A 111993-nucleotide genomic window follows, 5' to 3' on the forward strand; every position below is an offset into this window, starting at 1 on the left:
CGGGAAGCACGTCTTCGTCGACCATCAGCGCGTCGAGGAAAGCGTTGAAGTCGTCGCTTGCCATCTCCATGCCGCGTCGGGATTCTTCCTCTGACGAGCCGTCGATCCATGGGATTGGGAACCACTGAAACCCGTTTGGCATTCCGGGGATCTGCTCCGGCGCATCGGGGGCGACGAACAGCGTGTCGGGCAAATGCTCGCCTAATGGGTCGGCAAGGCCCAACAGATCGGCCCCGTTCGCCCCATAGCCGTGTACGAACACCACGACCGAGCGTGTGTCGCCCGAAACCGGCTCTTTCCTGAGCGCGTTCAAAACCCGTGTCATCTGATCCCTTCTCTTTGCTTGGCCACCCGGTAATAGGCCCACAAAACCCGCGCCGCAACCGACCGCCAGGGCGACCATGCCTTGGCCATCTGCCTGAGTTCCTTGTCCGTCGGACGTTTGGGTAAGTCGTAGAGAACCCGCGCCGCCTCTTGCAGGGCCAGATCACCCGGAGCGATCACGTCGGCGCGGCCCAGCGAGAACATGGCGTAGATCTCGGCGGTCCAGACACCGATGCCGGACACCTCGGTCAGGGTCGAAATGACCTCTGCATCAGGTGCGTCGCGTAACGCCTTGTAATCAATACGTGCTTCGGCCAGAGCACGGGCATAGCGGATCTTCTGTCGGCTTAGCCCGACGGCCCGCAAATCCTCATCCGTCGCCCACATGATCTTGCGGGGACCGGTCAGTTTCGCCTCCTGCATCCGCTTCCAGATCGCATTTGCCGAGGCCACGCTGACCTGCTGACTGACGATTGCGCTCAACAACTGCGCAAAACCATCCGGTTTACGACGCAGAGGCAGCGGCTCCGTCTGTTCTATCGCATAGGCCATACGCGGACAGGATTGAGCCAGCCACTCGGCCCCTTCGGACACACAGGCGTTGGTTTCGATGATGCGTCCGACGGACATGTGCGCTCCGATGTTTTCGGTCACTTGCACGTTAGGGCGCTTTGCCGCGTATGCAACCCGCTTGTGCAAGCTGCAGATCGCCGATACGCATGGCGTCATGACTGTGATTTCAGAGACCCCGAACGACTATCAGGCCAAGCGTAACGTTGCAGTCCTTGTGGCCGCGCAAGCTGTTCTGGGCGCGCAGATGCCGATGATGTTCATTGTCGGAGGGCTGGCCGGCCAATCGCTGGCCACAAACGCCTGCCTTGCGACGCTGCCCATATCGCTGATCGTTCTTGGATCGATGCTGGCGGCCACGCCTATCTCTGCGATCATGCAACGCTGGGGCCGTCGCGCCGGGTTTCTGGTCGGAACCACCGCCGGTGCGCTTGGCGGTTTGATCGGAGCATATGGTTTGTATCTGGGCTCTTTCCCGGTCTTCCTGATCGGCAGCCTGTTGACCGGCATCTACATGAGCGCGCACGGATTTTACCGTTTTGCGGCGGCGGATACGGCATCGGACGCGTTTCGGCCCAAGGCTATTTCTTACGTGATGGCGGGCGGGCTGGCGGCTGCCATTATTGGCCCGCAGATCGTCAAGCTGACCTCAACGGCCTATGTCATTCCGTTCCTGGGCACCTATCTGGCTGTGATCGGCATCAATGTCATCGGCTCGGCGTTGTTCTTCTTTCTCGACATCCCCACGCCGCCACGCGCGAGCGAAGACAGCCCCAAAGGTCGGTCGCGGATCGAGATGTTGAAGACACCTCGGATCGCCGTCGCCATCATTTGCGCCATGGTGTCCTACGCTCTGATGAACCTCGTGATGACCTCGACCCCTCTGGCTGTGGTCGGGTGCGGATACACGGCCAATGATGCCGCAGATGTGGTGACTGGCCACGTGCTCGCCATGTATATCCCCAGCTTCTTTACCGGCCACCTGATCGCCCGTTTTGGCGTCGAAAAGATCGTAGCGCTTGGCCTTGCCATTCTCGGTGCCGCAGGTGTTGTCGCCCTTCAAGGGGTGGAGCTTGGCAACTTTTTCGTCGCGCTGATCCTGCTTGGGATCGGTTGGAACTTCGGCTTCATTGGCGCGACCTCAATGCTGGCCGATTCTCATGACGTGAATGAGCGTGGCCGGATGCAGGGCATGAACGACCTTTTGGTGTTTGGCGGCGTGACCTTTGCCTCGCTGGCCTCGGGTGGGTTGATGAACTGCTCGGGTGGGTCCCCGGTCGAAGGGTGGACGGCTGTGAACCTTGCCATGGTTCCCCTGCTCACACTGGCCGGAGGCGCACTGTTGTGGCTGGTCATGCGCCCGGCCGAGCCTGACACGGTCTGATCACCAACGGCCCGTGCTAGCGGTCCACATCAGCGATATCCTTCGGCTGAGTTCCCCCTGCGCCAGATCCCCGCGCGCGACCCGTGCGGGATTGGCCAGAACCTTCCGCAAAACCCAATCGGCCTGCCATCCGGCATAGAGCGCCGGACGAGCGGCGCGAGAAACCTCAGATCGCCTGCTGCGTGCCGATTTCAACCGCCTCAGCGCAGTGTCCGCCAACGCGCGTACTCCGTCTTCAGTGCCGTCAAGCAAGGGAATCCGCCCTCGGGCCTCCAGCTCCGGAATGGCCCGAAACCAGTTCGCGACGCCGACTGCATAACCGAAATCGCGCAAAACACCCTCATCCGCAGCCCCGAGGGATTGCGCAGCCACCACCATCAACGTGCCAGCGCTTTGGTCGACGTAGTTCTCGAAATGCTCGGTATCTTCGAACGGATCGCGGTAGATATCCCACCGCCTGACAGCCACGTATTCATCCAGCAAACCGGCTAGATGTGGCGACAACACCCTAGACAGAGGGGTCACCACCTCATGCCGCCGCACCTGTTGCCCTGCGGCAATTTCCTGCAACGCATCGCGCCACCACTGAAGGCGCATTTCAGCAATCATCGCCTCTTGTGTGACCCATGGTGCGCGCGCAATTTCGGCATTCAACGCATAGATCGGAAACAGAGTGGTCCTCGCTTCGACGGGTGAGGCCATGGTGGCAAGAAATCGGTCCGGATCGGCCTTTTGCACCAGGGCCGCACAAGCCTTTACGTCATCGTCAAAGACGGCAGTCACTCGGCCGCCGCTTTCCGATGCCCGCTGTCGCGGACCAGTTTCCACTGGATCGCCTCCAGCAGTGCCTCGAACGAGGCGTCGACTATGTTGGCACTTACACCCACGGTCGACCAATGCCGCCCCTGCCCGTCTTCGCTGTCGATGATGACGCGGGTCACCGCCTCGGTCCCGCCTTGGGTGATCCGCACCTTGAAGTCGACCAATCGCATATCCGACAGCACCTGCGAATACTGCCCCAGATCTTTCGCCAGCGCCTTGGAGAGCGCGTTCACCGGCCCTCGGTCGCTACCTTGATCATCCACCGATTCACTGACCGAGAGCTTCTTTTCACCGTCCACTTTTACCACAACCACGGCCTCGGACAGGCTGACCATTTTGTTGTACTTATTCTTGCGGCGTTCAACGGTGACCTTGTAGCGCTTGACCTCAAAGAACTCGGGCATCTGCCCTAGCTCATCACGCGCCAGCAGTTCGAAACTCGCCTGAGCGGTATCGTAGGAATACCCCTCAGCCTCGCGCTGTTTGATCCTATCGAGGATACGGCCAAGGGCTGGATCGCCCTTTTCAACCATCAGGCCTGCGTCGGTCAGCCGTTTGCGCAGGTTCGACTGCCCGGCCTGGTTCGACATCGGGATGATCCGCGTGTTCCCAACCGTCGCCGGGTCGATATGCTCATAGGTCGAAGGGTCCTTGAGGATCGCGCTTGCATGCAGCCCCGCCTTGTGCGCAAAGGCCGAGGCCCCAACGTAAGCCGCTTGCTTGCTGGGCACCCGGTTCAGGATATCGTCCAACATCCGGCTCACCCGCGTCAGACCCGCCAGAGCCTGTGGGTTGACACCGATCTCGAACCCCGAGGCATAGGGCTCTTTCAACAGCAAGGTCGGGATCAGAGCGGTCAGGTTGGCATTGCCACATCGTTCTCCCAACCCGTTGAGAGTTCCCTGAATCTGGCGCGCGCCTGCGTCGACAGCCGCCAGTGAACACGCAACCGCGTTTTCCGTGTCGTTATGGGTGTGAATACCCAGCCGATCCCCCGGCAGGCCAGCGGCGATCAACTCGGACACGATGCGCCCGACTTCGGATGGCAAAGCACCGCCATTCGTGTCACACAACACCACCCAACGCGCGCCCGCGTCCAAAGCGACCCGGCAGACCTCGGTCGCATAGGTCGGGTTATCCTTGTAGCCGTCAAAGAAATGCTCGGCGTCGAACAGCGCCTCACGCCCTTGCGCCACAAGATGCGCGACCGAGGCCCGGACGTTCTCGACATTCTCTTCAAGCGAAATTCCAAGCGCATGGGTTACGTGGTAGTCATGCGATTTGCCCACCAAACAGACAGCCTGCGTTCCGGCATTCAAAACGGCGGCCAGCACATCGTCGTTCTCGGCCGACCGTCCGGAGCGTTTCGTCATGCCGAAGGCTGTCAACCGGGCAGAGGTCTTCGAAGCGACCTCGAAAAACGCGCTATCTGTCGGATTCGCCCCGGGCCAACCACCTTCGATATAGTCCACCCCCAGCGCGTCCAATGCCTGCGCGATCTGCACTTTCTCTGCCGTCGAGAACTGCACACCCTGCGTCTGCTGCCCGTCGCGCAGGGTCGTGTCGTAGAGATAGAGGCGTTCCTTTGTCATGGCTTGCTCCCGCTGGCCCAGAGTAGTCGATCTTTCCACGTGGCGCGCGGATTTCCTTCAAACATCATCCAGTTTTGACGCATCAAATCCCGCAGCCGGAACCAGTTCAACGCCTTCTTTGCTCATGCGCACTTCCAGACCTGCGGCGACAAAAGCGGATTTCAAACGGTCCACTTCCGAGAAGTCCTTGCTCTGCATCGCTTCTGCACGAGCCTCTGCCAATTTGGCAGCGAAAGTACTCAGATCCACCGCTTCGGCCCAGGCGCCCATATCTTCGCCCAAAAGCCCAAGAACCCGAGCGCTGGCTAGCAGAGCCGCCGCATCTCCTTCCGCAGCCAAACGATGCAGTTCGGCGATGGCACCCGCTGTGTTCAGGTCGTCCGACAGCGCCTCAATGACCGAGGGGGCCGCGCTGGCGGCGGGCTCGACGCCCGCTGTCAGCGCCCGCCACTTGCGCAACGTCGCCTCGGCTTCACGTGCCTTCTTCTCGGTCCAGTCCATCGGTTTGCGATAATGAGTCTGCAGGAAAACAAAGCGGATCACCTCACCCGGCACGCCTTGTTCCAGCAAGTCATGCACGGTGAAGAAATTGCCCAGCGACTTGGACATCTTTTTGCCTTCGACCTGCAGCATCTCGTTATGCATCCAGACCCGCGCGAACTCACCCTCGGGGTGCGCGCAGCAGCTTTGAGCGATCTCATTCTCATGATGCGGGAACATCAGATCATTGCCACCGCCGTGAATATCAAAACTCGCGCCCAGCAACTCATAGCTCATGGCCGAGCATTCAATATGCCACCCCGGACGGCCCCGACCCCAAGGCGAGTCCCACCCCGGTAGTTCATCGGTCGAGGGCTTCCACAGCACAAAATCCATCGGGTTCTTTTTGTAAGGTGCAACCTCAACCCGTGCGCCGGCAATCATGTCATCGACCGAGCGACCGGAAAGCTTGCCATACCCCGATTTCCAGCTATCGACAGCAAACAGCACATGCCCTTCGGCAGCATAGGCATGACCCTTCGCGATCAACCCTTTGATCATTTCGATCATCTGCGCGATATACTCGGTCGCGCGCGGCATTGCTTTTTCGCAATTTTCTCCGCGTATAGATGGTTTCAACGTACCAAGCTTGCCCATGTCATGCAGATACCAGCCGATAGTCTCGTCCGAGCGTTCCTGCACCAACTGCTCCAACGGCCCCTGGGCCCCGGCCTGTTTGCGGGCCAAAGCAGTCGCGTTGATCTTGTCATCCACGTCGGTGAAATTGCGTACGTAAGTAACCTGATCCGTACCGTAGACATGGCGCAGCAACCGATACAGGACATCGAAAACCACCACGGGCCGCGCATTGCCCAGATGGGCCCGGTCATAGACAGTGGGCCCGCAGACATACATCCGCACGTTGTCGGAATCGATCGGAACGAAGTCTTCCTTCATCCGCGTCCGTGTATTGTGCAGCTTGATTGTCGTCATCACTCGGGCTCCTAAAGCTTGCGCGTTGGCGCGGGCTTAGCAACTTGTCTCAGGGATGAAAACGAAAGAAACCGGCCCGCTTGAGAATTCAGCAGGTAATGCAGCAGATAATGATGCAGGTCATCCGGTTCATGCGCTCGGCATAACATGCGTCGCGCGCCAAGCCAAGGCTTGAGTTCGCGCGTCTTCTCCAGCACTCTGCACGTATGAGCCGGGATTTCGTCAACTCTATCTGCCGCGAGCTGCCAGGGGCCGAGTGGTCCGACCCCTGGGGCGGCGGGCATGATGCGTGGAAGGTTGGCGACAAGATGTTCGCCTGTATCGGGACCGCAAATGATGGCGTTTCGGTCAAAACACCCGATATCGAAACCGCGCAGATGCTGATTGATGCAGGTGTCGGTGTGAAAGCCCCATATTTCCATCGCAGCTGGGTTCGCCTGCCCTTTGACGCGGATGAGGACGAAATGCGCTACCGCCTTGCCGCCTCTTACGATCTGGTGCGTGCGTCGCTTACAAAAAAGGTTCAGGCCACCCTTCCTGCGCGAAGCTGATTGACAATTTAGGATCGCTCTGCCCCTGTCGCCACAAAGACAAACCGAGGCAAGACCATGAAACTGTCAGATCGCATCACGCAGATCACCGGAGGCGGCAGCGACGGGTGGGATGTGTTCTATCGCGCGCGCCGCATGGTCGCCCAAGGCCACGCCGTGACGCAGCTGACAATCGGCGAACATGACATCGGCACCAATGCCTCGATCCTGGATGCGATGAACCGATCGGCCCGCGACGGCCATACCGGTTATGCCATGGTGCCGGGCACCGATCTGCTGCGCGACACGGTCGCCGCACGGGTTCAGACCCGGACCGGAGTACCAACCACCCGAAACAATGTCCTGATCACTCCGGGCGGACAGGCGGGGTTGTTTGCGGCTCATATGGCTGTGTGCAACCCCGGCGATGTCGGGCTGTTCCTTGACCCCTACTATGCCACTTATCCCGGCACCATTCGCGGAACCGGAGCTGTGGCTCGGGCGGTTCCGACCACAGCCGAGGATGCCTTTCAGCCGCGGGCCGAACAGATCGAGGCCATGGCCGATGGCGCGGTCTCGTTGCTGATCAACACGCCGAACAACCCGACCGGAGTGGTTTATTCACCCGACACGCTAAAGGCCATCGCCGAACTGTGCCAGAGACGCGACCTGTGGCTGATCTCGGATGAGGTCTACGACACGCAGATATGGAACGGCAAACATCTGTCTCCGCGCGCCCTGCCCGGTATGGTCGATCGCACTCTGGTCGTCGGGTCCATGTCGAAATCCCACGCCATGACCGGATCACGCTGCGGCTGGATCATTGGCCCAGAAGAGGTCATCAGCCACCTCATCAACCTTGCCACCCACACCACTTATGGCGTCCCGGGTTTCATTCAGGATGCCGCGCGCTTTGCCTTGAACGCGGGCACAACACTCGAAGACGAAATCGCCGCCCCCTTCCGTCGTCGTCGGGCCCGCGCGCTAGAGGTGCTGGCCGAACAGAATACCATCGGCCTCGTCCCCGCGGATGGCGCGATGTACCTAATGTTGGATATCCGTGCGACCGGTCTGACCGGTGAGGGGTTTGCAAATGCCCTTCTCGATAAACACGCGATTGCCGTCATGCCCGGAGAGAGCTTCGGCACGGCCGCTGCAGGACACGTCCGCGTTGCTATGACTGTCGATGACGATCGTTTCGAAACGGCTCTGAAGACGATCTGTACCTTCGCGTCCGAAATGGCAGGTCAGCAAGCCGCCGAGTGAAGGCGCTTAGAACCGGAACGTTGTGCGCAGGTTGAAGATATTCGTGTCCAACCCGCCGCCCGAGCGGGTGACATCGTCAAAATCCTGCCGCAGTGCTTCGCCACTGATGACGAAGTTCTCGCCGATGGGATAGGCAATGCCGATTCCATAAACCGCCGCTGTGTCGTTCTCTTCCGAGGTTTCAACACGCGCAGCGCCGACCACGACATAACCCATTGCCGCGCCAAAATCATACCCGCCGCGAAACTTCAGCCGGGTTATGCTGTCGACGCTGCCCTGATCCTGACCAAGGTTGAGGGACAGGCGGTTATACTCCAGCTCACCTCCCAGAACGAAGGCGCCGAAATCGCGGTTATACCCTACATGAGGTCCGAAAACGGTATCGTTGCCACCCGCGCCGCCGGACCCGTCCGCATCCGCATAGCCAAAGCTGAACCCGGCGTAGGCTCCCGTCCAGTCCTCGGCCGAGGCCGGGCTGGTCATCGCTATCGTCGCAGCGACAATAAGGGCCGAGAGGGGCTTCATACACGTCTCCAAATCAGGCGCATCGCCGGTTTTTTGCGGACCAAACACCCGCGTATCTGAGTGTTTAACCTAGGAACGCCACTGCTAAATTCAAATCTGCATCAACGATAAGTGAATGCAGTATAACAGATTTCCCCCATAGCGGGTTAAAATCTCTTTAAGGTACGTGCAAAAGGCCTGAGTGGGCCTCTGCGCCATAATAAACGCCCCGAACACCAGCGTGAACGGAGCGTTGGCTTGGCGCCGGTCGCGCCTTTATAGATAGTCAGACCGCTGCAGACCGTATTTTGCCATCTTTTCGTTCAGAGTCCGGCGCGGCAGGCAAAGCTCATCCATCACCGACGCGATTGAGCCCTTGTGGCGACGCATGGTGTTGTCGATCAGCATCCGTTCGAACGCTTCCACGTATTCTTTCAGGGGTTTGCCCTCGGTGGTCATTACCGGCTGCATTTCCTCGTGATCGGACATCAGCAAGGACGCAATCGTGCCCGAGCCACGACGCGATTGCAGCACCGCGCGTTCGGCGATGTTAATCAACTGACGCACATTGCCCGGCCACGGGGCTTGCAAAAGTTGCGCCGCTTCCTGCGCACTAACCTGAGGGGCGTCACAGCCGTATTCCTCGGCGAACTGTTCACTGAGGCGGGTGAACAACGTCAGGATATCTTCTCCTCGCTGTCGCAGCGGCGGCATGGTGATCCGAAGGGCGGCCAGACGGTAGAACAGGTCCGGGCGCAGCACGTCCTCGGAGGTCTTACCCGCCTCTTGCAGGTTCGAGATCGCAACGATCCGCGTTTCCGCAGGGGTGCCCTGCTCGTTCATCACGCTCAGCAAGCGGGCCTGCAAGGTGTCGCTCAACGCCTCAACATCTTCCAGAACCAGTGTCCCGCCACGCGCCTCTTCAATCGCGGGAAGCTGCGCATCCTCGGGCATCATCGGGCCGAACAGGCGTTTGGACAACACTTCTTCTTCAAGTGCCGCGCAGGACACCAGAACGAATTTCTTGCCCGCGCGGCTGCCAACGGCGTGCAGAGCATGCGCGACTAGCGTTTTGCCAGTGCCTGTCTCTCCGTCGATCAGCACATGGCCGTCCGCCTGCCCCAGATCGAGGATATCTTCGCGCAGACGCTCCATCACCGGGCTGGCGCCGATCAGTTTGTTCATGATCTGCGTACCACCCGACAGCTCGCGCCGCAGGGCGCGGTTGTCCAGCGTCAGACGCCGCGCGTTACTGGCGCGTTTGGCCAGTTCCGACATGCGGTCCGGGTTAAAGGGCTTTTCAAGGAAATCAAACGCGCCAACGCGCATCGCCTCGACCGCCATTGGAACATCGCCGTGACCGGTGATCATGATCACCGGCAGTGTACTATCGGCCCCCATCAGTTTTTTCAGCAATTGAATGCCGTCCATGCCGGGCATCTTGATGTCCGAGATCACGATCCCCGGGTAATCCGGCCCGAGAACCTTAAGCGCATCTTCGGCGCTGGCAAAGGTCTCAGTATCATATCCCGACAGTGCCAGCCATTGGCTGATCGACTGGCGCATGTCCTGTTCGTCATCGACAATGGCGATCTTCATGGCCTGTGCCATAGTATTCCCTCGTGTTATTCAGCGGCCTCAAGGCCGTCGCTTCCCAGTATCGGCAGTTGCATCTCGAACACCGCGCCACCTTTCTGGCCGTTGCGTGCGGTCAGCCGTCCACCATGGTCGTTCACGATCCCCGACGAGATAGCAAGCCCCAGCCCGACCCCATCGCCGGGCTGCTTGGTGGTGTAGAAGGGTTCAAACAGGCTTTCGATATCCTTAATACCATACCCGTTGTCGCGCACGGTCAGCACCGCCATGTCGCCCGCCGCCAGGATGATCTCAACATCCGGTTCAGCTACAGATTTGGTGGCGTCCAGAGCATTGCGCAAGAGGTTGACCATGACCTGCTCGATCCGCATCCGGTCCCCCATCACAATAACAGGGTCTTCGGGAAGGATTTGAGTAATCTTCACATGGCGCTGCCTCAGCTGAGGCTCCATCATCGACAGTGACGAGGCCAGTGCTTCGCCAAGGTTTACAGGCGAAAACGCATCCGCCCCCTTACGCGCGTAAGACTTCAGCTGCCGGGTAATTGCGCCCATCCGTTCGATCAGACCATCAATACGACCAAAGCTGGCGAGGGCTTCTTCCGGTCGGTTTCTGCGTAGCAGCAGACGCGCCCCGGCGAGGTAGGTTTTCATTGCAGCCAGAGGTTGATTAAGCTCATGGCTTACCGCCGCCGACATCTCACCCAAGGCGGCCAGTTTCGAGCTTTGCGCAAGCGTCTGTTCCGCCAAATCCAACGTCTTTTCAACCCGTTCGCGCTCAGCGATTTCCCGCTGCAGCCTCGCGTTCAATGCGCGAAGCTCTGCCGACTCGCGCTGGAAAAGAACCACGCGCGAGGCGGCGCGACGGCTGAGCAGATAGAACGCCGCCGCCAGGAGAATCGCAAAACCCATGATTTCCAGCGCCAGCACGCTGTTCACCTTTTCGCGGATGGAGTCATAGGTGGTGAACGAGGCCATCTGCCAGCCGCGGAACGGTATGCGAGTCTCAAGCCTTATGACGGCCTCACCTTCCAAATAGCCATCCGGCGGCAACGCAGACCAATCGGCCGTGGCCCGCAGTGCGCGCTGGATCGCGCTTTCTGGCGTCTGCCGCAACATGGCCGAGCTTTCGTCCAGCCCCCGCCATTGCGGCTCGGTCGACAGAATGATGTTGCCAGTGCTGTCTCGCACCAGCACGGCATCAGAAATCCCGGCCCAGGCGCGTTCGAATTTCTGCAGGTCGACCTCAACCACGATCACGCCGAGGATCTCGGAATTCGCCTCGATCCTGCGGGAATAGATAAAGCTGTAGTCGCCGGTTTCGCGTGGGCTGACCGTAAATATCGTCGCGTTCGAGCGGATTGCGTCCACAAAATAGGGCGCATTGCGATGCCCTTCGAGCAGGCGATTGCGGTCAGTAGCCGCCACCGTCACGCCATCCCCGTCCATAAGCATCAAGGACGCGGCCCCGATCTCTTCAACGAAAGAGATCAGACGCTGGCTGGACAACAGGTAGTCACTGGATTGCAGCGCCGAGATCAGCGTCGGGTCCCGTGACAGAAGCTGCGGCACAATCGCGTTGCGCCGCAATTCGCTGAGGAGGTTGCCAGAATAGAGGGCAAGGCGCAGCTCAGCACGGTTGCGGGTCGACTCGGTGAACCGGTCAGTCAGCAACCGGTTCGTCACCCAGATCGTCGCAACGGCGGTCAAAAGGACGAGAATAACAGCCACACGCAGCCGCCACCCCAAAGGGGCGCCGCGAAATGGACGGGTCATTTTGTCCTTGATCGAGTGAAGGCCTGAACTCATTCCCGAAAGTTACGCGGGCTGAGCGGCGACCTCAAGTCACGCCGGGGCCAGAACGCCGGACAATGCGCGGAACAATGCCGTCCCGTCGGTACCGCCATGCCCCTCATCCGCTGCGCGTTCGGGGTGCGGCATCATGCCAAGAACGCGACGGTTTTCCGACAAGATGCCCGCGATATCCCCGACCGACCCGTTTGGATTCTCGGTATAGGTGAACGCGATCCGGTCCTGATCCTTCAGCGCGGACAAGGTGGCGTCATTGGCGAAATAGTTGCCGTCATGGTGGGCGATCGGAATGCCGATCACGTCGCCTGCATTGTAGCCTTGCGTGAAGGCACTGTCGCTGGTTTCCACCTTCAGGCCAACCGTCTTGCAGATGTATTTCAGACCGGCATTGCGCAGCAGCGCGCCGGGCAGAATCCCGGTCTCAGTCAGGATCTGGAAACCGTTACAGATACCAACGGCATAACCGCCACGCTCGGTATGATCGACCACAGCCTTGCAGATCGGCGATTGTGCGGCGATGGCCCCACAGCGCAGGTAGTCGCCGTACGAGAAGCCACCGGGAACGCCGACAATGTCGACCCCCTCAGGCAGCGCGGCATCCTTGTGCCAGACCATGTCAACGGCGAAGCCGGCCTGTTCAAAGGCTACGGCAAGGTCCCGGTCGCAGTTTGATCCGGGGAATACGATGACGGCTGCGCGCATGGCGGACCCTCCTAGCAAGTAAAATCAGTGACAATCGCCACACCCGGAGGTGCAGGAGCGTCGAAAGCGGCAAGTTCTTCACTCACCTGGTTCAGAGATACGTGTCGTGTCACGAGAGGGCTCAGATCAAGATCCGTACCCGTGATCAACGACAGAAGCGATGGATAGCGCCAACTAGGTATCCCTCGTGTTCCATATACAGACAGCTGACCGGAATAGAGCACATCCATCGGCAGCGTCATAGCAGCATGATCGCCCGCAGGCATGCCGATTTGAACCATGCAGCCCAGTTTGCGCAGGGACCGCATCGACGCCACGGTCGTGGCTTCAATCCCAAGCGCCTCGATCGCCACATGGGCACCGCCGCCGGTTATATCTTTCACCGCTTCAGGCGCATCGCATGTCGCCGCGTTCACAACAGCATCCGCGCCCAGAGATTTGGCGTAGCTCAACTTGTCTTCCGAAATATCGACGACAACCACCCGTGCGCCAAGCGCCTTGCCCAACAACAGGGTTGAGACGCCTACTCCGCCACCGCCGAACACGGCCAGCCATTCGCCGCCTTGTAGCTGCGCGCGTCCAACCAACGCCTGCCACGCGGTCGTGATCCGACATCCCAACGCCGCCGCGATCTCGGGCGCGAGTGTCTCGGGCAATTCCGTCAGATTGGCATCCGCATGCGCAACCGCAATATACTCGGCGAAAGCACCGTCACAGGTAAACCCCGGCACGACCTGCTCGGCGCAGGTGGTTTGATTGCCTTGGGCACAGTCCTGACAATGACCACAGGCCAGAATGAAAGGCGCAATCACCCGATCACCGATCTTCCAACGGCGGACGCGGCTGCCCACCGCAACCACCTCGCCGCAATATTCGTGGCCGGGTGTCATCGGGAGGATCACATCCGGGTCTGAACCCGACCAAGCATGCCAATCTGACCGGCAGACTCCGCAGGCCAACACTCGGACGACAACGCCATCCTCGGCCGGTTCAGGGTCGGGAATGGTGGTCAGCTCCAGCGGCTGGCCATAGGTGATCAGACGCGCCGCCCGCATCCAATCAGACCAGTTCGATCTCGTAGCGTTCGATGACGGTGTTGGCCAACAGCTTTTCGCACATCTCGGTCACGTCTGCCTCGGTAGCGCCTTCGGCCAGTTCCAGATCAATGACCTTGCCCTGGCGCACAGCTTTGACCTGATCAAAGCCCATGGCACCCAATGCGTGGCGGACCGCCTCACCCTGAGGGTCCAGCACCCCGTTCTTGAGCATCACATGCACCCGTGCCTTCATCTTCGCAACTCCACCTGAGGGCCACGATCGAAGGCCCATTTCGTTGCGCGGGGGATAGCGCGGTTGCGCCTTTGGGACAACCCTGTTTGCGGCGAAGATTGAAAAGCTACGAAAGGGCGTGCCTCAAATCTGTCCGCGCGGGTGATGCGGGTCGAACGGCATACCCTGCTCTCGCACGAAAAACGCCGCCCAGATCGGGGCGGCGCTTTGCAAATCTTTTAGGCAGAGGCCGAGATCAGTTGATCAGCGTCGGCTTGGTCACGTTGCTTTGCGGCAGAACACCCAAGCGGCGCGCGACCTCGGAATAGGCGTCGGTCAGGTTGCCGAGATCGCGGCGGAAAACATCCTTATCCAGCTTCTGGCCGGTTTCGATATCCCACAGGCGGCAGCTGTCGGGGCTGATCTCATCAGCGACGATCAGACGCTGGTAATCACCGTCGAATACGCGGCCGATCTCGATTTTGAAATCAACCAGTCGAATGCCCACGGCCAGCATGACACCGCTCATGAAGTCGTTCACGCGCAGTGCGAGGCTGAGGATATCGTCCATGTCCTGCTGGCTGGCCCAGCCAAAGGCCGCGATATGCTCTTCGGTGACCAACGGATCACCCAGAGAGTCGTCCTTGTAGCAGTATTCTACAATCGGACGCGGCAGCTGCGTGCCCTCGGCAATGCCCAGACGCTTGGACATCGTACCGGCGGCATAGTTGCGCACAATCACTTCCAGAGGGACGATCTCGCAATTCCGCACCAACTGCTCGCGCATGTTCAGGCGGCGGATGAAGTGGTTTGGAACACCGATCTGGGTAAGGCCGTTCATGAAAAACTCGGACAGGCGATTGTTCAGAACGCCTTTGCCATCGATCACGTCTTTCTTTTCGGCATTGAACGCGGTGGCGTCATCCTTGAAGTACTGCACGATAGTGCCCGGCTCGGGGCCTTCATACAGAATCTTGGCTTTGCCTTCGTAGATTTTCTTGCGACGCGCCATCGGGGCCCCTTCCATATCGGCAATACGCGCATATCGCGCGGCTGCGGCCCTCATAGAGCAGCCCGCCCCAACCCGCAAGTTGCCTCGTTGTATTCCATCGAAGCATCCGCTTTTCTACGGTTCCTCATACGGTATTGAGCACACTTAAGACCTGCCAAGAAAGCCTGCGTGCAGCAACACAGCGCATTTGGTCGCGCAAAGCCCATTTTCGCTATACATTCCGAAATTCGTTTCTTATCTAGATGAGGAATGTCCACGCTATGAGGTCCCAATAAAATGACCACGTTCGACGAACGCGAAAACGCCTTTGAAGCCAAGTTTGCCCATGACGAAGAAATGCAGTTCAAGGCACAGGCCCGCTGCAACAAACTGCTGGGCCTCTGGGCGGCGGCAAAGCTGGGGAAAACCGGCTCTGACGCGGACGACTACGCCAAAACCGTAGTGATCGCCGATATGGAAGAGGCAGGCCACGAAGATGTCGTGCGCAAAGTCTCGGCCGATCTGGGCGGTCTATCCTCGGATGACGAAATCCGCGCCAAAATGGCCGAGCTTCTGCCCGAAGCCAAAGCGCAAGTCATGAGCGAGACCGACTAAGCCACCCGTCCCCTCATGATCTTCATGAGTAATATGAATTTGATTTGACGCCCCGGTCATGAGACACGGGGCGTCTCATATTCATACGGGCGCTTTGCGCCTAATACGTCGGACCAAGCCCATGACAAACACCTTGACCCAGCTTCTCGAGACCAAAGAGGCCATTCTGGCCGATGGTGCGACCGGAACCAATCTCTTCAACATGGGTCTGCAATCCGGCGATGCGCCTGAGCTTTGGAATGTGGATGCGCCGGACAAGATCCGCGCGCTTTATCAGGGCTCGGTCGATGCGGGCAGCGATCTGTTTCTGACCAACACCTTCGGCGGCACCTCGGCCCGGCTCAAGCTGCATGACGCGCAAAACCGCGTGGGTGAGCTGAACCGCATTGGCGCTGAACTCGGGCGTGAGGTCGCGGACAAATCCGGACGCACCATCGTGGTTGCCGGCTCGGTCGGCCCCACCGGTGAGATCATGGAGCCGGTCGGAAGCCTGTCGCATTCCGAGGCGGTCGAGATGTTCCACGAACAGGCTGAGGCCCTCAAAGACGGCGGCGTCGATGTTCTGTGGGTCGAAACAATCAGCGCCCCCGAGGAGTTCCGCGCCGCTGCCGAGGCCTTCGCATTGGCGGATATGCCCTGGTGCGGCACCATGAGCTTTGACACTGCCGGGCGCACCATGATGGGCGTCACTTCGGCTGATCTGGCCCTTCTGGTCGAAACATTGCGCAACCCTCCGATTGCGTTTGGCGCGAATTGCGGCACCGGAGCGTCGGATATCCTGCGCACCGTGCTTGGGTTCACTGCGCAGGGGACAGAGCGGCCTTTGATCTCGAAAGGCAATGCGGGAATCCCGAAATATGTCGAAGGTCACATCCACTATGACGGCACTCCCGAGCTGATGGCAGATTATGCCGTTATGGCCCGTGACGCAGGTGCAAAGATCATCGGTGGTTGCTGTGGCACCATGCCCGCACATCTTGAGAAAATGCGCGCCGCTCTGGACAGCACAGAGCGTGGCGCGCGCCCGACGCTTGATCAGATCACGGATGCGCTTGGGCCGTTCTCATCCGCCTCGGATGGCACCGGCGACGACGCCGCGCCCGAGCGGCGCACCCGACGCCGCCGCCGCGCCTGAGTTAGCGCCCCTCGAATTTCGGGGGGCGTTTTTCCATGAAGGCCACCACGCCTTCGGCGAAGTCACGTGAGCGTCCACATTCCCCCTGCAAATGCGCCTCGGTCGCCAATTGCTGTGGCAAGGTCTTCTCATAAGTACCGCGGAGCGCCTGTTTGATCGCGCCATAGGCCGCCGTCGGCCCTTGGGTCAAATGCGCAGCCCGGCTGCGCCAATGGGTATCAAATGCATCATCGCCGACCGCTTCCCAGATCAGGCCCCAATCATCGGCCTGACGCGCGGTGATCTTGTCAGCAAACAACGCGGCCCCCATGGCCTTGGCCAGCCCCATCTGACGCGGCATGAACCATGTGCCACCCGCATCCGGCAGCAAACCGATGCGGGAAAAGGCCTGCAGGAAATACGCGCTCTCGGTCGCGATCACCACATCGGCACAGAGCGCAAGGTTGGCCCCTGCCCCAGCTGCCGGTCCGTTGACCGCAGCAATGGTAGGCACCGGGCTGTCATGGATGGTCTCAAGCATCGGCTCGTATTCATCACGCAGCGATCGTTCCAGGTCGATCTTTCCGGTCGAGGACGCATCGCCCAGATCCTGCCCGGAACAAAAGGCTGGTCCGGCCCCGGTCAACACGATGCACCGCGCATTTCGGGCTGCGTGTTTCATCGCGTGGGTGATCTCGGCCCGCATCTGCGTGGTCAGCGCGTTCATCTTGTCGGGGCGGTTCAGCGTCAGCACTGCCAGCCCGTCCGTGATGTCCAGCAGGATCGTTTCGTAGTCCATTAAAGCTCTCCCTCGCGCCTCTGCGTGAACGGACACTGCCGTATTCACAGGCCGAGGAAAAGCGGAACCACGCGTCAGTCTTTCAGAATTTGGCGCAGGCGTTCTTTTTCGGCGTCGCTCAGCCCGTCGCTTTCGCCCAATGCTTGCGCCTTGGCCCGGTTGCGCAGAAAGACCAAGCCGACACCGGCCGCAATCAGCAACATGATCGGCCCGGCCAGCCACAGCATCAGGTTCGAGCCCGTAACCGTCGGCTTCAGCAGCACATATTCACCATAGCGGTCGACGATGAAGGCGATCGCCTCTTCATCCGTATCCCCGGCCACGAGCCTTTCGCGTACCAGCAAGCGCAGGTCGCGCGCCAGATCGGCGTTGCTTTCGTCGATGCTCTCATTTCGACACACCAGACAACGCAACCCGGTGCTGAGGTCGCGGGCGCGTTGTTCCAGCACCGGATCGTCCAGCACTTCATCCGGTTGCACAGCAAATCCCGGTGCCGCCAAAAGCATAAGGATCAGGATCAGACGTTTCATTCTGCGGGTACTCCGGCAGACGGGGCTTTGCGTGCGCCAGCCGCAACTCGGAATCGTCGGTCGCAGAGGCTGAGGACGCCACCCAACGCCATCATGAGACATCCGGCCCAAATCCAGTTGGCGAAGGGCTTGATATAGGTCCGCAAGACCCAGCCCCCATCCGCCTGCTGATCCCCAATCACCACATAGAGATCGCGCATGACCCGGTAGTCAATAGCGGCCTCGGTGGTGGGCATACGAGCGACCGGATAGTCACGTTTTTCGGGATGCAGCGTCCCGATCATGCGCCCGTTGGTCTCCACCTTCACATCCGCCATGGTCGAAAAGTAATTCGGCCCTTGCACGCGATTGACATCCTCAAGCGTTAGAGTGAATTGACCAACTTCGAAGGGCTGCCCTGGCTGGGCGACGCGGATATCCTCAACCTCCCACGCGGTCAGACCGGCGATGGCGAAGATGGTCACACCCAGACCCGTGTGGGCAACCGCCTTGCCCCAATCGGCCCCCGGCAGGCGGAACAGGCGTTTCACGCTGCCGTTGCGTCCCGTCCGGCTCCATAAATCAAGAACGGCGCCGAAGGTGATCCATGCGCCCAGAAACAGACCAATTGGCCCCAAGGCACTGCGTCCCGTCTGCATGGCCCAGACCAGCACGCCAAGGGCGACGGCCAGCACAAACGCATAGCGCAGCGACCATGCTGTTTTGCCCAGTTTGCCGCGCTTCCACGGCAACATCGCGCCAACCGGCAAGACCAACCCTAACAGCACCATGAATGGCGTGAAGGCCGCGTTAAAGAACGGAGGTCCGACCGAGAGTTTCCGGTCAAACATCATCTCGGCCACCATCGGCCACATGGTGCCCACGAACACTACGAAACAGCTGACGGCCAACAGCACGTTGTTCACGACCAGCGCGCTTTCCCGGCTGACCATGCCAAAGACGCCCTTCGCCTCCATCGCCTGCGCTCGCGCCGCAAAAAGGGTCAGCGCGCCACCGATAAAGAACACGAGTATCAACAGAATGAACACGCCCCGCTCTGGATCTGTCGCGAAGGCATGGACCGAGGTCAGAAGCCCCGAGCGCACAATAAATGTCCCGATCAGCGAAAATCCGAAGGCGATAATCGCCAGCAGGATTGTCCAGCTCTTAAGCGCCTCGCGCTTCTCCACCACGATGGCCGAGTGCAGCAACGCCGCCGCCAGCAGCCATGGCATGAACGAGGCATTCTCGACCGGATCCCAGAACCAGAACCCCCCCCAGCCCAGCTCATAATAGGCCCACCACGACCCCAGAGCGATCCCAATGGTCAGAAACACCCAGGCGGCAAGCGTCCACGGCCGTACCCACCGGCCCCAGGCCGCATCAATACGGCCCTCGATCAATGCGGCCACGGCAAAGCTGAACGCCATGCTCAGGCCGACATAGCCCAGATACAGAAACGGGGGATGGAATGCCAAACCAGGGTCCTGCAAAAGGGGGTTCAAATCGCGCCCATCAAACGGAGCAATCGCCAGCCGGTCGAACGGGTTGGATGTAAACAGGATAAAGGCGAAGAACGCCACGGCCACAGCCGACTGCACAGCCAAAACGCGCGCTTTCAGCGTGGGCGGCAGGCCTGCACCAAAAAACGCGGCCATCGCGCCGAACAGCGTCACGATCAGCACCCATAACAGCATTGAGCCTTCGTGGTTCCCCCATGTCCCACTGATCTTGTAAATCATCGGTTTCGCGGAATGGCTGTTCTCTACCACGATCCTCAGTGAGAAATCAGAGGTTGTAAACGCCCAGACCAGCGCTCCGAAGGAGAACGCAGTCAGCAGGAATTGGGAGATTGCCGCCGGTTCTGCAAACGCCATCCATCCGGCCCAGCGTTTCGACGCCCCGACCAGGGGCACCACGCTTTGCACGATAGCGACGAAGAAGGCGAGGATTAGCGCGAAGTGACCTAGCTCTGTAACCATAGGGCAGGATATATGCCGGAGGTACGGCAATCGCCAACCACTTTCGTTTGATTTCGGGGCACATAGTGTCGCAACTCAGCCCCTTTCGCGACGCCAATCCTCTAAAGCCGGGTTTGCATCAGCCAGCAGGCTTTCTTGCACCAAGCGCGCATCCGACCCTGTATCTGCTACACCGGGTCGATCACTGCGCATATTTCCAAGCGCATCAAGGTTAGCCAGAACTGTCGGAGTCCGCGCCATCACGGCCGAGATCTCGCGCTGCAATTCCTGCGATTTCGCCTGATGGCGCGCCCCGAAATAGAACGAGACAATCACGCCCAACAACCACCACAAAGGCTCGGGCACGAGCGCGATCCCCTGCATTCGCGCCGAAAACCAGATCGGATCGATCATGGCTGCAGCAAACAAACCCAACGTTCCCAGCGCCAAAGCCGGACGCGGAAGCCGGTTCAACCCGTCCATGAACCGGTCGAACATGCCCTTGGGCGGCCTTTGAAACTCAGCCCCGAATTGGGTCATGGCCTGAGTTTGCGCCACCATCCGGCGTTGAGCGCCCGCATCGGCGTTTTCCCGAAAAACCTCTGCGGTTTCGCGCACCACGTTGCGCCCGCCACCGAACAAGAACCCCAAAACGCCCGAGATCAATCCCATCCCGCAACCCTCCTCTGAAACGCCTCATTGCTCAGGTGATAGCGATCAGACAGGAACTCTTCCGCCCGCCTGATCCAACCGCCTTTCCCGCCCGCACGGGTACGCGCATACTTTCGCGACGCGGGCCGCCGATCTGCGAGCCGAAAGTAATAATTCCGCCGCGCCACCCCATAAGCGTCCCGCAACTGAACTGGATTCGGGCGCGCCGCGTCTTGACTGGCGCGTATGGTTTGAGGACCGATAACCCCGTCTACTACAACGTTAAAACCCATCTTCACCAACAGCGATTGCAAAATGCGCAATGCATGCGCGCCCGAATTCACATACATATCGAATACGCTGGACTGCAGCGCCTCGGGCAAAGCGTCGATCCCCGGTTTCTCAAAATAGTGCTGCACAAAGATATCAACCGCCTGCGCGCGGCTGAGCGCCCGCACGTCGGCGGCATTAACCACCCCGTCCCGCGTTAAATCCAACCCCAAACGGCGCATCGTGTGAATGGTCACGCCGAAATTGGTGGCTCCTCCCGGATCATCCCGATCATCCACGAACCCGCCTTCCCGACGCACAATCTCTTCGGCAATCTGTTGTACCGTCTGCATCACGACCCCCACCTGCATCAGTCGAGGAAACGATCCTGCAAACTCCTTAACAACCCCAAACGAAACAGAGCGCCGCCTGCCACCCGCACGCAACGCCTCCGCTTCTGTTCAAAAATACCTCCGCCGGAGGCACGCAGCACAGCTGCGTTCAGCTTTCGCCCGGATCCTTGTAAACGCCCTGTTCCTTCAAGGCGTCCATGACCTCTTTCGGCATATAGGTCTCATCATGTTTGGCAAGTATTTCAGTCGCTTCAAACACACCGTTCACGTAGCGGCCGGTCCCGACCATGCCTTCGTTTTCCGAGAAGAGATCCGGCAGAACCCCGGTAAATGCCACCGGAACGCTCTCTCCGCCATCGGTGACTACGAAACGCACCGTTTCACCTTGCCCCCGGACGATAGAGCCCTCTTCGACCAGACCACCGATCCGAAACACCTCGGTCGGCGAAGGCGGTTCGGCGATCACTTGGCTGGGCGAGCGAAAGAAGTTGATGCCATCGCGCATCGCATACCCAATCAACGCCGTCGACACCGCCAGCGCCGCTACGGCCACCAGAATGATCTGAACTCGACGACGTTTCTTGAGCGTTTTCATACCGTCCTCACGGGAACAAGGGGGCCATCATCAGCCCTTGGGTTTCATCGTCACCTAACATCAGGTTGGCATTCTGCAAGGCCTGCCCACTGCTACCTTTTGTCAGGTTGTCCAAAGCGGCTATCACAATCGCGCGCCGTTCGATCCGATCCGCAACAACACCGATATGGCAGAAATTCGATCCCCGCACATGGTGGGTCGAGGGCGCCTCGCCCATCGGCAGAACCTCAATGAAAGGCTCGTCAGCATAGGCTTTTGCCAGCGTTTCGTAAACGCTCTGCGGGTCGCCCTTCACGTAGGAGGTCGCCAGAATACCCCGGTTCGCCGGGATCAGGTGCGGCGTGAATTGGATATGCACCGTGCGACCGGCCAGTTTTGAGAACTCCTGATCGAACTCGCCCAAATGGCGGTGCGTGCCACCGATGGCATAGGCATTCGCGCCTTCGCTCAGCTCGGCATGCAGGAGATTTTCTTTCAACGATCGGCCAGCGCCCGAAACGGCGCATTTCAGATCGAGGATGATGTCGTCCAGATCAATAACACCGGCTGAAATCAGCGGCCGCAGCACATATTGCCCGGTCGCCGCATTGCAGCCCGTACCGGCCACCAGCCGTGCTGTCCGGATATCGTCGCGATAGAACTCGGTCAGGCCATAGACCGCCTCTTCCTGCTGCTCCAACGCGCTATGCGGGTTGCCGTACCATTTTTCGTACTCGTCGGCGTCCTGGAGGCGGAAATCAGCGGAAAGGTCGATGATTTTCAGGTTCTTCGGCAAGTCCCGGATCACTTCCTGACTGGTTTTATGCGGCAACGCGCAGAAACACAGGTCAATCTGGGAAAAGTCGATCTCAGAAATCTTGCACAGATCCGGCAGGTTCATGTGGCGCAGATGCGGGAAGACCTGAGCCATCGACAGGCCCGCCTTACGTTCCGCCGCCAGAGCCACGATCTCCATGTTCGGATGCTCAGCGATCAGCCGCACCAGTTCGGCGCCAGTATAGCCCGAGGCGCCCAGAATTGCGATTTTATGGGTCATGTCAGACCTCTTCTTTGCGTGTGTCACATATCATGACCGCCACTGTGACGGTCTTTGATTTAGAAAATCAGACGGGTGGCGTCCTTGACCTAAATCAGGCCGCCTCAAACGAGATTTGTCGTCGGAGGAACTGTGTCGCCCGATCGCTGACAAAACCGGGCTTGCCGGTGGTCAGATAGCCGCTTTCTCCCTCACCCAGCATGGTCGGGTGGCGCTGCAGATAGTCGGCCAGGCTTTCGGCCACCAGTTCGCCCTGGCTGAACACCTGCACATCCGCGCCCAGAGCGGCCTGAAACGTCTCGGCCATCAATGGGTAGTGCGTACAGCCCAGAATGGCAGCTTGAGGTTCGGGCATCTTGCGTTTCAACGCATCCACATGGCTTCGAACCAGTGCCTCGGCCAGAATCAAATCACCGTCTTCAATGGCATCGACAACGCCGCCGCAGGCCTGTGCCTCGACATCCACACCAATCGCGCGAAACGCCAGTTCCCGCTGGAAGGCGCGGCTGGAGACAGTAGCGGGCGTTGCAAACAAGGCCACATGCTTGACGGCCACTTCTCGTGGAGGCGAGTTGTCGCCCCATTGCCGCTCGGTCAGCGCCTCGATCAGAGGGACAAAGACCCCCAGAACGCGCTTGCCCTCCGGCACGCCCTCCTCTTGCATCCGACGCAGGGCAGCCGCGCTGGCGGTATTGCAGGCCAGAATCACCAGATTGCAGCCGCGATCCCACAGGTCGTAGACCGCCTTGCGGGTCAGCTGATAGATATCCTCGGCATCGCGCACGCCATAAGGCGCATGCGCGCTGTCCGCGAAATACAGGAAATCCACGTCGGGCAGCCGTTGCTGCGCGGCGTTCAGGACGGTCAAACCGCCCAAACCGGAATCAAAGATACCTACTGCCATTAGCCTTCAGGCGCGATGCCGTTCCTCAAATTCATAGCCGTAGTCAAAAGACTTCAGCGGTGTCGGAGACAGCTCATACGTGGCTTTGCGCAGGAAATCCATCATCTTGCGCGTATCCTTGCTGAGTGGGTCCAGAACATCACGGCCAATCGGCTCGCCGATCACAACTCTCACAGGTGTATCGACGCGTTTCTTGAACTCCTTGATCAGCAAACCCATCCGCAGAGTATTGTGCAAATGGCTAGCGATCTGGAATAGACGAGAAGTGTGGCCGTCGAAGAAAACCGGCACCACGGTCGCGTTCGATTTGGCGACCATCCGAGCGGTAAAGCCCCGCCAACCAGGGTCCATCGGGTGGTCGAACGGCGTGAGAGCCGTGCTGACGGTTCCACCCGGAAAAATCCCGATCGCGCCACCATCGCCAAGATAGTTCAACGCGGTTTTGCGGGTTTCAAGGTTCAGCTTCATTGCCTCTTTCGTCTCATCAAAAGAGATCGGCAGGATGATGCGGTTCAGATCTTCTGCCTTACGGAACACGCGATGGGCCAGAATCCGGAAATCGCCGCGCGTTTCAGACAGGATATGCCCCATCATCAATCCGTCCAGAATGCCGTAAGGGTGATTGGCAATCAGGATTAGAGGGCCGTCCTTCGGGATATTCGACAGCGCCCCGCCCACAACATCCAGCGTCAAACCGTAGCGTTCGACCATGACATCCCAGAAGTCGCGCCCCTTGGCGACGTCTTGTTCATACCCGTCCGCACGCTTAATCAGGCGCATGCGGCCTGTCGTGTTTTCCATCAGCTTGATGACCATCCGACCGCCCTTGGTTTCGGCGGAATGGGCATAAGAAATGTCTCGAACGACATGACGGCGCGAGGGCATCTGAGGACTCCGGAACTAACTGCCTGCATTATACGTTAAGCGGAGATTTTGCCTAGCGAAGGTGACAGGTTTGTGACGCCTCATTCCGCCGCAGCGCGCATCTCCGGTCCTCCGCTGCGGATCGCGGCCAGCAGTTCCTCGCGCCGTTTCGCAGCTTTGGCTTCGTTTTGCATCAAAACGGGGCCAAACCCACGTATGTCGAGCGGCAAACGGGCCAGTGCAACAATCGCATCCTGCGTGTCTTCCGTTATCAGAGGCAGTACCTCTTTCATGTCCTGTTCGTACTGTTTGATCAGCGCGCGTTCCATCCGCCGCTCGGCTGAGTAGCCGAAGATATCCAAAGGCGTGCCGCGCAAACTCTTCAACTTGGCCAACAGTTTAAGAGGTCCAAGCATCCATTCCCCAAAGGCGCGCTTGCGCGGCCTGCCATTGCTACCCTCCCCACCAAAAATCGGCGGGGCTAGATGGAAAGTCATGTTGAAATCGCCGTCGAACTCGGCTGCGGCCTTGTCCCGGCTGGTCAGTAAAAGGCGTGCGACTTCGTATTCATCCTTGTAGGACAACAGCTTGTGATAGCCTTTTGCTACAGCCTCGCGCAGCCTTTCATCTGCTATACCGTCCACCAGCTTGCGGTAGCGTTTCGCCAATCGGGCCGACTGGTAGTCGGTCAGGTGCTGCGCCCGGAAGTCGATCATTTGGTCCAGGGTCTTGGGCAATTCCGAGACGGAAGGTGCCAGTATCGCCTGTGCCTCCTCCGGGTGTAGAACAGCCCAGCGACCCACGTCAAAAGCCCGTTTGTTGCGTTCCACGGCGGTTCCGTTCAGCTCAATCGCGGTCATGATCGCCTCATGACTGACAGGCAGAGTACCGCGCTGCCATGCCGCGCCGAAGACCATCATGTTGGAGTAGATCGAATCGCCCATCACGATCTTGGCCAGATCGGTCGCATCGAACAGGCTCACCCCGTTCTTCAGCCGCGCTTGCAGCGCCAGCTCCAACTGCTCGCCCGGAATACGGAATTCTGTATCGCGGGTAAAATCGCCGGTCACCGTGTTGTGGTTGTTGACCACCGCGCCGGTCTGTCCGGCCCGTGTCAGGCCCAGAGTTTTTGCCCCGGCCGAGACCACGAGGTCGCCGCCGATCAGCGCATGCGCCTCGCCGGTTGCGACGCGAATGGCGCTAATATCTTCCGGTCTGTTCGCCAGACGGCAATGAATGTGCACCGCGCCGCCTTTTTGGGCGAGGCCGGCCATCTCCATCATACCCGCGCCTTTGCCGTCAATCTGTGCCGCTTGCGCCAGAATCGCCCCGAGGGTCACAACACCTGTGCCACCAATTCCGGTGATAACCACATTATGCGTACCCTTGATTTGCGGCAGATCAGGCATCGGCAGATCGGGCAGATCAAGCTGTTTGGTCGCCTCTTTCCGGATCTTTGCCCCTTCCAAGGAAACAAAGGACGGACAGAACCCGTTCAGGCACGAGAAATCCTTGTTGCAGCTGGATTGATCAATCGCGCGTTTGCGGCCCAGTTCGGTCTCCTTGGGCACGATTGAGACGCAGTTTGACTGCACCCCGCAATCACCGCATCCTTCGCAAATATCTGTATTGATGAAGACGCGTTTGTCCGGGTCCGGGAACTCACCGCGCTTACGGCGACGGCGTTTCTCAGCCGCGCAAGTCTGGACATAGACGATGACCGAGACGCCTTCGATCTCGCGGAACCGATCCTGCACTTTCATCAACTCGGCACGTTCAAAGCTTTCCACGCCCGAAGGTAGAGCCCCAAGGTTCACGTCTTCCTTCTCATCATAGACCAGCGCAACATGCTGCACGCCCATGGCTTTGACCTCGGCCACGATCCTTTCAGCCGTCAAATCGCCTTCGTTCCCCTGCCCGCCAGTCATGGCAACCGCATCGTTGAACAGGATTTTAAAGGTGATGTTTGTGCCCGCCGAAAGCGCCGCCCGGATCGCTTGCACGCCCGAGTGGTTATACGTCCCGTCGCCGAGGTTCTGGAACACGTGTTTGGTGGTCGAGAACGGAGCCTCGCCTATCCAGTTCGCACCCTCGCCGCCCATCTGGGTAAAGCCAGTCGTCTCCCGGTCCATCCACTGCACCATGTAGTGGCACCCGATACCTGCATAGGCGCGGCTGCCCTCGGGCACTTTGGTTGAGCTGTTATGGGGACAGCCCGAGCAGAAATAGGGCAAACGCGTCGCGATTTCTTGTGCGTTATCAGCCCGTCGCGCCTCGGACAGTTTGGCGAGGCCTGCGCGGACACCATCCGTATCGCGCCCCTCTTCGATCAGTATTCCCCCAAGCTTTTCGGCAATCATGATCGGGTCCAACGCGCCGCGTGTGGGGAACAACTCCTCACGATGCAACGTACCCGCGCCACCCTTGTACCAGCCATAAACGCGGCGACCCCGGCGGTCGTCAAAGATCGCCTCTTTGACCTGCACCTCGATCAGCTTACGCTTTTCCTCAACGATCACGATCAGGTCCAGACCTTCGGCCCAATCATGGAACCCGGTCATATCTAGCGGGAACGTCTGCCCGATCTTGTAAGTTGTGATGCCCAGCCGTTCTGCTTCGGTCTCGTCAATGTTCAACAAAGAAAGTGCATGGGTCAGATCCAGCCAGTTCTTACCTGCCGCTACGAACCCGATCTTGGCCCCCGGCTTGCCCCAGACACGTTTGTCCAGCTTGTTGGCATGCGAGAACGTCTCGGCCGCGAAACGCTTGTAGTCGATCACGCGGGCCTCTTGCAGATGCGGCGTATCGCCAAGACGGATGTTCAACCCACCTTCGGGCATGTCGAATTCGGGGATCACGACGCCCATCCGGTCGGGCCTGCCATCGACGACCGAGGTCACCTCGATCGTGTCCTTCATCGTCTTCAGACCGACCCAGACACCCGCGAACCGGCTGAGCGCAAAGCCGTAAATGCCGTAGTCCAGAATCTCCTGAACGCCTGCTGGGCTGACCACGGGCATATACATATCGACCAGAGACCATTCCGATTGGTGCAACACGGTGGAGCTTTCACCCGTATGGTCATCACCCATCGCCATCAGTACACCGCCATATTGCGCGGTGCCCGCCATATTGGCGTGACGCATCACATCGCCCGACCGGTCAACCCCCGGCCCTTTGCCGTACCAAAGACCAAACACGCCGTCATACCGGCCATCGCCGCGCAGGCCCGACTGCTGGCTGCCCCAAAGCGCGGTGGCGGCAAGATCCTCGTTCAGCCCATATTGAAAGGTCACATCGCTTTCAGCCAGATAGCGCTGGGCGCGCATCATCTGCTGATCCACCGCACCCAAAGGTGAGCCACGATAGCCTGTCACCAGTCCGGCGGTGTTCAACCCGGCCTGTTGATCGCGGGCCTTCTGCATCAACATCAGACGCACAAGCGCCTGTGTTCCGTTCAAAAGAACGGGTGATTTCTCAAGATCGAAGCGGTCGTTCAGCGTTATGAGTGGCTGACTCATCAGACGTCTCCCCTCGTCAGATCAGTGTGCTTTATATTCACGCATTTTAGGTCATAATTATTGACCTGTATAGCCATTATCCCCTGAATCCCAAGGATTTCATGGTTTGATTGTGGAACTTGTTACCTATTTCATATAGGGCTTCACGAGGATAACGAAAGTTGCGGCGATGGATTGGGACAAGCTTAGAATATTTCACGCGGTGGCCGATGCCGGCAGCCTGACCCATGCGGGGGACAGGCTCAATTTATCTCAATCCGCCGTGAGCCGTCAGATCCGCGCGCTGGAAGAATCACTCGATGCGACCCTGTTCCACCGCCACGCACGTGGTCTGATTCTAACCGAACAGGGTGAGTTGCTGTTTGATGCAACCTCGGCCATGTCCAAACGTCTAGACGCCGCCGCCGCGCGCATCCGCGACAGCGAAGAGGAAGTGTTCGGCGTCCTGCGCGTGACCACCACATTCGGCTTCGGCACCCTGTGGCTCGCCCCACGCCTGCCTAAGCTCTACGAACAGTACCCCGATTTGAACATCGACCTGATGCTCGAGGAACGTGTTCTGGATCTGCCCATGCGTGAGGCCGATGTCGCCATCCGCATGAAGGAGCCCAGCCAGGCCGATCTGATCCGTAAACGCCTGATGACCGTTCAGATGAAGCTCTATGCCACGCAGGAGTATCTGGAATCCCATGGCGGAATGCTGAAATCGCTTGAAGAGATCAAGGAACACCGTCTGATCAGCCAGACACCCTCGGCCCCGCAGGTGGGCGCAAGTGCGGCGATGGTGCGCCATCTGATGACCTTCAATCCGGGGTCCTTGCTAACCGTGAACAACTATTTCGGCGTTCTTCAGGGCGTGTTGCACAATTTGGGAATTGGCGTCCTGCCCGACTACGTGACGCAGGACTTCCCGCACCTCGTTCCGATCTTATCAGAAATCGAAAACGCGGACGTTCCCGTTTACCTCGCCTACCCGGAAGAATTGCGCCATTCCAAGCGGGTCGGAGCATTCCGCGACTTCGTTCAGGACGAGATCATCGCGCAACGCAAACAGCTGAAAATGATGGGTAAACTCTAGCTATGCACTCGCAGCATAGCAGCAATGCTGAACGATCAGATTAAAACTTCTTGAACGTTCACAAACCGACCCCTAAATGAGCACTCGAAGGCGGTGATGCTGAAACGCTCATCATCTTCATACCTCCCTGTTGGACTATGGCCGAGCTTAGTGCTCGGCCTTTTTTTTGGCTTCTCCCAAATTCATTTTTTAGTTTTCCCCAAACTCACCGTCCAGAGCGATCAGGGCTATTTACCAGACGTCAAAAAGCGCTTGCAAATCATTTGATTGAGTGAATCTATTCTATGGATGTGAGGTACAGGAGGTTTCAGCGATGGTATCGGTTCGTTCAGTATTGCGTCAAATTCCCGACCCGCGCGGTAAAAAGGGCCGTCAACACCCACTTGAAGCGCTGGTCGGGTTGATGCTTCTCTCCATGCTCAGTGGGCGCAAGGGTATGATGGCGGCGTTCCGCCTTGGTCGTACGCTCACGCCGCGTCAACTCATGCGCTTGGGGTTCCGTCGCGGGCGCGCGTCACCCTGCCATGCAACGCTAACGGAAACGCTACGTATCCTCGACCCGGCTACCCTGGCGCAGGCGTTTGGGCGGCTTACGGCACCAGCACAAGATGATGAAGCTCACCATCAGATCGCCATTGATGGCAAAACTCTACGCGGCAGCAAGGACGCGGCAGGCAAGGCGGAACATGTGTTGTCGGGGTTCTGCGCGACGCTTGAACAATCCGTCGGACACACATCATCGCGTGGCAAGGGCATGGAAATACCTGATGCCCTGCGGCTGCTGAACCAGATTGACCTTGCGGGACAGATCGTCACCGGGGATGCCATTTTCTGCCAAAAAACAGTCACTTCCAAAGTTGTGGAGAGGGGTGGCGATTACGTGTTCCCTGTAAAGAACAATCAGAAAGACCTGCGGGGAGAAATCGAAACGGCGTTCAAGACGCCGGTTTTTCCCCCTGTTGGAATGGCGGGAGACGCCGCAATCGGGGCACGGCAGAATCGACCAGCGTTGCATCGAACTCCTTCCCGTCGAGGCATTGAGTGAGCACATGCGCAAGCAGTGGCCAACGATCCGCAGTATCGCCTGCATCAGCCGAACCCGCGAGCATATCCGCGCCGGGCAGATTACCAGAACACAGGCCGAGACAGTGTATCTCATCACCAGCCTGACGCGGCCCAAACCCAAAGACATCCTGCGCCTGAACCGTAACCATTGGCGCATCGAGACCATGCACCGCGACAAGGATGTCACTCTGGGAGAGGATCGCTACACCAACCGATCTGACAACGCGCCACGCAATATCTTTACCCTTGTCAGCGCGACCAGAACCTTGCTCAAGCGCATATCGAAATCACCAACAAAGGCTATCGAAATGATGCAGGACAACCGCGCAAGGGCTATCAGAATCGTCACAGATCAACCCAAAAACACCTTTCTCTGAATCGCCCTGCAGAGCGATGAAATTTCTGGGAAAATCACCGACACCTGCCTATGATCCGAAAAAACGTTTAAAAATTCGTGTTCGAGGACAGAACCATGATAAGCCCCCTCCGCCTTCTGGCGGCGATTTTTTCACTATTTTTACTGGTCGGCCCCCTGCATGCCCAAGTTGCGGGCACGTCGACCTCCAGCGCGCCTGCCACCGTCGATATCCCCGAGGACCTGACACCCGAACAAGTGGACGATCTGGTCGCCCGTATGTCGGATGATCAGGTCCGCTCGATCCTGTTAGAGCGTCTGGACGCGGTGGCAGAGAAAAACGCAGCCGCTGCAGAGGATCGCGAGGATCCGATTACCGAGTTGAATGAAGTCTGGAGCGAAATGGTCGCCTCGTGGACGCATGTCATAACGACCGTCCCCAATCTCTTCAGCGCGCAAGCCACCGCCATCAAGAATTTTGCGACCACTTTCACCTCATTCGGTGCGTTGGTTCTGATGGGGCTGGTTGCTAGTGTTCTGGTTGTGGGCTTCATCGCCGAAAAACTGTTCGAGATTCTGACCCGCCGCTGGCATGTCCAGACCGAGGCCGAAGCCGAAGGCGATCTCTGGGGCGCTGCCCGCTATCTTTTCGGTCGTTTCTGTCGGGAAATCGCGGGGCTTGTAGTTTTTTACGTGGTCATCCGCGCGGTTGGGCGCGGCCTGCTTACGCCCGAACAAATCACCTATGCCGGGCCGTTTGTGTTCTACCTGATCTGGGTGCCACGGCTGGGTGCCGCCGCCTCGCGCTTTGTACTGGCCCCGAACAAGCCGCATTACCGTCTGGTCAATATCGACGATCACTGGGCGAAGTATCTGCATCGCAACCTGATCGGGCTGCTGATCCTGATCGGTTTCACCCTGTTCCTGCTGCACTTCAACAACCTGAACGGCATCACAGGGGATGATACGCGTATCGGCTTCTGGCTGAACGCAGGCATCCACATTTATATTGGCTTGATCGCATGGAAAGCGCGCGAAGGTCTTTCGCAGATGATGCTGGGAACTGACCCGGACCACACCAAGTTCGACGAGGAAGTGGCACATTATTACCCGTACTTCGCCATCGCGGTCTCGGCAGCGACTTGGCTGCTGGTCGAGTTCCTGGTGGCTCAGCGCAACCCGGCATCGCTGGCTCTGCTGGTTCAGGGCGCGCATTTCACGACCATGTTCTGGCTGTTGATCGCCCCGGCGCTCGACACACTGATCCGAGGGCTTGTCCGGCATCTGCAACCGCCGATGCAGGGCGAAGGTTCGGTGGCTGAACGCGCTTACAAGTCAACCAAGCGCAGCTACATCCGTATCGGTCGGGTTCTGGCGGGCATTCTTGTCATCTTGATGATCGCCAATGCCTGGGATCTCGATCTGCAGGAAATCGCTGGTGGAGACGCGGATTCAGGCAGCAAACTGGTGCAGTTCTTCATCATCATCGCCGTCGGCTACATCCTCAATGAGGTCGTCTCGCTCTGGATCAACCGCCGACTGGCGAAAGAGATGACCGCCGCGCAAAGCCCGGACGAAGAAGCTGGCGAAGGCGGCGGTGCTGGTGGCTCGCGTCTGGCAACGGTTCTACCGCTGCTGCGCGTAACGGCTCAGGTGGCGATTGCCGTGATCTTCGTTTTGCTGGCACTCGGCGCCCTTGGGCTGGATATCACACCGCTTCTGGCTGGTGCCGGTATCCTGGGTCTGGCCATCGGTTTCGGTGCGCAAAAACTGGTGTCTGACATCGTTGGCGGCATTTTCTTCCTGATCGACGATGCCTTCCGCGTGGGTGAGTATGTCGATGTGGGTGGCACCACCGGCACGGTCGAGAAGATCTCGATCCGCTCTATGCAGCTGCGCCACCATCGCGGTCCGGTTCACACTATCCCCTATGGTGAGATTCAGAAGCTGACCAATTACAGCCGCGACTGGGTCATCATGAAGCTAAAATTCACCGTGCCTTTCGACACCGATCCCAACAAGGTGAAGAAGATCTTCAAGAAGATCGGTGCCGAGATGATGGAGGACGAGACCCACAAGGATGGCTTCCTGCAGCCGTTCAAATCTCAGGGCGTGTTCGACTTTGACGATGTGGGCATGATCATCCGGGGCAAGTTCATGGCCAAACCCGGCAAACAGTTCACGCTGCGCAAAGAGATCTTCAACCGGGTCAAGGCGGCCTTCAAGGAGAACGGCATCGACTTCGCCCGCCGCGAAGTGCGCGTTGCCATACCCGGTCTGGATGACGCTGAACACCTGAGTGAAGACCAGAAAGCAGCCGTTGGCGCCGCCGCTGGAGCGGTCGCGCAGCAGGCGCAGCAACAGGACCAACAAAAGTAAATTCAACCCGGCACGCGGCAGTCTTGGTCGCGTGCCGATCCCTCGATTGAGGCTCTGCCCGATCTGCGCAATTTGCACCTTTGTCCAGTTTGCAACAGGACAGCGCGCGGAAAGTGCCTTTTCTCTTCCCCCCGGCGGTCCCTTCCCCTAAAAGGCGCCAAACATTGCCATCTCGGGGACCGAAACAGGATGCAAGAGCCAGCCATCACACCTGATCTGATTGCCGCCCACGGGTTGAAGCCCGAGGAATACGACATGATCCTCGAGATCATCGGGCGTGAGCCAACGTTTACCGAGCTAGGCATTTTCTCGGCCATGTGGAACGAGCATTGCTCTTACAAATCCTCCAAGAAATGGCTGCGCACCCTGCCAACGTCTGGTCCTCAGGTCATTTGCGGACCGGGTGAGAACGCGGGCGTTGTCGATATCGGCGACGGGCAAGCTGTTGTTTTCAAGATGGAAAGCCACAACCATCCGTCTTACATCGAACCCTATCAGGGTGCGGCAACCGGCGTTGGCGGCATTCTGCGCGACGTCTTCACCATGGGCGCGCGCCCGATCGCCTCGATGAACGCCCTGTCCTTTGGTGAACCCGGCCACCAAAAGACCCGTCAGCTGGTCAACGGCGTGGTCGAAGGCATCGGCGGCTACGGCAACTGTTTCGGCGTGCCCTGCGTCGGAGGTGAGGTTCGCTTCCACCCGGCCTACAACGGCAACTGCCTTGTGAATGCCTTCGCGGCAGGTTTGGCTGATAGCGACAAAATCTTCTACTCGGCGGCCTCTGGCGTCGGCATGCCCGTCGTTTACCTCGGTGCCAAAACAGGACGCGACGGCGTGGGCGGCGCGACCATGGCCTCGGCCGAGTTCGACGATACCATCAAAGAGAAACGTCCCACCGTTCAGGTCGGCGACCCCTTTACTGAAAAGCGCCTCATGGAGGCGACGCTGGAACTGATGAAAACCGGCGCCGTGATTTCGATCCAGGACATGGGCGCGGCAGGCCTGACCTGCTCGGCCGTTGAGATGGGCGACAAAGGTGGTCTGGGTGTTCGTCTGGACCTTGAAAACGTGCCGCAGCGCGAAGAGAACATGACAGCCTACGAGATGATGCTGTCCGAGTCTCAGGAACGCATGCTGATGGTTCTGAAGCCCGAGCTTGAAACTGAGGCCCGCGCCGTATTCGAAAAGTGGGACCTCGACTTTGCCATCGTCGGCGAAACCATCGCCGAAGACCGTTTCCTGATCATGCACAATGGCGAGGTGAAGGCTGATCTGGTCCTGTCGAAACTCTCCTCGACCGCGCCGGAATATGACCGCCCATGGGTCTCGACGCCTGAGGCTGAAGAACTAGCCGACGTCCCGCAAATCGACCCGATTGATGGTCTGCGCGCCCTGCTCTCTTCGCCCAACTACGCGGGCAAGCAGTGGGTGTATGAGCAGTATGACACCATGGTTATGGCCGACAGCGCCCGCACCCCGGGTCTGGGTGCCGGTATGGTGCGTGTTCACGGCACCGACAAGGTGCTGGCCTTCACGTCGGACGTGACGCCGCGCTATGTCCGCGCCAATCCGGTCGAAGGCGGCAAGCAAGCGGTGGCCGAGGCCTACCGCAACCTGACCGCTGTTGGGGCCACGCCGCTGGCCACAACTGACAACCTGAACTTTGGCAACCCCGAAAAGCCCGAGATCATGGGCCAGTTCGTGGGCGCCATCCAAGGCATCGGAGCCGCCGTTGGCGCGCTGGATGTGCCCATCGTGTCCGGCAACGTCTCGCTTTACAACGAGACCGACGGTCAGGCGATCCTGCCGACCCCGACCATTGGCGCCGTTGGCCTGCTCAACCACACCGATGAGATCATCGGAAACGAGGTGCGTGAAGGTCACGTTGCCCTGGTGATCGGTGAAACCAAAGGCCATCTGGGCCAATCCGCCCTTCTGGCCGAGGTGTTCAACCGCGAAGAAGGCGATGCGCCCCACGTGGATCTTGAGGTCGAGAAGCGCAACGGCGACTTCATCCGCGCCAACCGCGAGATGATCAAGGCCTGCACCGACCTGAGCGACGGTGGCCTCGCGCTTGCCGCGTTTGAACTGGCCGAAGCGGCGGGCGTTGGCGTTCACCTCGACGATGCCTCGACCGAGGTGCTGTTCGGCGAAGATCAAGCCCGTTATTTGATCGCCTGCAACTTTGATCAGGCCGAAGCACTGATGATTGCAGCTGGTCAGGCCGGCGTCCCATTGACCTCGGTTGGCCGTTTCACCGGAGATAGCGTGAAAATCGGCAGTTCCGAAGCCCATTTGGCCGAATTGACCGAGGTTTTCCGCCAAAGCTTTGCCACCGCGGTCGCCTGATCTCACTTCTCGTTCTGCAAAGGAATAGTCCCGCGCCCTGATCGGTGCGGGATTTGCATATCTGAAAGACCTTCCACATCTTGCACGCGCCTTCCCATCGCTCTACATCTTGGGAGAGACCTTCAGGAGTAAGCCTAGATGCCAATGAGCGCCCACGAGATTGAAACCCTGCTGCGCGAGAGCTTTCCCAACGCGGAAATTCAGGTTGGCGGCAGCGATGGCGTTCACATGTCCGCCATGGTCGTGGATGAGAGCTTTCGCGGCAAGAACCGCGTCCAGCAACAGCGCGCTGTTTATGCGGCCTTGAAAGGTAAAATGGACGGCCCGGACGGTGACCTGCACGCGCTGGCGCTGACCACCAAAGTACCGGAGTAGGATGGAACATGCGATTGTAATCTCAATTGCGGTTTCCGTCTTTGTTCTGCTCATCACTCTTTTGGCGCAGAACAAATCAAAGACTGGGCGCAAGACGAGGCGAGGATCGCCGCTGTGACAGGGAAAACACCTTCTGCAATTCTCCTATAAATCACATGACAGTGCAATCAGCTCGGCAGAGCCTATATCCCCAAGGATACGCAAGATTACGCCAAAGCTATGATGCCGAAGAGCAAAGGAAACGCGAAATGACCGACGTGAAGACCCAGATCGACGAAACCGTCAAAGCCAATGACGTGGTGCTGTATATGAAAGGCACCAAAGAGATGCCTCAGTGCAGTTTCTCATCCCGAGTGGCAGGTGTGCTGAACTACATGGGCGTTGAATATGCCGACGTGAATGTTCTGGCCGACGAAGCCGTCCGTCAGGGTATCAAGGACTATTCGGACTGGCCGACCGTGCCGCAGCTCTATGTCAAAGGCGAGTTTGTCGGTGGCTGCGATATCATCACCGAAATGACCCTTTCGGGTGAATTGGACACTCTGTTTGATGAAAACGGTGTCGGCTACAACAAGGACGCAGCCGACAAAATCCGTGAGGCCAATGCCTAATCCGGCCTTAACGGCTGGAGCAATCCTGAAAAATGACCTGTTCACTGGCGGCGTTTGTCGCCAGGAAGCTCACCGTGGCATTCCACCCTTTTGATCGCAGGATATAGGTTCCGTTCGTATCCACGGATTCGTACCGAATGCCCGAACCGCTCTCGACCTGTCGCATCGCGACCAGAGAGTTGTCGACCATCGTCGCTGCGGCGCCTGAACCGTCCAATGCGTTGAAATAGGTCACTGGCAGCGGAATACCGTTCTCGCAGTTGAACGTCACCGTCAGTATGTCGATCTCGGCCATCGCCTTGGATGCACACACAAGGGCCACGGCCCCGCAGATCAAGCCGCATGCTCGTTTCATTTTGCTTTTTCCTCGATATCTGATGCCAGGGCTTCGGCCCGTGCAGCCAATTCGGCCAGTGTATCCGTAACCGAAGGCGGCACGACAGCGACCTCGATCCGTTCAGGTTCAGGCGCAGGTGCGCTGCGTAGCGTTTGAAGCTCGGCCTCGGTTTCCGCCAGTTTCGCCTCAAGCGCTTTGACCTTGTCGTCAGTCGCAGCCGTCTTGTCCGCCAACATCAGACCGGCCATCAACAACATGCGGGATTCGGGCATACGCCCAATCTGATCCGAAAGCACCTGCGCTTCGTCATCCAGCATTTTCGCGGCGGCCTGCAGAAAACTTTCTTCCCCGTCCTGACAAGACACGTCAAACCCGCGCCCGCCGATATGAATGGTCACTTCGGGCATTACTCAACCTCACCTTCTGCCAGTTTCGCCTGCGATAGCAGAGGCTCAAGGCGAGCCAGAACAGCCCGTGCCTCGGCCGCATCGGTCGCTTGCGCCGCGCGCGTTGCTTCCAACTCCGCTACAGTCGCCTGATTCAACAACTCCGCGTCCTGAACTCCCTCTTGCGCCGCAGCGCGCAGGGCATCAACTGAGTTGCGTAGTTGCTCATTCGCCTGCCGCATCCTCTGTAGATCGTCATCCAGACGTGACATGGCAGCCCCGTGGCTGGCGCGCTCGGCCCTCAACATCTCCAGCTCCGCGTTCAGCTCGGCCACCCGTTCGCTATCGGCCAATTCGGCCCGCAAACGACTATTTTCGGCCTCGATGTCTCCAGCCCGCAAAATAGCAGCCCGCATCTCTTCGATCTCAGCCCGCAGAGCGGCAGGGTCTTCCTGACCTTCCAGATCGGCCCGCAATTGCGCGTTCTCGGCTTTCAGAGCGTCCAGTTCCTCGGTGTTTTCCAGTGCTGCCTTCGCCTCGGCCAATTCGGCCCGCGCAGCCTCGACCGCAGAAAGCTTGGTTGCGGCTTCGGCCAACTCAGCCCGCAGTGCGTCGACATCGGCCGTAGGCTCTGGAGCAGCACGCAGCGCCTCCATATCGGCGCGCATGCCGTCAACTTCCTGCTCGTGGCGTTCCTTCAACGAAGTCAAGCGCTCTTGCAGCTGCGCGTTGGCAACACGCTCATCATCCAGCGCTGCTTGCAAGCCATGATCTGCATCGCCTGCGGGCGCGCTTTGCAGGGCTGTCACGCCCGTGCCAATACGCTCCATCGCAGCAAGAATACGTTGCTGTAACTCTTCAATCTGGCTCATGCCCCTGTCACCTCTTAACCAAGGTTCATTCTGTTGCCGAACCGTCCGAATCAAGAATCGGTTCCGCTTGGCCCCAGTCTAGCGGAATGTGACAGAAAATACCCACTGTTTGGTTTCAAAGGCTTGGACAGCTCTCTTCAAGCGGTGCGACCTTGTTTCGCCCGGTTCTGCTTGCACTTTGAGGGCTGAATGCTATTGAGCGCGCAATCTGCTTCAAACCCAAAGGAACAACGCCCGTGGACCTGACTGCGCTGCGCAATGCAAACCCCGAACACTGGGACAAAGCTGCGGCCATCCGCACCCTGACCCTTGACGCCGTCGCTGCCGCCAATTCCGGCCATTCCGGTATGCCAATGGGCATGGCCGATGTTGCGACCGTCCTGTTCGAAAAGCACCTGAAATTCGACGCCTCGGCCCCGAACTGGCCGGACCGCGACCGCTTCATTCTGTCGGCGGGCCACGGCTCGATGCTGATCTATTCGCTGCTGTACCTTACAGGCCACGCGGATGTGACGCTGGACGAGATCAAGAACTTCCGTCAGCTGGGCGCAAAAACTGCGGGTCACCCCGAGAACTTCCTGGTCGACGGGATTGAAACCACCACCGGCCCGCTGGGTCAGGGCATCTCGAACGCTGTGGGTTTTGCCATGGCCGAGGAAATCCAGCGCGCGCATTACGGCAAGAAGATCGTTGATCACTATACCTATGTGATCGCCGGCGACGGCTGCCTGATGGAAGGCGTCAGCCAAGAAGCGATAACTCTGGCCGGCCGCCATGAGCTGGGCAAACTGATCGTTTTCTGGGACGACAACAACATCACCATCGACGGCACCGTGGATATCGCCGACCGCACCGATCAGGTGCGCCGTTTTTCAGCCTCTGGCTGGCACGTGATCGAGATCGACGGCCATGATCCGCAAGCCATCGACGCGGCGATCACGCAGGCGAAGAAGTCGAAGAAACCTTCGATGATTGCCTGCAAAAGCCACATCGCTCTGGGTCACGCCGCACAGGATACCTCGAAAGGGCATGGCGCACTGACGGATCAGGAGCAGCTGAAGGCCGCCAAAGAAGGCTATGGCTGGCCGCATGACGCATTCGAGATCCCTGCCAACGTGAAATCGGCTTGGGAAGCCATCGGTGCCCGTGGCGCCGCCGAACGAGCGGAATGGGAAGAGCGTTTTGCGCAAATCTCGGAACGCAAACAGGCCGAGTTCAACCGAGCCTATGCTTTCGAGGCCCCCAAGAAACTGGCCGGTGCGATCCGTTCGTTCAAGAAACAGATGTCGGAAGATCAGCCCAAGCTGGCCACCCGCGCCTCGTCCGAAAAGGTTCTGAACGTTGTGAACCCGATCATGACCGAGACCGTGGGCGGCTCGGCTGACCTGACCGGTTCGAACAACACCAAATCGGCTGATATGGGTGTGTTCCTGCCGGAAAACCGCAAGGGTCGCTACATCCACTACGGTATCCGTGAGCACGGCATGGCCGCTGCGATGAACGGTATGGCGCTACACGGTGGCATCCGCCCCTATGGCGGTACCTTCATGGCCTTCACCGACTATGCCCGCCCGTCCATGCGTCTGGCCGCGCTGATGAAAATCCCGTCGGTCTTCGTGATGACCCATGACTCGATCGGTCTGGGCGAAGATGGTCCGACCCACCAGCCGGTCGAGCATCTGGCAATCAGCCGCGCGACGCCGAACACCTATGTGTTCCGCCCCGCCGACACCGTCGAGACCGCTGAAGCTTGGGAACTGGCGCTGACCTTCAAGGACAGCCCCTCGGTCCTGTCGCTGACCCGTCAGGGCGTGCCGACCGTGCGCAAGGATCATAAAGCCAAGAACTTGACCGCGCAGGGTGCTTACGTTCTGGCCGAAGCCGAGAGCAAGCGTCAGGCGATCCTGATCGCTACGGGCTCTGAGGTTTCCTTGGCAATGGAAGCCAAAGCGATGCTTGAAGCCGAAGGCATCGGTACCCGCGTCGTCTCCATGCCGTGTATGGAGCTGTTCGCTGAACAAGACGAAGCCTACCGCAAGCGCGTTCTGCCCGCCGGAGCGGTTCGCGTCGGCATCGAAGCCGCTGTTCGCGCCGGTGGTTGGGATCGCTGGCTGCTGGGTGAGCGTGGTCGCGAAGCCAAGGCAGGTTTCATCGGCATGTCGAGCTTTGGTGCCTCTGCTCCAGCTGGTGATCTGTATAAGCATTTCGGCATTACCGCCGAAGCGACCGTAGCCAAGGTCAAGGAACTTCTGGGCTAATCCAGCCTGCCACAAAATGAAAAGCCCCGGTCCACGCCGGGGCTTTTTTCTTACACGAAGATGATCACGGATTGCATTCCATCCACGATCAAATCGCCTTCTGTGTTCCAAACGCGCATGACCTGAGAACTATAGCCATCGCGGCCTGCGGTAAGTTGGTGCTCCAGTAAGAACCAACCGTCGCGAGTTTGAATATCCTCGGACAACACGTTGAAAATCCAGTTCATTGACGAATTTGGTCCGGGTTTCTTTAGCGTGGGGTAGATAGCTGGCGGTGGGAGGTCAGCGATTGCAATCAAGCCCTCCGTCCTGTTCCACATCCGAGGATCGTTGTGTCGGGCCCAAAGGCGCAGATACCCGCGATCTGCCCCCATGAAAGGCAATTCACCCTCGACCTTTCTGACGTCAAAGTTTGTAAGGAAAGGTATCGGCGGTCGCGGCAAATCTGGAGAGAAATAATACTCCGTCATCTCGGGCGCATCTGCGGGCTTCGCCGGGCAATCGAACGCGACATGGCTGTCTTGCGCGCGGCCAAAGGAAAATGTCGCTTGCGCCGCAACACTGCCACCGATTTCGGCAAGAGCGTGGATGGTCTTCACATTGCGCCCCTCGCGCAAGATTTCCGTTTTGACTAGCGGCGGATCACTGATCGGCGCCGTGAAATTTACCAGAGCTGATCTGAGGGGCGGTAGATCGGCGTGCCGATTGTAAACCGTTGACAACATTAAGGCTGACGAAAACCCACCGAATGTTGTGCGGCCTTGCTTCCAGTTTTGCGGCACTGGGTAGCTGAGGCATTCACCTTGCGCCTCAGCGGCGCTGAGGACATCGAACAGGGATGGCTCGGACATGGGAATTCCACTTAGCTATTGGCACGTCGAGGATAATCTGACCGCAGACGGAGGCCAGCAGGACCTAACGTCATCGCCTAGTGTTCTTTTGATGAACCTGAAAACGCGCCCATCACGGGCCCGATGACTTTGGTTGCCAAGGGGATCAAGACCATCCCCCACGCCAGACCAAAGATGCCGTCCATGGTCGCCTTGGCGATCCACTCCGCCGCAGCCTCCCATTGGGCCGAGACCGAATGACCAACCGCGTAGGCCCAGTTATGGATATGGTGCCCAAGCCAGCCAAAGCCCAGAACCTCCATCCCGTGGATGACGATGGATCCGCCCACCCACAGCATGGCCGCCGTACCGACGATCGACAGCGTTTTCATCACCGTGGGCATCGCCTTGACCAATCCGCGCCCCAGCCCTCGGCCTACCGGCGTAAGAGCGTTTCCGGCCAGATACAGCCCGACATCGTCCATCTTCACGATCAAGGCAACCGAGCCATAGACGGCTACGGTCACCCCAAGCCCGACAACGGCTAAAGTCGCCGCCTGCATCCACACATTCGGAGCCTCAATCGCGGCCAGCGCAATGGTCATGATCTCGGCCGACAGGATGAAATCTGTCTTGATCGCGCCTTTGACCTTCTGTTTTTCAAGATGGCCCGGATCTCGTACATCCATGTCCTTTTCGATGGCGTGGCTGCCATGCGGGAACAGAACATGGAAAATCTTCTCGGCCCCTTCGAAACACAGATATGACCCGCCGAGCATCAGCAAAGGCGTGATCAGCCATGGCGCGAAATTCGCAAGCAACAAGGCGACCGGCAGCAGCAGGATGAGCTTGTTGAAAACCGACCCACGGGCAATGCGCCAAATGATCGGCAACTCACGCGCAGGCGCGAAGCCCTGTACGTATTTCGGCGTAACCGCAGCGTCGTCGATAATCACCCCGGCCGTTTTGGCCCCTGCCTTGCCAGCAGCCGCCACGACATCATCCACCGAGGCCGCAGCCACCTTGGCAATCCCCGCCACATCATCCAAAAGGGCCAACAGTCCGCTCATCGCGTGTCCTTTCGTGTCACCTGCCGCAAACGGACCCTACCCGATCCAACAGCTAGCGCAAGCGTTAGCGCAATCTGTTTAGGTTTGCGCTAACACCTTAAAAATATGCCGTTTTTGCCCTTTTGAGATTCCGGTTTCAAGGCTATATGGCCTCAAACGCAAGCGCATTTGGAGACGTCACATGACCATCAAGGTCGGTATCAATGGTTTTGGCCGCATTGGCCGCTGTACCCTGTCGCACATTGCCGCCTCGGGCCGCAACGACATCGAAGTGATCAAAGTCAACGCCACCGGCCCGCTCGAAACATCGGCGCATCTGCTGAAGTATGACAGCATTCACGGCCGTTTCCCGCGCGAAGTTTCGATCGAAGGCGACACCATGGATCTGGGCCGCGGCCCGATGCAGATGTTCTCGACCTACGACATGAACGAGCTGGATTGGGAAGGCTGCGACGTCGTTCTGGAATGCACCGGTAAGTTCAACGACGGCACCAAGGCAAAAACCCACCTGGATCGCGGCGCGCGAAAGGTTCTGCTGTCGGCTCCCGGTAAGAATGTCGACAAGACCATCGTGTTCGGCGTGAACCACAACACCCTGACCGCGAATGACAACATGGTCTCGAACGGCTCCTGCACCACGAACTGCCTTGCTCCGCTTGCCAAGGTTCTGGACGAAGGTGTTGGCATCGAACACGGTATCATGACCACCATCCACGCCTATACCGGCGACCAGCCGACACTGGACCGTCGCCACAGCGACCTGTACCGCGCTCGCGCGGCGGCGATGTCGATGATCCCGACCTCGACCGGTGCAGCTGCTGCCTTGGGCGAGGTTCTGCCCAACTTGAAAGGTCGTCTGGACGGCTCGGCAATCCGCGTCCCTACACCGAATGTTTCGGCCGTAGACCTGAGCTTCCGCGCTTCGCGCGACGTGACCGTTGAAGAGGTCAACGCAATCGTTGAAGAGGCCGCCAAAGGCCCGATGCAGCGCGTTCTGGGTTATGAGCCCGCGCCGCTGGTCTCGACCGATTTCAACCACACCGAGGAGAGCTCGATCTTCGCCCCTGAGCAGACCCGCGTGGTTGATAACCGCATGGTCCGCGTGTTGGCGTGGTATGACAATGAATGGGGCTTTTCGGTTCGTATGGCCGATGTCGCCGTCGCCATGGGACGCCTTAACTGATTTCCCCATGATCGCTTGAACAGCTTCGCCCGCTCAGGTTATCTGAGCGGGCGTTTTTGTTCGGGGCCCTCATGACAAATCAAATCGCCATCTGGCTGGCGCTGCTGATCCTTGGCGCAATCATGCTGGACTATGCCCTGTTTGGGACCGAGCATTTTCTGTTCCTCGGCAAGAAACTTTACGACTTTCTCGACTGGCTCGCCTTCTGGCGCTGAGCAAGGTTTTACTTGACTTTCTCGTCGATCTCGCTTTGTTAGCGCTAACTCATTTCGAGCAGAGACTCTGACGGAGCAGGACATGACACTTAAACTGGCCATTAACGGATTTGGACGTATCGGACGCGGCGTTTTGCGCGCGGTTATGGAGTCGGGACGGACCGACGTAGAAATCGTTGCGATCAACGATCTGGCCAAGCCGGAAATGAACTCCCACATGTTCGAATTCGACAGCGTTCATGGCCGCTACTCCAAGCCCGTCACACTGCCCGAGGCCGGTCTCGACGTTGGCGCGGGTCCGATCCGACTGACAAGCGAACGCGATCCAGAAGCGTTGGACTGGTCGGATGTCGATGTCGTGCTGGAATGCACCGGCGTATTCCGGACCCGAGAAGCGGCTGAGCGTCACCTGAAGAACGGCTCCAAGAAAGTCCTGATCTCGGCCCCGGCCCGTGGAGACGGCGGCGTCAAGACGATCGTGTTTGGCGTGAACGATTCCGAACTGACCGCCGACGACACGATCGTGTCGAATGCCTCATGCACAACCAATTGCCTGTCACCTGTTGCTGCGGCGCTGGATGCCGGGTTGGGGATCGTGCACGGCAACATGACCACCGTTCACGCCTATACCGCAAGCCAGCCGGTGCATGATACTGCGGGCAAAGACCCTTACCTGTCACGTGCGGCGGCTCTGTCGATGATCCCGACAACCACCGGTGCTGCCGCAGCTGTTGGGCTGGTTCTGCCGCAACTGGCGGGCAAACTGACCGGTCAGGCGATCCGTGTGCCGACCCCGAATGTCTCGGTGGTTGATCTGGTGGCCGAAGTCTCTCGCCCAACGACCGAGGAAGAGGTCAACGCGCTGTTTGTTGAGGCCGCTGCCAAAATCCCTGGCGTTCTGGCAGCCGAAAACCGTCCGCTGATTTCGATCGATTTCAACCACGATGCCCATAGCTCGACCGTGTCGCTGGCGGAGACCAAGGTCACGGATGGCACGCTGGTGCGCGTGCTGGCATGGTATGACAACGAATGGGGTTTCTCGAACCGGATGCTGGACACAGCCGCCGCGATGGGCGCGTTATCCTAACCGCTCTTTAAGGGCCACATTCACGCGGGGTGTGACGAATTTCGACACGTCCCCGCCTAAACGCGCGATCTCTTTCACCAGTTTTGATGCAATGGCCTGATGCCGCGCTTCGGCCATCAGGAACACGGTCTCGATGGAATCGTCCAAGGCCCGGTTCATGCCAACCATCTGGAATTCATACTCAAAATCAGCAACGGCCCGCAGCCCGCGCACGATGACCTGCGCGCCCACATCCCGCGCGCAGTCGATCAGCAAGTTCTCGAACGGATGCGCCACGATCTGGGTCCCGGTCTGTTCTGACAGATGCGCGCATTCCGCCTCAATCATGGCAACGCGTTCTTCCAGTGAAAACAGAGGCCCCTTGTCCCGGTTGATGGCCACGCCAATGACCAGTTTGTCCACCAGCGCCGAGGCTCGACGGATGATGTCGATATGCCCCAAGGTGATCGGGTCAAAAGTTCCGGGATAAAGGCCAACCCGCATCACGCTCTCCTGCGTTCAAAAACTGGGCGATAGCAAACACAATCATGCTGCAGGTGCAAGAGGGCGTTATGCCCTGCCCCCGTATCGCTTTGCGTTTTATGTGAATCGAAATACGCTGCCTCTCCCTGCTGTCGAACGCGCATTTCGATGGGTTTTCGATGAAACGCAAAGCGCTTTAATGCCCCATGATCATGCCCTGAAGGGCGTCTTTTTCCATTGCAAGCTCGGTCAGTTGCGCCTTGACCACGTCCCCGAGGGTGACGATGCCGACAAGCTTGCCATCCTCGACAATCGGCATGTGGCGGAACCGGCCTTCGGTCATGCGGGCCAGAATATCTTCGACCGATTCCTGTCGTGTCGCAGTGATCAGGTCCTTGGTCATATAGCTATCGACCGATTGGTTCAGGCACCCGCTGCCGCTGGCCGCCAGTTCTCGGACGATGTCGCGTTCGGACAGGATACCGATGGCCGTGCTGCCTCCGTCTTCTGAGACGACGACTGTACCGATGCGTCTTTCCGCCAGTATCTTCGCCGCCTCGGACACAGTCGCGGATGGAGCGACGGTCACCACCTCATCGGTGGCTTTGGATGTCAGAATGGCTTGAACGAGCATAAAAAACCTCCGGCAATAACGTACTGTTTTCCAAAGCGTTGCCGGAATGGTCATGTGTGTCAAGTTCCGGCTTCCGCCTCAAGCCGTGCAACTTCGTCGCGAATCCCACGGGTCAATGCCTGCGCAAAGCGGTTGAGGCGTTCGTTTCGCTGATCGCCTTGATGCCGAACCAGATGAAAGCTGCGGGTCAGACTGACCTGATCGGTCAGCAACCTGCTCAGGTTCGGATGAAACGGAAGCGTGAAGTCATGCGCAACGCAGATCCCCGCCCCAAGCGCCGCCTGACGCAGCTGAACAGGTACCGAGTTAGACGCAAGCGCCACCCGGTCGATGCCCAGATCGTTGAGGTAGTCCAACTCGCGATCGAAGATCATATCCGGGATATAGCCGATCAAACGGTGGGCTTTCAGGTCCTCGACCGTCTGGATCGGTGCGTGCCGGTCCAGATAGTCCTGCGCCGCAACCAAATGCAGTTTGTAGTCGCTGACCTTTTGCACCAGTAGTTTGCCTGCGGTCGGAGAGCTGACCGTGACAGCCATATCCGCCTCACGCCGCGACAAGTTGATGATCCTCGGCAGCGCCAGGATCTGAATATCCAGATCCGGATTGGCATCGCTGATCTTCGCGCAGACCTGAGGCAAAAGGTAGTTCGCCGAACCATCCGGAGCGCCGATCCGAATTTGACCACTCAGCGACTCGGTCGACCCAACCACTGCGCCAGCGGCAGCGCGCATCGCCTCTTCGGCTTGCAGGCCGTGATCCAGCAGGCGTTCCCCGGCGGTTGTCAGAACGTAACCCTGCTGCGACTTGGTGAACAGCTGGGCGTCCAGGCTGCCCTCTAAACGAGCGATCCTCCGGCCAACCGTAGCCGGGTCGATCTTGAGGATCCGCCCCGCCGACGACAGGCTTTCCTCACGCGCGACGGCAAGAAAAACGCGCATATCATCCCAATTCGGCGTCATCCCGTCCCTCTTGCATTTTTGCAAAGCTCTTTTGAGACATTGCCTCTGTTCAGGTTATTTCTGCAAGCCTATTCTGCGCGCAAACATATCGGAGGAGTTTGCAATGCAAGATCTGACTCATTTCATCAATGGCGAGAACGTGGCCGGAACCTCGGGCCGTTTTGATGACGTTTTCAACCCGGCAACGGGTGAAGTTCAGTACAAATGCCCAATGGCAAGCGCGGCCGAAACGACCGCCGCGATTGAAGCCGCCGCAGCCGCACAACCCGCATGGGGCGCAACCAACCCGCAGAAACGCGCGCGCGGCATGATGGCCATGGTCGGCCTGATGAACCGCGACATGGACAAGCTGGCCGAAGCGCTGAGCCGTGAGCACGGCAAGACTATCCCCGACGCCAAGGGTGACCTGCAGCGCGGTCTGGAGGTGATCGAATACTGCATCGGCGCACCACAAATGCTGAAGGGTGAGTTCACCGACAGCGCAGGCCCCGGTATCGACATGTACTCGATGCGCCAGCCTCTGGGCGTTGTCGGTTCGATCATGCCGTTCAACTTCCCGGCGATGATGCCTCTGTGGCACGTTGGCCCGGCGCTGGCCTGCGGCAACGCCGTGGTTCTGAAACCGTCCGAGCGTGACCCCTCGGTTCCGCTGATGCTTGCCGAGTTGTTCATCGAGGCAGGCCTGCCCAAGGGCGTCTTCCAGGTCGTCAATGGCGACAAAGAGGCCGTAGACACCATCCTCGACAGCGAAATCATTCAGGGCGTCAGCTTTGTTGGCTCGACTCCGATCGCGCAATACATCTACAGCCGCGCAACGGCCAACGGCAAACGCGCGCAGTGCTTTGGTGGTGCCAAGAACCACATGATCGTCATGCCAGACGCGGATCTGGACCAAGCCGCAGACGCGCTGGTCGGTGCGGGCTTTGGCGCGGCGGGCGAACGCTGCATGGCGATCTCGGTCGCCGTTCCTGTGGGTGAAGAAACCGCGGACCGTCTGATCGAGAAGCTGATCCCGCGCGTCGAAAAGCTGAAAGTCGGCCCCTACACCGCCGGAGACGACGTGGACATGGGCCCCGTTGTGACCGGTGCCGCGAAAGAGCGCATCCTCGGCCTGATCAATTCGGGCGTTGAGCAAGGCGCGAAGCTGGTCGTCGACAACCGCGATTTCAGCCTGCAGGGCTATGAAGACGGCTTCTTTGTCGGCCCGCACCTGTTCGATCACGTGACGCCTGACATGGATATCTACAAGCAGGAAATCTTCGGTCCGGTTCTGTCGACTGTTCGCGCAGGCTCCTACGAAGAGGCAATCGGTCTGGCGATGGACCATGAATACGGCAACGGCACCGCGATCTTCACGCGCGACGGTGACACTGCACGTGACTTCGCCAGCCGGATCAACATCGGCATGGTCGGCATCAACGTCCCGATCCCGGTTCCGCTGGCCTACCACACCTTTGGCGGCTGGAAGAAATCCATGTTCGGTGACCTGAACCAGCATGGCCCGGACAGCTTCAAGTTCTACACCCGCACCAAGACTGTCACGGCCCGCTGGCCGTCGGGCATCAAGGAAGGTGGCGAGTTCAACTTCAAAGCGATGGACTGATCCAAAGCCAAATCTGTTCAAACCCGGCCGCTCTGGCCGGGTTTTTCATTGGCAGGGTTCCGCCAGACCCCTCCAAAACCCGGAATCTCACGATAAATTCAAGCTGTAGAGGCTGGCTATTTGTGAGTCTGGCAAATATTTTCGGCGCAACTATATATTCGAGCAGATTGAACCTCCGGAGGTCGCCTTGTCCAAATCCAACATGACTCGCCGTTCGGCCCTATTGGGGGCTGCATCCGTTCTGGCCACTCCGGCCCTCGTCCGCGCTCAAAGCTCCGATGCGTTCCCGCAAAGCGAAGACGCTATCAGCACGCAACTGCCGGTACGCCGAAATGTCTCGTCGTTCTCGCAGCAGAACTGGCAAGACCATTTTGATCAGTTGGGTGCGGGCTGCCTGTTGGCCGACATCACCAGCCGCGCGGTTCACTATTGGGGACCGGACGGGACGTATAAACTGTATCCCAGCTCGGTTCCGATGAGTGAAGAGCTGACCAGGCGCGGTTACACCAAGGTCGTCCGCAAGGCCGAAAACCCGACATGGACACCGACCGCCTCAATGCGGGAACGCGATCCGTCTCTGCCCGTGCGGATGGAGGGTGGTGACCCCGGCAACCCGCTAGGCACGCGCGCGATGTATCTGGGCTGGCCAGCTTATCTGGTCCATGGAACCCACGACACCCGCAAGATCGGACGGCAGAGTTCCTCCGGCTGTATAGGCCTTTACAACCAACATGTGGAAGAGCTGTACCCTCTGGTCCAAATCGGTACGCAGGTACGTTTGGTCTGAGGTTCAAAACCCAGGAACAGCAAAGCCCCGGCCATCAGGACCGGGGCTTTTTGTTTAGCGGGGCGCCAAGGTTATTCGGGCAGAATAACCTCATCGACCACATGGATAACGCCATTGCTGGCTTCGATGTCGGCCTGCACCACATCAGCGCCATTCACGCGGACGCCATTTTTAGCGATGACGCTCAGGCGATCGCCCTGAACGGTCAGAACCTTCGCGCGCTTGCCAGCGATATCACCCGACATCACTTTGGCAGGCACAACGTGGTAGGTCAGAATCTCAACCAGTTTGTCCTTGTTTTCCGGCAGCAGCAGGCTTTCCACCGTGCCTTCGGGCAGAGCAGCAAACGCCTCATCCGTCGGTGCGAAGACGGTGAACGGACCGTTGCCTTTCAACGTGTCGACCAGACCGGCGGCCTGAACGGCTGCGACCAGTGTGGTGAACGATCCCGCAGATACGGCGGTGTCAACGATGTCAGCAGCCTGAGCCTTGATCGGCATGGCAAGTGCAACGGCGGCGGCGGCGCCCATCAATGTGCGACGAAACATGGCTGTCTTCTCCTCTCCAGCTTGTTATGGAAAGGGGTACGGCGCATGTTTCAGACCGGATCACTTTGGGATCACTGTTCTTTGATCTGAACCCAGATACTCTGCGCCCGGCCATCGTTTAGAAACGGTAGCGCGTCACACGCATCGGGGCGGTCCTGTTGCAGGTAATACCCCGGCCAAAGCATTGAAAACGCGCCGGATTGCAGCAGGGCATGCAGCATGTACTGCTCACCCCAACCGGGGCAATCATAGAAGAACCGCTTGGGATATTCGTAAGGTAAAAAAACATCATGCACGTGGATTACAACGCCTGGCTTCAGCGTCGGGATGATGCGGCAGAACAGATGCGCGACGTCGTTGCTCATCCTGACAACATGGCTGGAGTCGATGAACAGAACATCCCCCGCCTCAAGCTGTTCGAACAGCGCCGGATCGACCTCCTCAAGCCGTTTCTGTTCGAACGCGTCGACCACATGCGCGATGTCCGCCCGCGGGTACGGGTCGATGGCTGTGATGTGCGTGTCCAACCCTCCGTCAAGGATGGCTTGCCGCGTCACGCGGGTTGAGTTGCCGCAACCAACCTCAATCACGCGTTTCGGTTTGAACCTGCGGATCATCAAATACAGAGCGTCGGCATCGGGGCTGTCGTAATAGCCGTTGCCCAGCCGGTAACCGGTCTGGTTCCGGGCTGGGTCCTTCAAGGCCTCCAGCGCCTCCTTGTACTGGCCGTATTCGGCGATCAGCTGCGCGATGTCGAAGCCTTCCATCCCCGGTGACAGCGCGTAAGCCGGGCGCTCCAGCCCGCCTGCCCGCTCGAACGCCTCCAGCCGGGCGCGCTCGTCCTGTTCGGTCACCTTGTCGACCAGCTTCACCCCCAGCTCATCAAGGGCTGCGTTGATCTGCGGGAATTTTCTGGGTTTCACGAGGCCGGCTCCGTTATCGCATTGCTGCCCGTTCCTTAGCGCTGGTTGTGGTCGCTCTGCAAGCGGCCCCACGACAAACCACCGGCAAACCCTTGGCAAAACGGTGATTTACGTATTCACTGATTGCATTGGAAAACGGCAGGTAGGCCCATGCAACAAGATTTCACGATCGGCATTGAGGAAGAATACCTGCTGGTCGACCGCGACAGCCTGCATCTGGCCGAGGCCCCCGCCGCATTGATGGAGGCCTGCCAAGCCGATTTCGAAGGACAGGTCAGCCCCGAATTTCTACAGTGTCAGATCGAGGTCGGTACCCGCCCCCACACGACCGTCAAAAGCGCGCGCGAAGATCTCAGGCGTCTACGCTCCTGTGTTTCGAAACGGGCCGCCGAGTATAACCTCAGCCCGATCGCCGTGTCCTGCCATCCGTTCGCCGATTGGAAAAAACAGCACCACACACGGAAAGAGCGTTACGACGCGCTGCAACACGCATTGGGCGGAGTTGCGAGGCGAATGCTGATTTGCGGGATGCATGTACACGTAGGGGTCGAAGACCCAGCCCTGCGGGCGGATCTGATGCCGCAGCTTAGCTATTTCCTGCCGCATCTGCTGGCACTTTCGGCGTCCTCTCCGTTCTGGAATGGCGAGGATACGGGGCTGTCCTCCTACCGGCTGACCGTGTTCGACAATCTACCGCGTACGGGCTTGCCGCCGGTCTATAACAGTTGGAGCGAATACGAACGCACAACCGGCGTCTTGGTCGAGCTGGGCGTGATCGAGGATACCTCGAAAATCTGGTGGGATCTGCGCCCCTCCCATCGGTTCCCGACGCTGGAAACCCGGATCATGGACGTTCAGCCGCGGCTTGAGCACACCTTATCTCTGGCCGCGCTTGTGCAGGCCCTGACCCGTATGCTGTGTCGCCTGAAGGCCCGTAATCTGCGCTGGCGACAGTATGACCGCTTCCTAATCGGTGAAAACCGCTGGCGCGCGCAACGCTATGGGGTCGGCGAAGGGCTGATTGATTTTGGGGATCGCTCGATCAAACCCATGGCCGAACTGATCGGCGAACTCATGGGGATGCTGGCCGAAGATGCCGCGGCGCTGGGAACCATGACCGAACTCGCCCGCCTGCGTCAGATCGCCGAGACGGGCACCTCTGCCACGCGCCAACGGCGCGTCCATGCCGAAGCTGTCGCGAAGGGCGAAGACCCCGGCCAAGCCGTTGTCCGCCATCTAATCGAAGAGTTTCACGCGGACCTCTAGCGAACCCTACACTCAAACAGCTCTCAGGATTGCTCATCCTGAAATAGTTCTGTAACGATTGCGAAATAAACAATCGTTCAATTCTTTGCCTGTGGGAGGGTGCGCAATGGATTTCGGGCTGACCGAGGAACAAACGGCCATTTTCGATATGGCCTATGGATTTGGGCAGGACAACATCGCCCCATTCGCCCGCCAGTGGGAGGCAGAAGGCACAATCCCCAAAGAGCTTTGGCCCCGTATCGGAGAGCTTGGCTTTGGCGCGCTCTACGTCTCGGAAGGCAGCGGCGGCGCCGACCTCAGCCGTCTCGACGCAACCCTCGTGTTCGAGGCGCTGTCCATGGCCTGCCCTTCTATCGCGGCGTTCCTGTCGATCCACAATATGTGCGCAAAGATGCTGGACAGTTTCGCCAGTGATGAGCTGAAATCGCGGGTCATGCCCGACGTTCTGAGCCTGAACACAGTGCTAAGCTACTGCCTGACCGAACCAGGCTCCGGCTCGGACGCCGCCGCGTTGAAGACGCGGGCTGAGCGCACGAACGAGGGCTACACTCTGAACGGTACCAAGGCCTTCATCTCGGGTGGCGGATATTCGGATGCCTATGTCTGCATGGTCCGCACGGGCGCGGAAGGTCCAAAAGGAATCTCGACCGTCTATGTCGAAGACGGCACGCCGGGTCTGAGCTTTGGAGCGCTGGAACAGAAAATGGGTTGGAAAAGCCAACCCACAGCGCAGGTCCAGTTCGACGATTGCAAAATTCCTGCAGGCAATCTGGTCGGCACTGAAGGGGACGGTTTCAAATACGCCATGATGGGCCTTGATGGAGGACGTCTGAACATCGCCTCGTGCTCCTTGGGCGCGGCGCAGGCCGGGTTGGACATGACCCTGCAATACATGTCCGAGCGGAAGGCGTTTGGGCAATCCATCGACCAATTTCAGGCCTTGCAATTCCGCCTGGCCGATATGGAGATCGAATTGCAGGCCGCGCGCACCTTCCTGCGGCAGGCTGCCTGGAAACTGGATCAAGGCGCGCCGGATGCGTCGAAATTCTGCGCTATGGCCAAGAAATTCGTGACCGAGACCGGCTCATATGTTGTGGATCAATGTCTGCAACTGCATGGCGGCTATGGCTATCTTGCCGATTATGGCATCGAAAAACTTGTGCGCGACCTGCGGGTGCATCAGATACTCGAAGGCACAAACGAAATCATGCGCGTGATCGTGGCGCGCCACCTGCTGGCCGAAACCTGAGGGGATCATGCCTGACATCGACATTCGCACAACCGGCCGCGCCGGGCGCATCACCCTGACCCGCCCAAAGGCTTTAAACGCCCTGAGCTATGAGATGTGCCTGGCCATCGACACCGCCCTGCGCAACTGGCGCGAAGACGACGAGGTCGACCTTATCATCCTCGACGCCGAGGGCGACAAAGCCTTTTGCGCAGGCGGCGACATTGCCAAACTCTATGAAACCGGGCTCGCAAGGGATTTCTCACACGGGCAAACCTTCTGGCGCGATGAATATCGCCTGAATGCGCTGATCTTCGCGTACCCCAAACCCATCATCAGCTTTCTGCAGGGTTTCACAATGGGCGGCGGAGTCGGCATCGGCTGCCACGGAACCCATCGCGTGGTCGGAGAGACGTCGAAAATCTCGATGCCGGAATGCGCGATCGGGCTGGTTCCGGATGTCGGCGGCTCGTTGATGTTGGCCTTAGCACCAGGGCGGCTGGGCGAATATCTTGGCCTCTCCGCCTTTCGGATGGGACCAGCGGATGCCATTTACGCCGGGTTCGCCGATCACTTCATCCCTCAGGCCAAGTGGCCGGACCTGATCGAACTGCTCGAGGCGTCGGGCAATGCCGAGCTTGTCACCGATCATGCCCAACCCGCACCTGACGGGAAATTGCAGCAAATGCAGCCCGGGATCGACCAGTATTTTGCCGGCGAGACACTTGAGGATGTCCTCATCAACCTTCGCTCCGAGGATACTGATTTCACGTCGAAAACCATGGAAATGATGGGCCAGCATGCCCCGCTCTCCATGGCCTGCACGGTTGAGATGATCCACCGCCTGCGCGGCCCGTCCCTGACCATGCATCGTGCATTGGATATGGAGTATCGTTTCACCTACCGCGCGCAGGAACACGGAGATCTCATCGAAGGTATTCGCGCGCTGATCATAGATAGGGATCGTAGCCCAAGCTGGCAGTACCCGGATATGAAAGTACCCGCTGTTGCGGTGTCGAAAATGCTGCAACCGCTTGGCGCGAATGCACTGACTTTTCAGGAGGATTAAGAGATGCAAATCGGTTTTATCGGCTTGGGCAATATGGGCGCGCCGATGGCGGCCAACCTTGCGAAGGCCGGGCATCAGGTGACCGGTTTTGACACGGCGGGTGTAAGCGTTGATGGAGTGACGCAAGCGCAATCCGCAACAGAGGCCGTCTCGGGCGCCGATGCCGTCATCACCATGCTGCCGAACGGCGACATCCTGCGCGCGGTCGCCAACCAGATCATCCCGACCATGCAACAGGGCGCGGTGTTGATAGACTGTTCGACTGTCGACGTAGACAGCGCCCGAGCCGTGGCAGAGCAAGCCATCGCCGCGCATCTTCTGTCCGTGGACGCGCCGGTCTCCGGCGGAATCGGAGGGGCCTCGGCCGGCACCCTGACCTTCATGGCTGGCGGAACATCCGACGCCTTTGCCAAGGCCGCTCCCCTGTTTGACATCATGGGGCAAAAAGCCGTGCATTGCGGGGAGGCCGGTGCTGGACAGGCAGCAAAAATCTGCAACAACATGATCCTCGGCGTCACCATGATCGCAACCTGTGAAGCCTTCGCCTTGGCCGACAAACTGGGCCTGGATCGGCAAAAGATGTTCGATGTGGTCAGCACGTCCTCCGGCTATAGCTGGACCATGAACGCCTATTGCCCCGCCCCCGGAGTTGGTCCCACCAGCCCTGCGGATAATGGTTATCAGCCGGGCTTCGCTGCAGAATTGATGTTGAAGGACCTGCGCCTCAGCCAGCAAGCTGCCAAAAGCGCCGATGCCGACACCCCGATGGGCCAAGCCGCAACTGCGCTCTATCAGCAGTTCGTTGAAACCGAAGGCGGTTTGGGCCAGGATTTCTCAGCCATGCTGCCCAGATTTGAAAAACGCAGCCGAGAATAAGGCACACGAGAATAAAGAACAAAGATCCTTCATTCATCTGGCCAAAAATATCCCGGAGCGCGAGGCAGAGCCTCGCAAAAAAACCGTGTCGCAGCTTATTCAGCCGCGACACGGGTTCCTGAAAGCATCGGCTTGAGGTAACGCCCGGTGTGGCTCCGCTCGACCTCAGCCACTTCTTCCGGTGTTCCGGTCGCCACGATCTCACCACCGCTGTCGCCGCCTTCCGGGCCGATATCAATGATGTGGTCTGCGGTTTTCACAACGTCCAGATTGTGTTCGATCACGACAACCGTGTTCCCTTGATCGACCAGTTCATGCAGAACTTCCAACAACTTACGTACGTCTTCAAAATGTAGCCCCGTGGTCGGCTCGTCCAGAATATACAGCGTCCGCCCGGTTGAGCGCTTCGACAACTCCTTCGACAGTTTGACCCGCTGCGCTTCCCCTCCGGACAGCGTTGTCGCCTGTTGGCCGACCTTAATATAGCCCAGCCCAACACGCGCCAGAGCATCCATCTTATCGCGGATCGACGGCACGGCCTTAAAGAACTCCTGGGCGTCTTCGACCGTCATATCAAGCACATCGGCGATGGACTTGCCTTTGAATTTAATCTCCAGCGTCTCACGATTGTACCGTGCGCCCTTACAGGTCTCGCAGGTGACGTAGACATCGGGCAGAAAGTGCATCTCGATTTTGATGACACCGTCGCCCTGACAGGCCTCGCAGCGGCCGCCCTTGACGTTGAAACTAAACCGCCCGGGCTTGTAGCCACGCGCTTTGGCCTCGGGCAGCCCCGCGAACCAATCGCGGATCGGCGTGAACGCCCCGGTGTAAGTCGCTGGATTCGAACGCGGAGTCCGCCCGATGGGGCGTTGGTCGATGTCGATGACCTTGTCCAGATGCTCCAAGCCTTTGATCGTTTCGCAAGGTGCAGGCGTTTGACGCGCGCCGTTCAAGCGCATCGAGGCGGTTTTGAACAGCGTCTCAATCGTCAGCGTCGACTTGCCCCCGCCTGACACGCCAGTCACACAGACGAATTTGCCCAGAGGGAATTCAGCCGTCACGTTCTTCAGATTGTTGCCCGTCGCTTTCACCACGGTCAGCTTTTTCTTGTTGCCCTTACGCCGTTCGGTAGGCACCGCAATTTCTCGCGTACCAGCCAGATATTGCCCGGTGACCGATGCCGCATCGGCTGTAATTTCGGCGGGTGTTCCCTTGCTGACGACCTGCCCACCGTGGACACCCGCTCCGGGGCCAATATCAAACACGTAGTCGGCCTCACGTATGGCCTCTTCATCGTGTTCGACGACGATCACCGTATTGCCCTGATCTCGCAGGTTTTTCAGCGTACCCAGCAGGCGATCATTGTCCCGTTGGTGCAGGCCGATTGACGGCTCGTCCAACACGTAAAGAACACCGGTTAGACCCGATCCGATCTGGCTGGCAAGCCTGATACGTTGGCTTTCCCCGCCGGACAAAGTACCACTTGAACGTGACAGCGTAAGGTACTCCAAACCAACGTTATTCAGGAATCCAAGGCGTTCGCGAATCTCTTTCAGAATCGCCCGTGCAATCTCATTCTTCTGAACGCTCAGGTGGTTCGGTGCGTCCTCAACCCAGGCCAGAGCCTCGCGGATCGACATCTCGACCACCTGACCCACATGCAGGCCTGCGATCTTTACGGCCAAGGCTTCTGCGCGCAGACGGTAGCCTTCGCAAGTGCCGCAAGGGCGGTTGTTCTGGTAGCGCTCAAACTCTTCCCGAATCCAGGCGCTGTCGGTCTCACGGTAGCGGCGCTCCATATTCGGAATGACGCCTTCGAAGTTGCGAGTCACCTGATAGACACGCCCGCCCTCATCATAGCGGAACTGGATTTCCTCATCCCCAGAGCCGCGCAGAAACACCTGTTGCACCTTCTTGGGCAGGTCTTTCCACGGCGTGTTCTTGTCGAACTCGTAGTGGCGCGCGATGGCTTCGATGGTTTGCAGGAAATACGGAGACTTCCCCTTTCGCCACGGCGCCAAGGCCCCGTCATACAGCTTCAGTGTCTGATCCGGCACCACAAGGCGTTCGTCAAAGAACAGCTCAACGCCCAGACCATCACAATCCGGGCAGGCCCCGAACGGCGCGTTGAACGAAAACAACCGCGGTTCGATCTCAGGGATCGTAAAGCCACTGACCGGGCAGGCAAAGTTCTCACTGAAAGTAATCCGCTCAGGATCCCCTTCGCGCGGCGCAGTTTCCAGAATTGCGATGCCATCAGCCAAATCCAGAGCGGTGCGCAGGCTGTCGGCCAGCCGCGTCTCCATCCCCTCGCGAACGACGAGGCGATCCACAACCACATCGATATCGTGGCGGAATTTCTTGTCCAGCGTCGGCGGTTCATCCAGTTCGTAGAACTCACCATCCACCTTGACGCGCTGGAAGCCCTGCTTGCGCAGTTCAAGAAACTCTTTCCTATATTCGCCCTTCCGGTCGCGCACGATGGGGGCCAACAGGTAGCCGCGTGTGCCCTCTTCCATCGTCATGATCCGATCGACCATATCCTGCACTTGCTGTGCTTCGATCGGCAGACCAGTCGCAGGGCTGTAAGGTGTCCCCGCGCGTGCAAACAGCAATCGCAGGTAGTCATAAATCTCGGTCACCGTTCCAACGGTCGAGCGCGGGTTCTTGGACGTGGTCTTTTGTTCGATCGAAATCGCCGGAGACAGCCCGCTGATATGGTCCACATCCGGCTTTTCCATCATATCGAGGAATTGCCGCGCATAGGCCGAGAGGCTTTCGACGTAACGGCGCTGACCTTCGGCATAGATCGTGTCGAAGGCCAGCGAGGATTTACCCGAGCCAGACAGCCCGGTGATCACCACCAGCTGGTCTCGCGGGATATCCACGTCAATGCTCTTGAGGTTATGCTCGCGCGCGCCGCGCACCTCGATATTCTTCAGCTCAGCCATTCTGGCCCCCAACAAACACGTCCCTCAGAGATAGGCGAGGGGCGCTGAGTCTCCAACAGAAAAGTTAGAACAAACTGTGAACGCACCGATTATTGCCGACACATATTGACATCAGCCCGAAACAACGCCCGCCTCGTGCCAAGATCCTATGTTTTTCGGAACATTCGAGGGAAAATGGCGCGGTTGACGGGGCTCGAACCCGCGACCCCCGGCGTGACAGGCCGGTACTCTAACCAACTGAGCTACAACCGCGCATCTATTTTCGTGGCCTTTGAACTGGACCAAGTCTGGCAGCGATGGCGCGGTTGACGGGGCTCGAACCCGCGACCCCCGGCGTGACAGGCCGGTACTCTAACCAACTGAGCTACAACCGCCCGCTGCCCGTTCGTTGCTGAACGTTGGGGTGTATTATGGCTACGCTCGGGCATCGTCAAGCGGCGTTTTAAAGTTTTTTGCTAGAAGCCTGAATTTTGTTTGCAGCCACTCCTCGGCCATCCTTCGAGGCGCGGCCCGTGCATCCGCGCATTTGTGCTCCACCTGCAACAGCATATTGAAATCGCGCCAAACCCCTACTCATCCTTAACGATAAAAACTAACCAGACGTTCATGCGCTTTAGTCTCATTTTGACCTGCGCCAACAAAAACACAAATCGGAGCAGCAACATGAAAAAAATCATTGCTACCAGTGCATTGACCAGCCTTCTACTGACCGGCGCGGCATATGCCGTCGAGGTGACTGGCGGATATGTGGACTTGGGCTATTCCACCTTCACAGACAGCGATCTTGGCGACGTCTACAACCTTAACGGCGCGGGCGAGCTGGCGTTTTCTCGCGCGTTCAGCCTGCAGTTGGATGCGGGCGGCTACCGGTTCGAGGACGAGGACTATAACGGCACAAACGTCACCCTGCACGCCAACCTGCACACGCAAACCGCTTCGTTCGGCGCTTTCTATGGGCAGGACCATATCGAAGACGAGACGTTTCAATTCTACGGTGTTGAGGCCGGTTTCGGCGCAGGCCCCGCGCAGATCGAAGGGTACCTGGGCTTTCAAGATCTGAAAGAATTCTCTGACGCAGATGGCGTGATCCTGGGCTTTTCGGCCGGAGGGGCCGTCACCGAGAAATGGACTGTGGTCGGCAAATACGACTACATCAACGATATCGAAGGCGCTTTGGACGTCAGCGCGTTTTCGATTGGCGCGACCTACAATGTTGGCACCAACGCACAGGTCTATGGCGAATTCGGCGCGGCGCACCTATCCATCGGCAGCGGCAGCAGCACCGAACCGTTCCTAGGAGCAGGTGTCCGTATCAACCTGGGCAACGAGCGCGGCACAACCTTCGGACGCCGTGGCGTTCTGGACAAACTGCCCGGCCTCTAAAGAACTTCAGACCCCGGCTAGCACACTGGCCGGGGTCTTAGCCCTATGGGTCTTGCAGCTGCGAATAAGCTGCGATAAGACGCCGAGCAATGGGTGATTGGCTCAGTGGTAGAGCGCTTCGTTCACATCGAAGATGTAGAAAAGCGTGCAATTTTGACCCCCTAAGCGGGGAAATCGGCGTCCAAATTTGACCCCTCCCTATGGTTGTAGACATCCTTTTCATTGAGCAGTCGATGGAGAGGCAAGCGGGATGATTTGCGTGGAAACTATTAGAAAAGTGCGTCGCTTACACCTGATCGAAAAAAAGAGCATCAAGGAAATTTGCCGTTCGCTCAATTTGAGCCGTGCAACGGTTCGAAAGATAATCCGATCGGGAGTGACGGAGTTCAAATATGAGCGCAAATCGCAGCCATACCCGGTGCTCGGGCCTTGGCGCGCGCGTCTGGATGAAACGCTTGAGGAGAACGAGGCGCTTCCGAAGAAACACCGCAAGCGGATGACCAAAATCTGGAAGGAACTCTCCGATGATGGTTTTGGCGGCGGGTATGACAGTGTTCGACGCTACACAAAGAATTGGCGCATTGCGCACGGCCGACAACAGGCGCAGGCGTTCATCCCGCTGATCTTTGATCCTGGGGAGGCGTACCAGTTCGACTGGAGTGTGGAGACGGTTTTGATGGACGGTGCACTCACGACCGTGAAGGTTGCCCATTTCAAACTTTGCCATAGCCGCATGCCATTCTCCATTGCCTATCCGCGCGAGACGCAGGAGATGGTCTTTGATGCCCACGACGAGGCCTTCAAATTCTTTGGTGGAGGCTGCATCAACGGGATCTACGATAACATGACGACCGCCGTCGATGCGATCCTGTCGGGCAAGGAAAGAAAGTTCAACAAGGCATTCTCCCGGATGTGTTCTCATCATCTGGTGAACCCGATCGCCTGTACGCGCGCGGCCGGTTGGGAGAAGGGTCAGGTTGAGAATCTGGTCAAGGAGAGCCGCGCCTATAGTTTTACACCGCGTCTGGAGGTGGCCGACTTCGATGAATTGAATGCCCGGCTGCAAAAAGACGCGATCAAACGCGCAAAAGAACTGCGGCATCCGGAAAACCTGGAGGTGACGGTCTGGGAGGAGTTCCAGCAGGAAAAGCCGCTGCTGACGCATCTGCAGAAGCCCTTCGTCGGGTTCCGTGAAAAGACGGTCGCCGTGAGCCGAACCTGCCTGATCAACTTCGAAAGAAACAAATACAGCGTTGAGGCAAGAGCTGTTGGACGTCAGGTCCAGTTGCAGGTCTACGCCACGCGGATTGTCCTGCGCCAAGACTGTGAGATTGTCGGAGAGCACGAACGGTGCTTCGGCCGAGGAAAAACGATCTTCAACCCTTGGCACTATGTGCCCGTCCTCAAGCGCAAGCCTGGCGCTCTGCGCAATGGAGCACCGTTCCGTGACTGGGACCTACCACCGGCAATGACGCAGATCTGGACCCATCTGCGGGGCACATCCGACGGAGACCGGCAACTTGCCGATATTCTTTTCGCTGCTTACCAGCACGACATTGATGTGGTCGAGGCTGCCTGCGAAGAAGCTCTAAAATCTGGCCTGCGCAAGGCCGATGCGATCCTGAACATTGTCTCTCGGCGCACCAATCCCCCGCCGCCAAAGGCGATTGAGCCGCCTGCCCACCTGCAGCTGAAAATGGCACCGATCGCGGATTGCGCTCGCTATGACAGGCTTGGAGGCTCCCATGCAACTGCGTAAGGAAATTCTCGAACTTGCCCGTCAACTGAAGTTGCCAGGCATCGTCAACTGCTTTGACGAAGTGATGCAGGCCGCAGCCAAAAACAACTGGCGGCCCCAACAGGTCGTGGCCGAACTCCTCACGGCCGAACTGGCCGAAAAGACTGCGCGCTCGATCCGGTATCAGATGGGTGCCGCAAAGTTCCCGGTCTGCAAGTCCTTACCTGAGTTCGACTTCACGGTCAGCCCCGTCAACGAGGAAGTCGTGCGCAATCTTCATGACGGCGATTTTATGGACCAGGCCAGGAATGGCGTGCTGGTCGGTGGAACCGGATCGGGCAAAACGCATCTCGCAACAGCGATCGGGGGCCACGCGGTCAATAACCGCCGGCGGGTCAGGTTCTTCAGCGCTGTGGATCTCGCGAACAAGCTGGAGGCTGAACATCGCGAAGGCAACGCCGGGCGGCTCAGCGAGCAGCTGATCCGCGTCGACCTCGTGATTATAGACGAACTCGGTTATCTGCCGTTCGCAGAGTCTGGTGGACGATTACTCTTCCATCTCATCAGCAAACTGTACGAGCGAACGTCTATTCTGCTAACAACCAACCTCGCATTTGCTGAATGGCCGAGTGTGTTCACAGATGCCAAAATGACCACTGCTCTCCTGGATCGACTGACACACCATTGCGATATCATCGAAACCGGGAACGAAAGCTGGCGAATTAACCACCGCGACTAACCTCGAAATCGGGGAATAAATTCAAAACAGACAGCAGGTCAAACCTTCAGTCGAGCTACGCTCTCTTTTCGGTTTGACCTGCTGTCCACCCCCTCCTGAATCAACCTAAACACGACCCCCTCAACGCCCCTCTTAGCTCCAAGGGGGGTCAAATTTGGACGCCGATGGGGGGTCATTATTCAATGCCGATTGACACATCGAAGATGTCAGGAGTTCAAATCTCTTATCACCCACCACCTCCAATTTTTCCCATCTCCAGACAACGCTTGTCAGGTTAGAAGCCGCCTGCGTATCCTTGATATACGCAGTGTAAAGGGTTGACACGGATGGCCAAATTGAAGCGTGACATTGGCCTACTGGGTCTGACCTTTATTTCCGTTGGCGGCATTATAGGCTCTGGATGGTTGTTCGGCCCGCTCCTGGCTGTGCAACACGCAGGACCAGCTGCGGTTCTGTCGTGGATCATTGGCGCGGTGGCCATGTTTGTTCTGGCCATCACATTCGCTGAAATCTCGGCCATGCTGCCAATTCCGGGCGGTATCGCCCGGGTTCCACAATTCTCTCATGGCAACATCGTCGCGATGGCAATGGGTTGGACGGCCTGGATCGGCTACAACACCACTGCACCCATCGAGGTTGAGGCGATGTTGAAGTACTTATCCCCCTATGCGCCGTGGTTGCACACTGCCGAGACCGGAGATCTGACGAGCGCAGGTGTGCTGGTTGCACTGTCCTTCATGCTGCTATTCGTTGTTGTAAACGCCTTGAGCGTCAAATTCTTCACGCGTGTAAACGCCACCCTAACCTGGGCGAAAATAGCGATTCCGATCATTCTCTCAGTACTCTTGATCGTGAGCAGGTTTGAGGTTCAGAACTTCAGCCGACCCGACGGGTTCGCCCCATACGGACTGCAAGGCATCATGGCTGCGGTGTCGACTGGGGGCGTGATCTTTTCCTTCATCGGATTTCGTCACATCGTCGATATGGCAGGTGAAGTCCGCAACCCGAAATTCGCAATCCCAGCCGCACTGGTCCTCTCGATCGTAATGTGTGCGGCCATCTATCTAGCCCTACAGATCGCATTTATCGGTGCCCTTGATCCAACCTCCCTTGCACAAGGCTGGTCCAGTCTCAACTTCGGCGGTGAAGGACCGCTGGATGCCGTGATAGTGTCTGTCTGCATAGTCTGGTTCCTAAGCGTATTGAATGTTGGCTCCGTCATCGGACCGTTCGGCAACGGGCTCGTTGCAACAGGATCAAATGCCCGGATCGCTATGGCCCTGTCGAAGAACGGATTTCTGCCTCAACGCATAATGCGGTTGTCCTCGTTCGGAGTACCCCTCTGGGCGCTTTTGCTGAATTTCGGGATCGGACTTTTGTTCCTGCTTACAGTCCCGTTTACCACGGTCATCGCTTTGAACGGGGCGGCCATTGTTTTGTCCTTCGCGGTAGGGCCAATCGCTGTCGTATGCCTCAGAAAGCTGATGCCAGATCACCCTCGCTCGATCCGAATCCCCGCTGTCCGTTTCGTAGGCGCTCTGGCCTTCGCCATCGCGACACTGATCGTTTATTGGAGCGGATGGGACACCGTCTGGCGCTTGGGCGTCGCGTTGATCATCGGAATGATCTTGTTGCTGATCCGCTTTCACAATCGCCTGGATGAAATGGACGTGGCCGAAGCGCGTTGGCTGATGCCTTATTTCGTCGGCATCGGTGTAATCTCAATATTTGGCCAGTTCGGAGCGGGTGCTCTAAAATTCATCCCGTTCGGCTGGGATATTCTGGTCTGCATTCTGTTCTCGACGGGGATATTCACGATCGCAGTCCGGTCGTCCTTGGCAGAGGAAAAGTTTCAGAAATACATCGAAGAAGAGGAAATTTTGGACCCGAAACAACCCGTTATCGGGCTATAGACAAAAAAGGCGGGGACCTGCCCCGCCTTTTTCTATGTGTCTTAGTGCGCCGTTGCAGACGGCCCAGAGCTTTCAGCCGCTTTTGCTGCCGCAGCCGCAGCCTCTTCTGCGGCTTCGTCCCATTCGATGGGCTCAGGCTCTTCTACCAGTGCCTGTTTCAGCACTTCCGAGACGTGTTTGACCGGGATGATCTCCAACCCTTCCTTCACGTTATCCGGAATGTCGGCCAGATCCTTTTCATTCTCTTCCGGGATCAGAACCGTCTTGATGCCACCGCGAAGGGCTGCCAACAGTTTTTCCTTCAAACCACCGATCGGCATCGCATTCCCGCGCAGTGAGACCTCACCCGTCATGGCGATGTCCTTGCGTACCGGGATACCGGTCAGGACCGAGACTATCGAAGTCACCATTGCCAAACCAGCCGACGGGCCATCCTTGGGCGTTGCCCCATCCGGCACGTGCACGTGGATATCGATCTTGTCGAACTGAGGCGGCTTCACCCCAATCTGCGGCGAAATCGACCGCACATAGGATGAGGCTGCATCGATGGATTCCTTCATCACATCGCCCAGCTTACCGGTGGTCTTCATCCGCCCCTTGCCGGGCAGTTTCAGCGCCTCGATATGTAGCAGGTCTCCACCAACCGACGTCCACGCCAGACCGGTCACGACACCAACCTGATCGTCCTGCTCGGCTAGCCCATAGCGGAACTTCGGCACGCCCAAGAAATCATCAAGATTCTCAGGCGTCACGGTGACCGAGTCGGCCTCTTTCTTGATGATCTTGGTCAGCGACTTCCGCGCCACCTTGGCGATTTCACGTTCGAGGTTCCGCACGCCCGCCTCGCGCGTGTAGGTGCGGATGATCGACTGCAGCGCCTCATCGGTCAGTTCAAATTCCTTGGCTTTCAAGCCGTGGTTTTTGACCTGCTTGCTGATCAGGTGCTGCTTGGCGATCTCGGATTTTTCCTCTTCGGTATAACCGGCCAGCGGAATGATCTCCATCCGGTCCAGCAGAGGCCCTGGCATGTTATAGCTGTTCGAGGTGGTCAGGAACATCACGTTGGACAGGTCATATTCGACCTCAAGATAGTGATCCATGAACGTGCTGTTTTGTTCCGGGTCCAATACTTCCAACATTGCCGAAGCCGGATCACCACGGAAATCCTGCCCCATCTTGTCGATTTCATCCAACAAGATCAGCGGGTTCGTGGTTTTCGCCTTTTTCAGCGCCTGAATGATCTTACCGGGCATCGAGCCAATGTAAGTCCGGCGGTGACCCCGAATTTCAGATTCGTCGCGCACACCACCCAGCGAGATGCGAATGAACTCGCGCCCCGTGGCCTTGGCAACGGACTTACCTAGCGAGGTTTTACCCACGCCCGGAGGGCCAACAAGGCACAGGATCGGGCCTTTCAGCTTTTTCGAACGCTGCTGAACCGCCAGATACTCAACAATCCGCTCTTTGACCTTCTCAAGCCCATAATGATCGGCGTCCAGAATGTCCTGCGCGCGGCCCAGATCCTTTTTGACGCGGGATTTGGTGCCCCATGGCAGCGACAGGATCCAGTCCAGGTAGTTACGCACGACGGTAGCCTCAGCCGACATCGGGCTCATGTTGCGCAGCTTCTTCAGCTCGCCTTCAGCCTTTTCGCGCGCCTCTTTCGACAGCTTGGTCTCATTGATCTTTTCTTCCAGCTCGGCGACTTCGTTACTGCCGTCCTCGCCATCGCCAAGCTCCTTCTGAATGGCCTTCATCTGCTCATTCAGATAATACTCGCGCTGCGTCTTCTCCATCTGGGATTTGACACGGGTCTTGATCTTTTTCTCGACCTGCAGAACCGACATTTCGCCCTGCATCAGGCCATATACCTTCTCAAGCCGCTCGCTGACCGAGAGCGTCTCAAGCAGTTCCTGCTTTTGCTCGACCTCAATGCCCAAGTGACCCGACACGAGGTCAGCCAGCTTGGCAGGCTCGGTGGTCTCACCAACGGCAGCCAAAGCTTCCTCGGGGATGTTCTTACGAACCTTGGCGTAGCGCTCGAACTCATCCGCGACCGTGCGCAGCAGCGCTTCGGTTGTGGTCACATCGCCGGGGATTTCGGTCAGATACTCGGCACGGGCTTCGAAAAACTGATCGTTTTCAAGGAATTCCGTAATCTGCACACGCGCCTGCCCTTCAACCAGCACCTTGACGGTGCCATCGGGCAATTTCAGCAGTTGCAGCACATTGGCCAGAACGCCGGCCTGATAGATACCATCCACATCCGGATCATCGACACTCGGGTCGATCTGGCTGGACAACAGAATTTGCTTATCATCCTGCATCACCTCTTCCAGCGCGCGGACCGATTTGTCTCGGCCCACGAAGAGCGGCACGATCATGTGTGGGAACACCACAATATCGCGCAGCGGCAGGACGGGGTATGAGGAATTCAGAGGCTCTTGCATGCTCTATCCTTATCATTGGCAAGACGGCTCTGGTCCCTACTTGAGGCAACCGCTGGCCGTCTCCTGTCTTGGATGGTTTAAGGTGGGGCTGTTACCGCCCTATTTCAACCTCACCACCGTGTCTCAATTCGCAGCATGACCAAAGGTTCTGCGGACCGCAAGGCGCGCTAGGAAGATATCCACCGAAATTGTGCCGGTGCCTGCTAAATCGGCTCAATATCGCCCTGTGTGCGCTGCGCATGGAAATTGGCCTGCCAGGCCTCAAACGTTCCTGCCGCAATAGCGTCACGCATACCCTGCATGATTTCCTGGAAGTAGTGCAGGTTATGCCAGGTCAGCAGCATGCCCGAGATCATCTCGTTCGAGCGGAAAACATGGTGCAGATAGGCGCGCGAGTAGTTCGAACAGGCCGGGCATGTGCACTCTTCGTCCAGCGGGCGTGGATCATCGGCATGGCGCGCGTTCTTGATGTTCACCACGCCGAGACGCGTGAACACCTGACCGGTGCGTCCGGACCGGGACGGCAAAACGCAATCCGTCATGTCCACACCGCGCGCCACAGCGCCTACGATATCATCCGGTTTCCCCACACCCATCAGGTAGCGTGGCTTGTCGGTGGGCAGGAAATCGGGGGCAAAATCGAGGCAGTCAAACATCGCCTCCTGCCCCTCACCCACGGCCAGACCGCCGATAGCGTAGCCCTCAAAGCCAATCGCTTTCAACGCCTCAGCGCTTTCTTCGCGAAGGTCCTGCTCCAAACCGCCTTGCATAATCCCGAACAGCGCGTGGCCGGGGCGATCCCCAAACGCATCGCGCGAGCGCTGAGCCCATCGCATCGACAGCTGCATCGACTCGGCAATGCGCTTCCGGTCCGCAGGAAGTGAGGGGCATTCATCGAAACACATCACAATGTCCGACCCCAACAGGCGTTGAATTTCCATCGACCGTTCCGGCGTCAGCTCATGCTTGGAGCCGTCGATATGGGATTTGAAGGTCACGCCCTTTTCAGTCAGTTTGCGCAGCCCTGCCAGAGACATGACCTGAAAACCGCCTGAGTCGGTCAGGATAGGACGTTCCCAATTCATGAACTTGTGCAGCCCGCCCAAACGGTCGATCCTCTCTGCCGTGGGGCGCAACATCAAGTGGTAGGTGTTACCCAGCAGGATATCGGCCCCGGTCGCACGTACGCTTTCCGGCATCATCGCCTTGACCGTCGCTGCGGTGCCAACCGGCATAAAGGCAGGCGTGCGAACGTCACCACGCGGCGTGTTGATCACGCCGGTTCGGGCTTTGCCGTCGGTTGCCTTGAGGTCAAAGGAAAACTGCTGGGTCATGTCATCATCTCGGATCGCGGAACCGGGCAGGATTTGCCCGATCCGCCGGGTCTTTGCAACCCTTCAGGGCAGAGAGGCCACGCGGGCCGTAAACAGATCAACAACCCCTGCCCCGTCAACGTCCCGGCAAACCCAAACCGGGGGGCGCCCCTCATCTGGGATTGTGGCTCCGATTGCTTCTCCCTCGGTTGCCACCTTCAATCCGGTCTGAACGGATTCGAACATATGATCATGGGTACAGGCGATGACGGCGGTCGAGTCGTGCAGGCCGCAGCCCTCCAACCCTCCGATCTCCTTGTAGAACTTCAGATAGAACCGAGAGATATCGCGCAGAAATGCCCCCATATCGGGCGATCTCAGGGCCAAATCCTCGAAATCCGCGCTCTTGTAGAGCGTTTTCAGCGTCACATCCAAACCGACCAGAACAGTCTCAGGCGGTGCCGAAAACACCGCGTCGGCTGCTTTGGCATCGTGGTAAATATTCGCTTCGGCATGTTCCGTGATGTTGCCGGGGCAATAGACCGCGCCGCCCATGATCACCAGACGTTTGAGGTTCGAGGCGAATTCGGGATCCAATGCCATGGCATCCGCGATATTGGTCAACGGGCCGACCGCGCACACGACAAGCTCACCCGGATGTTGGCGTGCCATTTCGACCAGAAACGCGGCCGCACTCACGTCGTGGTTCTGCCCAATCTCGGGGATATCGGTCAGATCACCGAAGCCTTCCGGCCCATGCACATGCTCGGATGGGCGATGGTCGTCCTCGCCATAGGCAAAGGGGGCGCCCTGCGCCACGGGGACAGCTAGTCCAAGCTTATCAACAAGATAGCGTGCATTGCGGCTGGATTGATGGACATGAGTGTTACCGAAAACGGTGGTTAGCCCGATCAAGTCAATCTCGGGTGCGGCCGCAGCGTAGGCAATCGCCATTGCATCATCGATGCCGGGGTCTGTGTCGATTATCAGTTTCATCCTCACCCGATAGCGCAAGCATTCACAGATGCAAAGCGGTCACTGTCTCTTGTTTCAGCAGTCAGTTTCCAGCATTCCGGATTTGCAACCACACCGGTTCTCGCCATACCAGAGTTGAAATCGGGAGACTCAATCCCCAAATGTATACTATAGTACACAATAAAAGAGGACAGTTATGACAGAAGAGCAGATCATCGGATTGCTTTCGTCGAATATCATTTACCTGTTGGCCGCCATTCTGGTGGTGGTCGTCATTTTCAAAGGTATCAAAATCGTTCCCCAATCTGAGAAATACGTGGTGGAACGGTTCGGACGCCTGCACTCGGTCCTTGGGCCGGGGATCAACTTTATCGTTCCATTTCTGGATGTTGCGCGTCACAAGATATCCATTCTTGAGCGCCAGCTGCCCAATGCAACGCAGGACGCGATCACCAAGGACAACGTGCTGGTGCAGATCGACACCTCGGTTTTCTACCGCATTCTTGAGCCGGAAAAGACCGTCTATCGTATCCGTGATGTAGACGGTGCGATTGCGACCACGGTCGCAGGTATTGTGCGGGCTGAAATCGGCAAAATGGACCTGGATGAGGTCCAGTCGAACCGCGCCCAGTTGATTGCGCAGATACAGGCCAGCGTTGAAACCGCCGTCGATGACTGGGGTATCGAAGTGACTCGGGCCGAAATTTTGGACGTGAACCTCGATCAGGCCACCCGCGATGCGATGCTGCAGCAGTTGAACGCCGAACGCGCGCGTCGCGCTCAGGTCACTGAGGCAGAAGGTCAGAAACGCGCAGTCGAGCTGCAGGCGGACGCCGAACTCTATGCGGCCGAGCAAACCGCAAAGGCCCGTCGCATTGAGGCCGAAGCCGAAGCCTACGCAACCGGCGTTGTTGCAAAGGCCATTCAGGACAACGGTATCGAGGCCGCTCAGTACCAGGTCGCTCTGAAACAGGTGGAATCGCTGAATGCTTTGGGCAATGGTACAGGTAAACAGACGATTGTTGTGCCGGCCAATGCGCTTGAGGCCTTTGGCGATGCGTTTAAGATGCTCAAAGGGGTTAAATGATGGCTGACCCGTTTTGGATGACGTGGTGGATCTGGATGGCGGGTGCTCTGGCGCTCGGCATTCTGGAGATCGTCCTGCCCGGGTTCATCTTTCTCGGATTCGCCATCGGGGCGGCTGGCACCGGCCTGCTGCTTCTGATCCCGGGTCTTACGCCCTCTCTGCCGGTTCTGATGCTAATCTTCGCGGTTCTGTCGCTGGTCGCATGGCTGGCCCTGCGTAAGACCTTCGCGCACCCGCATGGGCAGGTGAAAACCTTTGAGCGAGATATCAACGACTAAGCACCGGCAGCGCCCAAGAGTCACTACACGACTGGACGCTGCCAGACCTGTTCCCTATATAAACACTCAGGCAACTGACCCGAGGCAAAGATGACTCACCCGAGTGAACAGTTAGAAGGCACACCCTTGATTGCGCCATCGAGCATAGAACACCCCCTGTATGATCAGGTGGTCGAAGCGTGCCGGACAGTCTTTGACCCGGAAATCCCGGTCAATATCTACGACCTGGGCCTGATCTATACGATCGACATCAAGGACGACAACGCCGTTAAGGTGATCATGACTCTGACCGCCCCGGGCTGCCCCGTCGCCGGAGAGATGCCGGGTTGGATCATGGAAGCAGTCGAACCCGTTGCTGGCGTCAAGGAAGTCGACGTCGAATTGACCTGGGAACCGCCCTGGGGCATGGAAATGATGTCAGACGAAGCGCGGCTTGAGCTAGGCTTTATGTAGCACCAGCGCCCAGCTAAGCCTTTGTCACAAAAGGTTAACCCGTCTGTTACCAAAGTGTAGTGCTACTGTCACAGTACTGCGGGACACATGCGGCGCAAGTGTTTGTATTCCCAAACGCTCTTGCAAATGGGCCTGACTGGAAGACACCGCCCCCCATGGTACCGGCCCCGAAATTGGACCGCCCTTGCCCGAGGGCGGTCTTTTTTTTAGACCTAACTTACCCCGCACTCGGCTTTGATTTCAGCCGATCGCGCATCGAGCTGTTTGATGTAGTCACCGGACAGCATCTGCAATCTCTTGTTCTCGGTCCCCGTCACCAACCCAAGCAAAGCACCTGCCGGCGTTATGGCTGCAACGCTTTCCAATTGCTGGTCCTCAGCATGTTTCTTCTCGGCTGCAATCGCGCGCAGATCACCTTCGGCGGTTGCGCAGTTGATTGGATGTCGTTTCAGAGTTTCATCGGCAGTAGCTGGAACCGACAGGGCCACAAGACTCCCGCCAACCAAAAAAGCCCTTAAACACACCTTCACTTTACCTTCTAACCTATTCATTTTAATATATTCTCCCCAAAAAAGATCTCTGATCTCAAGCGCGTGACTGTGATCACCCAAAAACAGGCTAAACCTATCCTCAATGCGAAAGCAACACGGACACGGCTGTGCTTTCAGTATCAAATTTCAATTTCTAGGGGCTCTCTGACTTGAGCCTGCCGAAAGACGACCCTAAATTACATCTATCGCGCGACGACGGAGACTCAGATGTTCGGCATCCCCGGCAAACAAGCCGTGACCATGACGCCCAAAGCGGCAGAGCAGATCACCCGCCTGATGAAGTCTGGCGGACATGCCGGTCTGCGCATCGGCGTGAAAAAAGGTGGCTGCGCGGGCATGGAATATACCATGGACTACGTCGATGAAGCTGATCCCCATGACGAGGTCGTGGAACAAGACGGTGCGCGCGTGATGATTGCCCCGATGGCGCAGATGTTCCTGTTCGGCACCGAAATCGACTACGAAGTGTCGCTGCTGGAATCCGGGTTCAAGTTCAAGAACCCTAACGTCGTGGACGCCTGCGGCTGCGGAGAATCCATCAAGTTCGACGAAACCCTCGCCCAGCAATCCTAACTTGCGTTCAAGTGAACGTACGTCTCGTTGTAACGCCGTGTCAGGTGCTCTCCGGCAGTGATCACTTGATCTGACGTCGGAGGGGCCACATTCGTGTGGTAGGACGGGTTGAAGAATAGCGGGACCGAGATCCTCTCTTTCGTGCCACCAACCACACGATGCTCGGTCGCCTTAACCCGACCCGCGGTCCAGAATTCCAGCATCTCACCAAAGTTGATGATGAACACGCCCGGCTCGGCCTCGACCTTTTCCCAGTTGCCATCGGGCATCCGCACCTCAAGCCCCGCAGTGCCATCTGTCGCCAGAAGGGTTAGGCAGCCATAGTCGGTATGCGCACCGATACCGAAATCCTTCTCACCAGCCCAATCGGGGCGTTGTGGATAGTAGTTCCCACGCAGCAAAGCCATGGGCGTGTCAAAAGCGTCGTCGAAACTGTCCGAGCCGCGCCCCAGAACAACCGCAATTGCGCGCAGAACGCGCATCGCTACATCGCAGGCGTCGGTGTAGTAGGACTGAATAGCTTCTCGGAACCCCTCGGGCTTCGCAGGCCAAAGGTTGGGCGCATAGACGCTAAGATTTTCGGCGCGATATCGGTTTTCCAGCGGCAACTCAAAACCGCAATCGAACACTTCCTTGAAATCAGGGTTCGCGTTTGGATCGACCTGCTCGGATTTTGGCGCGCCCCAGCCCCGGTTCGACCCAGTTGACGCCATGTCGACCGACTTCTTCTCCTGCTCAGGCAGATGAAAGAAGACGCGGTAGGCCTCAATCACGTCCTGAACCCGCTCAGCGCTAAGCCCAGTGTTGCCGACGGTCAGAAACCCCACCTGCCCGACAGCACGCAGCAATCTGGCAAGCTCATCGATGTCCTGATTGTCCAGTTTTTCAAGGTTGAGTTTGTCGATCATGGCGCCCTCGGAATCGCTACGCGGACCCTGCCTTTCCGGTACCGGAACTGCAACCGGAATTGTAAGGCCGGACCAAGGGTGATATCGCATGGAAAAACCACAAGATAGCGACAAGGGAGACGCGGAGATGCGGCGCAAACTGGCGGCTGGAAACTGGAAAATGAACGGAACCAGCGCGGCGCTGAGCGAGTTGGACGCGCTCGCCGCGAAGCACCCCTCGCCCAGCGTCGATGTGCTGATCTGTCCGCCTGCCACGCTGCTGCACCGGGCCGCGGAACGCACCCAAGGCACGGGCGTTGCCGTCGGTGGACAGGATTGCCACTCCGCACCCTTGGGCGCGCATACCGGCGATACCAGCGCCGAGATGCTGAAAGACGCCGGAGCTGCGGCCGTGATCCTGGGCCATTCCGAACGGCGCGAGGACCATGGCGAGCAGAACGAAGATGTGCGCGCCAAGGCCAACGCCGTGATGGAGGCTGGCCTCCAGGCGATCATCTGCGTCGGCGAAAGCCTTGAGCAGCGCGAGGCCGCCAACACGCTGGACATCATCGGAGGTCAGATGTCGGGGTCGATCCCGGACCGCTCCACCGGTGAGAACCTGATTGTCGCCTATGAGCCGATCTGGGCCATCGGTACCGGCAAGGTTCCGACATTGGACGAGATCGGAGAGGTCCATGACTTCATCCGCGCCCGACTGGAACGCCGTTTTGGCGAAGGCGTCGGGCGCTCGGTGCGTCTGCTCTATGGTGGTTCAGTCAAACCGTCCAACGCAGCCGAGATTTTTGGCGTGTCCAATGTGGATGGCGCGTTGGTCGGTGGGGCCAGCCTGAAAGCAGCCGATTTCTCGGGCATCGTTGAAGCGCTGGAAACGGCCTAAGGACCCTCAGGCCAGTTTCATCGTGATCAGGCCCGCAACAATCAAAACTGCTGCGCAGATACGCGTGGCGGTGACGGCCTCGCCCAGAAACATGATGCCAACCAGAAACGCGCCTACCGCGCCAATACCTGTCCAGATTACATAGGCCGTCCCCAGTGGCAGGGTTCGCATCGCAAGCGCTAGCAACGCGAAGGACCCGATCATTGAAACGCCCATCACAGCCGTGGGCCACAGCCGCGTGAAACCGGCCGATTGCTTCATGGCAACGGCCCAAACAATTTCCAGCAGGCCGGCAAGTAAAAGAAAAATCCAGGACATCGAGGGCCTCTTTCGGATTTTCGGGTCGTCCCGAATGATCGCCCTTTATGGGGAGGTCGTCCTCTGACGCCTTAGGTAAGTACTCTGCACCCGTCTTCAAGACATGAAAAAACCGGGCGAGAAAACTCGCCCGGTTCACACTCGTTTATCACCCTAGTTGGTTATGATTTCTGGCCCCATGAAGGTGTTGGGCAGGAAGGTCGATATCCACGGGATATAGGTCACCATGATCAGGAAGACGAACAGCACAGCCAGGAACGGAAGCGCGGCCTTCACAACGCCCATCATCGGCATCCCGGCTACGCCCGAGGTCACGAACAGGTTCAGCCCGACCGGAGGTGTGATCCTGACTTCCGACATTTTTTCGTATAAGTCATTGATATTATTATGCCTTGGTTGCCAAAAGGCACTACACGGACTTTTTTCGCCAGCGATTGTTTCGGAGTGTTGAGGGAGCTCAGGCTTTGGTCTGGCCAGTTTTTCGGGTGCGCCCGGGGGGTATCTTGAAAGGGGCTTCGTTCCAGGTCAGGCCGACGCAGGTGAGGATGCGTCTGGCATCGACCGTGGCATGGCTTGGCATGCCGTAGCGGTCAGGGGTGCCTTTGTGGCGCAGGATCGAGAGCTGCAATGCGTTCAACTCGTTGCGGATACGAGCCGGGCTCATCGGGTGTCCGAGCAGGTCCAGATGCTTGCGCAGGTGCTGCAGGCAGCAGAAGGCCATGTAGCAGATGGCGATATGGGCCCGGACCCGACGCGGCGACCAGTGATAGATGGGCCGGATTTTCAGATCGTGCTTGTTGGTGCGGAAGCAGGCTTCGATCTCCCACAACTGGTGATAGCGGGCAATGACGTCCTGTGCCTCCAGTTCGTCCGCACCATGAACAACAATGGCATGCAGCCCGTCCCATTGTGCCGCTGCCTTGATCTTTGCATCATCCAGCGTGACGTCCCCGCTGTCGGGGAAGGCCAGGAAGCGGCCATATCCCCGGCTGCTGAAGCTGCCGGGTTTGCGAGAGCGCTTGAGCTTCTTGTGCAGCTTTTCGATTGCCTTGTCGCGCTTGTGGGCATCATTGCGTGCCCGGGTGGGTGACCAGGTCACAATGACCCGCGCTCCCTCCTGGTCGATCACCTTGTACCAGCCCTTCTCGGTTGCCTCTTCAGAACCGTGTCCAGCCCAAGGCTGGCGTCCCTCCGGGCTCAAAATGTTCGCCTTCACGGCGGCCGGGGCGGACTTCATGCGATAGCCGAGGATGTAGGGCAGACCCTTGTTCTGCAACATCTGCTGGTTGTCCTTGCTGAGCATGGCGGCATCGGCCACGAACGTGACCCTGGCCACGTCGAAGCGTCCCTCCAACGCCTTCAGCGCAGCTTCCAGCGTATGACCTTCCCAGGTGTTTCCCGGGAAGAGTTCATAGCCCACAGGCAGCCCATCGGAGGTGACGATCAGCGCCAGCATGACCTGAGCGCGGTGATGCTTGCCATCCTTGCTGAAGCCCTTGGCCAGAAGATGATCCTGCTCGACCCCGTCCGCATCCTCGGCCGGGTCCTCGCGCTCGGTGTCAAAGGCCAGGGTCGTGCAATCGTAGAACAGCACGGTCACTGGCCCGCCCAGCAACTTCTCTGCCGCCGCGTGAGAGGTTTTGCAAATCCCGTCTATCACCGGCGTATTGATGTAATCCATGCTCCGATAGACCACGTCCAGATTGAGCGTGATGCCTGCCTGGTTCTCCAACGCCTCCACGGTCGCGCGCTTGCTCTCGGGCTGTGCGATCCGCGCCATAACCAGCTCTTTCACAATGCGATTGGCACTTTTACGCGCCGCCCCCAGAAGGGCCCCCCAACCCAGTTGGTCATACATCGTCCCCATGACATCCCGCAGACCCAGAGAGACCCGCGCCTCCTCACGGCACTCGGCAAGATCAACGCCAAGCTTGTCCGGCCGCGGAGCGCGGCGCACCAGCGCCTGCAGATCGGCATATTCCGTGGGCGTGAACAGTTCCATTTGCGGCGAGCGATCAATGCGTAATTGCTCCATCAAGCGGCCCGCCAGACGCTTGATATCCTCAATCTCGCTGTCGTTATGGGCCACACCCACATGGCGCAGGATCTTCTGGCGTACCTTGGAGCCGGTGCGGACGGATTCAACGATCTGGATCCGTGTGCGGTTGAGCTTTGCGTCATGTTTGGTGCGGATGAACATGGGCGAAGAGGTTAGCCATCTGAAGGCCCATGTCAATACTTTTTATAATAATGGGGCACTACAACGCGCCTCTGAGCAACCACACCTGAAAACAAACCAAAAACCCAGTCAGATCAACAAAAAGGTCGGAAGTCAGGAAAAAACCGGGCGAGAAAACTCGCCCGGTTCACACTCGTTTATCACCCTAGTTGGTTATGATTTCTGGCCCCATGAAGGTGTTGGGCAGGAAGGTCGATATCCACGGGATATAGGTCACCATGATCAGGAAGACGAACAGCACAGCCAGGAACGGAAGCGCGGCCTTCACAACGCCCATCATCGGCATCCCGGCTACGCCCGAGGTCACGAACAGGTTCAGCCCGACCGGAGGTGTGATCATCCCGATCTCCATGTTGACGACCATGATAATTCCCAGATGGATCGGGTCGATGCCCAACTCGATCGCAATTGGGAACACCAGAGGCGCCACGATCACCAGCAGGCCCGAAGGCTCCATGAACTGACCACCGATCAGCAGGATCACGTTTACCACGATCAGGAAGGTCACCGGACCCAGCCCAGCCGACAGCATGGCGCTGGCGATATGTTGCGGCACCTGCTCATCCGTCAGCACGTGCTTGAGGATCAGCGCGTTGGCGATCACGAACAACAGCGTGACGGTCAGCTTGCCGGCCTCGAACAGCGTGTGCTTGGTATCGGGGTGGAAGAAAGCCGTGAGCAACGCATAGGGCTTTTTGAGCAGCGACAGGTTCTGCGTACCTTCCTCGGTGCTAAGCGGCCCCATATCCTTGTAGACAAAGCTCGCGATGAAGAAGGCATAGACAGCAGCCACCGCAGCGGCCTCGGTCGGGGTGAAGATGCCCCCATAAATACCGCCGAGGATGATCACGATCAGGAACAGGCCCCAACCGGCCTCGCGGGCGGAGACAAAGATCTCACCCCAACCCTTCCAATCGCCCTTGGGCAGGTTCTTGACCTTGGCCATGACGTAAATGGTGATCATCAGCATCAAACCAGCCATCAGGCCAGGGATGACCCCCGCAAGGAACATACGCCCGACCGAGACCTCAACGGCGGCCGCATAGACAACCATCACAATCGACGGCGGGATCAGGATACCCAGCGTACCGGCGTTACAGATCACACCAGCGGCGAATTCCTTGGAGTAGCCAACCTGGCGCATCCCTGCGATGACAATTGAGCCGATGGCCACAACAGTCGCAGGGGACGACCCTGAAAGCGCTGCGAACAACATACAAGCGAAGACGCCCGCAATCGCCAGACCGCCCGGAAGGTGTCCCACACAGGCAATCGAGAAACGGATGATCCGCCTCGCGACACCTCCGGTCGTCATGAAGGAAGACGCGAGGATGAAGAACGGGATTGCCAGCAGGGTAAAATGCCCCTCGAACGCCTCGAACAATGTGCCCGCAACCGATGCTAGTGAGCTGTCGGAATAGATCAGCAGGAACAGGGTCGAGCTGAGGCCAAGTGCCACCGCAATCGGAACCCCGATCAGTAGCAGGCCGATGACCATGGAAAATAGAAGTACAACGTCCATTAGTCATGCTCTCCTTGCTGCGCACGAACCTCTTCGATCTCATCCTCAACCTCGTGGCTCGCGACCAGACGGTCCGCCTCACCACGCCAGATCTGCACCGCGACCTGCGCAAAGCGGATCACCAGCAGCAACATCGACAGTGGCAGGATGAAATACGGAACAACCTTGGGCAGCTTCTCGTAATTTTCGCCGTAGTTGATCAAGTCCTCGAGAAAACGGAACGGCGCGATCATCGGGATATCGTCAACCTCGTAAAAGCTCTGACTGCGCGCGTCGAAGTTCAGACCCGTGGGAAACCAGCGTCCCGAGGTTGGCGGCAGATCCGCGAAGACAGCCCAATAGTCATATGACCCCTTCAGCAACAGCAGCGAAAACGCCAGACAACAGGCCACCGAGATCAGCGCCAGAATCCGACGCGGCGCAGGGGCCAGCATGTTCAGGATCGCATCAACGCCCAGATGAGCGTGTTTCTTGACGGCGTAGGACGCCCCCAAAAGCACCAGCCATCCAAATAGGAAGACCGTCAGCTCAAGCGCCCACAGGATATTCGAGTTGAAGAAGAACCGCGCGATCACGTTGGCAAAGGTCACGGCCGTCATCAGGCCAAGCAGCACCGCGATCAGGGTTTCTTCGATATGGTCGACCAGCCCAGCCGGGCCGGATTTCGCACCAGACATCTATCTGTCCCCACATTTTTTGTGATGATGAGAGTGTTGGGGCGGGCCTTTGTTTGGCCCGCCCGGCCTGCGCGCAAATTACTCCCCAGTCCCCAGCGCGCGGCCTGAACCGGGATCAGAACCCAGCGTTAATGGCCTGAGCGGCGTCGATCTTGTCCTGACCCACGTCATCCGCGAACTGGTCCCAAACCGGCTTCATTGTGTCGACCCAGGCCTGACGCTGCTCGGGCGTCAGCTGACGAATGATGCCACCCGCTTCGGTGATCGAGGCTTTGGCAGCTTCGTTCACGGCAAAGGCCTCTTTGTTACGGGTCTCGGTGACCTCAGCCAGAATGGTCAGGAATTGATCACGCACTTCGGGGTCGAGGCTGTCCAGCCAGTCCACCGAGGTCACGACCAGATAGTCGATGATGCCATGGTTGGTCTCGGTGATGCCGTCCTGCACCTCAAAGAACTTCTTGCCGTAGATGTTGGACCAGGTGTTCTCCTGCCCGTCGACAACACCCTGTTGCAGAGCGCCGTAGACTTCCGAGAACGCCATCTTTTGCGGGCTGCCACCGATAGCTTCCATCTGCGCAACCAGCACGTCCGAGGACTGAACGCGGAACTTTAGACCATCTGCATCAGCCGGAGTTTCCAGCGGCTTGTTCGCCGACATCTGCTTCATGCCATTGTGCCAGAACGCCAGCCCCTGCAGACCGCGGCGCTGCATGCTGTCCTTCATTGCCTGACCGGCATCCGAGGCCTGGAAGGCATCCACTGCGTCAATGTTCTTGAACATGAAAGGCAGGTCGAACAGGCGGAACTGCTTGGTGAACTTTTCGAATTTGGACAGCGACGGTGCGGCCAGCTGGACGTCGCCCTGAAGCATCGCCTCAAGAACCTTGTCATCATTGTAGAGCGTCGAGTTCGGATAGACCTCAACGCACATAACGCCCTGCATCTCGTCATTGACGCGCTGTTCCAGCAGCGAGGCAGCGATACCTTTGGGGTGCTTGTCTGTGTTCGTCACATGCGCGAACTTTACGACGATCTCACCATCGTCACACGCAGCCATGCCCGCCGTCGCCGTTACCGTCAAAGCCAGCGCTGTGGCTGCTGTTGTTAGGAATTTCATCTGTTTTCCTCCCAGACTTCCTCGAATTGTCTCATCGGCCCCATCTCGGCACCGTATGGACGGCAGTGAACAGACTGCTTCACGGTGAAACAACAATTTGTAACAGACTTTGGGATGTCAGGATTTATCTATTTAGAACAGCATATTAAAACCTAAATTTAAAACACGGAATTTGACCATGATCGCACATGTGCGAAATCCCGCACATCTCTCTACGACGCTGTGCGGAATCCCGCACAGTTTTTTGAATCACCCCCGAATCGCTCTGGCACCACCCGCAGTCCGCCATTGCGGACTGCTTGGCCCGACAGCTCTAACCGCATGCAAATGAGGGCAAAGCTGGTGGGAGGCCTACCTATCGACGGTAGTCTTCGGGCCGAATCTGATATCGTGCCAGTTTGTCGTAGAACGTCTTACGCGGCAGCTTCAGCGCCTTCGCCGCGTCTGAGGCCTTTCCGTTGTGCCGCCCCAACGCAGCGATCAGCAACGAACGTTCCACCCGTGCCATCTGCTCGTTCAAGCCCAGATCCGTCGCCTCTGCCACCTCTTCGGGCATCCCCAAAACAAAACGCATGGCCGACGACATCAAAGAGCGGGCATTACCCGGCCAATCGCTGGCCATCAATGCCGCAAGATGCTCAGGTGATACTTCCGGTTCAGCAATCCCCGCCTGCTCAGCAGCCTGAGCGACATAGTGACGAAAGAGCGTCGGAATATCCTCGGGGCGCTCCGCCAGAGACGGAATGCGCACGCGCATCACATCCAAACGGTAGTAGAGATCCGCGTTGAAACGGCCCTCGGCAGAGATCGCAGACAGGTCGGAGGTCGTGCCCGCAATAATCCGCGCGCCCGCACCGCGCTCGATCACATCCAACGCTTCATACTGAGTAGCCTGCGGCATCACCGATATCTCGTCCAGAAACAGGGATCCGCCCTTGGCATCTTCGCAGGCTTGGGCGAATTCCTGAACGCTCAATCCGGCCGCCGCGCGTTTGACGAACGGTCCCTGCCCAACGGGCGACATCAGATGCACAACCTCGGCGACTTTGGAAATCCCGCTGCCCGCCGGACCGGTGACCAGAACCTCGGCTCCAGTCGGAGCAACACTGCGCACCCGCTCACGCAAGGCCTCTGCCTGAGGGGACAGCCCGAACAAAAGTCGCGCCGCGGGGTCTCCGCGTTCCAGCTCTGATTTTAACGCGCGTTGTTGGATGATACGCGCGCGGGCGTCAAACGCCCGGTCGAGCACCGCCAGAAGGTCCGCCGCGGCACAGGGTTTCTCCAGAAAGTCGAAGGCCCCCTGCCCCATGGCCTGAACCGCCATCGGAATGTCACCCTCACCCGTCAGCAAAACCACCGGCAACTCCGGGTCGATTTCTTGCGCGTAGCTGAGCAGATGAAACCCATCACGCCCCGGCATCCGGATATCAGACAGGATCAACCCTGGAAAATCAGCCCGAATGTGGTCTTTGGCGGCCACAAAAGACCCCACCGCAATCGGCTGATACTCCGCCAGTTCGAGGGTCTGGGCCAATGCCTCACGCACAGCAGCGTCGTCATCCACCAACAAAACGACCCGAGTCATGCTGCCTGTTCCTTCTCACAAGGCTCCAGCTCGACCGTGAACTCTGCCCCTTCTTCCGTGTTGATCCCACGGATGTTGCCCCTGAAGCTCTGGACCAGACCGTAGGATATCGAAAGTCCAAGCCCCATCCCTTCGGAAGAGCCAACGGCCTTGGTCGAATAAAACGGCTCGAACAGCTTTTCCGTGTTCTCGATGCCCGGCCCGATATCCCGCACTGTGACCGAAAGCCTTTCGTCGCAATGAACCTCGATCTGAATGCGGCGGTCTTCCTGCTGGCTCATCGCGTCGGCCGCGTTGTTGATTAGGTTCACAAAAACCTGCACCAAACGGACCTCGCCGCCCCAAGCAAGGACAGGATGTTCGGGCGCGGTCCAATCCAGAGAGACATTTTCGGAACGCAGCCGAGCCTCGGTCAACTCGACAGCAGCGTTCAGAACCTGCACCAGATCCACGCGCCCCATCGGTTCGCTTTCATTGCGGGCAAATGCGCGTAAGTTCTTGATAATCCGCGCCATACGCGCCGCCATTTGGGAAATGCGGCCTAGATTTTCCGCGGCTTTCTCAGATTTCCCTCTCTCCATGAAGGCGGAGCCGTTTTCGGCAAACTGCTGGATCGCCATCAAAGGTTGGTTCAATTCATGGCTGATCCCAGCGGACATCTGTCCGAGTGCACTTAGCTTACCAGCTTGCACAAGATCGGCCTGCGCTCGCTTCAGGGCCGCTTCGGCCTCCTGCCGCTCCGTGATCTCGCGACGGAGCGCCACGTTTGCCTTCGTCAGATCCTGGGTGCGTTTTGCCACACGGGTTTCCAGGACGGCATTCGCCTCTGTCAGCGTGCGCCTCCGCTCGGTCGCCAGAAACAGCAACGCGCCGAAAGCCAAACAGAGGGCCGCGACTGTTGCGGCCTGCAAGCCCGCCAGTCGCCGGGCCGGAGCGACATCCATCAGGACCTCTCCGGTCATACCGATGACCGGCAATTCCTTTGCAAGATGCAAAGCCCGACGCGGCAGATATGGACTCCAATCCAGCGTCCAGAGTTCATACGGCCCCAGGCGCCGCGACTGGAAAGATACGGTCCGGGCATTCGGAGGAGTCAAACCGACCTCCTCACCCACGCGTTGCCACATCAACAATTCCAGCCGGTTCGAAATGAAGACCAGACCGGAGTGGTCAACAAAGAACACCGCTTCTGTGCTGCCTCGCCAAGTTTGTTCGATATCCTCAACGTCGGCAATCACGATCAAAGCCCCGATCACCGAACCACTCTCATCGAAATCGGGTGCAGCATAGGTGAATATGCGTCTACCAGCTGCTGGCAGGATACCATGTGCACTTCCTAGTGCCCCTTGCATGGCGCGTGTGAAGGCTGGATTGTCTTGGACTGAGACGGTGACGCCTTCGTGTGCAGACGCCAGAACTGTCCCTGACCGGTCGGCATAAGGAACATCGACCGCCGCCGTTTTATCCGCGACCTCCAACAGCAACGCCTGCGCGGTGGCGCGTCCGGATAGTGTATCCAGATCCTCAAGCACGGGGTGGCTCGCCATCAGCACCGCCAGTTCCTGATAGACCTGCAACTGCGTGGTCAACCGATCCGCAGCCAGATCCAGATCAGCCTCAGCCTTTTCGCTGAGTTGAAACACAGCCTGCCGGTAGCCATAGAACCATACAGCCGAAGACAAAACTCCGACCATCAGTAGAAATCCGGCTATGACCAAAATGCGTTGCATGTCCTACGGTCTTGCATTGGCGGCGCCTTATGGCAAGTCTACACAACCTCCAAAAGCTTCGTGCCAGACTGCATCCCGCTGCGAAGGCGATTCAAATCAACCTCCGGGCGGGCAAAAGATTCAAGAAAACCGCGCTACCGCACGATGCCTCCGGCGGGGATTTTTAGGGCCAGATGAAGCATGGGATCCTTTATTCATCTGGCTAAAAATACCTCGGGGGAGTCGCCCCTTCAGGGGCGGCGGGTGCAGCGCCCCCAATCTATTGCTAGCTCTCCACCAAAGCGTTGAGAGGCAGCATCGTGGTCGACTTGATCTCTTCCATCGACAAAAGGGCGGTCACGTTGTGAACACGCACCTCTGATATCAGTTGTTGGTAGAACTGATCATAGGCGCGGGCATTCTTGACCCTCACTTTCAGGATGTAGTCGATGTCCCCTGCCAGCCGATGGGCCTCTTGGACTTCGGGTTGATCCCGCAGCGCCTTCAGGAATTTGCGCTGCCATTCAGCCTCATGCTCAGAGGTCCGGATCAAAACGAAGAACGTGGCCTCGAAACCAAGCGCTTCAGCATCAAGCAAAACGGTCTGCTGACCGATGATGCCGGCCCCCTTCAACTTGCGGATTCGATTCCACACAGGCGTCTTGGAACTGCCGACCTGCGCCGCTATTTCGTCCAGAGATTGGCTGGCATCGCGCTGCAGCTCAGCCAGAATTTTCCGATCTGTGTCGTCTATTCGCACCGACATTCCAATTTTCCTTACGTTTCAAAACCAGCGTTCCAAATTTCAGAACCTGTAGAACGCATGTTCTTATTTAGCGCAGCATATGGCGCGATACCGGGAATATTTCCTATATATCAGGACAAGTCAAACCAACTGGAACAGAAGATGACGCAGTCGGAGTCACAAAAGAACCTTGGCCACGTCGATTTTGTCGGCGCAGGACCCGGTGATCCGGATTTGCTCACGCTCAAGGCCGTCAAAGCCTTTGAGCGGGCGGATGTCGTGCTGCATGATCGCCTAATCAGTGCAGAGGTTCTGAAACTGGCTGGTCAGTCTGCCGTTCTGGTCGATGTGGGCAAGGCCGGTTTCGGCCCTTCATGGAAACAGGAAGACATCGACGCGCTGCTGGTTTCTCACGCTCTTAAAGGCCAGCGTGTTGTGCGTTTGAAATCCGGCGACCCGACCGTCTTCGGACGTCTGGATGAAGAAATTGAGGCTGTCGCGGCCGCAGGTATCGCGTGGCAGATCGTTCCGGGTATCACTGCGGCCTCTGCCGCCGTGGCCGGGATCGGACAAAGCCTGACACGTCGTGGTCGCAACTCATCGGTTCGGTTTCTGACCGGCCACGATATGAAGGGGTTCGCGGATCACGACTGGGCGGCACTTGCGCGCGAAGGATCGATTGCGGCGGTCTATATGGGCAAGAAATCAGCGCGTTTCATTCAGGGGCGTCTGATCATGCACGGCGCTGACCGCCAAACGCCTGTGACACTGATCGAGAACGCCTCGCGCCCCGATCAACGCATTCTGGAAACCAATCTGGACCGTTTGCCCAAGGATCTGGCTGCTGCCGAGATGGACGGCCCAGCCCTCATGTTTTATGGCCTCGCTCCGCGCCAAGCGGCCCTGGCCCTGACCGAATTCAAAAAGGAGCATGCCTGATGGCCCGCGCTTTTACCCCCAAAGTCGTCACCGCCAACGATCTGCTCGAAGGTGACGTGATCTATCAGACCGAAGATGACCGCTGGTCACGTGAACTGTGCGAGGCCGAACTGATCACCGATGAGGCCCATGCGCAGGTCCGTTTACTCGACGCCGCGCGTCAGGCGAACAAGATCGTCGGCGCATATCTGGCCGATGCCGTTGCGGGTGAAAACGGCCCCGAACCCACCCATTTCCGAGAGGAGTTCCGCCGCACCGGACCCTCGAACTATGCCCATGGCAAGCAGGAAACACAGTCGCAGCCCCGGGCCTGACCTCCGGCCCCTTTCTCCCCATTAAGGCCCCAAGGTTTCGGGGCTGCATTTAAGGACAGCTACACATGTATCGCTACTCCGAGTTTGACACAGCATTCCTGGCCGAGCGCAACCGTCAGTTCCGCGCACAGGTCGAACGCCGCATCGACGGCTCGCTGACGGAAGATGAATTCAAACCCCTGCGCCTGATGAACGGCCTGTATCTGCAGCTGCACGCCTATATGCTGCGCGTTGCCATTCCCTATGGCACGCTCTCCAGCGCGCAGATGCGCCAACTAGCCCTGCTGGCTGAGAAGTGGGACAAAGGCTATGGCCATTTCACCACCCGTCAGAACATCCAGTACAACTGGCCGAAACTGAAAGACGTGCCGGATATGCTGGACGCGCTGGCCGAGGTTGGCATGCACGCCATTCAGACCTCGGGCAACACGATCCGCAACGTAACCGCCGACCATTTCGCCGGTGCCGTCGCGGATGAGGTCGCCGACCCGCGCCCATATGCCGAACTGCTGCGCCAGTGGTCGACTGACCACCCGGAATTCCAGTTCATGCCGCGTAAGTTCAAGATCGCCATCACGGGCTCGGAAAACGACCGCGCCGTGATCAAAGCGCACGATATCGGCCTTCAACTGGTTGAGCGTGACGGCGTTCTGGGCGCCCGCGTGATCGTAGGTGGCGGTCTGGGCCGTACACCCATGATCGGTAAGGAACTGTCTGAGTTCGTCGCCTTTGACGACCTGCTGGCCTATCTTGAGGCTACCGTTTCCGTCTGGAACCAGATCGGCCGCCGCGACAACAAGTACAAGGCGCGCATCAAGATCACCGTGCACGAGCATGGCATCGACGCCATCCGCGCCAAGGTCAACGAGCGCTTCCTGCAGGTACGCCCGCAGTTCAAAGGGGCTGACATGGCTCTGCTGGAAGAGATCAAAGGTCACTTTGCGGCTCCTGATTTCCGCGAAGCTTCGGTTGCGTCCTTTGAGTCGGCCTACACCAACGATCCGGTCTTCCGGTCGTGGATCGACACCAACATCGCGCCTCATAAAAACGCGGACCACGCGATCGTCACGATCTCGATCAAGAAGCACGGCAAAACGCCGGGCGATGCGACAGCCGAGCAGATGCGCGTCATGGCTGATCTGGCCGAAGAGTTCGCCTATGACGAGCTGCGCATTAGCCATGAGCAGAACGTGATCCTGCCGCATGTCCACAAATCGGACCTGCCCGCGATCCACGCCAAGCTGAAGGAATACGAGCTGGCCACCGCCAATATCGGCCTGATCAGCGACATCATCGCCTGCCCCGGCATGGATTACTGCGCGCTGGCCACAGCCCGCTCGATCCCGGTTGCGGAACAGATTGCGACCCGCTTTGACGAGTTGAAGCTGGAGCATGATATCGGCCACCTGAAGATCAAGATCTCGGGCTGCATCAACGCCTGTGGTCACCACCATGTCGGCCATATCGGCATTCTGGGTCTGGATCGCGCAGGCGTCGAAAACTACCAGATCACTCTGGGCGGCGACGGTACCGAGACCGCGGCTATTGGCGACCGCACCGGTCCGGGCTTTGCCTATGATGAGATCGTTCCGGCCGTCGAGCGCATTGTCGACACGTATTTGAACCAGCGGGAGAGCGCTGAAGAAACCTTCCTGGAAACCTACCGCCGCGTCGGTATGGCGCCCTTCAAGGCTGCACTCTACCCCGAGGCACAGGCCAATGCCGCTTGACCTGATCCAGACGGAACTAGGTAAAGACCGCGCTGAACTGACCGAAAAGGTCAACGCGCTGAACGCCCGGTTCCGCCACCATTCGGCGCATGATGTCATGCACGGAGCGAATGAGGAAATCGACGATCTGGCTCTGGTCTCAAGCTTTGGGGCCGAGTCGGTTGTTCTGTTGCACATGGCTGCCGTTGTCGACCAGATGACGCCGGTTCTGTTCGTTGACACCCAGATGTTGTTTGCGGAAACGCTTGAATATCAACAGGATGTCAGCGAGCGCCTTGGCCTGAAGAACGTCAAGATCATCCGCGCCGAGGATGAGGAGATCCAGCGTGAAGACCCCTATGGCGCGCTGCGTCTGCGGGATACGGATGCGTGCTGCAACCTGCGCAAGACCTTCCCGCTGCAACAGGCCCTTGCCGGCTATTGCGGCTGGATCACCGGTCGCAAGCGGTTTCAGGCGGGCACCCGCGCCGCGCTCGAGTTCTTTGAGGTCGAGGACGGCACCGGCCGGATCAAGGTCAACCCGCTGGCCCATTGGGCGCCCGAGGACGTGCGCGCCTATATGGATGAAAACAACCTGCCTCGCCATCCGCTGGTGGCCAAAGGCTATCCCTCGATCGGCTGTGCGCCCTGCACCTCGCCGGTCAAGGAAGGCGAAGACCCACGCGCCGGACGTTGGCGCGACCAGAACAAAGAAGAATGCGGCATCCATTTCGTCGATGGCAAAATGGTGCGCGCCGGAGAGAAAACATGAACGTAATTGTATCGGATGAGGGGTTCTCCCCCGATGACTGGACCGACGGCTTTGTCACGCTTGAGGACGCGGCCAATGATGTTGTGGCGCTTGATGTGGCCTCGGACACTGACCCGGATGAACTGATCGACCGTCTCGGCAACGCCCAGATGGTACGGGTGGATTTCCCGTCCTCGGCGGATGGTCGTGGTTTCACCATTGCCCGCGTGCTGCGCCTGAAAGGCTACACCGGCCGTTTGCGCGCCAAAGGGCACGTTCTGGCCGATCAATACGCCATGGCCCGTCGCAGCGGCTTTGACGAGGTCGAGATCGACGACGCTCTCGCCGCGCGTCAGCCCGAAGATCAGTGGTTGGCCCGCGCCAACTGGGAAGAAAACAACTATCAGGCCCGCCTGCGGGGCTGACCCCACATCGCCAGCTTGTGAAACTAAAGGGGCAATTCGCCCCTTTTCCTGACTTGGATCAAAGATTAAACGGAGATGTCGGTTTAGCAGACCGATAGCGAAACGATGACAGAGATGAAGCCCGTGAGTGAAGCAACCGCCGTAAAGGCCCCCGTTCTGCCGGACGCCCAGACCGTGACTGAGGTCAAACACTGGACCGGCAGCCTGTTCTCATTCCGGGTGTCGCGCCCTGCGACGCTGCGTTTCCGATCGGGTGAGTTCGTGATGATCGGCCTGATGGGCGATCCTGATCCCAAAACTGGTCGGCAGAAACCGCTGCTGCGCGCCTATTCGATTGCGTCTCCGTCCTGGGACGAAGAGCTGGAGTTCTACTCGATCAAGGTACAGGACGGCCCGCTGACCTCGAAGCTGCAGCACATCCAGCCTGGCGATCAGATCATCCTGCGACCCAAGCCCGTGGGCACACTGGTGCATGACGCCCTGCTTCCCGGCAAACGCCTGTGGTTCTTCGCCACTGGCACCGGCTTTGCCCCCTTTGCCTCGCTGCTGCGCGAGCCTCAAACTTATGAGGACTACGATGAGGTGATCATCACCCACACCTGCCGCGAAGTGGCCGAGCTGGAATATGGCCGCCAGTTGATCGAAAACATCCGTCAGGACGAAATGCTGGCCGAGCTGATGGGCGAAGGCTTTGCCGACAAGATCCGCTACTACCCAACAACGACCCGGGAAGAGAGCCCAAAGATGGGCCGCATCACAAACCTGCTGAAAGACGGCACCGTGTTTGCCGATCTGGGGATCGAAGGCGGTATCAAGCCGGAAACCGACCGTGCGATGGTCTGCGGTTCGCTGGCATTCAACCTGGACATCAAGGAAATCCTCGAGGAATTCGGCCTGCGCGAAGGTGCAAACTCGGAGCCCAAAGAGTTCGTAATCGAAAAAGCATTTGTAGGCTGATCAACCTGTTTGGCCGGGTCCATCGGGTCCCGGCCAGCTGTTTCCTGTGTTCAATCTTGGGAAATTCCAGTCTTTAAGCCTTTATGCTGCTTGAAACACTGCGCGCACCCGTCTAAATTCCCACCTCGAAATTCTGCAATCATCAAAGGAATGAACCCATAGCTCGCAGACCCCACAACGCGCCGCCGCAGAGAGACACTGGCCCGCGCGTCAATGAAAAGATACGTGCCCCCGAAATCCGCCTGATTGGTGCCGAAGGTGAAAATGTCGGGGTGGTTCATCCCGCCAAAGCCATGCAACTTGCCGCCGATGCCGGCCTTGACCTGGTCGAGATCTCGCCCAATGCGAACCCGCCGGTCTGCAAGATCATGGACTTTGGCAAGTTCAAGTACGAACAGCAGAAACGCGAAAGCGAAGCCCGCAAGAAACAAAAGATCATCGAGGTGAAAGAGGTCAAATTCCGGCCCAACACCGACACGCATGACTATGAAGTCAAAATGAAGAACGTCTATAAGTTTCTGGAAAAGGGCGACAAGGTCAAAGTCACCCTGCGCTTCCGCGGCCGTGAGATGGCGCACCAGAACCTGGGTCGCGAATTGCTGGAGCGCGTCGCCGAAGATATCAAGGAACTGGGCAAAGTTGAGAATATGCCCAAGATGGAAGGCCGTCAGATGATCATGATGATCGGCCCGCTGCCGCAGAAATAACTCGGTCCATCACCGCAAATGCCCAAGCCCCTTCGATCTCCGAAGGGGCTTTTTTCATCCTGGCTTCCGGCTGCGCATCCAATGGGCCGCATCCCGCACGTCGAATACCAACGAGATGACATCGACAATCAGCAGCAGCCACAGGAATCGAATGTAGGTCGGGTTGAGCGTTTCTGCTGCGCTCAGAAGCCCCACCACCACAATCACCAGCGGAACCCAGCACAAGATATGCGGCAGCGCCATCGCCTCGCTCATCCCACGCGCGGCAATCATGATCGGCAGGTTCAACGCCATTCCCGTGATCGCAAGAGCGGCAATCAAAACCCCCTGCGGCTGGTCCAGAAAGAACAGCGGCATCAGGTTGACCGGAACCAAAATCACGGCCACCCAGATTTGCACCCAAAGGGGTAACCTTCGGAAACTCAGCCAAATATCCTGCACCATGGTCGCGACCTTTTTTCAGTTCGCGCCAAAATTAGCGAAATTGCTTGGGGCGAAAAGAGCTGTCACGGGATTGTCAGATCACGGCGGCCATCGCCTGTCCAAGCTTGGCGACAAGCTCGTCTATCTGCTCCTCTTCGATGATGAAGGGCGGAGCCAGAAGGATATGATCCCCGGCCTTGCCGTCGCGCGTTCCCGACATCGGATAGCAGATCAACCCCTCAGCCATTGCAGCCTTTTTGATCTTTGCAGCCACACCCAGCGCTGGATCGAACGGAGTTTTGCTTTCGCGATCCGCGACCAGCTCAATCCCACGAAACAGGCCTCGGCCCCGGATATCTCCCACATTGGCGTGCTGACCAAAAGCCGCTTCCAGCGCGGATTGAAGTTTGTCCCCCATTGCACCGGCCCGGGCGGGCAGGTCTCGGTTGGTCAACTCACGAACCACCGCCAAGGCCGCTGCCGTTGCCACCGGATGGCCAATATAGGTATGACCATGCTGGAAAAAGCCCGTGCCCTGCTGGATCGCATCATAGATTTTGTCCGTGCAGAGCATTGCTCCAATAGGTTGATACCCGGCCCCCAACCCTTTGGCGATGCACAGAATATCCGGTGCGACGCCATCGTGATCGCAAGCAAACAGATGCCCGGTTCGGCCCATCCCGCACATCACTTCATCGAGGATCAGCAGAACCCCGTATTGGTCACAAATCTCGCGAGTACGCTTGAAATACCCCTCGACCGCCGGAACAGCACCGAGTGTCGCCCCGACTACTGGTTCCGCCATGAACGCCATGACGGATTCCGGACCGAGGCGCAGGATCTCCTGCTCCAACTCATTCGCGACGCGCTGACCGTAGTCAAAGCTGCTCTCACCCTCGGGCTTTTCCGCGTATTCATAACACGCAGAGATATGGGTCATCTCGATCAGCATAGGCGCGAATTGCGCCCGTCGCCATGCATTGCCGCCAGCAGACAACGCACCCAGTGTATTGCCGTGATAGCTTTGGCGACGCGCGATCACATGGCGACGTTCAGGCTGACCGACCTCAAGGTAATACTGGCGCGCCAGCTTGATTGCCGCCTCAGTCGCTTCCGAGCCGCCTGATACGAAATACACCCGCTCCAGATCGCCCGGAGCATGCTGGATCAACAGATCGGCCAGCTCTTCCGCCGGTTCCGAGGTCATGAAACCGCTATGGGCAAAGGCGATCTGTTCAACCTGCTGCTGAACAGCCTCGATCACCGCGCGGTTGGAATGTCCCAGACAAGACACGGCCGCATCGCCACAATCCAGATAGCGTTTGCCATCGGCATCAATCAAGTAACACCCGTCGCCGCCTGCGGCGATAGGCAACTCGGCTTTGGTATGGCGCGGAAACACATGGCTCATTCTTGTTCTCCTTTGATCAACGACACGAGTGCTGCAACCGACGCTGCATTGTTCGGCCAGGTTTGACCCGAGGAATCCGTCAGGCTGTTCTCAAACCCGACACGCACATCCCCGCCCTGCCGCGCGGCCTTTAGCAGACACGCGTGTTCCTTTGCTCCAAACGCGCAGAGCATCCACGGACCACCCTCCTGCGGAAACTGATCCAGATCGTCAGGCGCAGATTCCTGCCCCGTTGCATACCGGCCCAAAACAAACAGGCGATCCACCTGCCCGGCCCTCACAACGCCTTCAACCTGTAGTCGCGCCAACAAAGCCGCGTCCTCAGCATCATAGAGGATATGTTGAACGCGCGTCCCCTGTTCATGGCACAGGCCGTAGACCCGATCCGCCATCTCCGCGACTTCGCGCACAGAGATCGAGGCCCAAGTGGGGCGCACTTGCCGCAAGCACTCGAATTGAGCCTCTACGTCATAGACCCCTGCCGCTTCAGTCGTGATCTGCACCTCCAGACCCGGCAACTGCTGGCGCAACTCGCCCAGGGCTTCGCGATACAAACCCGCATCCAAAGAGTGTCGCCCCTCGGCGTTCCGAACATGCAGATGCAGCCCGTCCGCTCCGGCTGCGTGGCAGTCATGCGCGGTTTGAAGGGTTTCCCGCAAGCTCACCGGTAGCAGAGGATGATCCGCATGCCCGCGCCGCGCCCCATTGGGAGCAACAAGGACATATGGTTTTGGGGCGGTGGACGTCATTAAACTCTCCGTTCTGTGTGGGTTCGATCTACGCTCATCTAGATCGTTTTCAATTGGCTTTTCTAAAAACATATGTTTTCTTTTATCCCATGACCGATGCGCTCAGACCTCTGATCTCTGCCCTCCGGCAAACAATCGACCAAATGCCGCCGCAACTACAGGCGGCAGCCAAATATGTGATAGACCATCCGGGCGACTTTGGCCTCGACCCGATCCGCACGACCGCGACAAAGATCGGTGTCAGCTCAAACGTTCTTGTCCGCCTCGCCCAACGGATGGGCTTTGATAGCTACAACGGCTTTCGCAAACCCTTTCGACATGCCCTGGTTACAGATGGCGAGACCCGCTTGGATCGGGATTGGTTGAGCGAGGAGCGAACAGACCCTTCGTTCGACCCCGCTCAGGCTGAGTTTGCGCGCAATGAAATGAACGTCGTGGCAAGATCCCTAAGTTTGATGGCTCCGGAGAAAACAAGCGCCGTGATCCAGTTTATCTTAAACGCTAACCGCTGCTTCATAACAGCAACGCGTGCAAGTTATGCGCTCGCTCACTACTTCCACTATGCAGGCCGCATGGCCCATCCGGGTTTGCAACTGATCCCGCGTCACATGGGGTCCGCAACCGACGATCTGCTGGATGCGGGGCCGAATGATTGTCTGCTGGCCATAACCGTTCGACCCTATTCGTCCGAGACGATCCGAACCATGCGCTTCGCGGCGGACCGAGGTTTGAAGATCATCCTGATCTCGGACAGCGACATGATCGCACCCGGTATACGCCCAGACCTGAGCTTGCAGATCAGCACGCGGTCGATGCACCACTTCTCTAGCTTCTCCGGAGCGATGGCCGTTCTGGAATGCCTGCTCAGCCACCTATTCGCAGCCGGCGGAGAAAACGCCCTGCGCCGCGTGGAAGCCTATGAGAAAACGCGCGAAGACACCGGCGCCTATTGGCAACCTGCAAAGCTACCGAAGGTTAGAAAACCATAGCAAAAGCCCCGGGGTTTTGCCCGGGGCTTTTGGGTTTGTTGTTTCTGTGTTTACGCGCAGTCTTGGACGGCGCGTTTTGTCATGACGCTGACGAGATGCGCGCGGTAGGTTTTGCTGCCATGCAGGTCGGCGATCATGTTCATCGGGTTGACACTCAGCCCCATCAACGCCTCGGCGTTGAAAGATTTGTTTAAGGCCTCTTCGGCCTCTGCCCACCGGAACACACCGTCTTCGCTGGCGCCGGTCACGGCGACACGGACACCATCTGCAAAGCGCGCCACGTAGACACCGACCAGGGCAAACCGGGACGCGGGCTGTAGGAACTTCTGATAGCTCGCCGCCTGCGGCACCGGGAAGCGGACCGAGGTGATGATCTCACCCTCATCCAGCGCGGTGGCAAACATGCCCTGAAAGAAGTCATCCGCCGCGATCTGCCGCGCGTTGGTCACGATGGTTGCGCCCGAGCCCAGCACACCCGCCGGATAACAGGCCGCCGGATCATTGTTGGCCACCGACCCGCCGATGGTGCCGCGGTTGCGCACCGCCGGATCACCGATCTGACCCGCCAAGGCCGCCAGCGCCGGATACGACCCCGCCGCCTCACGCGCCACCGTGGCATGGGGCGTCGCCCCGCCAATGACGACCGAGCCGTCATCCTCGACGCAGACACCCTGCATCTCGGCAATCCCACCCATGCTGACCAGCACCGAAGGGGCCGCCAAACGCTGCTTCAGCGTCGGGATCAGCGTCTGACCCCCGCCCAATGGCTGCGCATCCTCGGCCCCCAACGCAGCAACCGCGTCGGCAATGCTCGAGGGCTTCTCAAACTCGAAACTGTACATTCCGCTTTTCCTTTCCGAAGAGCGCAAATCCGCTCTTCATCTGGCTAAAAATACCTCGGGGGTCCGGGGGCTGGCCCCCGGTCCGCCCTCTCAACTCAGCTGTTCATCGCCGCCCAAACGCGCGACGGGCTTACTGGCATGTCGATGTGATCCACCGCCTTGCCGCCCGAGTTCATCGCATCCAGAACCGCATTGACCACAGCCGGCGGAGAGCCGATCGCCCCGGCCTCACCACAGCCCTTCACACCCAGCGGGTTATGCGTACAGGGCGTCTGGCTGGAATGATCCACGCCGTAGAAGGGCACATCATCGGCGCGCGGCATGGCGTAATCCATGAAGGACGCGCTCAACAACTGGCCATTCTCATCATAGGCGCAGTTCTCCAGCAGAGCCTGGCCGATGCCCTGACCAATGCCGCCATGCACCTGACCATCCACGATCATCGGGTTGACGATGTTGCCAAAGTCATCCGCCGCGGTGAAGGCCTCGATGCTGACTTGACCGGTCTCGGGGTCCAGCTCGACCTCGCAGGCATAAGCGCCCGAGGGGAAGGTGAAGTTGGCCGGGTCGTAGAACGCGGTCTCCTCCAGCCCCGGCTCAACCTCCAGCGGGAAGTTATGCGGCACATAGGCCGTCAGGGTCACATCGCCCCAGGCCACCGACTTGTCGGTGCCTGCCACGCTGAACTGACCGTCCTTCAGCTCGATATCGGTCTCGGAGGCCTCCAGCAGGTGGGCTGCGATCTTCTTGGCCTTGTCGATCACCTTCTCGGTGGCCTTCACCATGGCTGAGCCACAGACCGCCAGCGAGCGCGAGCCATAGGTGCCCATGCCGAACGGAATCTTCGAGGTGTCGCCATGCACAATCTCGACCATCGACTCGTCGATGCCGATCATGTCGGCCACAACCTGCGGGAAGGCGGTCTCATGCCCCTGCCCGTGGCTATGCGCACCCACCATGACGCTGATCGAACCGGTGGCATTCACCCGCACGGTCGCCGCGTCATAAAGACCCGCCCGGGCCCCCAGCATGCCAACGATGTTCGAGGGCGCAATGCCGCACGCCTCGATATAGCAGTTGATGCCCAGACCGCGCAGTTTGCCCTTGGCCTCGCTGGCCGCACGGCGGGCCGCAAAGCCTGCCAGATCAGCCGCAGCCTCAAGCTTGTCCATGGTCCCGTTGTAATCCCCGGTGTCATAGGTCAGCGCGACCGGCGTGTCATAGGGGAACTGGGTGATGAAGTTCTGACGGCGCAGGGCAATCGGATCGACCCCCAGCTCGCGCGCGGCCTTGTCCACCACGCGTTCCAACTGGAACGTCGCCTCGGGCCGGCCCGCGCCGCGATAGGCATCCACCGGCACTGTGTTGGTGAACATCGCCTTCACATTCACCTGAATGACCGGCGTCTTGTAATTGCCTGCCATCAGCGTGCCGTGTAGCCATGTGGGCACGGAACTGGAGAAGGTCGACAGATACGCCCCAAGGTTCGCGTAGGTGTTGGTCCGCAACCCGATGAAGTTATTGTCTGCATCCAGCGCCAGTTCGATTTTGCTGACATGATCCCGGCCATGGGCGTCCGACATGAACGCCTCGGACCGGCTGGAAGTCCACTTCACCGGGCGGTTGCAGGCCTTGGCGGCGAAGGTACAGAACGCCTCTTCCGCATAGTGGAAGATCTTGGTGCCAAAGCCACCGCCCACATCCGGGGCCACCACGCGGACCTTATGCTCGGGCAGGCCCAGCACAAAGGCGCACATCAGCAGGCGGATCACATGCGGGTTCTGCGAGGTGGTATAGAGCGTGTACTCATCCGTGCCCCGCTTATACTCACCCACCGCCACGCGTGGTTCCATCGGGTTGGCGACCAGGCGGTTGTTGACCAGATCCAGCGTGGTCACATGGGCCGCATTGGCGAAGACCTCATTGACCTTTGCATCGTCAGTCTCGCCCAGTTGCCAGTCATAGCAGATGTTGTTCTTCAGATCGTCATGGACCAGCGTCGCGCCCTCTTGCGCTGCGGCCTTCATGTCGATCACGGCGGGCAGTTCCTCGATCTCGAGGTCAATCGCCTCGGCCGCGTCACGCGCCTGCTCCAGGCTGTCGGCCACAACGGCGGCGATGGGATCGCCCACATGGCGCACCTTGCCCTGGGCCAGAATGGGATGCGCAGGCTCCTGCATGGGCGCGCCGTGCTTGTCCGTCACCTCCCAGCCGCAGGGCATGCCGCCCACGCCTTCGAAATCCTTGCCGGTGAACACCTTGACCACGCCCGGCATGGCCTCGGCCGCCGAGGTATCAAGGCTGGTGATCCGGCCATGCGCGATATCCGAGCGCAGGAAATGAACATAGGCCTGTCCGGCCACGTTGATGTCGTCGGTGTAATTGCCTGCTCCGGTCAGAAAGCGCACGTCCTCGCGCCGCTTGGAACTGGCTCCGATGCCACTGTCTTTGGGCATTGCTTGTTCTCCTCCCTCGGGCCGCTTATTCGGCGGCGATGCTGCTGACGTCCTGGCCCGAAGCGGCCATGATCGCCTTGACGATGTTGTGATAGCCCGTGCAGCGGCACAGGTTGCCTTCCAGATACTTGCGGATCTCGGCCTCGGACGGGCGCGGATTGTCCTTCAGAAGCGCCGCCGCGCTCATCACCATGCCTGGCGTGCAGAAGCCGCATTGCAGCCCGTGGTGATCCTGAAACGCCTGCTGGATCGTATTGAGCGTCCCATCCTCGGAGGCCTGACCCTCGATCGTGCCGACCTCGGCCCCGTCGGCCTCAACCGCCAGCATGTTGCACGACTTCACGGCCTCGCCGTTCACATGCACCACACAGGCCCCGCATTGCGCCGTATCACAGCCAACATGCGTCCCCGTCAAAGACAAATGATCCCGCAAAAAACCAGACAATAACGTCCGACCCTCAACATCACCGCTCACAGACAGACCATTCACAGTCAGCGATATATTTGGCATAAGACCTCCCCTTCTTTAGCTCATTCGCTTGGGGCGAGTTAAACACGGGAGGTCTGGCTTGAGAACAGGAATTCGTCGCTTTTTGACACCAGAGGGGCGCAAAAGGCCTATGCCATAAATTCACAGGCGCCGCCAGTGGGCGTCCGACCTACTTCTTCCGTTGCGCGCGGGGTTGCGGCCGGGTCGGGATTTCCTTGAGCAGACCGCCCACGCCCATCGCCGCTATATCGGCACCCGTGGTCTCGACCCCACAGGCGACCCGGGACAAAACCCAATCGGCCCCGTTCAAAGCCGGAGAGCGCGCACATCCCGGCAGGCCGATCACAGGGCGTGTGTTCAACGCCCCGAGAAACAGCAAATTGCCGGGGTCTACCGGCATGCCGAACCGGTCTACGTTTCCGCCGGCGGCGCGCACAGCAGACGGGGCCACGTCGTCCACATCCGACGTCGCCGAGGCCGTCAGGATCATCAGCACATCGCCTTCGGCACGATCAATAGCCGAGGCAAGTTGATCAATTTTGTGCGGCACAATCTGCACGTCGCATAAATCCATTCCCAGAGCTTCGACACGCCCGCGCATGGCAGCGATGCCCTTCTCATTGGGCGGCCCTCCGGCGATGTCCGTCACAATCAAACCCGCGCTGCGATAGACCGGCGCGACAAGGCGGACCGAGGCCTGCGCCAAGGCGGCCGCGCGTTCAACATCGGCTTTGGGAACGGCGTAGGAGATCACCTTGATTGTCGCGACCATGCCGCCCGCGGTCATCTGCTGATGCTGCGGTACAGTTGCGACGGTGATCATCGGATTGACGCGGTTGAACTGCTCGAGCGCGGCCACATCCAGCACCACCACGCCCGGCCCCTCAGCCAGAAGGTTCACACGGCCGGTAAACGCCTCGGTCAGGCGCAAGTTGGCGTCGGAGGGGTCAGGGACCAGAGCGCGGGCGAGCATCTCGGCGGCCTCGTCCTCATGACAGTCGCCGGGTTCCAGACGGGCGACGATAACCTCATCAAACCCAGCGCTGGACAATTGCGAGACATGCTCGGCGGTCAGCATAAGCCCCTTGCGCAGCTTTTGGTCCGAGACTTTGACGGAATGCGCAAGAATGGCTCCGGCAGCTTCGGTCACGGGCACAGGGCCGAATTTCATGCCTTACCTCGCAGAACCGCCGTCATCTGGGCAAGGATGGCCACGGCAATCTCTGATGGACCTGCGGCACCGATATCAAGGCCAATCGGCCCATGAATGCGCGCGATCTGAGCTTGGGTGAACCCCGCCTCGGTCATCCGCTCAACCCTTTTGGCATGGGTGCGGGTCGACCCAAGGGCGCCAATGTAGAACACATCCGCATCCAACGCGGCCTGCAAGGCCGGATCATCCAGCTTTGGATCGTGGGTCAACAGGACAATGGCCGTGCGCTGATCCAGACCCAGCTTAGCAACTGCCTCATCCGGCCAATCGGTCAACAGGGTCTCTCCGGGAAAGCGGCTGTCTGAGGCAAATGCCTCACGCGGGTCGATGATGGCCGGGTCGTAGCCCGCAATCCGCGCCATCGGCACCAAGGCCTGCGCGATGTGAACCGCGCCGACGATGATCAACCGCAAAGGCGGGTTGTGAACGGCGACGAAGGTCTTGCCGTCTTCCTCGAACCCAGACCGATCCATACGCAACCGATCCGCATAAGCATTGCGGCGCAAAGCCCTGTGACCACTGTCTGTATTCACTTCATAAGCCAGCGGTTCTCGGCGCGCACGGGCGGCGACCAACTCGGCCAGCATCGGCTCAGGCAGGACAGAACCGACCGGCTCGACCAAGACCCGGATGGTGCCGCCGCAGGCCAGACCGACGGCAAAAGCGTCTTCGTCGCTGACACCGAATTCAAGCAGGCGCGCCTCACCCTCATCAATCGCTTCAATGGCTTCGACGATCACCGCGCCTTCGACGCAACCGCCCGAGACCGACCCTTCGATCCGCCCGTCCCCGCCGATCACCAGCTGCGACCCCACACGCCGAGGAGCGCTGCCCCAGGTTTCGACAACAGTGGCCAGCGCGGCACCGCGACCGCTGCGGTGCCATTCCAAAGCGCGTTCCGGGCTGCTGTCGAATCGATCCATCGAATCCTCCTAGCTTGTTGCAAACCAACATAGGCAGCCTTGGACCAATGAAAAGCGAACGTTAGTCGGAGACGGCAGTCAATTCGCGTTTATGTGGGCAGTAAAAGGCCGATTTGATATTCACATTCTCAAAGGATTGATTGCGAATAGCCCACGTCTTAAGTTGAAGCTGTGCCTAAATTTGGATTGGGCGCTCTCAATAAATTTCTCAACGGAGACGAAGAGTTGAAACGCATTCTTACACTGGGAACGGCGCTCGGCCTGTTGGCCTCGACCGCTGCATGGGCTGATACATTCGAACGCTATGGTGAGGTCGAAGGCTGGAAAGTCTTCATAGACAATGAAAAGAAATCTTGCCTGATTGAGGCCGTGGATGACGCGGAAAACGTTGTTCAGATGGGCCTGACCGAGGATCGCGGTGTGGGTTACGTTGGCGTTTTCACCAAGGCGGAAACCAATATCAAACGCGGCGAGAAAGAAGCCGTGGCAATCCTGCTGGGTGATAACCTTTATGTGGGTGAGGCCACTGGCATGAAGGGCAATATCACCAAGGGTTATTCCGGCGGTTATGTCCTTTCCGACGACCCACAATTTGCGGATGATCTGGCCAAGAAACAGGTCATGATCGTCTTCCCCGAAAAGGAATTTGCGTTCACCGTCGATCTGACTGGCACTTACAAAGCCATGGAAATGGCGCGTGAGTGCAACGAAAAACAGCTAGGTTAAGTCTTAGCCGGGAAGCGCGGACATGAGCCGCGCTTTCTCTCCGACATCGTCCTGGGTTGAGATGACCGTGGCGAGGTCTTCGAGCGATGCGATCGAATGACCCGCACGGAAGCTGTCGACATGGGGCAGCATGGCGGCCACGCCTTGTGCTTTGGGGGCGAACCCATCCCAGCGCAGCAGAGGGTTCAGCCAGATCAGACGCCGGGCCGAAAGATCCTGACTTCCGACCTTTTTGTTGATCTGACTGGGTTTTTGGTTTGTTTTCAGGTGTGGTTGCTCAGAGGCGCGTTGTAGTGCCCCATTATTATAAAAAGTATTGACATGGGCCTTCAGATGGCTAACCTCTTCGCCCATGTTCATCCGCACCAAACATGACGCAAAGCTCAACCGCACACGGATCCAGATCGTTGAATCCGTCCGCACCGGCTCCAAGGTACGCCAGAAGATCCTGCGCCATGTGGGTGTGGCCCATAACGACAGCGAGATTGAGGATATCAAGCGTCTGGCGGGCCGCTTGATGGAGCAATTACGCATTGATCGCTCGCCGCAAATGGAACTGTTCACGCCCACGGAATATGCCGATCTGCAGGCGCTGGTGCGCCGCGCTCCGCGGCCGGACAAGCTTGGCGTTGATCTTGCCGAGTGCCGTGAGGAGGCGCGGGTCTCTCTGGGTCTGCGGGATGTCATGGGGACGATGTATGACCAACTGGGTTGGGGGGCCCTTCTGGGGGCGGCGCGTAAAAGTGCCAATCGCATTGTGAAAGAGCTGGTTATGGCGCGGATCGCACAGCCCGAGAGCAAGCGCGCGACCGTGGAGGCGTTGGAGAACCAGGCAGGCATCACGCTCAATCTGGACGTGGTCTATCGGAGCATGGATTACATCAATACGCCGGTGATAGACGGGATTTGCAAAACCTCTCACGCGGCGGCAGAGAAGTTGCTGGGCGGGCCAGTGACCGTGCTGTTCTACGATTGCACGACCCTGGCCTTTGACACCGAGCGCGAGGACCCGGCCGAGGATGCGGACGGGGTCGAGCAGGATCATCTTCTGGCCAAGGGCTTCAGCAAGGATGGCAAGCATCACCGCGCTCAGGTCATGCTGGCGCTGATCGTCACCTCCGATGGGCTGCCTGTGGGCTATGAACTCTTCCCGGGAAACACCTGGGAAGGTCATACGCTGGAAGCTGCGCTGAAGGCGTTGGAGGGACGCTTCGACGTGGCCAGGGTCACGTTCGTGGCCGATGCCGCCATGCTCAGCAAGGACAACCAGCAGATGTTGCAGAACAAGGGTCTGCCCTACATCCTCGGCTATCGCATGAAGTCCGCCCCGGCCGCCGTGAAGGCGAACATTTTGAGCCCGGAGGGACGCCAGCCTTGGGCTGGACACGGTTCTGAAGAGGCAACCGAGAAGGGCTGGTACAAGGTGATCGACCAGGAGGGAGCGCGGGTCATTGTGACCTGGTCACCCACCCGGGCACGCAATGATGCCCACAAGCGCGACAAGGCAATCGAAAAGCTGCACAAGAAGCTCAAGCGCTCTCGCAAACCCGGCAGCTTCAGCAGCCGGGGATATGGCCGCTTCCTGGCCTTCCCCGACAGCGGGGACGTCACGCTGGATGATGCAAAGATCAAGGCAGCGGCACAATGGGACGGGCTGCATGCCATTGTTGTTCATGGTGCGGACGAACTGGAGGCACAGGACGTCATTGCCCGCTATCACCAGTTGTGGGAGATCGAAGCCTGCTTCCGCACCAACAAGCACGATCTGAAAATCCGGCCCATCTATCACTGGTCGCCGCGTCGGGTCCGGGCCCATATCGCCATCTGCTACATGGCCTTCTGCTGCCTGCAGCACCTGCGCAAGCATCTGGACCTGCTCGGACACCCGATGAGCCCGGCTCGTATCCGCAACGAGTTGAACGCATTGCAGCTCTCGATCCTGCGCCACAAAGGCACCCCTGACCGCTACGGCATGCCAAGCCATGCCACGGTCGATGCCAGACGCATCCTCACCTGCGTCGGCCTGACCTGGAACGAAGCCCCTTTCAAGATACCCCCCGGGCGCACCCGAAAAACTGGCCAGACCAAAGCCTGAGCTCCCTCAACACTCCGAAACAATCGCTGGCGAAAAAAGTCCGTGTAGTGCCTTTTGGCAACCAAGGCATAATAATATCAATGACTTATACGAAAAAATGTCGGAAGTCAGGAAACAGGTCATGATCGTCTTCCCCGAAAAGGAATTTGCGTTCACCGTCGATCTGACTGGCACTTACAAAGCCATGGAAATGGCGCGTGAGTGCAACGAAAAACAGCTAGGTTAAGTCTTAGCCGGGAAGCGCGGACATGAGCCGCGCTTTCTCTCCGACATCGTCCTGGGTTGAGATGACCGTGGCGAGGTCTTCGAGCGATGCGATCGAATGACCCGCACGGAAGCTGTCGACATGGGGCAGCATGGCGGCCACGCCTTGTGCTTTGGGGGCGAACCCATCCCAGCGCAGCAGAGGGTTCAGCCAGATCAGACGCCGGGCCGAAAGATGCAGACGCTCGGTCTCTTTCGCCAGGGCTTCGGGCGCGCCACGATCCAGCCCGTCCGATATCAGCAAAACGACTGCGCCCTGCCCCATGACGCGCCGCGACCAGTCTCGGTTGAATGCGTGCAGGCAGTCTCCGATCCGCGTGCCGCCTTCCCAATCCTGCGCCTCGGCCCCGGCCGCAGCTAGGGCGGCGTCCACGTCGCGCTGGTGCAGGTGACGGGTGATATTGGTCAGTTGCGTGCCGAAGGTGAAGGCATGGACCTTGGCCCAGCCAGCCCCCTTGGCGTTCGAGACCGTGTGCAGAAAATGCAGGATCAGGCGGCTATATTGGCTCATCGAGCCGGAGATATCGCAAAGCACGACCAGATTGGGCCAGCGCGGCCGGGGTTTTTGTTTCGCGATATCGTGCAGCTCTCCGCCCTGACGCATGGCGGCGCGCAGGGTTCTCGCCCGGTCGATCCGGTGGCCGATATAGCTGGCCTGGCTGCGGCGGCTTTCGATCGGTTTCACCGGCAGGCTGAGGCGTGACAGGAGGCGCTTGGCCTGAGCGATCTCATCGGTACTCATCTGTTCGAAATCCAGACTGCGCAGACGTTCCTCGGACGAGGCGGTTTGCGAAGCGTCAATCTCAAGCTCGGTCTCGCCCTCCTGCTCCTCGGAGGTTTCAGGCTGATCGCGTTCAACCCCGTCAAGCAACGCCTCAGCCGCGCGTTTTTCACCGGCGTCGGCTTTGCGTTCTTCCTGCACCCCACGAATGGCGGGCAGCATCATGGACATCATGTGTTCCAGATACCTTGGGTCGCGCCAATAAAGGCGAAAGACCTGCGCGAAGACGGTGCTATGTTCGGGGCGGTTCACGAAACAGGCGTGCAGGGTCCAGTAGAAATCCTGCTTCTCAGTAAAGCCTGCGGCCTCAACAGCGCGGATGGCATCCACCACACGACCGGTGCCGATCGGCAGCCCGGCTTTTCGAAGGGCGCGGGCGAAATGTGTGATGTTCTGCGCCAGCTTCGGGTTTTCGGGAATGTCGAGCGGGATCTGTTCGGCCATCAGCGCTCATGGGGGCTCTGCCCCCATACCCCCGAGGTATTTTCAAACAGAAGAAGCATCAGGCCGGTTCTAAATCGGCCTTGGCTTCGTCAAGAATGCGTTTGGCCTCGGACCCTTGCAGTTTCTGTATGTCGTCCTGGTATTTCAGGATCGCGCCGAGGGTATCTCCGATCACTTCGGGGCTGACGTTAATGACGTCCAGCGCCAGCAGGCATTTGGCCCAGTCGATGGTTTCCGCCACACCGGGTTTCTTGAACAGGTCTTCGGTGCGCAGGCGCTGCACGAAGGCCACGACCTCACGGCTGAGGGACTCGGCCGCTTCGGGCGCGCGGGCGTTCAGGATTTCAATCTCTCGGTCGAAATCCGGGTAGTCGACCCAGTGGTAAAGGCAGCGGCGTTTGAGGGCATCATGCACCTCACGCGTGCGGTTTGAGGTGACGATCACGACGGGTGGTTCGGGGGCTTTGACGGTGCCGAGTTCCGGGATTGTGACCTGAAAATCGCTGAGTGCTTCCAGCAGGAAGGCCTCGAAGGGTTCATCCGTGCGGTCAAGCTCGTCAATCAGCAGCACTGGCGCGCCGTTTTCATCGGGCCTCATGGCTTGTAACAAAGGGCGTTCGACGAGGTAGTCATCCGAGAACAGCTCGGTCTGCAGAGCAGAACGATCGGCGCCGCCCGCGGCTTCGGCGGTTCGGATGGCGACCATCTGCGCGGGAAAGTTCCATTCATAGACGGCAGAGGACGCATCAAGCCCTTCGTAGCATTGCAAGCGGATCAGGCGGCGACCAAGCCCTGCGGCCAGTGCCTTGGCGATCTCGGTCTTGCCTACACCGGCCTCACCTTCCAGAAACAGCGGCCGGCCGAGTTTCAGCGACAAGAAGACGACCGTTGCCAGCGCACGGCCGCAAACATAGCCCTGTGCGCTTAGCATTGTTTGAACCGCGTCTATGGAATTTGGCTGTGTCATGTGCTGAATTCTCCCTTGCCTCAAAAGGTCATGGCCGCGCCTGTGCGTCAAGGCCATCACCCGTTTCTGAGCTACGACGTTCGAACGAGTTGACAAGGGCTTTTCCGGCGGCGGCCTCTGTGTTAGCCGGGGCGCATGACCGATAGCATCACGATCCGCCGCCCCGACGACTGGCACCTGCACCTGCGCGATGGCGCGATGTTGCAGGCCGTCCTGCCCGAAACCGCCCGCCATTTTGGCCGTGCGATCATCATGCCCAATCTAGTGCCCCCGGTGGTGACCGGCGCGCACGCCGCCGCCTATCGCGAGCGTATCATGGCTGCGCTGCCCGAAGGGATGACGTTCGAGCCGCTGATGACCCTGTATCTGACCGAAGATACTGATCCAGAAGACCTCGCCGCTGCGCATGCAAGTGGTTTGGTCAAGGCGGTCAAGCTCTACCCGGCAGGTGCAACGACCAATTCGCATTCGGGTGTTCGGAATTTCGACAATGTGCGCCCGGTGCTGGAGAAGATGGCCGAGATCGGCCTGCCTCTATGTGTTCATGGCGAGGTCACCGATGCCGAGATAGACATTTTCGACCGCGAGGCCGTGTTCATCGACCGCGTTCTGGATCCAATCCGCAAGGCCACGCCGGGCCTGCGCGTTGTGATGGAGCATATTACGACCCGCCACGGGGTTCAGTATGTTGCCGCCAACGAGGCCGATCTAGGAGCGACGATCACGGCGCACCACCTGATCATCAACCGCAACCACATTCTGGTGGGCGGGATCAAACCTCACTACTACTGCCTGCCAGTCGCCAAGCGTGAAGAGCATCGGTTGGAACTGTTGAAGGCCGCGACCTCGGGCGACCCGCGCTATTTCCTGGGCACGGACAGCGCACCTCATACGGATGACAACAAGGAAATGGCCTGTGGCTGTGCGGGCTGTTTCACGGCGACCAACACCATGTCCTTAGTGGCAGAGATGTTCGACCGCGAAGGTGCCTTGGACAAGCTGGAAGGGTTTGTGTCGTTGAATGGTCCGGGTTTCTACGGCCTGCCGGTGAACGAAAGCTCAATCACGCTGACCAAGGGTGACCCGGTAGAATACCCGTCGAAGATCGAAAGCGGCGACGGACCCGTCACCGTATTCGATCCCGGCTTCCCACTGCACTGGCGCGTGGTTTAACCCGCCAGTTTTGCAGCCAGATCGCGGGCGCGACCTCCGGTGCGCAGCATCGACCAGATCGCGTCCGCCTCGTCCCCTCCAATCAGTTTCGACGCTTTGGCGCGGACACGGTCTTCCCGATCCGCCAGAGACATTGGAGCCATCAGATCATGGGTAACCTCGCGTCGTACGCCGTCGCGCCGCAGCAGCTCCAGATGGGCCTGGGTCTCGGTCAGAGTCTCATCCGCCTCGACCGTGATGCGGTCTCGCAAAGAGCGAATTCGAGGATCAGCGCAGACCTTTTCGGTGTAACTACTTGGCAAAGCGGTGTCGTAGCCGAGCGCCTGCATGGCGATCACCGTGCGATAGGAAAACTTCGCCCCCAGCCCCGTGGTCGGAGACATCTGGTTGCAGACACTCATCCAGCGCGGATGGGTTTTGACCTTGATTTCAGCCACTTCGGGTTCGGCAATATCAAGACGTAGAGCAGCCTCAAGCGCGGCGTGTAAACCGTGGCAGCAGGCGTGGAACTTGTGGCTGACCGATTCGAACAGCCATTCCTCCCCCAACCCGTCCAGCGCCGCCGACGCATCCGCCGCGCCCTGATGGGTGGCGCCAAAGCCGTACTGGCCCTCTAGCGCACTCGCATTGGGCTCAAAGCCCCGTTTAATCAGCAACGCGGCCTCGATCCCGGCTGATGCGGCCAATCCTGCATTGTAGGGTTTGCCCATGGTGCCGAACTGAGTTTTCAGACCGGTCGCGCGCGTGGATGTCAGGCCCAGAACTTGTTGCATCTGGTTCGCATCAAACCCAAGCACCCGACCCGCTGCAACCGCCGCGCCAAAGGCCCCCGCAGTCGCCGTTTGGTGAAACCCGGCCTGATAGTGGTCTCGACCGAGCCAGAGGCCGATACGGATCGAAACCTCGATCCCGATTAGGGCCGCCTCCAACAGATCAACGAGGATACGGTCATCCCATTCCGAAACCGCCAAGGCCGCGGGTAGGATGGCAACCGACGGATGACCAATATGGGCGAAATGGGTGTCGTCATAGTCCAGCGCGTGAGACACCGTTCCATTGACCAGCGCCGCCGCCCGCAGAGGTGCGGCCCCGCCACCGAACAGATGGGCCTGCGCTGCGCCGCCCTCCTCCTGCACCATGTCCCGGACGGCGACCGATACGGGCTCCGACACACCGGCACGGCCCACGGCGATCCAGTCGAGAACGGACAGAGACGTAATGGCCCGCGCCTGCGCGGTTGTGTTGACGCTGCCAGCTGCAAAGCTCGCGAGCGTTGAGGTAAATCCAGACATAGCGCGCAGTCTAGCGCGCGTCGGTCGTTGGTAAAGCCTTAGCTGTAGAGTTCAGCGGCGCGGGCCTCGAATGCGCGCACGATGCGCTGCATGGCCTCGTTGAAGACAACACCAATGATCCCTTGCAGAATGGCGTTCTTGAACTCGAAATCTACATGGAACGAGACGTTGCACCCACCTTCGGGGGCGTCTTCAAACTGCCAGTCCGATTTCATGTATTTGAACGGGCCATCCAGATATTCAGTGTCGATCTTCTTTTGACCGGCAAACAATGTCACCCGGCTTCCGAATCTTTCGCGAAACACCTTGAACGAGATCACCAGGTCCGCCTCCATCACCTCGGCTTCGCCAGCCGCATAGGTCTTGCGGATACGCGCGGCGGCACACCAAGGCAGGAACTTGGGATAGCTCGCCACATCAGCAACCAGATCATACATCTGCTGAGCCGTATAAGGCAGGTGACGAGTTTCCGAGTGGATAGGCATGGCAATCCGGCATTAGAAGGTGACAATGGCGCGTCATGTCGTATGTTGCGCGCCAAAGATCAAGGGGGCTGCGATGACTGACCGCGCTTATGTGATAGATGAGATGATCTCGGCCAAGGCAATTGCAGCCAGAATCGAAGAGCTTTGCCGCGAAATTACCGAAGAATTCGGCGATACCGACAAGCTGGTGGTCGTCGGCCTGCTGCGTGGCTCTTTCGTGTTCATCGCTGATCTTGTGCGCGAGTTGGACCTGCCGATCGAGGTGGATTTCCTAGAGGCTTCTTCCTACGGCGACGCGATGGAGAGCAGCCGGGAAGTGCGCATTCTCAAGGACTTGCGCGGCGCGATTGAAGGTCGCGATGTGCTGGTGGTCGAAGATATCGTCGATACGGGCCACACGCTGAACCACGTCACCAACTTGCTGCGCAGTCGTAAGCCGAAACGGTTGAAGTCCATTGCCCTGCTGGACAAGCCCAGCCGGCGCGAGGTCGACTTTCGTTCGGATTGGATCGGGTTCGAGATCCCAGACGAGTTCGTCGTGGGCTACGGAATCGACTACGCGCAGCGCAATCGCAACCTGCCGTTCATCGGGAAGGTTCGGTTTACCTGAACGCGGCCTCAGCCCAGTACCTGCCGGATCGCCGCCAAAAATATGCCCGTACCAATTGGGATCAGAGCGTCGGGGAAATCATAGTCGGGATTGTGCAGCTGGGGGTGGTCTCGCCCCGCTCCTAACCAGAACATCGCCGACTTTGCGCCTTTGCCGAACTGGCCAAAATCTTCCGAAAACCTTTGCGGCTCATCGGTCAACTTGCATGGAACGGCTTGATCCGCGCAGGCCTCGGTTAGAATAGTCACCGCTTCAGCGTCATTGGTGCAGGCCTCGAAGACATCCTCATAGGTGATCTCGGCACTTAGGTTCTCGGACTTGGCGACCTGCTGAACCAAGGCCGTAGCATCGGCAACGAGCTTTGCCATCCGGTCGTCTGAAACGGTGCGCAATGTCACCCACAGCTCAGCCTGACCGGGGGCGACGCCAAAGGTCTGCTCTCCGAGGCTGGCATGGGTGATCGTGGTCAACGCGTAGTCCGCGTTCAGGGCGCCTGCCGTGCCAAGCCGTGTGAGTTCCGGGATCAATACGGACACAGCGCCCGCCGGAGAAACCCCGTCCTGCGGCGCGGCGGCATGAGAGGTCTTTCCGGTCAATGCAATCCGCATACCGCGAGAGGCGCAGTTGGTTGGCCCCTGACACAGCTCAACCTCGCCCAGTTCCAGCCCCGGCAAGTTATGGAGAGAAAACACGCAATCCGGCGCAAGCTTAGCGAACTCAGGATCGTCTCGGAACGCCCTGGCCCCCTGCCCAGTTTCTTCGGCAGGTTGGAAAATCAGAACCACCCGTCCGCGCGTCGGGCGCTGTTCCTGCAACGCAAGCGCCACGCCGAGAACCATCGACATATGGCCATCATGCCCGCACAGATGCCCTTTACCCGGCACGGTCGAGACATACGGCAGCTCCGAGAGTTCCTTGATCGGCAACCCATCCAGCTCGCACCGAATGGCGACGGTGGGACCGGTTGTGCCGCTGTCGAAGACCGCCGCAACTCCGTGCCCGCCGAGGTCGGTCACCACGGTATCCGCCCCTGCGCGACGCAGCTCATCAGCCATGCGCGTGGCGGTTTCACGTTCTTGCCCAGAGAGTTCGGGATGTTGATGGAAACTATGGCGCAGCGCGGTCAGCTGCGCCAATCTATCAGGCGTCACGCTTGACCCAGCTTCGCCTGCCGTGCCGCGCGCAAACGCGCGAAATCATCCCCTGCGTGGTAGGACGAACGCGTCAGCGGAGTGGCCGAGACCATCAGGAAGCCCTTGCCATAGGCCGCTTTTTCATAGGAGGCGAACTCCTCCGGCGTCACGAAACGGTCCACCGCGTGGTGCTTGGGCGTCGGTTGCAGATATTGACCAATAGTCAGGAAATCTATGTCAGCGGCGCGCATGTCATCCATGACCTGACCGACTTGCTGCTTGTCCTCACCCAGACCGACCATGATGCCGGACTTGGTGAAGATCGACGGGTCCAGTTCCTTCACCCGCTGCAATAGGCGCAGTGAGTGGAAATAGCGCGCGCCGGGGCGCACCTCGGGATAGAGGCCCGGTACGGTTTCGAGGTTATGGTTGAACACATCCGGCTTGGCCTCGACCACGGTCTCAAGTACTTCGGGTTCACACTTCAGGAAGTCGGGCGTCAGAATCTCGATCGTCGTCTTCGGCGAACGGTGACGGACGGCGCGAATGGTCTGAGCGAAATGATCTGCTCCGCCATCTTTCAAATCGTCCCGGTCAACCGAGGTGATCACAACGTGGTTCAGACCCAATTTTTGCACCGCATGCGCCACACGACCTGGCTCGAATGCATCCAGCGAGTCAGGACGTCCCGTGGCAATATTGCAAAAGGTGCAGCCGCGGGTACAAATCTCACCCATGATCATCATGGTGGCGTGACCCTGGCTCCAGCACTCGCCCACGTTGGGGCATCCGGCCTCTTCGCACACCGTCACCAGATTGTTTTCACGCATGATCTTATGCGTCTCGGCATAACCCTTGCCGCCTGGCGCCTTGACCCTGATCCATTTCGGTTTCTTGGGCTGGGCGTTGTCCGGGCGATGCGCCTTTTCGGGGTGACGTTGTTCTGGGATTTTCAGATCGCGCACGGGCAGTTTTCCTAACTTTGGGTCAACTTTGTGTACCCATAACATAAAACAATCACGCCTGTTACACCAGCGACGCATAGCCGCTATGCACATATCTCGCGAGCGCCAAATTAGTTTAACCTTAAACTATATTTTTCGCACGAAAAATCAATAGACAAGCCAATTAAACCTATCTTGCAGATGCAGCATTTCATGGATTGCAGGCAATTTAGAACTGATTTAAATCGCCAGAAAGTCACAACTGAATCACAGGAACTTGAACATGAAGACCGGAGCAAAACTGCCCGATGTGACCTTCCACACGCGCGTCCGCGACGAGGCCGTCGAAGGCCCCAACCCGTTCCGCTGGGAAGACAAGACTACCGCCGACTATTTCGCTGGCAAACGGGTGATCCTGTTCTCGCTGCCCGGCGCTTTCACCCCCACATGTTCGACCTACCAGCTGCCCGGATTTGAAAACGGCTACGCCGATTTCACCGCCAAGGGTATCGACGAGATCTACTGCATGTCCGTTAATGACAGCTTTGTCATGAACAAATGGGCACAGGATCAAGGCCTGAAAAACGTCAAGGTCATCCCTGACGGTTCGGGTGAGTTCACCCGCAAGATGGGCATGCTGGTCGACAAGGACAACCTGGGCTTTGGCATGCGCTCATGGCGCTATGCGGCCATCATCAATGACGGCGTCGTCGAAGCATGGTTCGAAGAGCCCGGCCTGATGGATAACTGCCCCGAGGACCCCTATGGCGTGTCCTCGCCCGAGACTCTGATCCAGCATCTGGAAGCTGCCGCCGAACCTGCTTTGGCGTAAACCCGGTGCTTAGGCGCTGAATACCGGCCCGCCACTGGCGGGCCTTTTCATGACCGCGTGGCCGAAACGATCTGCTTCCCCACGTCCCGGATCACCTGGGCCAAACGATCCACCCAGCCGTCATCCGTTGTTGACGCGCGCCGGACTAACCCCACCGTGCGCGCCGGTTGCGGGGCACCAAAACGCAAAAGCTTCATGCCCGGAACAGCCTCTGATTCCGATTTTGCGGCCAATTCGGGCATCAGGGTCAGGCCGAACCCCTCGGCAACCAGCCGGGAAAGCGTCGCAAGCGAGGAGGCCCCCATGTTGATCTGCCCACTGCCCCGATCCTGCCCGCAGACCTCAAGCGCTTGATCCGTCAGGCAATGGCCATCCTCCAACAGCATCAACTGTGCTGATTGCAAATCCAGAGGGCGCAGCATCTCGGGGCTGGTGTTCACACGTTGCAGCCGAGCGGCGCTGCCTGCCAGCAGGAAGTGATCCTGGAATAACGGCGTTTCGTGGAATTCCGAGCCGCCCGCCGGCAGGGCTAGAACCGCAGCGTCGATCTCACCTTCGCGGAGCAAAGACAGCAACCGTTCGGTCCTCGCTTCGCGGATCTGCACGCGCAGCGAGACATCTTCGGCGCGTAGACCACCCAGAACGCCGGGCAGAAGGTACGGTGCAATTGTCGGGATGATCCCGATCGACAGCGACCGATGGCCGCCAGAGTGATCCCGCGCGAACTGGTCCAGCCGCACAGCTGCCCCCAGAACCTGGCGCGCATGCTCCAGAACGTCTCGCCCCAGCGGCGTCAGCAGGATATCACGCGCCTGACGCTCGAACAGTACACCGCCCAGTGTTTCTTCAAGCGATTTGATTTGAACAGACAGCGCGGGTTGCGACACGTTGCAGACCTGCGCGGCGCGGCCGAAATTGCGCTGCTCGGCCACGGCCTGAAAGTATTGCAACTGTTTGAGTGTGAAATTCATAGCCCTTGATTATCAGCAAGGGCCGAAACCACAAGAGAGACTTATACCTATCCGATCATGCGATCTTGCCCGGAGAGGTCCTCATAGTGTCGTTTCAGGCGCTGTAACGCGATGCGTAGAACGATCTTGCCCGAACGCGCGGACCAGCCCATGCGCTTTTCGGCCAGCTCCAGCCCCTCAAGATAGCAACAACAGCGCAGCGCTACGTCACTGAGCCCCGGCCCAAGGTCCGACAACGCGCGCGCCACACGGTCCTTTGCGTCCGAGGCCCCACGCCCACCGTGAGATTCACTGTCAAAATTGCCGCGCACGCCCCCGGTCAAAAAGCGATCCCAGTTCTGCGCAACCCGCGGACCGATCTGCGCCAGCTCAAAGTCTTCGCGCAGACGCTCCCCCGCACGGACCAGTGTTTCATCGAGAAACGGTTTGCCGTCCCGGTCCCGCCGCCGCGCCAACGCGATCAACGGGCTTTCCGTAGCACTGTAGCGCACGCGTCGGGAGCGCTCCGGTGCGTCTCCACTTAACTTCGGCTGGAACGCCGCCTGTGCCTCGGCCATGCCGAATTCGTTGCGCGACCGGGCCTTGTTTTCCGCCTCGGCCACCAACCTGTTGAGCGCAGCGCGCCCTGATGTCGAGATCCGGTACCGCGAAATACGGCCCGGATTGTCGCAGGAAATCCAGTCCTGCAAGGCAAGCGCCTGTGCAATCTTGCAATCAACAACGGCCGTCCTTGCGGTCCCGGCCTCACCGGTGTCACGCACGACTACGGCTTTCTCCATATCCTCGGCCACCGCCAAAACCGATCCCGTCTCACATAGGCGTCTCAGCACACGCAGCGCTTCACCCTCGAATGAGTCGTCTTCCTGGTTGTCCTGTCCGCTTGCGTCAAAGCGGCGCGTCCGATCAGAGACCGAGAAATGCGTCTCGGCTAGCGATTGCAGGGCCGCATCGACCAAGGGATCATCGCGGCGCATTTCGACCCGTCGGATTTGTCTGAGAATAGTAGAGGCATGGCACCCGGCCGATCTTGCGATATCCCG

At 58.8% G+C, this 111993-nt stretch carries 108 protein-coding genes, 2 tRNA genes and 1 pseudogene (2 of these 111 only partly in view); 45 read left to right on the forward strand and 66 right to left on the reverse strand.

What is annotated here, in order from left to right; all coding sequences use genetic code 11:
• Nucleotides 1-325: the start of an alpha/beta fold hydrolase gene (locus ACOERD_RS15585; protein WP_170479682.1), read on the reverse strand. Its footprint begins 341 nt before the window's first position; 325 of the gene's 666 nt are visible here — the first part of the coding sequence; the start codon lies at nucleotides 323-325; its stop codon lies beyond the left edge, outside the window.
• Nucleotides 322-954, reverse strand: coding sequence for a DNA-3-methyladenine glycosylase family protein (locus tag ACOERD_RS15590; RefSeq protein ID WP_419739641.1), 633 nt, complete (start codon nucleotides 952-954; stop codon nucleotides 322-324). Before ACOERD_RS15590 ends, ACOERD_RS15585 begins: the two co-directional genes overlap by 4 nt.
• Before the next feature lie 97 nt (nucleotides 955-1051).
• Between ACOERD_RS15590 and ACOERD_RS15595 the strand changes: the two genes are divergently transcribed.
• Entirely contained in the window at nucleotides 1052-2278 is a 1227-nt protein-coding gene (locus tag ACOERD_RS15595; protein WP_419740151.1) for an MFS transporter, read from the forward strand.
• Here the strand turns inward: ACOERD_RS15595 and ACOERD_RS15600 are convergent, their stop codons facing one another.
• From ACOERD_RS15600 to cysS, 3 genes are read right to left on the reverse strand one after another with little or no spacing between them, the layout of a single operon-like run.
• Complete coding sequence (locus ACOERD_RS15600; protein WP_419739642.1) at nucleotides 2279-3061, reverse strand: squalene/phytoene synthase family protein; 783 nt, start codon at nucleotides 3059-3061, stop codon at nucleotides 2279-2281. It abuts the gene before it with no gap.
• On the reverse strand, nucleotides 3058-4692 hold the full coding sequence (gene cimA, locus ACOERD_RS15605; protein ID WP_419739643.1) for a citramalate synthase: 1635 nt from the start codon (nucleotides 4690-4692) through the stop codon (nucleotides 3058-3060). Before cimA ends, ACOERD_RS15600 begins: the two co-directional genes overlap by 4 nt.
• A 57-nt stretch (nucleotides 4693-4749) precedes the next feature.
• Complete coding sequence (cysS, locus tag ACOERD_RS15610; RefSeq protein ID WP_419739644.1) at nucleotides 4750-6165, reverse strand: cysteine--tRNA ligase; 1416 nt, start codon at nucleotides 6163-6165, stop codon at nucleotides 4750-4752.
• 206 nt (nucleotides 6166-6371) lie between these two features.
• Between cysS and ACOERD_RS15615 the strand changes: the two genes are divergently transcribed.
• Both ACOERD_RS15615 and ACOERD_RS15620 read left to right on the forward strand, forming a co-directional pair.
• The gene (locus tag ACOERD_RS15615; RefSeq protein WP_170467074.1) at nucleotides 6372-6716 is read left to right on the forward strand and encodes an MmcQ/YjbR family DNA-binding protein; all 345 of its coding nucleotides are present in this window, start codon (nucleotides 6372-6374) and stop codon (nucleotides 6714-6716) included.
• Between the two features lie 57 nt (nucleotides 6717-6773).
• Entirely contained in the window at nucleotides 6774-7961 is a 1188-nt protein-coding gene (locus ACOERD_RS15620; protein WP_419739645.1) for a pyridoxal phosphate-dependent aminotransferase, read from the forward strand.
• Nucleotides 7962-7967: 6 nt separating this feature from the next.
• On the opposite strand, the gene ACOERD_RS15625 is transcribed toward ACOERD_RS15620, so the two are convergent.
• The 7 genes from ACOERD_RS15625 to purC all read right to left on the reverse strand — a co-directional run bounded on the left by ACOERD_RS15625 (nucleotide 7968) and on the right by purC (nucleotide 14855).
• Nucleotides 7968-8486, reverse strand: coding sequence for an outer membrane protein (locus ACOERD_RS15625; RefSeq protein ID WP_419739646.1), 519 nt, complete (start codon nucleotides 8484-8486; stop codon nucleotides 7968-7970).
• Nucleotides 8487-8741: 255 nt separating this feature from the next.
• Nucleotides 8742-10076, reverse strand: a complete 1335-nt coding sequence (locus tag ACOERD_RS15630; RefSeq protein WP_170373631.1) for a sigma-54-dependent transcriptional regulator — start codon at nucleotides 10074-10076, stop codon at nucleotides 8742-8744.
• A gap of 14 nt (nucleotides 10077-10090) precedes the next feature.
• Nucleotides 10091-11836 carry a sensor histidine kinase gene (locus ACOERD_RS15635; protein WP_419739647.1) on the reverse strand — a complete coding sequence of 582 codons (1746 nt, stop codon included), beginning with the start codon at nucleotides 11834-11836 and terminating at the stop codon, nucleotides 10091-10093.
• A gap of 69 nt (nucleotides 11837-11905) precedes the next feature.
• Nucleotides 11906-12574, reverse strand: coding sequence for a phosphoribosylformylglycinamidine synthase subunit PurQ (gene purQ, locus ACOERD_RS15640; RefSeq protein WP_419739648.1), 669 nt, complete (start codon nucleotides 12572-12574; stop codon nucleotides 11906-11908).
• Nucleotides 12575-12585: 11 nt separating this feature from the next.
• Nucleotides 12586-13629, reverse strand: coding sequence for a zinc-dependent alcohol dehydrogenase family protein (locus tag ACOERD_RS15645; RefSeq protein ID WP_419739649.1), 1044 nt, complete (start codon nucleotides 13627-13629; stop codon nucleotides 12586-12588).
• Nucleotides 13630-13633: 4 nt separating this feature from the next.
• Nucleotides 13634-13864, reverse strand: coding sequence for a phosphoribosylformylglycinamidine synthase subunit PurS (gene purS, locus ACOERD_RS15650; RefSeq protein ID WP_419739650.1), 231 nt, complete (start codon nucleotides 13862-13864; stop codon nucleotides 13634-13636).
• A 235-nt stretch (nucleotides 13865-14099) separates the two neighbouring features.
• Entirely contained in the window at nucleotides 14100-14855 is a 756-nt protein-coding gene (gene purC, locus ACOERD_RS15655) for a phosphoribosylaminoimidazolesuccinocarboxamide synthase (RefSeq protein ID WP_170467720.1), read from the reverse strand.
• 276 nt (nucleotides 14856-15131) lie between these two features.
• Between purC and ACOERD_RS15660 the strand changes: the two genes are divergently transcribed.
• Both ACOERD_RS15660 and bmt read left to right on the forward strand, forming a co-directional pair.
• Complete coding sequence (locus tag ACOERD_RS15660; protein WP_170373627.1) at nucleotides 15132-15449, forward strand: DUF1476 domain-containing protein; 318 nt, start codon at nucleotides 15132-15134, stop codon at nucleotides 15447-15449.
• A gap of 121 nt (nucleotides 15450-15570) precedes the next feature.
• Nucleotides 15571-16584, forward strand: coding sequence for a betaine--homocysteine S-methyltransferase (gene bmt / locus ACOERD_RS15665; protein WP_419739651.1), 1014 nt, complete (start codon nucleotides 15571-15573; stop codon nucleotides 16582-16584).
• 1 nt (nucleotide 16585) lies between these two features.
• Here bmt and ACOERD_RS15670 read toward each other — a convergent pair whose 3' ends face one another.
• The 10 genes from ACOERD_RS15670 to ACOERD_RS15715 all read right to left on the reverse strand — a co-directional run bounded on the left by ACOERD_RS15670 (nucleotide 16586) and on the right by ACOERD_RS15715 (nucleotide 28026).
• Complete coding sequence (locus ACOERD_RS15670) at nucleotides 16586-17362, reverse strand: enoyl-CoA hydratase-related protein (RefSeq protein WP_419739652.1); 777 nt, start codon at nucleotides 17360-17362, stop codon at nucleotides 16586-16588.
• A gap of 74 nt (nucleotides 17363-17436) precedes the next feature.
• A complete protein-coding gene (locus ACOERD_RS15675) occupies nucleotides 17437-17892 on the reverse strand; it encodes a cytochrome c-type biogenesis protein (protein ID WP_170467085.1) in 456 nt (151 codons plus the stop codon).
• Nucleotides 17889-19853, reverse strand: coding sequence for a heme lyase CcmF/NrfE family subunit (locus ACOERD_RS15680; protein ID WP_419739653.1), 1965 nt, complete (start codon nucleotides 19851-19853; stop codon nucleotides 17889-17891). The genes ACOERD_RS15675 and ACOERD_RS15680 overlap by 4 nt, the downstream gene beginning before the upstream one ends.
• 75 nt (nucleotides 19854-19928) lie before the next feature.
• Nucleotides 19929-20504 carry a holin family protein gene (locus ACOERD_RS15685; protein ID WP_419739654.1) on the reverse strand — a complete coding sequence of 192 codons (576 nt, stop codon included), beginning with the start codon at nucleotides 20502-20504 and terminating at the stop codon, nucleotides 19929-19931.
• Nucleotides 20495-21106, reverse strand: a complete 612-nt coding sequence (locus ACOERD_RS15690; protein ID WP_419740152.1) for a holin-associated N-acetylmuramidase — start codon at nucleotides 21104-21106, stop codon at nucleotides 20495-20497. Before ACOERD_RS15690 ends, ACOERD_RS15685 begins: the two co-directional genes overlap by 10 nt.
• 148 nt (nucleotides 21107-21254) lie before the next feature.
• Nucleotides 21255-21701, reverse strand: coding sequence for a cytochrome c maturation protein CcmE (ccmE, locus tag ACOERD_RS15695; RefSeq protein ID WP_170458116.1), 447 nt, complete (start codon nucleotides 21699-21701; stop codon nucleotides 21255-21257).
• A gap of 7 nt (nucleotides 21702-21708) precedes the next feature.
• A complete protein-coding gene (gene argC / locus ACOERD_RS15700; RefSeq protein WP_419739655.1) occupies nucleotides 21709-22737 on the reverse strand; it encodes an N-acetyl-gamma-glutamyl-phosphate reductase in 1029 nt (342 codons plus the stop codon).
• A gap of 94 nt (nucleotides 22738-22831) precedes the next feature.
• Nucleotides 22832-23641 carry a glutamate racemase gene (locus ACOERD_RS15705; RefSeq protein ID WP_419739656.1) on the reverse strand — a complete coding sequence of 270 codons (810 nt, stop codon included), beginning with the start codon at nucleotides 23639-23641 and terminating at the stop codon, nucleotides 22832-22834.
• A 6-nt stretch (nucleotides 23642-23647) separates the two neighbouring features.
• Entirely contained in the window at nucleotides 23648-24526 is an 879-nt protein-coding gene (locus ACOERD_RS15710) for a lysophospholipid acyltransferase family protein (protein WP_170665191.1), read from the reverse strand.
• Between the two features lie 80 nt (nucleotides 24527-24606).
• Nucleotides 24607-28026, reverse strand: a complete 3420-nt coding sequence (locus ACOERD_RS15715) for an indolepyruvate ferredoxin oxidoreductase family protein (protein WP_419739657.1) — start codon at nucleotides 28024-28026, stop codon at nucleotides 24607-24609.
• 169 nt (nucleotides 28027-28195) lie between these two features.
• Here ACOERD_RS15715 and ACOERD_RS15720 point away from each other — a divergent pair, with 169 nt between their 5' ends.
• From ACOERD_RS15720 to grxD, 7 genes are all read left to right on the forward strand, one after another.
• On the forward strand, nucleotides 28196-29104 hold the full coding sequence (locus tag ACOERD_RS15720) for a LysR family transcriptional regulator (protein WP_170373615.1): 909 nt from the start codon (nucleotides 28196-28198) through the stop codon (nucleotides 29102-29104).
• Between the two features lie 313 nt (nucleotides 29105-29417).
• The gene (locus tag ACOERD_RS15725) at nucleotides 29418-30149 is read left to right on the forward strand and encodes an ISAs1 family transposase (RefSeq protein ID WP_419737869.1); all 732 of its coding nucleotides are present in this window, start codon (nucleotides 29418-29420) and stop codon (nucleotides 30147-30149) included.
• Complete coding sequence (locus ACOERD_RS15730; protein ID WP_419737870.1) at nucleotides 30064-30546, forward strand: ISAs1 family transposase; 483 nt, start codon at nucleotides 30064-30066, stop codon at nucleotides 30544-30546. Before ACOERD_RS15725 ends, ACOERD_RS15730 begins: the two co-directional genes overlap by 86 nt.
• Before the next feature lie 95 nt (nucleotides 30547-30641).
• Nucleotides 30642-32903 (forward strand): mechanosensitive ion channel family protein, encoded by a 2262-nt coding sequence (locus tag ACOERD_RS15735; protein WP_419739658.1) that lies wholly within the window; start codon nucleotides 30642-30644, stop codon nucleotides 32901-32903.
• A 189-nt stretch (nucleotides 32904-33092) separates the two neighbouring features.
• Complete coding sequence (gene purL, locus ACOERD_RS15740) at nucleotides 33093-35252, forward strand: phosphoribosylformylglycinamidine synthase subunit PurL (RefSeq protein ID WP_419739659.1); 2160 nt, start codon at nucleotides 33093-33095, stop codon at nucleotides 35250-35252.
• Nucleotides 35253-35390: 138 nt separating this feature from the next.
• Nucleotides 35391-35627 (forward strand): BolA/IbaG family iron-sulfur metabolism protein, encoded by a 237-nt coding sequence (locus ACOERD_RS15745; RefSeq protein WP_170373612.1) that lies wholly within the window; start codon nucleotides 35391-35393, stop codon nucleotides 35625-35627.
• Between the two features lie 248 nt (nucleotides 35628-35875).
• Nucleotides 35876-36238, forward strand: a complete 363-nt coding sequence (grxD, locus tag ACOERD_RS15750; protein ID WP_419739660.1) for a Grx4 family monothiol glutaredoxin — start codon at nucleotides 35876-35878, stop codon at nucleotides 36236-36238.
• Nucleotides 36239-36245: 7 nt separating this feature from the next.
• On the opposite strand, the gene ACOERD_RS15755 is transcribed toward grxD, so the two are convergent.
• From ACOERD_RS15755 to ACOERD_RS15765, 3 genes are read right to left on the reverse strand one after another with little or no spacing between them, the layout of a single operon-like run.
• On the reverse strand, nucleotides 36246-36593 hold the full coding sequence (locus ACOERD_RS15755; protein ID WP_419739661.1) for an MliC family protein: 348 nt from the start codon (nucleotides 36591-36593) through the stop codon (nucleotides 36246-36248).
• Nucleotides 36590-36982 carry a cell division protein ZapA gene (locus tag ACOERD_RS15760; RefSeq protein WP_170373609.1) on the reverse strand — a complete coding sequence of 131 codons (393 nt, stop codon included), beginning with the start codon at nucleotides 36980-36982 and terminating at the stop codon, nucleotides 36590-36592. The genes ACOERD_RS15755 and ACOERD_RS15760 overlap by 4 nt, the downstream gene beginning before the upstream one ends.
• Entirely contained in the window at nucleotides 36982-37833 is an 852-nt protein-coding gene (locus ACOERD_RS15765; protein ID WP_170373608.1) for a hypothetical protein, read from the reverse strand. The genes ACOERD_RS15760 and ACOERD_RS15765 overlap by 1 nt, the downstream gene beginning before the upstream one ends.
• Before the next feature lie 236 nt (nucleotides 37834-38069).
• Between ACOERD_RS15765 and tkt the strand changes: the two genes are divergently transcribed.
• On the forward strand, nucleotides 38070-40091 hold the full coding sequence (gene tkt, locus ACOERD_RS15770; protein ID WP_419739662.1) for a transketolase: 2022 nt from the start codon (nucleotides 38070-38072) through the stop codon (nucleotides 40089-40091).
• A 50-nt stretch (nucleotides 40092-40141) separates the two neighbouring features.
• On the opposite strand, the gene ACOERD_RS15775 is transcribed toward tkt, so the two are convergent.
• Nucleotides 40142-40942, reverse strand: a complete 801-nt coding sequence (locus ACOERD_RS15775; protein WP_419739663.1) for a thioesterase family protein — start codon at nucleotides 40940-40942, stop codon at nucleotides 40142-40144.
• Between the two features lie 77 nt (nucleotides 40943-41019).
• Nucleotides 41020-41991, reverse strand: coding sequence for a DUF808 domain-containing protein (locus ACOERD_RS15780; protein ID WP_419739664.1), 972 nt, complete (start codon nucleotides 41989-41991; stop codon nucleotides 41020-41022).
• Nucleotides 41992-42172: 181 nt separating this feature from the next.
• Here ACOERD_RS15780 and gap (ACOERD_RS15785) point away from each other — a divergent pair, with 181 nt between their 5' ends.
• From gap (ACOERD_RS15785) to gap (ACOERD_RS15795), 3 genes are all read left to right on the forward strand, one after another.
• Entirely contained in the window at nucleotides 42173-43174 is a 1002-nt protein-coding gene (gene gap, locus ACOERD_RS15785) for a type I glyceraldehyde-3-phosphate dehydrogenase (RefSeq protein WP_419739665.1), read from the forward strand.
• Nucleotides 43175-43245: 71 nt separating this feature from the next.
• Nucleotides 43246-43389: a hypothetical protein gene (locus ACOERD_RS15790; RefSeq protein WP_170458101.1), complete on the forward strand. Its 144-nt coding sequence runs from the start codon at nucleotides 43246-43248 to the stop codon at nucleotides 43387-43389.
• An 82-nt stretch (nucleotides 43390-43471) separates the two neighbouring features.
• On the forward strand, nucleotides 43472-44476 hold the full coding sequence (gap, locus tag ACOERD_RS15795; protein ID WP_419739666.1) for a type I glyceraldehyde-3-phosphate dehydrogenase: 1005 nt from the start codon (nucleotides 43472-43474) through the stop codon (nucleotides 44474-44476).
• Here the strand turns inward: gap (ACOERD_RS15795) and coaD are convergent.
• From coaD to ACOERD_RS15810, 3 genes are all read right to left on the reverse strand, one after another.
• Nucleotides 44468-44959 (reverse strand): pantetheine-phosphate adenylyltransferase, encoded by a 492-nt coding sequence (gene coaD / locus ACOERD_RS15800; protein ID WP_170548987.1) that lies wholly within the window; start codon nucleotides 44957-44959, stop codon nucleotides 44468-44470. The genes gap (ACOERD_RS15795) and coaD overlap by 9 nt on opposite strands.
• 175 nt (nucleotides 44960-45134) lie before the next feature.
• Nucleotides 45135-45572 (reverse strand): CBS domain-containing protein, encoded by a 438-nt coding sequence (locus ACOERD_RS15805; RefSeq protein ID WP_419739667.1) that lies wholly within the window; start codon nucleotides 45570-45572, stop codon nucleotides 45135-45137.
• A 59-nt stretch (nucleotides 45573-45631) separates the two neighbouring features.
• Complete coding sequence (locus tag ACOERD_RS15810) at nucleotides 45632-46534, reverse strand: LysR family transcriptional regulator (RefSeq protein ID WP_419739668.1); 903 nt, start codon at nucleotides 46532-46534, stop codon at nucleotides 45632-45634.
• A 103-nt stretch (nucleotides 46535-46637) separates the two neighbouring features.
• Here ACOERD_RS15810 and ACOERD_RS15815 point away from each other — a divergent pair, with 103 nt between their 5' ends.
• Together ACOERD_RS15815 and ACOERD_RS15820 are read left to right on the forward strand one after the other, a co-directional pair.
• Nucleotides 46638-48137 carry a CoA-acylating methylmalonate-semialdehyde dehydrogenase gene (locus ACOERD_RS15815; RefSeq protein WP_419739669.1) on the forward strand — a complete coding sequence of 500 codons (1500 nt, stop codon included), beginning with the start codon at nucleotides 46638-46640 and terminating at the stop codon, nucleotides 48135-48137.
• A gap of 202 nt (nucleotides 48138-48339) precedes the next feature.
• Nucleotides 48340-48924, forward strand: a complete 585-nt coding sequence (locus ACOERD_RS15820; RefSeq protein ID WP_170638791.1) for a L,D-transpeptidase — start codon at nucleotides 48340-48342, stop codon at nucleotides 48922-48924.
• Nucleotides 48925-48995: 71 nt separating this feature from the next.
• On the opposite strand, the gene ACOERD_RS15825 is transcribed toward ACOERD_RS15820, so the two are convergent.
• Both ACOERD_RS15825 and ACOERD_RS15830 read right to left on the reverse strand, forming a co-directional pair.
• Nucleotides 48996-49472, reverse strand: a complete 477-nt coding sequence (locus tag ACOERD_RS15825) for a fasciclin domain-containing protein (RefSeq protein ID WP_419739670.1) — start codon at nucleotides 49470-49472, stop codon at nucleotides 48996-48998.
• Nucleotides 49473-49543: 71 nt separating this feature from the next.
• The gene (locus ACOERD_RS15830; protein ID WP_419739671.1) at nucleotides 49544-50395 is read right to left on the reverse strand and encodes a class I SAM-dependent methyltransferase; all 852 of its coding nucleotides are present in this window, start codon (nucleotides 50393-50395) and stop codon (nucleotides 49544-49546) included.
• 150 nt (nucleotides 50396-50545) lie between these two features.
• On the opposite strand from ACOERD_RS15830, the gene ACOERD_RS15835 reads away from it, so the two are divergent.
• From ACOERD_RS15835 to mmsB, 4 genes are all read left to right on the forward strand, one after another.
• Nucleotides 50546-51661, forward strand: coding sequence for a carboxylate-amine ligase (locus ACOERD_RS15835; protein ID WP_419739672.1), 1116 nt, complete (start codon nucleotides 50546-50548; stop codon nucleotides 51659-51661).
• A gap of 106 nt (nucleotides 51662-51767) precedes the next feature.
• A complete protein-coding gene (locus tag ACOERD_RS15840) occupies nucleotides 51768-52910 on the forward strand; it encodes an acyl-CoA dehydrogenase family protein (RefSeq protein ID WP_419739673.1) in 1143 nt (380 codons plus the stop codon).
• A gap of 7 nt (nucleotides 52911-52917) precedes the next feature.
• Nucleotides 52918-53958 carry an enoyl-CoA hydratase/isomerase family protein gene (locus ACOERD_RS15845; protein ID WP_419739674.1) on the forward strand — a complete coding sequence of 347 codons (1041 nt, stop codon included), beginning with the start codon at nucleotides 52918-52920 and terminating at the stop codon, nucleotides 53956-53958.
• A 3-nt stretch (nucleotides 53959-53961) separates the two neighbouring features.
• The gene (gene mmsB / locus ACOERD_RS15850; RefSeq protein WP_419739675.1) at nucleotides 53962-54834 is read left to right on the forward strand and encodes a 3-hydroxyisobutyrate dehydrogenase; all 873 of its coding nucleotides are present in this window, start codon (nucleotides 53962-53964) and stop codon (nucleotides 54832-54834) included.
• A gap of 95 nt (nucleotides 54835-54929) precedes the next feature.
• Here mmsB and uvrA read toward each other — a convergent pair whose 3' ends face one another.
• From uvrA to ACOERD_RS15865, 3 genes are all read right to left on the reverse strand, one after another.
• Nucleotides 54930-57788: an excinuclease ABC subunit UvrA gene (uvrA, locus tag ACOERD_RS15855; RefSeq protein ID WP_419739676.1), complete on the reverse strand. Its 2859-nt coding sequence runs from the start codon at nucleotides 57786-57788 to the stop codon at nucleotides 54930-54932.
• 175 nt (nucleotides 57789-57963) lie between these two features.
• Nucleotides 57964-58040: transfer RNA gene (locus ACOERD_RS15860), tRNA-Asp, on the reverse strand.
• A 45-nt stretch (nucleotides 58041-58085) separates the two neighbouring features.
• Nucleotides 58086-58162 (reverse strand) — tRNA-Asp (locus ACOERD_RS15865).
• 289 nt (nucleotides 58163-58451) lie between these two features.
• Between ACOERD_RS15865 and ACOERD_RS15870 the strand changes: the two genes are divergently transcribed.
• From ACOERD_RS15870 to ACOERD_RS15885, 4 genes are all read left to right on the forward strand, one after another.
• A complete protein-coding gene (locus tag ACOERD_RS15870) occupies nucleotides 58452-59171 on the forward strand; it encodes a hypothetical protein (RefSeq protein WP_419739677.1) in 720 nt (239 codons plus the stop codon).
• 250 nt (nucleotides 59172-59421) lie between these two features.
• Nucleotides 59422-60930, forward strand: a complete 1509-nt coding sequence (gene istA, locus ACOERD_RS15875; protein WP_419739678.1) for an IS21 family transposase — start codon at nucleotides 59422-59424, stop codon at nucleotides 60928-60930.
• Entirely contained in the window at nucleotides 60917-61648 is a 732-nt protein-coding gene (gene istB / locus ACOERD_RS15880; protein WP_419737606.1) for an IS21-like element helper ATPase IstB, read from the forward strand. Before istA ends, istB begins: the two co-directional genes overlap by 14 nt.
• Before the next feature lie 326 nt (nucleotides 61649-61974).
• Entirely contained in the window at nucleotides 61975-63561 is a 1587-nt protein-coding gene (locus tag ACOERD_RS15885; RefSeq protein ID WP_419739679.1) for an APC family permease, read from the forward strand.
• Nucleotides 63562-63602: 41 nt separating this feature from the next.
• Here the strand turns inward: ACOERD_RS15885 and lon are convergent, their stop codons facing one another.
• The 3 genes from lon to ACOERD_RS15900 all read right to left on the reverse strand — a co-directional run bounded on the left by lon (nucleotide 63603) and on the right by ACOERD_RS15900 (nucleotide 68320).
• Nucleotides 63603-66011, reverse strand: a complete 2409-nt coding sequence (gene lon / locus ACOERD_RS15890; RefSeq protein ID WP_170373590.1) for an endopeptidase La — start codon at nucleotides 66009-66011, stop codon at nucleotides 63603-63605.
• A 203-nt stretch (nucleotides 66012-66214) separates the two neighbouring features.
• Nucleotides 66215-67345, reverse strand: coding sequence for a tRNA guanosine(34) transglycosylase Tgt (tgt, locus tag ACOERD_RS15895; RefSeq protein WP_419739680.1), 1131 nt, complete (start codon nucleotides 67343-67345; stop codon nucleotides 66215-66217).
• 63 nt (nucleotides 67346-67408) lie between these two features.
• On the reverse strand, nucleotides 67409-68320 hold the full coding sequence (locus ACOERD_RS15900) for a nucleoside hydrolase (RefSeq protein WP_419739681.1): 912 nt from the start codon (nucleotides 68318-68320) through the stop codon (nucleotides 67409-67411).
• A gap of 175 nt (nucleotides 68321-68495) precedes the next feature.
• On the opposite strand from ACOERD_RS15900, the gene ACOERD_RS15905 reads away from it, so the two are divergent.
• The 3 genes from ACOERD_RS15905 (at nucleotide 68496) to ACOERD_RS15915 (ending at nucleotide 70117) form a co-directional block, all read left to right on the forward strand.
• Complete coding sequence (locus ACOERD_RS15905) at nucleotides 68496-69386, forward strand: SPFH domain-containing protein (protein WP_170373587.1); 891 nt, start codon at nucleotides 68496-68498, stop codon at nucleotides 69384-69386.
• Entirely contained in the window at nucleotides 69386-69664 is a 279-nt protein-coding gene (locus ACOERD_RS15910; protein ID WP_419739682.1) for an NfeD family protein, read from the forward strand. The genes ACOERD_RS15905 and ACOERD_RS15910 overlap by 1 nt, the downstream gene beginning before the upstream one ends.
• Nucleotides 69665-69754: 90 nt before the next feature.
• Complete coding sequence (locus tag ACOERD_RS15915; protein WP_419739683.1) at nucleotides 69755-70117, forward strand: SUF system Fe-S cluster assembly protein; 363 nt, start codon at nucleotides 69755-69757, stop codon at nucleotides 70115-70117.
• A gap of 212 nt (nucleotides 70118-70329) precedes the next feature.
• Here ACOERD_RS15915 and ACOERD_RS15920 read toward each other — a convergent pair whose 3' ends face one another.
• Nucleotides 70330-70668, reverse strand: a complete 339-nt coding sequence (locus ACOERD_RS15920; protein WP_419739684.1) for a hypothetical protein — start codon at nucleotides 70666-70668, stop codon at nucleotides 70330-70332.
• A 207-nt stretch (nucleotides 70669-70875) separates the two neighbouring features.
• Here ACOERD_RS15920 and ACOERD_RS15925 point away from each other — a divergent pair, with 207 nt between their 5' ends.
• Entirely contained in the window at nucleotides 70876-71241 is a 366-nt protein-coding gene (locus tag ACOERD_RS15925; RefSeq protein WP_170467154.1) for a HesB/IscA family protein, read from the forward strand.
• Here the strand turns inward: ACOERD_RS15925 and ACOERD_RS15930 are convergent.
• Nucleotides 71238-72149: an isopenicillin N synthase family dioxygenase gene (locus ACOERD_RS15930; RefSeq protein WP_419739685.1), complete on the reverse strand. Its 912-nt coding sequence runs from the start codon at nucleotides 72147-72149 to the stop codon at nucleotides 71238-71240. The two genes, ACOERD_RS15925 and ACOERD_RS15930, sit on opposite strands and share 4 nt — an antisense overlap.
• A 127-nt stretch (nucleotides 72150-72276) precedes the next feature.
• On the opposite strand from ACOERD_RS15930, the gene tpiA reads away from it, so the two are divergent.
• Nucleotides 72277-73026: a triose-phosphate isomerase gene (gene tpiA / locus ACOERD_RS15935; RefSeq protein ID WP_419740153.1), complete on the forward strand. Its 750-nt coding sequence runs from the start codon at nucleotides 72277-72279 to the stop codon at nucleotides 73024-73026.
• Nucleotides 73027-73032: 6 nt separating this feature from the next.
• Here the strand turns inward: tpiA and ACOERD_RS15940 are convergent, their stop codons facing one another.
• The 9 genes and pseudogenes from ACOERD_RS15940 to ACOERD_RS15980 all read right to left on the reverse strand — a co-directional run bounded on the left by ACOERD_RS15940 (nucleotide 73033) and on the right by ACOERD_RS15980 (nucleotide 82959).
• A complete protein-coding gene (locus tag ACOERD_RS15940; protein ID WP_170373583.1) occupies nucleotides 73033-73344 on the reverse strand; it encodes a DMT family transporter in 312 nt (103 codons plus the stop codon).
• 153 nt (nucleotides 73345-73497) lie between these two features.
• Nucleotides 73498-73689, reverse strand: a pseudogene (locus ACOERD_RS15945) (TRAP transporter large permease subunit); the annotation flags it as partial.
• A 112-nt stretch (nucleotides 73690-73801) separates the two neighbouring features.
• A complete protein-coding gene (locus tag ACOERD_RS15950) occupies nucleotides 73802-75544 on the reverse strand; it encodes an IS1634 family transposase (RefSeq protein ID WP_419737624.1) in 1743 nt (580 codons plus the stop codon).
• A gap of 184 nt (nucleotides 75545-75728) precedes the next feature.
• The gene (locus ACOERD_RS15955) at nucleotides 75729-77105 is read right to left on the reverse strand and encodes a TRAP transporter large permease (protein ID WP_170549035.1); all 1377 of its coding nucleotides are present in this window, start codon (nucleotides 77103-77105) and stop codon (nucleotides 75729-75731) included.
• Nucleotides 77105-77782 carry a TRAP transporter small permease gene (locus ACOERD_RS15960; RefSeq protein ID WP_419739686.1) on the reverse strand — a complete coding sequence of 226 codons (678 nt, stop codon included), beginning with the start codon at nucleotides 77780-77782 and terminating at the stop codon, nucleotides 77105-77107. Before ACOERD_RS15960 ends, ACOERD_RS15955 begins: the two co-directional genes overlap by 1 nt.
• Nucleotides 77783-77897: 115 nt before the next feature.
• A complete protein-coding gene (locus ACOERD_RS15965) occupies nucleotides 77898-78899 on the reverse strand; it encodes a DctP family TRAP transporter solute-binding subunit (protein WP_170458080.1) in 1002 nt (333 codons plus the stop codon).
• 355 nt (nucleotides 78900-79254) lie between these two features.
• Entirely contained in the window at nucleotides 79255-80484 is a 1230-nt protein-coding gene (locus ACOERD_RS15970; protein WP_419739687.1) for a sigma-54-dependent transcriptional regulator, read from the reverse strand.
• Nucleotides 80481-82214 carry a sensor histidine kinase gene (locus ACOERD_RS15975; RefSeq protein WP_419739688.1) on the reverse strand — a complete coding sequence of 578 codons (1734 nt, stop codon included), beginning with the start codon at nucleotides 82212-82214 and terminating at the stop codon, nucleotides 80481-80483. Before ACOERD_RS15975 ends, ACOERD_RS15970 begins: the two co-directional genes overlap by 4 nt.
• A gap of 265 nt (nucleotides 82215-82479) precedes the next feature.
• Nucleotides 82480-82959 carry an Lrp/AsnC family transcriptional regulator gene (locus ACOERD_RS15980; RefSeq protein WP_170373577.1) on the reverse strand — a complete coding sequence of 160 codons (480 nt, stop codon included), beginning with the start codon at nucleotides 82957-82959 and terminating at the stop codon, nucleotides 82480-82482.
• A 141-nt stretch (nucleotides 82960-83100) separates the two neighbouring features.
• Here ACOERD_RS15980 and cobA point away from each other — a divergent pair, with 141 nt between their 5' ends.
• From cobA to infC, 7 genes are all read left to right on the forward strand, one after another.
• Nucleotides 83101-83877, forward strand: a complete 777-nt coding sequence (gene cobA, locus ACOERD_RS15985) for a uroporphyrinogen-III C-methyltransferase (RefSeq protein ID WP_419739689.1) — start codon at nucleotides 83101-83103, stop codon at nucleotides 83875-83877.
• On the forward strand, nucleotides 83877-84191 hold the full coding sequence (locus ACOERD_RS15990; RefSeq protein ID WP_419739690.1) for a DUF2849 domain-containing protein: 315 nt from the start codon (nucleotides 83877-83879) through the stop codon (nucleotides 84189-84191). Before cobA ends, ACOERD_RS15990 begins: the two co-directional genes overlap by 1 nt.
• A 65-nt stretch (nucleotides 84192-84256) precedes the next feature.
• The gene (locus ACOERD_RS15995) at nucleotides 84257-85921 is read left to right on the forward strand and encodes a nitrite/sulfite reductase (RefSeq protein WP_419739691.1); all 1665 of its coding nucleotides are present in this window, start codon (nucleotides 84257-84259) and stop codon (nucleotides 85919-85921) included.
• Nucleotides 85911-86672: a phosphoadenylyl-sulfate reductase gene (locus ACOERD_RS16000; RefSeq protein ID WP_419739692.1), complete on the forward strand. Its 762-nt coding sequence runs from the start codon at nucleotides 85911-85913 to the stop codon at nucleotides 86670-86672. The genes ACOERD_RS15995 and ACOERD_RS16000 overlap by 11 nt, the downstream gene beginning before the upstream one ends.
• Nucleotides 86669-87076, forward strand: a complete 408-nt coding sequence (locus tag ACOERD_RS16005; RefSeq protein WP_419739693.1) for a DUF934 domain-containing protein — start codon at nucleotides 86669-86671, stop codon at nucleotides 87074-87076. The genes ACOERD_RS16000 and ACOERD_RS16005 overlap by 4 nt, the downstream gene beginning before the upstream one ends.
• 105 nt (nucleotides 87077-87181) lie before the next feature.
• Nucleotides 87182-88033 carry a ferredoxin--NADP reductase gene (locus ACOERD_RS16010; RefSeq protein WP_419739694.1) on the forward strand — a complete coding sequence of 284 codons (852 nt, stop codon included), beginning with the start codon at nucleotides 87182-87184 and terminating at the stop codon, nucleotides 88031-88033.
• 158 nt (nucleotides 88034-88191) lie between these two features.
• Nucleotides 88192-88740: a translation initiation factor IF-3 gene (infC, locus tag ACOERD_RS16015; RefSeq protein ID WP_170374292.1), complete on the forward strand. Its 549-nt coding sequence runs from the start codon at nucleotides 88192-88194 to the stop codon at nucleotides 88738-88740.
• Between the two features lie 54 nt (nucleotides 88741-88794).
• Here the strand turns inward: infC and ACOERD_RS16020 are convergent, their stop codons facing one another.
• From ACOERD_RS16020 to ACOERD_RS16030, 3 genes are all read right to left on the reverse strand, one after another.
• Nucleotides 88795-89184 (reverse strand): hypothetical protein, encoded by a 390-nt coding sequence (locus ACOERD_RS16020; protein WP_170549060.1) that lies wholly within the window; start codon nucleotides 89182-89184, stop codon nucleotides 88795-88797.
• 73 nt (nucleotides 89185-89257) lie between these two features.
• Nucleotides 89258-90574, reverse strand: a complete 1317-nt coding sequence (locus ACOERD_RS16025) for an aspartate aminotransferase family protein (RefSeq protein WP_419739695.1) — start codon at nucleotides 90572-90574, stop codon at nucleotides 89258-89260.
• Nucleotides 90571-91395 (reverse strand): 3-keto-5-aminohexanoate cleavage protein, encoded by an 825-nt coding sequence (locus tag ACOERD_RS16030; RefSeq protein ID WP_419739696.1) that lies wholly within the window; start codon nucleotides 91393-91395, stop codon nucleotides 90571-90573. The genes ACOERD_RS16025 and ACOERD_RS16030 overlap by 4 nt, the downstream gene beginning before the upstream one ends.
• On the opposite strand from ACOERD_RS16030, the gene ACOERD_RS16035 reads away from it, so the two are divergent.
• Entirely contained in the window at nucleotides 91299-92312 is a 1014-nt protein-coding gene (locus ACOERD_RS16035; protein ID WP_419739697.1) for a MurR/RpiR family transcriptional regulator, read from the forward strand. The genes ACOERD_RS16030 and ACOERD_RS16035 overlap by 97 nt on opposite strands.
• 50 nt (nucleotides 92313-92362) lie before the next feature.
• Here ACOERD_RS16035 and ACOERD_RS16040 read toward each other — a convergent pair whose 3' ends face one another.
• The 5 genes from ACOERD_RS16040 to ACOERD_RS16060 form a co-directional block, all read right to left on the reverse strand.
• Nucleotides 92363-93154, reverse strand: a complete 792-nt coding sequence (locus ACOERD_RS16040) for an FAD binding domain-containing protein (RefSeq protein ID WP_170668513.1) — start codon at nucleotides 93152-93154, stop codon at nucleotides 92363-92365.
• Nucleotides 93155-93249: 95 nt separating this feature from the next.
• Nucleotides 93250-95610 carry a xanthine dehydrogenase family protein molybdopterin-binding subunit gene (locus ACOERD_RS16045; protein WP_419738802.1) on the reverse strand — a complete coding sequence of 787 codons (2361 nt, stop codon included), beginning with the start codon at nucleotides 95608-95610 and terminating at the stop codon, nucleotides 93250-93252.
• A 25-nt stretch (nucleotides 95611-95635) separates the two neighbouring features.
• Nucleotides 95636-96121 (reverse strand): (2Fe-2S)-binding protein, encoded by a 486-nt coding sequence (locus ACOERD_RS16050; RefSeq protein WP_419739698.1) that lies wholly within the window; start codon nucleotides 96119-96121, stop codon nucleotides 95636-95638.
• Between the two features lie 148 nt (nucleotides 96122-96269).
• Entirely contained in the window at nucleotides 96270-97271 is a 1002-nt protein-coding gene (locus tag ACOERD_RS16055) for a molybdopterin-binding protein (protein ID WP_419739699.1), read from the reverse strand.
• Nucleotides 97268-98236: an XdhC family protein gene (locus ACOERD_RS16060; RefSeq protein WP_419739700.1), complete on the reverse strand. Its 969-nt coding sequence runs from the start codon at nucleotides 98234-98236 to the stop codon at nucleotides 97268-97270. Before ACOERD_RS16060 ends, ACOERD_RS16055 begins: the two co-directional genes overlap by 4 nt.
• Before the next feature lie 225 nt (nucleotides 98237-98461).
• On the opposite strand from ACOERD_RS16060, the gene ACOERD_RS16065 reads away from it, so the two are divergent.
• Nucleotides 98462-98962, forward strand: coding sequence for a hypothetical protein (locus tag ACOERD_RS16065; RefSeq protein ID WP_170376825.1), 501 nt, complete (start codon nucleotides 98462-98464; stop codon nucleotides 98960-98962).
• Between the two features lie 3 nt (nucleotides 98963-98965).
• On the opposite strand, the gene ACOERD_RS16070 is transcribed toward ACOERD_RS16065, so the two are convergent.
• A complete protein-coding gene (locus tag ACOERD_RS16070) occupies nucleotides 98966-99322 on the reverse strand; it encodes a VWA domain-containing protein (protein WP_419739701.1) in 357 nt (118 codons plus the stop codon).
• Between ACOERD_RS16070 and ACOERD_RS16075 the strand changes: the two genes are divergently transcribed.
• Both ACOERD_RS16075 and ACOERD_RS16080 read left to right on the forward strand, forming a co-directional pair.
• The gene (locus ACOERD_RS16075) at nucleotides 99315-101057 is read left to right on the forward strand and encodes an IS1634 family transposase (RefSeq protein WP_419737624.1); all 1743 of its coding nucleotides are present in this window, start codon (nucleotides 99315-99317) and stop codon (nucleotides 101055-101057) included. The two genes, ACOERD_RS16070 and ACOERD_RS16075, sit on opposite strands and share 8 nt — an antisense overlap.
• Nucleotides 101058-101154: 97 nt before the next feature.
• Nucleotides 101155-101283, forward strand: coding sequence for a hypothetical protein (locus tag ACOERD_RS16080; protein WP_419739702.1), 129 nt, complete (start codon nucleotides 101155-101157; stop codon nucleotides 101281-101283).
• 3 nt (nucleotides 101284-101286) lie between these two features.
• Here ACOERD_RS16080 and ACOERD_RS16085 read toward each other — a convergent pair whose 3' ends face one another.
• On the reverse strand, nucleotides 101287-102546 hold the full coding sequence (locus ACOERD_RS16085; protein ID WP_419739703.1) for a vWA domain-containing protein: 1260 nt from the start codon (nucleotides 102544-102546) through the stop codon (nucleotides 101287-101289).
• Between the two features lie 58 nt (nucleotides 102547-102604).
• On the reverse strand, nucleotides 102605-103513 hold the full coding sequence (locus ACOERD_RS16090; RefSeq protein WP_419739704.1) for an AAA family ATPase: 909 nt from the start codon (nucleotides 103511-103513) through the stop codon (nucleotides 102605-102607).
• A 135-nt stretch (nucleotides 103514-103648) separates the two neighbouring features.
• Between ACOERD_RS16090 and pyrC the strand changes: the two genes are divergently transcribed.
• Nucleotides 103649-104686 (forward strand): dihydroorotase, encoded by a 1038-nt coding sequence (pyrC, locus tag ACOERD_RS16095; RefSeq protein WP_419739705.1) that lies wholly within the window; start codon nucleotides 103649-103651, stop codon nucleotides 104684-104686.
• Here pyrC and ACOERD_RS16100 read toward each other — a convergent pair.
• Both ACOERD_RS16100 and ACOERD_RS16105 read right to left on the reverse strand, forming a co-directional pair.
• A complete protein-coding gene (locus ACOERD_RS16100) occupies nucleotides 104683-105978 on the reverse strand; it encodes an MmgE/PrpD family protein (RefSeq protein WP_419739706.1) in 1296 nt (431 codons plus the stop codon). The genes pyrC and ACOERD_RS16100 overlap by 4 nt on opposite strands.
• A 38-nt stretch (nucleotides 105979-106016) precedes the next feature.
• Nucleotides 106017-106463, reverse strand: coding sequence for a type II toxin-antitoxin system RatA family toxin (locus ACOERD_RS16105; protein ID WP_170376815.1), 447 nt, complete (start codon nucleotides 106461-106463; stop codon nucleotides 106017-106019).
• A gap of 73 nt (nucleotides 106464-106536) precedes the next feature.
• On the opposite strand from ACOERD_RS16105, the gene hpt reads away from it, so the two are divergent.
• A complete protein-coding gene (hpt, locus tag ACOERD_RS16110) occupies nucleotides 106537-107073 on the forward strand; it encodes a hypoxanthine phosphoribosyltransferase (RefSeq protein WP_419739707.1) in 537 nt (178 codons plus the stop codon).
• Nucleotides 107074-107081: 8 nt separating this feature from the next.
• Here the strand turns inward: hpt and ACOERD_RS16115 are convergent, their stop codons facing one another.
• Both ACOERD_RS16115 and lipA read right to left on the reverse strand, forming a co-directional pair.
• Nucleotides 107082-108224: an amidohydrolase gene (locus ACOERD_RS16115; protein ID WP_419739708.1), complete on the reverse strand. Its 1143-nt coding sequence runs from the start codon at nucleotides 108222-108224 to the stop codon at nucleotides 107082-107084.
• Nucleotides 108221-109171: a lipoyl synthase gene (gene lipA / locus ACOERD_RS16120; protein ID WP_170551141.1), complete on the reverse strand. Its 951-nt coding sequence runs from the start codon at nucleotides 109169-109171 to the stop codon at nucleotides 108221-108223. The genes ACOERD_RS16115 and lipA overlap by 4 nt, the downstream gene beginning before the upstream one ends.
• A gap of 262 nt (nucleotides 109172-109433) precedes the next feature.
• Between lipA and ACOERD_RS16125 the strand changes: the two genes are divergently transcribed.
• Entirely contained in the window at nucleotides 109434-109982 is a 549-nt protein-coding gene (locus tag ACOERD_RS16125; protein ID WP_170718092.1) for a peroxiredoxin, read from the forward strand.
• Nucleotides 109983-110029: 47 nt separating this feature from the next.
• Here ACOERD_RS16125 and ACOERD_RS16130 read toward each other — a convergent pair whose 3' ends face one another.
• Nucleotides 110030-110953 (reverse strand): LysR substrate-binding domain-containing protein, encoded by a 924-nt coding sequence (locus ACOERD_RS16130; protein WP_419739709.1) that lies wholly within the window; start codon nucleotides 110951-110953, stop codon nucleotides 110030-110032.
• 47 nt (nucleotides 110954-111000) lie between these two features.
• On the reverse strand, nucleotides 111001-111993 hold the 3' portion of the coding sequence (locus tag ACOERD_RS16135; RefSeq protein ID WP_419740154.1) for a DUF6456 domain-containing protein. The gene runs 90 nt beyond the window's last position; 993 of the gene's 1083 nt are visible here — the last part of the coding sequence; its start codon lies off the right edge, out of view; it ends in the stop codon at nucleotides 111001-111003.

This window comes from Ruegeria sp., from assembly GCF_965199275.1.
Taxonomy (GTDB): Bacteria; Pseudomonadota; Alphaproteobacteria; order Rhodobacterales; family Rhodobacteraceae; genus Ruegeria.

Bases quoted from the DNA above. Each gene is read 5' to 3' on its own strand.
- ACOERD_RS15590 (WP_419739641.1), bottom strand. From the start codon at position 954: ATGTCCGTCGGACGCATCATCGAAACCAACGCCTGTGTGTCCGAAGGG.
- ACOERD_RS15595 (WP_419740151.1), top strand. From the start codon at position 1,052: ATGACTGTGATTTCAGAGACCCCGAACGACTATCAGGCCAAGCGTAAC.
- cimA (WP_419739643.1), bottom strand. From the start codon at position 4,692: ATGACAAAGGAACGCCTCTATCTCTACGACACGACCCTGCGCGACGGG.
- cysS (WP_419739644.1), bottom strand. From the start codon at position 6,165: ATGACGACAATCAAGCTGCACAATACACGGACGCGGATGAAGGAAGAC.
- ACOERD_RS15615 (WP_170467074.1), top strand. From the start codon at position 6,372: ATGAGCCGGGATTTCGTCAACTCTATCTGCCGCGAGCTGCCAGGGGCC.
- ACOERD_RS15620 (WP_419739645.1), top strand. From the start codon at position 6,774: ATGAAACTGTCAGATCGCATCACGCAGATCACCGGAGGCGGCAGCGAC.
- ACOERD_RS15625 (WP_419739646.1), bottom strand. From the start codon at position 8,486: ATGAAGCCCCTCTCGGCCCTTATTGTCGCTGCGACGATAGCGATGACC.
- ACOERD_RS15630 (WP_170373631.1), bottom strand. From the start codon at position 10,076: ATGGCACAGGCCATGAAGATCGCCATTGTCGATGACGAACAGGACATG.
- ACOERD_RS15635 (WP_419739647.1), bottom strand. From the start codon at position 11,836: ATGACCCGTCCATTTCGCGGCGCCCCTTTGGGGTGGCGGCTGCGTGTG.
- purQ (WP_419739648.1), bottom strand. From the start codon at position 12,574: ATGCGCGCAGCCGTCATCGTATTCCCCGGATCAAACTGCGACCGGGAC.
- ACOERD_RS15645 (WP_419739649.1), bottom strand. From the start codon at position 13,629: ATGCGGGCGGCGCGTCTGATCACCTATGGCCAGCCGCTGGAGCTGACC.
- purS (WP_419739650.1), bottom strand. From the start codon at position 13,864: ATGAAGGCACGGGTGCATGTGATGCTCAAGAACGGGGTGCTGGACCCT.
- purC (WP_170467720.1), bottom strand. From the start codon at position 14,855: ATGGCGCGTCGCAAGAAAATCTACGAAGGCAAAGCCAAGATTCTGTAT.
- ACOERD_RS15660 (WP_170373627.1), top strand. From the start codon at position 15,132: ATGACCACGTTCGACGAACGCGAAAACGCCTTTGAAGCCAAGTTTGCC.
- bmt (WP_419739651.1), top strand. From the start codon at position 15,571: ATGACAAACACCTTGACCCAGCTTCTCGAGACCAAAGAGGCCATTCTG.
- ACOERD_RS15670 (WP_419739652.1), bottom strand. From the start codon at position 17,362: ATGGACTACGAAACGATCCTGCTGGACATCACGGACGGGCTGGCAGTG.
- ACOERD_RS15675 (WP_170467085.1), bottom strand. From the start codon at position 17,892: ATGAAACGTCTGATCCTGATCCTTATGCTTTTGGCGGCACCGGGATTT.
- ACOERD_RS15680 (WP_419739653.1), bottom strand. From the start codon at position 19,853: ATGGTTACAGAGCTAGGTCACTTCGCGCTAATCCTCGCCTTCTTCGTC.
- ACOERD_RS15685 (WP_419739654.1), bottom strand. From the start codon at position 20,504: ATGGGATTGATCTCGGGCGTTTTGGGGTTCTTGTTCGGTGGCGGGCGC.
- ACOERD_RS15690 (WP_419740152.1), bottom strand. From the start codon at position 21,106: ATGCAGACGGTACAACAGATTGCCGAAGAGATTGTGCGTCGGGAAGGC.
- ccmE (WP_170458116.1), bottom strand. From the start codon at position 21,701: ATGAAAACGCTCAAGAAACGTCGTCGAGTTCAGATCATTCTGGTGGCC.
- argC (WP_419739655.1), bottom strand. From the start codon at position 22,737: ATGACCCATAAAATCGCAATTCTGGGCGCCTCGGGCTATACTGGCGCC.
- ACOERD_RS15705 (WP_419739656.1), bottom strand. From the start codon at position 23,641: ATGGCAGTAGGTATCTTTGATTCCGGTTTGGGCGGTTTGACCGTCCTG.
- ACOERD_RS15710 (WP_170665191.1), bottom strand. From the start codon at position 24,526: ATGCCCTCGCGCCGTCATGTCGTTCGAGACATTTCTTATGCCCATTCC.
- ACOERD_RS15715 (WP_419739657.1), bottom strand. From the start codon at position 28,026: ATGAGTCAGCCACTCATAACGCTGAACGACCGCTTCGATCTTGAGAAA.
- ACOERD_RS15720 (WP_170373615.1), top strand. From the start codon at position 28,196: ATGGATTGGGACAAGCTTAGAATATTTCACGCGGTGGCCGATGCCGGC.
- ACOERD_RS15725 (WP_419737869.1), top strand. From the start codon at position 29,418: ATGGTATCGGTTCGTTCAGTATTGCGTCAAATTCCCGACCCGCGCGGT.
- ACOERD_RS15735 (WP_419739658.1), top strand. From the start codon at position 30,642: ATGATAAGCCCCCTCCGCCTTCTGGCGGCGATTTTTTCACTATTTTTA.
- purL (WP_419739659.1), top strand. From the start codon at position 33,093: ATGCAAGAGCCAGCCATCACACCTGATCTGATTGCCGCCCACGGGTTG.
- ACOERD_RS15745 (WP_170373612.1), top strand. From the start codon at position 35,391: ATGCCAATGAGCGCCCACGAGATTGAAACCCTGCTGCGCGAGAGCTTT.
- grxD (WP_419739660.1), top strand. From the start codon at position 35,876: ATGACCGACGTGAAGACCCAGATCGACGAAACCGTCAAAGCCAATGAC.
- ACOERD_RS15755 (WP_419739661.1), bottom strand. From the start codon at position 36,593: ATGAAACGAGCATGCGGCTTGATCTGCGGGGCCGTGGCCCTTGTGTGT.
- ACOERD_RS15760 (WP_170373609.1), bottom strand. From the start codon at position 36,982: ATGCCCGAAGTGACCATTCATATCGGCGGGCGCGGGTTTGACGTGTCT.
- ACOERD_RS15765 (WP_170373608.1), bottom strand. From the start codon at position 37,833: ATGAGCCAGATTGAAGAGTTACAGCAACGTATTCTTGCTGCGATGGAG.
- ACOERD_RS15775 (WP_419739663.1), bottom strand. From the start codon at position 40,942: ATGTCCGAGCCATCCCTGTTCGATGTCCTCAGCGCCGCTGAGGCGCAA.
- ACOERD_RS15780 (WP_419739664.1), bottom strand. From the start codon at position 41,991: ATGAGCGGACTGTTGGCCCTTTTGGATGATGTGGCGGGGATTGCCAAG.
- gap (WP_419739665.1), top strand. From the start codon at position 42,173: ATGACCATCAAGGTCGGTATCAATGGTTTTGGCCGCATTGGCCGCTGT.
- ACOERD_RS15790 (WP_170458101.1), top strand. From the start codon at position 43,246: ATGACAAATCAAATCGCCATCTGGCTGGCGCTGCTGATCCTTGGCGCA.
- gap (WP_419739666.1), top strand. From the start codon at position 43,472: ATGACACTTAAACTGGCCATTAACGGATTTGGACGTATCGGACGCGGC.
- coaD (WP_170548987.1), bottom strand. From the start codon at position 44,959: ATGCGGGTTGGCCTTTATCCCGGAACTTTTGACCCGATCACCTTGGGG.
- ACOERD_RS15805 (WP_419739667.1), bottom strand. From the start codon at position 45,572: ATGCTCGTTCAAGCCATTCTGACATCCAAAGCCACCGATGAGGTGGTG.
- ACOERD_RS15810 (WP_419739668.1), bottom strand. From the start codon at position 46,534: ATGACGCCGAATTGGGATGATATGCGCGTTTTTCTTGCCGTCGCGCGT.
- ACOERD_RS15815 (WP_419739669.1), top strand. From the start codon at position 46,638: ATGCAAGATCTGACTCATTTCATCAATGGCGAGAACGTGGCCGGAACC.
- ACOERD_RS15820 (WP_170638791.1), top strand. From the start codon at position 48,340: ATGACTCGCCGTTCGGCCCTATTGGGGGCTGCATCCGTTCTGGCCACT.
- ACOERD_RS15825 (WP_419739670.1), bottom strand. From the start codon at position 49,472: ATGTTTCGTCGCACATTGATGGGCGCCGCCGCCGCCGTTGCACTTGCC.
- ACOERD_RS15835 (WP_419739672.1), top strand. From the start codon at position 50,546: ATGCAACAAGATTTCACGATCGGCATTGAGGAAGAATACCTGCTGGTC.
- ACOERD_RS15840 (WP_419739673.1), top strand. From the start codon at position 51,768: ATGGATTTCGGGCTGACCGAGGAACAAACGGCCATTTTCGATATGGCC.
- ACOERD_RS15845 (WP_419739674.1), top strand. From the start codon at position 52,918: ATGCCTGACATCGACATTCGCACAACCGGCCGCGCCGGGCGCATCACC.
- mmsB (WP_419739675.1), top strand. From the start codon at position 53,962: ATGCAAATCGGTTTTATCGGCTTGGGCAATATGGGCGCGCCGATGGCG.
- uvrA (WP_419739676.1), bottom strand. From the start codon at position 57,788: ATGGCTGAGCTGAAGAATATCGAGGTGCGCGGCGCGCGCGAGCATAAC.
- ACOERD_RS15870 (WP_419739677.1), top strand. From the start codon at position 58,452: ATGAAAAAAATCATTGCTACCAGTGCATTGACCAGCCTTCTACTGACC.
- istA (WP_419739678.1), top strand. From the start codon at position 59,422: ATGATTTGCGTGGAAACTATTAGAAAAGTGCGTCGCTTACACCTGATC.
- istB (WP_419737606.1), top strand. From the start codon at position 60,917: ATGCAACTGCGTAAGGAAATTCTCGAACTTGCCCGTCAACTGAAGTTG.
- ACOERD_RS15885 (WP_419739679.1), top strand. From the start codon at position 61,975: ATGGCCAAATTGAAGCGTGACATTGGCCTACTGGGTCTGACCTTTATT.
- lon (WP_170373590.1), bottom strand. From the start codon at position 66,011: ATGCAAGAGCCTCTGAATTCCTCATACCCCGTCCTGCCGCTGCGCGAT.
- tgt (WP_419739680.1), bottom strand. From the start codon at position 67,345: ATGACCCAGCAGTTTTCCTTTGACCTCAAGGCAACCGACGGCAAAGCC.
- ACOERD_RS15900 (WP_419739681.1), bottom strand. From the start codon at position 68,320: ATGAAACTGATAATCGACACAGACCCCGGCATCGATGATGCAATGGCG.
- ACOERD_RS15905 (WP_170373587.1), top strand. From the start codon at position 68,496: ATGACAGAAGAGCAGATCATCGGATTGCTTTCGTCGAATATCATTTAC.
- ACOERD_RS15910 (WP_419739682.1), top strand. From the start codon at position 69,386: ATGGCTGACCCGTTTTGGATGACGTGGTGGATCTGGATGGCGGGTGCT.
- ACOERD_RS15915 (WP_419739683.1), top strand. From the start codon at position 69,755: ATGACTCACCCGAGTGAACAGTTAGAAGGCACACCCTTGATTGCGCCA.
- ACOERD_RS15920 (WP_419739684.1), bottom strand. From the start codon at position 70,668: ATGAATAGGTTAGAAGGTAAAGTGAAGGTGTGTTTAAGGGCTTTTTTG.
- ACOERD_RS15925 (WP_170467154.1), top strand. From the start codon at position 70,876: ATGTTCGGCATCCCCGGCAAACAAGCCGTGACCATGACGCCCAAAGCG.
- ACOERD_RS15930 (WP_419739685.1), bottom strand. From the start codon at position 72,149: ATGATCGACAAACTCAACCTTGAAAAACTGGACAATCAGGACATCGAT.
- tpiA (WP_419740153.1), top strand. From the start codon at position 72,277: ATGCGGCGCAAACTGGCGGCTGGAAACTGGAAAATGAACGGAACCAGC.
- ACOERD_RS15940 (WP_170373583.1), bottom strand. From the start codon at position 73,344: ATGTCCTGGATTTTTCTTTTACTTGCCGGCCTGCTGGAAATTGTTTGG.
- ACOERD_RS15950 (WP_419737624.1), bottom strand. From the start codon at position 75,544: ATGTTCATCCGCACCAAACATGACGCAAAGCTCAACCGCACACGGATC.
- ACOERD_RS15955 (WP_170549035.1), bottom strand. From the start codon at position 77,105: ATGGACGTTGTACTTCTATTTTCCATGGTCATCGGCCTGCTACTGATC.
- ACOERD_RS15960 (WP_419739686.1), bottom strand. From the start codon at position 77,782: ATGTCTGGTGCGAAATCCGGCCCGGCTGGGCTGGTCGACCATATCGAA.
- ACOERD_RS15965 (WP_170458080.1), bottom strand. From the start codon at position 78,899: ATGAAATTCCTAACAACAGCAGCCACAGCGCTGGCTTTGACGGTAACG.
- ACOERD_RS15970 (WP_419739687.1), bottom strand. From the start codon at position 80,484: ATGACTCGGGTCGTTTTGTTGGTGGATGACGACGCTGCTGTGCGTGAG.
- ACOERD_RS15975 (WP_419739688.1), bottom strand. From the start codon at position 82,214: ATGCAACGCATTTTGGTCATAGCCGGATTTCTACTGATGGTCGGAGTT.
- ACOERD_RS15980 (WP_170373577.1), bottom strand. From the start codon at position 82,959: ATGTCGGTGCGAATAGACGACACAGATCGGAAAATTCTGGCTGAGCTG.
- cobA (WP_419739689.1), top strand. From the start codon at position 83,101: ATGACGCAGTCGGAGTCACAAAAGAACCTTGGCCACGTCGATTTTGTC.
- ACOERD_RS15990 (WP_419739690.1), top strand. From the start codon at position 83,877: ATGGCCCGCGCTTTTACCCCCAAAGTCGTCACCGCCAACGATCTGCTC.
- ACOERD_RS15995 (WP_419739691.1), top strand. From the start codon at position 84,257: ATGTATCGCTACTCCGAGTTTGACACAGCATTCCTGGCCGAGCGCAAC.
- ACOERD_RS16000 (WP_419739692.1), top strand. From the start codon at position 85,911: ATGCCGCTTGACCTGATCCAGACGGAACTAGGTAAAGACCGCGCTGAA.
- ACOERD_RS16005 (WP_419739693.1), top strand. From the start codon at position 86,669: ATGAACGTAATTGTATCGGATGAGGGGTTCTCCCCCGATGACTGGACC.
- ACOERD_RS16010 (WP_419739694.1), top strand. From the start codon at position 87,182: ATGACAGAGATGAAGCCCGTGAGTGAAGCAACCGCCGTAAAGGCCCCC.
- ACOERD_RS16020 (WP_170549060.1), bottom strand. From the start codon at position 89,184: ATGGTGCAGGATATTTGGCTGAGTTTCCGAAGGTTACCCCTTTGGGTG.
- ACOERD_RS16025 (WP_419739695.1), bottom strand. From the start codon at position 90,574: ATGAGCCATGTGTTTCCGCGCCATACCAAAGCCGAGTTGCCTATCGCC.
- ACOERD_RS16035 (WP_419739697.1), top strand. From the start codon at position 91,299: ATGGTTTTGGGGCGGTGGACGTCATTAAACTCTCCGTTCTGTGTGGGT.
- ACOERD_RS16030 (WP_419739696.1), bottom strand. From the start codon at position 91,395: ATGTTTTTAGAAAAGCCAATTGAAAACGATCTAGATGAGCGTAGATCG.
- ACOERD_RS16040 (WP_170668513.1), bottom strand. From the start codon at position 93,154: ATGTACAGTTTCGAGTTTGAGAAGCCCTCGAGCATTGCCGACGCGGTT.
- ACOERD_RS16045 (WP_419738802.1), bottom strand. From the start codon at position 95,610: ATGCCCAAAGACAGTGGCATCGGAGCCAGTTCCAAGCGGCGCGAGGAC.
- ACOERD_RS16050 (WP_419739698.1), bottom strand. From the start codon at position 96,121: ATGCCAAATATATCGCTGACTGTGAATGGTCTGTCTGTGAGCGGTGAT.
- ACOERD_RS16055 (WP_419739699.1), bottom strand. From the start codon at position 97,271: ATGAAATTCGGCCCTGTGCCCGTGACCGAAGCTGCCGGAGCCATTCTT.
- ACOERD_RS16060 (WP_419739700.1), bottom strand. From the start codon at position 98,236: ATGGATCGATTCGACAGCAGCCCGGAACGCGCTTTGGAATGGCACCGC.
- ACOERD_RS16075 (WP_419737624.1), top strand. From the start codon at position 99,315: ATGTTCATCCGCACCAAACATGACGCAAAGCTCAACCGCACACGGATC.
- ACOERD_RS16070 (WP_419739701.1), bottom strand. From the start codon at position 99,322: ATGAACATGGGCGAAGAGGTTAGCCATCTGAAGGCCCATGTCAATACT.
- ACOERD_RS16080 (WP_419739702.1), top strand. From the start codon at position 101,155: ATGTCGGAAGTCAGGAAACAGGTCATGATCGTCTTCCCCGAAAAGGAA.
- ACOERD_RS16085 (WP_419739703.1), bottom strand. From the start codon at position 102,546: ATGGCCGAACAGATCCCGCTCGACATTCCCGAAAACCCGAAGCTGGCG.
- ACOERD_RS16090 (WP_419739704.1), bottom strand. From the start codon at position 103,513: ATGACACAGCCAAATTCCATAGACGCGGTTCAAACAATGCTAAGCGCA.
- pyrC (WP_419739705.1), top strand. From the start codon at position 103,649: ATGACCGATAGCATCACGATCCGCCGCCCCGACGACTGGCACCTGCAC.
- ACOERD_RS16100 (WP_419739706.1), bottom strand. From the start codon at position 105,978: ATGTCTGGATTTACCTCAACGCTCGCGAGCTTTGCAGCTGGCAGCGTC.
- ACOERD_RS16105 (WP_170376815.1), bottom strand. From the start codon at position 106,463: ATGCCTATCCACTCGGAAACTCGTCACCTGCCTTATACGGCTCAGCAG.
- hpt (WP_419739707.1), top strand. From the start codon at position 106,537: ATGACTGACCGCGCTTATGTGATAGATGAGATGATCTCGGCCAAGGCA.
- ACOERD_RS16125 (WP_170718092.1), top strand. From the start codon at position 109,434: ATGAAGACCGGAGCAAAACTGCCCGATGTGACCTTCCACACGCGCGTC.
- ACOERD_RS16130 (WP_419739709.1), bottom strand. From the start codon at position 110,953: ATGAATTTCACACTCAAACAGTTGCAATACTTTCAGGCCGTGGCCGAG.